Raw genomic sequence first — 113,750 nt, forward strand, 5'->3', positions numbered from 1 at the left:
GCTATTTCACTATTCTTTATTCTTCAACTTACTGGCAGACCACTAGTCTAAACGTCAAAATAAAGATAGAATTCATGCGGGTGAGGTCTAATAGAGATCTCACGATGATCCTTTCTGCCTAATTCTATGATTTTATCAATTACATCATTAGAATAAATTGGATTGAGGAACTTGCGGTCACTTTCCAATTCGTCTATTGCCTCGCCCAGATTTGCTGGAACCGTCTTGATTCCACGTTTCATCCTTTCCTCTTTTGTCATGTGGTAAATGTTCTCTAAAACTGGGTCACCTGGATCCATCTTTTTCTTTATTCCATCTAGGCCTGCGGCCAATACTGCAGAGAAGACCAAATATGGGTTCGATGATGGGTCAGGAGCTCTGTATTCGAATCGTTTTAGATAGGCATATTTTTCTCCCCTGAAATGCTCTGGCACACGAATTGCAGCTGATCTGTTACTTGGACTCCACGCGATATACACTGGTGCCTCATAACCTGGGACCAGCCTGTGGTACGAGTTTGTAGATGGATTTGTTATGGCGCAGAGTGCCCTTGCGTGATTTAGGATTCCTCCGCAGAAATATCTGCCGATTTGGCTGATCTCGTTTTTATCATCCTTATCGTAAAATGAGTTTCTGCCGTCCTTCCAGAGGCTGACGTTTGTGTGCATACCAGAGCCTGCATCCATGGATATGGGCTTGGGCATCATGGTAGCTACTTTGCCGAACTTTTGTGCAATGTTCTTAACGACATACTTGTATGTCTGCGCACCATCTGCAGCATTTGTCATGTAATCATATTTGATATCGATTTCACACTGTCCCGCAGTTGCCACTTCGTGATGGTGATTGTCGCACAAAATTCCAAAGTGTTCATTTAGAACATCGACGCATTCGTTTCTAAATTCTGTTAGCGTGTCTGATGGTGTGCTTGGATAGTAACCTTCTTGCAATCCCATTGGATAGCCAGTTCCTTCCTGACTCCACGGTGCTTCCTTGGATTCTATGGAATAGGACTGACCCTTGTATGGAGTCAGAACATCCCAATGAACTTTGTCAAATACGAAAAACTCTACTTCTGGGCCCCAATAGCTAAAATCAAAACCCTGTGTCTTGAGGTATTCCTCTGCCTTTTGCGAAATTGCTCTTGGATCGCGCTCTAGTCTTCCCCTACCTTTTCCCCAATACACATCACAGATTAGTCGCGCTGTCTTTTTTTCAGTGACCCATGGAATTACAGCAAATGTGTTCGGGTCTGGCTTGAGGACCAGATCTGAATCATCAACACTGGTAAATCCAACAATGGACGAGCCGTCGAGCTTTGGCAGACCATCCCTCATTTGGTCCGGGGTAAATGTATCTGCGGAAATTGTCGTGTGGTGATATCTTCCAACTAGACTTGAAAATTGTAAATCGATGAATCTAATATTTTCGTGCTTTATTTTTGAAAAAACCTCGTCAGGGGAATACTTGACTTGAGTTGTTTCGCCGTGAAATACTTTGTATGGCAATTTGCTCCCTCAGATTTCAATCGGATGCGCCTTGGATTTAAGGCTTAATTTTTGGCTTTTCTGAGGGTAATGTCTGTCTGACTAACCAAAACAGCAAAAACAGGAATGAAAAGTTATGAACCTAAATATCCTAATGGGCCCTAGATAACAAATGTCGGAAGCAAAAAAAATTGATCTAAACCTGTTGTATTCCACACTGGTTCGGGAAATAGAAAATGACACAGTGCAGGAACTAGAGCCGCAATTTTATAGAAATCTCTCTGGATACCTTGGCAAGCTAAAAAGCGAAGGATATGATGGAATTGAAAGCAAGATCAAAGCCCGACTCGTAGATATGATTACCAATATAGTGACACTATTAGTCAAGACTAGAATAAGCAAGGTAAGCCATGGGGGCTTGAACCTGACTAATCTATTAGATGAGGAAAAATACATCATTGAATCAGCGCAGGACCAGCTGGAGCGAAAAGAGATGATTTTGTCTGCAACGCTGAACGGCAGGACCAAATTATTAGAATCTGTGTCAAAAAAACACAAGACCAAGCCAGTGTCTGTTAGGTTTCTCAAGGACTTCGACCAGTTTGTGGGTGCTGACTTTACCAAATATGGCCCGTACAAGGCAGAGGAAATTGCAATAATTCCAAACGAGAATGCCCAGGCACTCATTGCCAAGAACATCACAATAAAGATAAGCGTGGACTAATGTCGCACATAGACGTAGACGTAATTGACTTTGTTTTACTGACTGTGTATCCTGTTGCCGCGCTCTTTGTAATAGAAATGATATTTCGCGTAATCAAGCTCAAAAATTGGATCAAGCTTGCATCGCAGGCTATGGTATCAATTGGGTTTGGGGTCGCGTATATTACGTTAATTACTGCCCACTGGCTTACTGCGTTTGTTTTGTTTGCGCTAGCTGCTGCGTTATTGTATCAGGCAAGACTATCCAAAATAAAACCGGGCAAGTCAATATACTAGATTTCATTTATAGGCTAAAATGGAAAATAATGGAAGTTTTTTCAAAAATTAGTTCTGAAAAATGAACAAAGAATTAAAACAATTATTTTCCAAATATTGTAGAGAAAAAACCCTTTTTTTGGCGGATTATCTTTTTTTCACCAAAGCGTTTTGCGCGAATTGAGTCAAGCTTGACACATCTATGCTCTTCTGGAAGTCGGTGCTCTGCGCAAAACTCATCTTTGCAGTAATTACACTCAAAGGGGAGGTCTGTCTCGTTTCCGCAATAAGTGCAATTTACTTTCTTCATGATGCTATTATTGTGGAACTTCTAATAAACTAAAAACATAAAACAATCATCCAGAAAATGGTATCATGCTTGAAGGTAAAGTTGCTATTATTACTGGTGCATCTAGCGGAATAGGCGAGGCAACCGCTCGGGCACTCTCAAAGGCAGGCGCCAAGGTAGCAATTGGTGCGCGCAGAACAGACAGGTTAGAGCAGATAAAATCACAAATTGAAAAGGACGGCGGCGAGGTCTTTATGCAAAAACTTGATGTGACAAAAAAGGTAGACTGCGATTCCTTTGTAGATGCGGTGATACAAAAATGGGGAACAGTCGATATCTTGGTTAACAATGCTGGCTTGATGCCTCTTAGCTTTTTTAAAAACTTGAAAGTCTCTGAATGGGATCAGATGGTTGACGTCAACATCAAGGGTGTATTGTATTGCACGGGTGCTGTGATTCCGCATTTGGTTGCAAAAAAGTCCGGCCACATTGTGAATCTGTCATCGGTTGCCGGAAGAATTGTATTTCCTGCTGGATCGGTTTATTGCGCAACAAAACACGCGGTTGCTGCGTTCTCTGAAGGATTAAGGCAAGAGTTTAGTATCAGGTACAACATTCGCGTTACTTCCATAGAGCCAGGGGTTGTTGCAACAGAGCTCAACGACACCATTACCGATGAGTCTTTGAAGGGATTTGTCGAATCAGCTAAGAAAATGGTCGCACTACAGGCAGAAGATATTGCAAATGCTATATTATTTGCAGTCGAGTCACCACCACACATGAATGTCAATGAAATTTTGATTAGGCCCACCACGCAAGAACGATAAAGTAACAAATTCTCATATTAGGCGGCGGATTTTGGGGATGAGCAGTTGCCAACAAAATTCGTATAATTTGTTTGATTGTTCCATTATGTTGTAGACAAAAAAGACTATTTCTTGATGGACTTGGTTGAAGCATTAACATCAAAAGAGTTTACTGAGAATGGCTATGATTCTTTTGTCTTTTCTCTACTCATGTGGCCAAGCAGTGCCTTGAGATCAGAGCTGACATTGTCTACATTCTTCATAAAATCTAGCTTTTCTGTGATGGTTCTCTTGAAGTCTTCTACCTCTGTTTCTATTCGTAGTTTTTCTTGGCAGTCTAGGTGATCTTGATCAGTGCCTGAGATCTTTTTGCAAATAGAGCAGATTTTCATCTGTTATTGGTGGTATCGTCAGGATTTAATTATTTCACGTCTTGCCTAGCTTTTTAGGGGCCGTAGTCCAGCTTGGTTAAGATGCTAGCCTGGGGTGCTAGAGATCGTGAGTTCAAATCTCACCGGCCCCATTTTTTGTAAAAATTTCAACTTTCTATCGTTTACGTCCATTCCGAACAACATATTGGGTAATAGCTATACAATGGTACATCTAACAGGCGTTTGAGGTTATCGCCAACATGCCTACCGGAGTTGAACTTTTGTTAGATGTACAACTACTTCATCATTGAGATTTTTCACGTATGAAAATCTAAGATCCTTAGATTCCACTATACTAGACAAATCCTTGATATGAGACTGCCACGTACGCTAAACTGGTCTTTCACAGCTTGATATCAGATGTCTCTAGAACATCAGCCAGTTTTGGAAATCTACCAAAAATTTCTCTAAATCTGTGGAAATGGAATCAGCTTCATTACCAGCGAGCTGCTATGTTATGATTACCTGACTAATGATTAGTACGGATTTTTTATAATTGGTAGATTATATTTTTCTACTTAATCAATTACTTTGGCTAATTTCAAGTCTTTTTTGAGATTTTTGTGCAGCTCTCAAACCAACTTGAGAACTCCTAGTACATCATCAAAGCTCTGCCTAGTTCTTTTTTCCTTGTAATCTCGCAAAGCAGAAATAATTTTTTGCTTTGGTGGTAGCTTGTAAATTCTATTTACCATTTTTGTAAGACCCGAGCCAATCAGGATTGCTTGGGAAGCTGACGTAACATTAGATGTCTTACGGTCTAAACTGGCACTTTCAAAGTCGATCATAGTAATACTTTTACCTATAATGACATGCTTTGTTATGTTGCTCAATTCCCCATGGTCAAGACCAGCCTCGTCTAATTTGTAACAGTCAGTCAGAACTTTTTTTATGACATCTTTTAGCTTTGTAGCACTTCCCTTACCCTTTAGCTCGGCAACCCAGTCGTAGATTTTGACACCAGACAAAAACTCCATTACGACAAAATTCTTGCCGCTAGCTATTAGTTTGGGCCCTACGCCTACCTTGTTTGCAGCCCCTAGCAATATGGTTTCATTTTTCATGTCTCTTCTTGGCGAATCTGTTCTGCGGATTTTGAGTGCGACTTTTTTTGTACCTATCTTGGCCAAGACCACAATTCCTGCATAGCCCTTGCCCAATACACAAATCTTATCGAGTGTCATTGGACCCTCAAATGACACTCCGTCTATGCCTAGACTCTTGAGCTCCTTTGCCCTTGATTGGAGCTGAGCCCTAGTCGCCCTTGGATATCCAAGTATTGCAGAATATGGTTCCTTGACTAGATCACTTATTGGAAAAAATTGTCTCATCCGTTGAGACGAGTTCCCGTGCAGCCTCTTTAATGGATTTGCCTTTTGCGGCACTTGCAGTTATGATTTTAAATTTTTTAATCTCTGATTTTAGGCCAGCAGGAACTCCGGATTTTTCTATGTTGTACTGGATGAGTAATTTTAGGAATTTTTGCGCATCTGTATTTTGTCTTTTCTGGAGAGAGCAAACCTGCCCATCATCATTAATCCACATTGCCAGGCTTTTCTTTTTATTTGCAGCAATGAATTTTTCCACATGTTCTGATACAAAGAACTCTGGCCCGAGCCGTGTCTTCAGATTATCCAGCTTTTTTGATTGTAATAAAAACAACAAAGATGCAATATTATTCTCAGATATGGTAGCGGATCTCTTTAACACGGAGAACCCTGCCTGATTCATTTGTGTGGCAAGAGATGTTGCAGCTCGCTTTATCTGGCCCCAGATGATATCTGGACTTCGTGGCTTGTACCTAAATGATAAAACCAGAACATTTTTTGTGTCCATCTTAGCGCTTTTCCTCTTTATTGTGAAAAATGATAAGGCCGGCTTGCGCAAAAATGACCGTGCAGCTAGAACAAACCTTCCAATATTTTCATTAGATATTGCGGCTCCAAGATTTCTGTTCTCATCAATTGGATCAATTATGACAATCTTCGTATCAAACCGCTTTGTTGTTTTTCCGATTACCTGACCTGCCTTTAGCCGCGAAATTTCCTTTAATACATTTTCAAGTGAACCGAAATTCAGAACTAGAACCTCTGCCACATAGCCAGAAAAACCCTGCTTGGCAATCTCAGCACCATAGATGTCGTTTGCCTTCAAGAAAGACTTTAGCAGTCTTACCTCGTTTTTCATTGTGTCAGTTAACGATTTTATCATGAATTTTGTGTGAAATGGGGACCTGTCTGCTGAGCTCTTCCAGGAACCTTTCTCTACGTCATAACAAGGAACCACGTTTACCTTGGTGTCACGAATTTGCGCTTCCACGAAAGGGTGCTCGGCGTATCTAACATAGGGCTTGAATTGTTTTAGTGCCGTAAATCCAATTTTTTTACCAATCTCTATGAATTCTTTTTCTGAAGTATCGGAATGAAATTTTACAAAAATATCAATATCTGCTCTTTTTGGAAGCCAAGTTCCCTTGGCATAAGAGCCAACAATCTCTATTCCAGTTACCTGGGAATACTTGGATGCCTCCTTTTGTACTAACTTGACTGACTGCTCCACAATTACGTCCTTTAGCTTTTGCAGCTTCTCTGATGGAATGGTATACTTTTCTGCCCGTTTTAGAATATGGTTCATTTTGCGTTTATTACTCCTATATCAGAATAGATTGGTCCGCTAGGTGTAAGAACGCTTTGCTTGAACTTGATGGAAGAGACCTTTTGAGCGCCGAATTTCACAGAGGAGTATTTTGAGATTTGTGATGTAATGTCGCCTGTCTTGTTTTTTATTCTAAATATGGTAGCATGTGGCTTGAATGGCTTGTCTGATTTGAAACCCAGTGGAGCTAGCTTTTCCTCTACTAGTTTGGCAAGCTCGACAAGTTTTTCCCCTCCTTGGTCTAGACCGATCCAGATTACTCGCGGAAACTTGGGCTTTGGAAAAGCACCTACTCCAATAAATCCAATATCAAATGAGGAAAACTGGATTGTATCCAGCTGAGCTTGAACCTTTTTTGCCATTTCTTCTGTTATTTCTCCTAGAAAGATTAGTGTAAAGTGTATATTATGAATTTCAACTGGCTTTGCAGAAATTTTAATTTCAGATTGTACATTTCTGATTGAATCCAAAACCGTATCATCAGTAATCTCTACTGCAACAAATGTTCGCATTTGAGAAATCACATCTTTGTCTTTTTAATGGCTTGCGGTAAATTCAATACTCAGGCACAAAAAACATTAGTCATGACAAAGCTGATTGTGTGCCTGACTGGTATGCCTGGCGCAGGAAAATCTACAATTTCTGCTGGCCTGCAAAAAAAGGGATTTACTAGCATAAACATGGGTGATGCAGTACGTGCAGAGGCAAGAAGGTGTAACCTAGAGCCAACTGGTCAAAACTTGGGAAAACTCATGCTGGAGTTGCGAGAAAAAAATGGCCAAGGTGCAGTGGCGGAATTAATCAAGGATCAAATTGTAAATTCTAAATCCGACGTTGTATTAATTGACGGCGTACGTTCCAATGCGGAAATCGAGGTACTAAAAAAAATTACCACCGTAAAATTATTGGCAGTACACGCATCAACTGACACTCGTTACACCTTTCTGTCTTTAAGACACAGATCCGATGATCCACAAAGCAGGCAAAGCTTTGATGAGCGAGACAACAGGGAGATAGGAGTTGGAATATCAGCTTCTATTGCGCTCGCTGATGAGACACTATCTAACAACAATCTTACAGTCGATCAGCTAATTGAGACAGCTTATCAAATCATTTCCAAGTGGCTTGCATGATCCCTCTAGTTGACTGCAAAATAGAATTAGTCTGTTCCATTAATCCATCAGAAGATCCTACCAAAATAGAGCAAGCAATATCCAATATTTTGGATAATGCAGAGATTAAGGTAAGTAAATACTCGTTACAGGCAACAGCAAAAGAGCTTGAATCACTATCAAAAATTCATGAATCAATATCAAATCACAACACCAAAAAGATCTATTATCGAATACTAAACGAAAATCTAGAGGGAAACTCTACTTGGTTTTACCTAAACAAGCAAGCAGCCTTTACAAATAATGTTGCAGTATGTGAGCATGATGATGAATCTCCTTTGGGTCCAATCAAGATTATTTTGTCATCGAAGAATATAGAGCGCGTAATAGAGTGGCTTATCTCTTAGTCAGTTTTTTTCCCTATTTGCTCAATTGGATTTGTTTTCTGATTTTTTATGATTTTACCATTATCTGTGCCTGTTGATAGGAAAACTACTATTACTAGGCATAATTTTGTCAGTAGCCGGAGTTCTGGTCTATTCCCAGCAAGACAAGCTAGGCATCAACGTAAATCCCACAATTAATGCAGTAGCAGAAGACATTGGTGGACTAAAGGACACAACAATCAAACGAGTCTCCTATGAACTAGAAAAGACATCCGATGTTGTCGGCGACAAAATTGGCAATGTCGTGCCAAATGTGGACCAGCTAAACCCGATTCCAAAGATCGAAGACCAGCTAACCATTCCGTCAAAAAAAGAAGTGTACACAGGCCAAGTCTATGAAAGAAATGAGAATGAGAAAACATGCAACATTTCTGTTCCTAAAATGGCAAAAACAATCAACGGAGCAAAAGAACTGACGCACACCATAACTCTAATGGACTGCCAATATGAAAAACACAAACCAGTCCAGGTAACAGTGTTGACTCATCCTATAACAGGTGAGCAAACAATAACAGTGGAGCCAACTCCGCAAACCAAAATCTTTGAAATATTAAAATTAACTGCTACAAAAAATGAAGACAACACCGTATTGATCAATTATGAGGACTCTTCTGGTAAGACACTCAAAGTCACAGTGACGCTTAGCAATACTGAAAAGCAATTATTCTCTGGAGAGTTTTTTGCATCAAAGTTTGACACAAGTGTCGATAATGTCTCTGATGCTCCACACATAATAGAAATGATAGTGGAACATACAGAATATGGCACAGTAAATTCGTCAGTGTATAATCCTCAGGGAAATAATGAAAACACCATTTATGGTGTGTTTAGCCAGTAGACACTAGCTGTACCAGCTTTGGTAGGGCATTAGCAGATGTCTGTCTCACTAACAGTTCCATTTCCGATGACATTACTGTTTTTTCCGGATTCACCTCAATTAGCACAGCTCCGTTTTGCTTTGCATATAGCGGTAAAGTGTTTGCAGGCGACACCACCAGAGACGTGCCTGCAATTATCATCACATCACAGGTTTGTGCGTGGAAAATGGCTTCTCCCCAAACATCTTGAGGCAAGCCTTCGCCAAACCAGACTACATCTGGGCGCAAAATGTTGCCACACTTGCATTTTGGTGGAAGAGAGTCAAATGACGTTGCAATATTTTCCTTGAAATCACAAACGGTACATTTTATGCGGATGATGCTCCCGTGCAGTTCCAACACATTCCTACTACCGGATTTTTGGTGTAGTCCATCAATATTTTGAGTCAGAACAATTACCTCTTTGAATTTTGCAAGCTCAGATATTGCAAAATGGCCTGCATTTGGTTTTGCGGCCAGAATGTTTGCCCTTCTTTCCTCGTACCATTCCCATACTAACTTTGGGTCCTCATAGAATGCATCAATTGTTGCAAGTTGCATCGGATCATATCTTCTCCAAAGGCCGTCATTTCCCCTAAATGTTGGAATTCCACTTTCTTGTGATATGCCAGCCCCTGTGACAAAGACTATTTTCTTTGCGTCCTTAATTTGTCTAGCTAGGGAATCAAACATTTTACAAATTTATTTTCAGATACTGTTAATTGACTCTTTTTGAAGGATTAACTGTCTTTCAAATCCTTGCACAAAAAAATCACCCACAAAATAATACTTGTAATGATCTCCAAATGAACCCTTGACTGTAAAATAATCACACCTCAATTCATTTTTTTCTTAAAACTAGCTCTGAAATCCAAAAACTTCCTCTTACAATATCACTTATGTCATCTCTTATCTTAACACAATCTTTTGGCTAGAATGTTATAGCAACAGCCCCAAAATGTATTTGATTTGTACGAATTGGAACTATTAGCATCATTTTTGTGCTTCTTTTCAACCAAAATGTACCCACTGTTGTAAGGTGCACATTGTTGAATTTTGACATATTTTTTAATAAACTCTTGAAATTCAGGTTCGTATTCATCAGCTGTACCTACTTTGTGAGCCATGCAAAAAATTATCACCAACATGATAATACTGTGGTAATTATGAGATAACCTAGAGAAATACTACTTTATTTCAACTTCGAGTAGATCTTTTGCAGCAATAACAGAACCGTGTATCATCTTTGCTTCTTGGATCAGCTCGACCTCATCTTTGTATCTTGCAGAAAAATGAGTCAAGATTAGATTGGATACATTTGCATTTTTAGCTAACATTGCAGCTTCTTTAGCAGTAGAGTGATTGGTTTCTATTGCCTTGTCCTTGAGCTTGTCAGAAAACGTGCAATCAAATGTTAGATAGTCACAATTTTTGAAAAACTCTTCTAATAGTTTGGTAGGCCGTGTGTCTCCAGAGATCCCGATTTTCTTGCCAGGTCTTTTCTCACCTACCACCTGAGATGGTGTAAATGTCTTACCGCCAACTTTGACTTCTTTTCCTGTCTGCAGGTCATGCCAGAGTGGGCCTTCGGGAATTCCAAGCTTTACCGCCTGATCCCTGTCGAATTTTCCAGACTTGTCCTTCTCCTCAAATAGATAAGAGAACGCCAGAACGGAATGTTCTGCCTTTTGAGCACGCACAAGGTATGTTTTTTCATCGCATATCATGCCTGGACTTACTGCAGTAATGACAACAGGAAATGACAGGCCAAACTGCAAAATTCTAATATTCTCTCCAATAAATTGCTCGATTCCATCTGGGCCGTAGATCTCTATAGGTTCTGTTCTGTGTTGTAATGTCATGGTTTGCAATAGTCCAAGAACACCGATGCAGTGGTCCCCATGCATGTGTGTTACAAAGATCTTCATTTTCTTGTTCCATCCAAGGCCTGATTTCAAATATAACATCTGTGCACCTTCTCCGGCATCAAACATCAGAATTTCGCCTTCCCGCTCAAGGCAGATACATGATAATCCTCTGTCTTCTGTTGGCTGCGCCGCAGACGTTCCCAAAAATACTAGCTTCATTTTACCAGAATCATCCTCGTTAGGCTCTTGTGTCTGTATATTTCATATTTTTTTGTCAGATTTAGCTTGACTCCATCGTCTAGGCCTTTCTTACACATGATGGCAAATTTTGCCTTTTTTGGCATCTTTGAGATAAATTTCTTCATTATTTTCTTTGGTGGCTCGGAAACCTTGGACGCTGTACCATATGGCAGATCAGTTACAATTCCATCAAAGCTGAGATTATTCATGTAATCATAATTTTGGTTGTATACTTCACCAGAAAATCCATTTTTCTTGAGATTGTCCCTTGTTATTTTGCACATTTTCTCATCAAAATCAATTCCAATTGATTTGATTCCCATGGATTGTGCCTCAAGCAATGTGCTACCCGTTCCGCAAAATGGATCACAGACTGATTCATCGTCGTGAATTTTTGCCAGATTTATCATGGCTCTGGTAAGCTTCCAATCCAACTCGTGATGAAATTTTATGAGCTTTTCAGGTCGTTTAGCAGGCTCGAATTTAGTGGCAAATCCAAAGAAATTCTCTTCATCTGTGAAAATCATGTAAATCACAACGTCTGGGTCTTCTAGAGATACTTTGGCGTTGCAAAAAGTAGAGACCATACTACCCAATGATCTCTCTATTTCCGGAATGTCTACTGGTTTGTCTGAGAGATTGATTGCCTTACACATGAATGACTTTGCGCCAAACAGGAGAGAATAATTGTTCTCATCAAAGAAAACATTGGACATTTTGCGTAATAACTGTCCTGCAGTTTTTACAAATGTGGCTCGCCTTGCAATTTTTTCCCATGGAGTAACGCTTTGCACTAGAATCAAATTGGAAATAGTCTTGATCTTGGCAAATCTATCATACATTTTTACCAGCGTTACCACTTCATCTACTGCTAATTCTGGATACTCTTTTGAAACTAGAAAAAAGCTTTCTGGCATTTAGATTGCCTTTGCAATTACTCCAGAGACATCTACTATTGATGTGTTACCAGGAATTGTGTTTGCAGATATAATGGCAGAGACACCGGATTTTTTGATTTTCTTTTCGGCATTGTCAATTAATAATGCATGAGTACATACCACATAGATTCGTCCGCACTTTTGCTTCTTGAGAAACTGTGTTGCCTTTACAATACTTCCACCGGTGCTTATCATGTCGTCTACTAGTACTAAGTCTCGTCCCTTTACTCCGTCAAGGTTTCCAGTCATGATCTGAACCTTGCCTGTCTTTCTGTCACGCTGTTTTTGCAATGCAATATAGTCAGTTCCGTAGAGCCTTGCAAATTCCTTTGCCCGCTCTTTTCCTCCCAAGTCTGGTGATACAACAAGTGGATTTTTGAGCTTGATCTTTTTGAGATAATTGGCAAGCTCCGGCACGGCAGAAACATTTCTTATTGGAATGGTAAAGTGCTTGAGCCCAAGTATGCTGTGCATGTCAACTACTATTACTTTTGATGCGCCTGCAGCCGAGAGAAGCTTAGCAATAACAGACAATGTGACTATCTCTCCAAGAAGAAATTCCCTGTCTTGGCGTGCATAACCCATGTATGGTATTGCGCATATTACTTGGTTTGAGAACTGCCTTGCTTTTGAGATAAGAGATAATGTCTGCATCAGGTTTGTATCAACTGGTGGGTATGTCGAATTTACTACGATTATTTTGCCTTTGGGTTTTGCAGAAATTGTAACCTTACTCTCACCATCTGGAAAGACTCGAAGCTCAGATGAAACAAATTTTGCCCTTAGTTTTCTTGCCAGTCTTTTTGCTAGATCTTCAGACGCCTTTCCACCAATAACAGTAACTACTGACAATAATTCAACAATCGAGGAGGGACTCTTAAGTTTTGGGAGTGTTTATTTTTTTGCTGGAGCAGCTTCAGCTGGTTTTGCCTCTTCCGCCTTTTCTTCTTTCTTTTCTGCCTTTTTGTTTACGTATGTCTCAACAAAATTGATCTTCTCCAGTGTCGGGACAAACTTGAAGGCGTCCATCTGGATAAAGTGTTTGATAATTCTCAGGCTTTCTGCACCAAAGATCTCTTCTGGAATGGTAACATCAAGTGTGTTACCGTTTAGCTTTGATGATATCTTTGAATCCTCAACTGGAAGATGTCTTTTTAGAATGCCGTTTATCTTGTCTTCAGGTATTTCTAGTGATTTTAGTATGTTGACATCATACACTACTGTCTTTCCTGCTAGTCTGTGGTTGAAGTCAACTTGGACTCTGCCAGAACCGACAAATCTTACGACTCCTGTTTTCTGATCAACTTCGATAGTGTCGCCGACACCGACCTTGTCTGCGTCTTCGCCTAGCTTTCTTAGTGGAATCATGCGGACCTTTCCAGTGTCGCGCTCGCCAAAGCCCTTGTCTGGTGTAACATCTACTGTCAGATTATCGCCCATCTTTGCTCCTGCCAAAGCATCATCAAGACCCTTTAGAACCCAGGACTCACCTACTGAGACCAGTTTTGGTTGGTACTTGATGTTTTCCTGGAATAGGTTGTGCTTTTTTGCCTCGTCTGCAATAGTGGTCTCTACTACTTCGTTAGAGTCCTTTACCTTGGCAGTATAATCAATCAGAATCAATGAGCCTTTAGTGAATGCCATGCGATCGCTCCTCGAATTTCCTAATATTAAAGCTGCTTGAGTTTGTCTTCGGCAACTTTGAGGGCTTCCATCTGCTTGGTCTTGTAGCCCATCATTTCTAGTGTGGAGCCGATTGAAGAAATTGTTCGCATAACGTGGTATTTTTGAACCTCACCCATGCAGCCAACACGGAACACTTTACCCTTGAGGTTTCCAAATCCGCCTGCAACCAGAACTCGGAACTTTTCTGCAAGTGTGTTTCTAAAGGTCTTATCCTCTAATCCTTCTAGGTAGTTTAGCGCAACGACAACTGTAGATCTTGCGTCTTCTTTTGCAAATGGAGTCAGACCAAGCTCGGATAATCCAGAATAGAGTGCCTGTGAGCAGACTCGGTGTCTTCTGATTCTATTATCTACTCCTTCTTCTAGTATGATGTTCATTGCCTCTCTGTATGCATATAACAATGGGAGGGCTGGCGTGAATGGCGTGTGCTTTGCCTCTTCGTAATAGTGGAAATATCTTGATAAATTAAAGTACATTGTCTTCGGCGGATTTGCATTCATGTATTTTTTGGCTCGCTCGTTTACAACAATTGGCGAGATTCCTGGTGGTGCTGCAAATGCCTTTTGTGCTCCCGTCATCGCAACGTCGATTCCCCACTTGTCCGTTTCCAGGTCTTCGCCGCCGACAATTGAAACACCGTCTACTACATAGAATGCGTCGTTTCTTGCGGTAAGATCCTTGATTCTATCCAAATAATTTATCATGGTTCCTGTCGAGGTCTCATTCCATACGCAATAGAACGCCTTGACGTCCTTGTTGTTGTCAAATGCCTCCTTTACTTGATCAAATGTTACATTTGTACCAGGTGTGCTTTCCAGTTTTATGACTTTGGCGCCGGCCCATTCCAGCATCTGTGCCAATCTTCCGGAGAACTCTCCGTTTGTTGGTATGATTACTTTGTCTCCCGGCTTTACAATATTGACAACGCTTGCCTCAACAGCTCCTGTTCCTGACGCTGAAAGCAAGACTGCCTCACCACTACTCTTGAAAACTTTTTGTGTTTTTTCTACAGCGTCTTGGTATAATTCTACAAAATCGTCACTTCGATGATTTATCATCGGTGTCATCATTGCGCGCATTACTCGCTCTGGTACGTTTGTTGGACCAGGCAACATGACTAGATATTCCATAAGCAGTTTGATTGTTTTGCGGGCTTTATTTAAAACTAAAGTTTGGCTAGGCGACTTTGTGCATTAATTTTCAGCATTACTTTTGCGGTTCCTTGTGGGACAAACTCGGCCCAGCTTTGACCCGTTGCTATTTTTTGCCTAATGTCAGTTCCAGACAAGATTTCTCTCTGTTTTAATGGAACTGATATCACTTGGATTTCTCGCTTTTTGTACAATTCATGCGTAAAATCATCGTTTGAAAATACCACATCATATTTTGGAATGATACTGTCAACGTGATAAGTCCACTTGGCATGATCGTTTACGTCTGGTACAAAATAGATCTTACATTTTTGTAAATCAGATTTTTCCATGGATGAGTCTATCATTTCTTTTCGCTCTTCTGCTGTGAATGGGTTTCTTTTTTCATTGAATCGATTAGAGCTGCCGATTCCTATTGCCAAATTATCCACCTGAGTTAATGCAAATTTTACTGCGGCTAAATGCCCCAAATGGAAAGGCTGGAATCTGCCTATGAGAAGACCATCCATGATTTTTTTGCCTTCACTTGATTTAAAAACTAAACAATGAAACCAGAACAAATGGAAGCACTGCTAATAGACGGCTCGCACGGCGAAGGCGGAGGACAAATCTTGCGCTCCGCACTTACGCTTTCTACCATAACGCAAAAGCCAATTAAAATAGAAAACATTCGCCACAACCGAAAGATTCCAGGACTGCGACCATCACATCTATCTACAATCAAGCTTCTCGGTAAAATATGTGATGCAAAAATTGACGGACTGACAGTCGGCTCTACCAGCATTACATTTTCACCAGGACAGATTCAAGACACGAGACTGCAGGAAAATGTCGGAACTGCTGGTAGCATCTCATTGATTTTGCAGGCAATAATTCCAGCCGTAGCACTTGCAGGAAAAAAACTGGAGCTATCAATTTTTGGAGGAACAGATGTTCCATGGAGTCCTACATCAAATTATACGAAATTTGTTATAGGCGAAGCATTTTCACGCCTTGGCATAAAATTTGAGATGAGCATCAAAAAGCGTGGATATTACCCAAAGGGAGGAGGCCAAGTAGACGTAACAATTTTTCCATGCCATAAACTAGTCCCAATTCATCTATCACAAAGAACAACAAAGGAGGCAAAAATTCTCTGCTCTTTCTCTGGAACATCACAAAATGAAATTGGAAATCATATCACTTTTGCAAAAAACACACTAGAGCAAAAAGGATTCTCTGCACAAACACAAATCACAAAAGATCAAGCACTCAACCCTGGCGCATCATTTTTGATATATAGTCATGATTCTTCTTCCATAAATGGTGTAGACGAGCTGTTGCATGTCCAAAACAAGTCAAGCTTTGGCAAAGATGCAACAATCTCATTTACTTCATCAACCCTTGGTGCAGACTCTAATCTCTCTGACATACTCGTAACGCCGCTTGCGCTAGCCAAAGAAATGTCTATTTTCACTGTACCAGAAATATCAAAACATCTTGAGACAAACCTCTACATCACATCCAAGATCACTGGCTGTAAGTATGGTGTAGGCAAAATCGACGGCGGCTATGAAGTCAGAATTGTAGGCTCAGAGGCCAGCATCTAGAATAGCGGCAAACAATAGCACCAAAACGGACAGAACTACTGTTACCTCGCCTACGATGATGATCTTTTTTCGGAGCTTGGCTACTTGAGCTGCGTTCAGCTCCTTTTGCATTATTTTTTCTTCAATGTCCTTTCGAATAATTCTCACATGGACTGCATATGAAACCAAAAGCGCAGCTACTAGGAGCATTTTGATTATCAGCATTGTGCCATAGGTAGACATAAACAAAAATTCTGGTTTGCTCAAAATTTGGTGAGAGCTCCAGATTCCTGTCGCAATCAATATCAACAAGGCAGGTATTGCGATTTTGTTAAATCGCCTTCCTACTCTGATCATTATTTGCAGTCGCTCTTCAATGGTTGGCGCCATTGTCTTTAGTATTGGAGCAAAAACTATGGCAATGAACAGCGAACCGCCAACCCAGATTGCCGAACAAATCAAATGAATCCACATTATGATTGCTTGCTCTAATGCCAACAAATTCCCAAGTTTTACTTCAAATATTATCTAACTGAAACCAACATTTTTTAGTTCAGATAATTTGTTACCATTAATTGGCTATACAAAGTAAGGTGATTCTCTATGGAGCGATTGGTTGCCTACTGGCAATGCTCGGAGGCATCACTTGGTACGCAAGCCTGGATAATCCAAAACTGGAAATGATCGAGCTAGACATGGGCACAGTCAAACTAGTTAGCGAAAACTCCATTGAAGGAAAGGCAAGGCTTGATGTCGGCTTTGTAATAAGAAATCCAAGCGACAAGACATTCACCATATCTAGAATTGACTATGAATTATTTGCAAACGGTGTCTCGCTTGGCAAAAGCCAATACTCTACAGAAGATGTCGCAATGCCTGGTCGCGCGGCATTTTATCCTAATGCCGAAATTGAGCTCCCAAGTCCGTTTACTCTGACTAAAACTCCAGAAAATGCCGACCAGTACATAGCAATCACAACAAAAACCCCAATAATGTATTCAGCCAAGGGTCTAGTCGTGGTAGAATCTGCTTGGAGTCTAGTGGAAAAAGAATTCAACATTTCTCAATAATTTTGTAAAAGGTGGGCCGAGAGAGATTCGAACTCTCGATCACCGCCGTGTCGAGGCGGTATCCTAACCAACTAGACTACCGGCCCAATAAAGTACAGACCATGAGCTCTACATTATTAACCTTTAAACAACACCAACAGATTCATGAGCGAATTCTCCAGCCAAGAAAAGTCTGGACTCTACAAGGCAATCTTCACAAGGCGAGACGTTAGATCCCATTTTAACTCAAAACCAATTCCGGATGAGACACTAGCAAGAATTCTTAATGCAGCTCATCATGCACCATCTGTTGGATTCTCCCAACCGTGGAATTTTGTTTTGATTAGGAATAACACCACGAAACAAAAGGTCAAAGAATCATTTGAAGCTGAAAAATTCCGCTCATCAAATGATGTCAATGATCAAAAAAAGGAAAAATATCTCTTGCTAAAGCTGGAAGGAATTTTGGAATCTGACGTGAATCTGTGCATTACTTATGATCCAGCCAGATTCGGACCATTTGTGATTGGCAGGTCAAGCATCCCAGAAACGGGTATCTATAGTGTTTGCTGCGCGGTGCAGAATTTATGGCTTGCAGCCCGCTCAGAAGGAATCGGAGTTGGCTGGGTCAGTATTCTGTCCAATGAAACCCTAAAGCAAGCACTAAATCTGCCAGAGCATATTGTGCCTGTTGCGTATCTGTGCCTTGGACATGTGGAGGAATTTGCAGAAAAGCCTGACTTGGAGAATGCAAAATGGCTTCCGCGTCTTGAGCTCAAGGACGTTGTCTATTTTGAAAAGTGGGGCCAAACATCAAGTGAACTATGGAACAAAATCAACGAATTGATCAGAACAAATCTTGATTACGCTTTTATGAAGTAAAACCCACAGTTTTGTTCTGGGCTTGTAGCGCAGAGCCAATTTTGGCGCGCAACATGGATAGCGCAGTAGCCTCCTAAGTTACAGGTCGAGGGATCGAAGCCCTCCAAGCCCGCTTACCATTATTTTATCAAGTATTGCCAAACCTACTTTCTAATTTAAATAAAGAACAAAGAAACCTAACCTGATGAAAATAGTTGTAATCTCTGGCAGCCCACGAAAACAAGCAGTAACTCAAGTAATGATGAAGTTTGTCCACGAATATACCAAGTCAAAAAACGCAGAAACAAAATTCATCAATTTGTCCGATGGTATGGTTGACTGTTACAAGGGCTACGACGTGACCTATTCTGATACAACAACCCAAGCAGCAAAGGACATAATGGATGCAGACGTCTGGTTGATTGGCACGCCCATCTACAACTCATTTTTCAGCGCCGCACTCAAAAATCTCTTTGAGTATGTCAACTACAAATCTACTGCCGGAAAAACCGCAGGACTTGCAATTTTGGCCTCAGGCACAATAGGCTTTACAGACGTACAAACATTACTGACCCAACTGATGTCATATTTCAAAGTCATAACAAACCCCAAGGTAGTATTCATGACCGTAGAACAAATTAAGGACGGAACAATCGAAGAGGCAAGCAAAGTCAAGCTCAGAGAGCTAGTTGATGAAACAATATTGCTTGCTTCTAGACCAAAGTAGAAGTTGCAGGCAGGTACACTACCTTGAATATTTTGACGATATAGTTACCCTCATAGATCGCTGTAACCTTTGATCCACTGACATCTCTTACTCGGAACTTGTACTCATAAGAGCCGTCTTTCTTGACATCGGTCTGTGCAAAGTGGATTGGATCGCCATTTTTAAAGATCTGAATTATCACTGGATACCCCTCAACTGGGTTTGTAATTTTTCCCTCAACAAATCCCCATGGAAGCTTGTTGTTTTTTGGAGCAGAAAACGGCACTTCTGTTTTTTCTAGTCCTATTGAGGAATTGATTGGTGTCAGGCTTGTTTCTGCAAATGCCGAGTTTACTGTTGTCATTACAGCTGCAAATGCAATTACTGCAATGATTGCCTTTACGAACATTAACGATTTTTTGCCCAAGTCAAATATTAAGATGACGTATCAATGATACACATGGAACAGCTAAACGATGGTTGCACGTGCAAGTGCCATTTTGGCGGTGCAATTAGTTGTCCTGGATGCAAGAAAAATCATCGTGGAACTAAGTCTTGCTCTCACTGCAAGTGATTATTTTCTTTTTGCAATAGCTCCATTGAAATTTTGCAAGTACTACCTTTACCGCCTCTATTTGGACGATCGTCTATAAATTGGCAATTCCTGTCGCATCATGTTATTTCATTGTCCTCGAGCTTTACCTCATCTTTGAGCTCGTTTAGCTCAGCGGTAAATGACTCAGAAATTGATTTAGCTCGACTACTGAGATGTTTGTTGTTTTAGTCGACTTTTTTTTCCTCATGCGGATGGCTAAGGCCGTGTTCTACATGAGAATGCTCATGAACACCATACTTTTTAGTCCAGTCAACGCTTTTTTGCGCCAAATAGCAGACTACAACCAAAAACCAAGTGACTATGATAGAAACTAGGAGGAGTTGGTGCAGTATCGGAGGCATGTAAAAGTACATACCTGTCAGAAATACCGCGAAACAACTAGTAACTACTGTCGCTAGGTGGTTTCGCAGATAACCCATGCACTAAGTCTAGAAAAGTCGAATATAATGTTAATGCAGAATCTCAAAATAATAAAAGAAAAGTTAAACGAATTTTATTCGTCTTTTTCTGATACGGTAATCTCTTGCGGGATTTCAGATTGTAAAATCTTTATTTTTGACAGAAGCTCATTTCTGAGATCGCGTGCAACCCTTCGCACAGTCGGTCTTGGAACGCCTAATTCTTCGACAACTTTGCTGTAAATGTCTTGCTTGTCTGTCAGCCCCTTCTCAAGGTAAGTATTGATTGCTGCTTTGATAACGGTGCTTTGATTTGTGCGATTCACAAATTGTAATTTTTCCCGATCTATATAAGACTATAACTTTTCTTGGAAAAAAATCTAAGTTTTCTTGAGCTGGAAAAAATTATTATAATATGAAAATCGTAATGATTGCCGGAGCACTGCAAAACGATTTTCGATTCGGACAAAAATTCAAAAATTAAAAATTGTAATTTTTACAAAACACTTTCAAAATAATTCAACAGTAAGACTCTTATGCTCAGGGGATGAATCGTCGTATAATTGACCCAGGCAACAATCGAAACCAAGTTTGGAAAAATTGTATTTAAATTGCTGCCGGAACTTGCACCAGAACACGTTCGAAACTTTGTAAAGCTTGCCCAGTCAGGATTTTTCGATGGCACTTTGTTCCACAGGGTGATTCCTGGGTTTATGATTCAGGGCGGAGACCCAAACACTAAGACCGCAGACAAGTCCAGGTGGGGTCAAGGCGGCCCAGGCTATACAATCAAGGCGGAATTCAACACTAGATCACACTTGAGGGGTATAGTATCGATGGCAAGAGCAATGGATCCAAACAGCGCAGGCTCGCAGTTCTTTATTGTAACTTCAGACAGCACATTTTTGGACAGACAATACACCGTCTTCGGCGAGGTCCTAGAGGGAATGCCAATCGCCGATCAAATTGTTTCCCAGCAAAGGGATAGAAACGACTGCCCACTCCAAGAAGTACGAATGACCAAGGTTACAATCTCTGAATAAACATGAAAGCAATTCTTGCAATATTGTTGATATCTACCATATTTTCATATTCGGCATTTGCGCAAGAAATCAAAATCGGCGAGCCGGCAGACCAGCGGGTCTCCATTAGAATCTCAGAAAATGGTGACGTGCACGTAACTCATGAAGTCAAAAAACCAGACAGTCCAAAGCAAGTCGAGTTTCTATCGCCTGACTATACCAATTTTACCATAATTGATGATGAAGGAGAAGAGCCAATGTATGCAGAGGTCAGTGACAAAAATCCGGGAATTCTCCTGTTCCCATCAGGTGAAGACATCACAATCGAATATGACATTGAGGGAGTCATACAAGAAAAGAATGGTCTGTGGACGTGGGACTATGTCTATTTGGCAGAAACCGCATTCTATTTGCCACAAGGAGTGGATTTGTTTTATGTAAATGAAAATCTAATCAGACTGGGAGACCAAAAGGGATTGCTCTGCCATGGATGCCAAATGAAGCTGGAATACGAACTAGAGCCAACCATTATAACAAAACAAGTAACATGGGATGGCCAAACATTCGATGTTAAAATTATAACCCAGACAGAAATTTCCAAAATAACTCTGGATCAACCAAACAAGATTCTAAGCTTTGATGTAAACGAGCCCAACTATCCCATCACACTGATAATTCCCCAAGACTTGTTATGGAACCCATACGAAGTGTCACTCAACGACAAATTAATACAAAAACAAGAGCGAATAACCCAAGACGGTAATGTTTGGCTACATCTCTATCCGCATGAAGTAGGAACAATAACAATTCTAGGAGTATCGGTTGTGCCGGAATTTCCGCTAGCCACAGTTTTGGTGTTGAGTGCAGCAATGGTTGCCGTGGTTTATTCCACCAGATTCAGTCGCCACTAGAGCCGCAAGAGCAAAATCCATACTCATCTATTCTAACATTGCACACGGGGCACTTTTCCCCATAGTCTACTTCCCATGGCTCCTTTCCAAACAATTTGTAGTGATCGTCGATTTCCAGCGGTATGATCCTTTTTTTGACCAACAAATTTTATGGTGCATTTTGGTATAAATATGTGAGTCAGAATTATTAACGCAAATCATTCTGTACCAAACGATGAAGTGCGACTGTGGGTGCCACTGTATCAAATGTAAGAGTCCATTCTTGGAATCATTTCAGGTGGGGAAAAAAGAATCCGACGGATATTTTGACATGCACCATACTTGTCTTCAATGCAATACGCACTTTGATCACCTAGATGGAACTATCTTCCAGAAATGCGATATCTGTAAGTATTCTAGTTGAGCAGTATCTTGTGGTAAAAGGTCTTTTTCTGCTCAGAGCTCTTTTCCAGCTCCTTGTTAAACGCCATCTTTGCTAATATCTTGGATACTGCAAGCGGGCTTACAATCATTCCGTGCTGGAGAAGCTGCTCTACGGTCTCCGATACTGTTCGTGGCTTTGCGAAAAATCCATCCATCTCCAACCCTTCAATTTTGCTTGGCAGCTCTTCTGGAGAGATTTGCCTTGGCGCGGTAAACTCTGATTCGTGTACTTCGGCGTCCTTGAGCATCTTAAGATAGCTCAAGTTTGATTCGTATGTTGTGGCAATGTCTTGGACTTCCAGTCTTGGCTCTTTAGTTTTTATTTTTGCCGAGTTTTCCTGCAGTCGAAACGCCAAGTCAGCAATTACCTTGGATACAGTGTCGTTATCGATGTAAAAGTCCCGCGAGTCAATCTCTACTTCATTTACGCCGAACCTTAGCCTTATCTTTGCCATTATACTAAAAGTGATGCGGAATTTGATTTATCTTGCAAGCTTAAATGAACTCAAAGGGTGGATCAAAACTTTTACACACCAAATGATGATCTTTTTGCCTCCTTTGCACAAAAGCCAATTTCAGAGTATTTGGCATGGCAAAAAAGGCAGCAGCCACTATCATAATAATGGTGAGCCTGATGGTATTTGGCTATACTCAGTACGCGTCTGCCTCGCAAATCAATGCCAAGATAATCGAAAGCAAGCTATTGGAAAAATCAGACAAGGGCTCACTATACAATTTTCAGCTGGAGTTTAACAATCCATCATTGCTATTTCTGACTGCAGGGAAAACCGAATTTACAATAATCGCAAACGACAAGACAATTGGGACAGGTGAGCTGGATCCATTTGCATTGCCGGCACTGGGTTCCGCAACAACTAGCGGAGTCTGGCTTAAAGACCAGATAGCATCGGAAAACTCGCAGATAAAGATCTCCGGTGTTACAAAATACCAGCTATTGTTTGCGTCAATAGATGTGCCATTTACGTATTACCCAACACATGACCAGACTAGGGAATTTATAGCAGACGCATAATTTTTCAAACAATGCTTACTGTTTTTGGCTCTACTGCCCTGGACACAATTCGTACGCCAAACAAAATACTTAAGGATGTACTTGGAGGAGCTGCGACATTTGCGGGAGTCTCTGCCAGCTTTTTTGTAGAGACTGGTCTAATAGCGGTGGTTGGAACCGACTTTCCAAAAAAATATCACAATATTCTAAAAAAACATCTGGATTTGGAAGGACTCGCAATACACAAAGGCAAAACATTTCGTTATGACGGCAGCTACGACAAGACTCTTTCCACTAGAACCACGAATAAGACAGAGCTCAATGTTTTGGGATCATTTCAGCCAGTGGTGCCTGAAAAATACAGAAAATCTCAGTTTGTGTATTTGGCAAACAACGACCCAGACCAGAACACGAAAATCATCCGCGAATTTGACAATGTGAAATTTTCCATGTGCGATACTATAGAATTTTGGATAAACTCCAAGCGAAATTCTGTAATCAAGATGATTGGCTCAGTCGACACTGTCGTTATCAATGACGAAGAGGCAAAACTGCTTACCAAAGAGCACAATCTCATAAAATGCGCAAAAAAAATGATGGACTGGGGCGCAAAATACGTGATTATAAAAAAAGGAGAGCACGGCTCGCTTCTATTTTTTGATGATGTAATATTTCCTTCAGTTGCGTTTTCCCTGGAAGACATTGTGGACCCGACTGGCGCAGGCGACTCTTTTGCGGGCGCAATGATTGGATACCTAGCAAGCAAAAACTCTACCAAAATTTCTGAAATCAAAAAGGCAGTAATATATGGAAATGTAATGGGCTCTTTTGCCGTAGAAAAGTATGGCCTTGACGGATTAACCAGCATAACCAAGGACATGATCCAAAGAAGAATAAAAAAATACCAATCAATGATCGATTTCTGAAAGGTTATCTAGCAGATCTATGCGTAAAGTTTTGATGGACAGACTAGATGAGATATTTGTAATGCAAAAGGGACTAACCAAGATGATGAACCTGGATAGATATCCAAAGGACTCGGAAGGTCGCATATCTGCGCTAACCACCGCCATAATACATGAAGCAGTGGAACTACAACGCTTAACAAACTGGAAGTGGTGGAAAAAACCAACTCCGTTTAGTATGGATGATGCAAAAGAGGAGCTAATCGACATTTGGCATTTTGTGGTGCAGGCATCACTGGAGCTAAACCTCACGCCAGACGATATTGTAGCAGAATATAGAAAGAAAAACGAGATTAACCGAAACAGGCAGAAAAACGGCTACTAGACTATAATCTGTTCCAGCTTGGTCTTGCCAATCAGATCAACTAACTTTATTCTTTGAAAATTTATAATTTCATTTTTTGATACTCTCAATACTGGATCAGGGGAGACTGAATTTATTATTCGGTTGGAATCATCTACCCCGTATTTGTGCAGGCAAAACAATGCGTGGCCTGTCTTGTGGCCTGATACTTCATTTCCACAAACAATGATTGTATGCAGGTTTGGATTCTGATTTACATATTTTACCAGCTCATCAATTCCCCTGTTCTCTGAGAAAAGTCTTGCAGCAATTGCGATTTTGTCCATAATCTGGGACTGGGATATTTCTTTTAGCAGTTCTATACTGGATAATGTGCATATTGCAATGCCGATTGATTTTCCGATGAATTTCTCCTCTGGAATAGGAAAAGCAACCTTGCAAATTTCGCCTGCAATTTGGCCCAGATTCATAGTGATTTTATTATTCTAGCCGTGGTTTCTAGGTGTTTTTGCGTTACTTGTGGCTGTACTGGCAGTGAAAGGACACTTTTTGCAGCCCATTCCGTGTTTAACAGCTTTGTCTTTTGATTGTAATAAGGGGTCTTGTGGACGGGTGTGCCATAGTATACTGTAGCTCCAATTCCGTTTTCGTTTAGTGCTTTTGAGATCTTGTCCCTGTTTTTACTAGATACAGTATACAGATACCAGTTTACCTTTTCGTGCTTTCTTGGTACTGGTAATGTAACATCTGCGCCAGAAAGGAGATCCGTTAAGATTTTGGCGTTCTGTGATCTCCTTTTCAAAAATCCTGCAAGCTTTTTCATCTGTACTTTGGCAATTGCTGCATTGATCTCCGGCAACCGCAAGTTCAGGCCCAGAATTCTGGTATCATATCCGTGAACCATCCCATGGTTTCTAATCATTAGTAATTTGTCACGAAGCTTTTCGTTTGATGTGGTGATTACTCCGCCTTCGCCAGATGTCATTACTTTGGCGGCATATAGGCTAAAGCAACCAAGTTCTGAGAATGTGCCTGTTTGTTTTCCGCGGTATGTAGAGCCCATCGACTGGCAGGCATCCTCTATTATTGGAATGTGGCTTTTGGCCGCAATTTCAGATATTTCGTCAATATATGACACATTTCCATACAGGTGTACTGGGATGATCGCCTTGGTTTTTTTGGTTATTTTTTTCCGCAGGTCTTCAGGATCCATGGTGTAATTGTCGCGTGTGATATCTACAAAGACCGGCTTTGCGCCAACAGAAACAACAGAATTTGCGGAGGCAACAAAGGTAAATGAAGGTAATACAACTTCGTCACCGGATTTCACATCAAGGGCATAAAGGGCAGCTTGTAGTGCGGCAGTACCAGAATTGACAGCAATTGCATATTTTGATTTTACAAAAGAGCGGACCAGTCTTTCAAATTCCTGGACGTTTGGCCCACCATCCCTAACAGCAGATGTGAGTGCGCCTTTTTTTAGAACGGCGGTGACTTCGGCAATTTCCTCTCTGCCAACGAGAGGGATGTTCACTGGAACCTTCATGATTTGTCGTTTGACATGGATGCTAATTAAACCTCATTTCATAAATGGACAATTCTTATATCCAAATCACAATTTTTGGCAATTACATGTCTCGTCACTTGCAGAAAACAGATCCTGGATACAAGGTATACCTGTACATTTTCTACGTATGTGCTTTTTTGATGTTATCTATTATGGCATATGGTACATGGGCAATGCTGACTGAATGGCAGCAAAAGGGTACATATGTGATGGGAGAGGTATTAGTCACCACACACATTCCATTTCCCCATTTTGCAAAATTAATCACATGGCTTTTCTTTGCGTGTATTATAGGCTGGTATTGCGTTTCAAGAATCGGATGGAAAAAGGTAGTACGACTCTATTCCTGGCGAATGTCTCTGTTGCAGCTGATGCTTTTGGGATTTGCAATCATAAGTCTGTATGAAGTATTGTATAATTTCACAGTTCTCAATGCACTGATATCTGCAGGAACAGCAAACGGACAAGTGCCAGACATTGACAGGCTAACCATTGCATATCCGGATGTTGAAAGGCCATGGAATTTGATATTTGCCACAAAGATCTTCCTTGTAGCATTTCTGATTTCAGCTCATGCCTTTTACTTGTCGACTAGACCAAGAAAAACACATGATGAATTAGAAACGTAACTTTATAGGATTATAATCAAAACCCAGTACCATTGGATGTAACAAGCAAAGTAGAGCTGGTCTTGCGGCCCCCAACAGAAGAAATAGTTACGCAGGAGGAACTGACAAACCTATTTTCGACAAATTCCAAGCCGCGACATTACATAGGATTGGAGATTTCCGGATTTTTGCACCTGGGAAGTCTTATCAGTACTGGATTCAAGATTAATGATTTTATCAAAGCTGGCGTTGAATGCAATGTCTTTTTGGCAGACTGGCACACGCTAATCAACGACAAACTTGGCGGTAACTGGGATACCATAACCAAAGTATCCCATTACTACGAGCGTGCATTCAAACTGGTCTGTCCAGGTGTGAATATAATTCGCGGAAGTGAACTGTATGATTCCCACAAGGAATACTGGAAGAACTTTGTGTTATTTACGAAGCACATGACTCTTGCCAGAACAATGAGGGCAATGACAATCATGGGAAGGTCAGAAAGCGACGAGAAAGTCGACCTCTCAAAATTGTTGTATCCGCCGATGCAGGCAGTAGACATCCATACAATAGATGTTGATATAGCGCATGCGGGAATGGACCAGAGAAAAATCCACATGCTGGTCCGAGAAATATTTCCAAAAATGAAGTGGAAGGTACCAGTTGCCATCCACCATGGTTTGTTGCCGGGACTGACTGAACCAATAACTACAGATGGAGAAGGCTCAAAAATGTCAAAATCAAAGCCTGGCTCTGGTGTTTTTATTCATGATTCTGATGATGAAATAAAATCCAAGATAAAAAAGGGGTGGTGCGAGCAGGGAAAGGCAAACAATCCAATATTCCAAATAGCAAAGCACATCTTGTTCCATGAAATGCCCGAGCTCAGTGTGGAAAGGCCGGAAAAGTTCGGCGGAAATGTAACTTATTCCAATTATTCCCAGATGGAATCTGACTTTGGCGCAGGAAAGCTGCACCCAATGGATCTCAAAAATGTTGTAGCGGAAAATCTGGTCAAAATCATAGCGCCAATACGTGACAAGCTACAAATGGACGACGACACTCGCGACGCAATAAAAAATTCTGTCTAGCTCTGCAGATTATACTTCGATGTGTATCCTCGCGGATTTATCATCAAGTTCTTGAAATTATACGTAGAAGAATTGCCGATTATCACGGTACTGATCATGCCTAGCTTGTCTGCATACGATTCCATGTTTTCTAGATCAGTAATTACTATTGTCTGAGATTCTCTGTATGCGCCCTTTATGATGGCAACTGGCGTGGTCGGCTTTCTGTATTTTAGTAAAAGTTTTCTGGTATCTTGTAGTTGGTGGATTCTTTTTTTGCTTGATGGATTGTAAATCACAATTACATAGTCGCCATGGGCTGCAGCCTCGACTCGCTTTAATATAATTTCCCATGGTACCAACAAGTCACTCATCGATACTACTGCAAAATCTGTCATCAGTGGCGAGCCAATCAAGGAAGCACATGAATTTAGGGCAGACACTCCAGGTACTACCTCTACTTCTAGGCCTGTCTTTGGATCCCAACCAGCTTCTGCCAGTGTTTCGTAGATTAGGCCTGCCATTCCATAAATTCCTGGGTCTCCACTGCTAACCAGCGATACAATTTTACCAGAGAGGGCAAGCTCGATGCATTGCTTTGCTCGCTCCACTTCTTGGGTCATAGCATATCGGTGGATCTCTTTTCCCTGAATTAGATCTTCTACCAATCCAACATAGGTGTCATAGCCCACTATGGTGTCGCTTTGCTCAATGACTTGTTTTGCGCGAAAAGTCATGTGATCGTGCGCTCCGGGGCCCACGCCAACAATGTAGAGTTTTCCTGTCAAGTGATTTTTTTTTCTAAAATGCTAATTTATCCCTTGTTGGATTTTGGTGACTCTATGATTGGGCAGTTCACAATGTGGTCTTCGCTTTGCGGCCTAGCAAGTGTGACAAAGACAGAGCCGTCTGATCTTTTGGATTCTATGTCTGAAATTGTCTGCAATGGAATGGCGGACTTAGCGTCCTTCCACTCTACTATGGAAATTCTGCATACTGGAATGTATCTTTCATCCAGTGCTGAGCTCAACACGCCAGGCTGATATCCAAGCGTTCCTGCACCTTTTACCCCATTTTTGAACTGGTACATTTCAGATATTACATTTGATGTGGCAATCTTTGCAAGCTTGCCAGACACTGGAACCTTCATTATATCAGCCGGCCCCTTTGGTGTCGCGTCTGGAATAATATAGTAGGTGATGCGGCCGTCAGGACCCCAAGCCCTATGTGCAACAAATGTCACCTTTTTGGAATCCTTGTTTATCTCCAAGACCTGAACATTATCCAATGATGTACTGTTTGTAGTCTGGATCTGTCCTCCAGGCCAAATTATCTGTGGAACATTCACTGTAACATTTGTCTTTGTCAGTCTTAGTCGGGAATCTTTCTCTGCCTTTAGTATGTCTTCTACTGACTGGATTTCTTGTGGCTTTTGGCCTGCTTTCCAGGATACTGTAACCAGACTAGCTAACGGTGTGTATTCTTTTTGTGCAGGAGTTACACCAAAGACTTCTCCTTGGAATCCATAGATGCCGTCTCCCCTGATTCCGTTTGTGAATGCGTATATGGTATCTTGAGCTGATGCTGGTGCCCACCTAAGCTTTGGAGCAAACTTGACATTCCAGCCCTGCTTTTGTGTCAGCTTGTCCGATATTGTCTTATTGCTGGAATCTGTAATGATATAGCTGATAGAACCTTTGCCGTAGAATCCGTCACGCATTGGAATTGCGACTGGAATGTTTTGGTCTAAGAGTTCTATTTCTTGTTCCTTGATTTCATATGTTTGCGATATCAGTTCAACTGGCTGTCCACGAATCCATCCATCAACGCTTGTTGTTACTACAAATGGAGTAACACTACGAAATGCAACTGCCGCACCCGTAAAGTCGAATGTTCCTGCCTTTTTAGCCTCGATTTCTGTCAGTCCGTAAATTGTATTCCCGTCAACACTCCATGTTGGCTGACCACGGGAATCCTGGCTTGGAATATGATGTAAAACCAGAACTTCAACTGGATTATTTGCAGTAAATGTCAGAGATCCTGTATAAATGCTGTCGCGGTTTGGCGCGAGTACTAGTGCGAACTGACCACTTCCACTCCCGGGATCAGCAGATGAGACAAACGTCTTGGTGAAGTGAACCTTGCTTTGAGGTTTTGCAACTGCAAATGGGTCTGATACCAAAAACGAGACAGCGAGCGCTGGAATAGCTATTATTGCAAAAATGACAAACTTGTTCATTGGTATCTTAGATTCTGCAAAGATGTTTAAGCGTTTTTAGCTTCCAAGCTTGAACTCATCATGTAACGCTTGAACGGCAGCTGCACAATCTGAATCCTTGACAACAAAAGCCAGGTTCAGCTCAGATGATCCTTGGGCAATCATCATTACGTTTGCCTTTCTTTTTGCAACTGAACCAAAGACACGCGATGCGACACCGACTGTTCCGCGCATTCCAGAACCTATCAAAGCTATAATGGAAACGTCAGTCGTAACATCAATTTTTTTGATTATCTTTCCTAATAGTTCCATTTCCATTGTGTTCACTGCCTTGTCCAGATCGTTTTTCTTGACCACAATAGAAATGCTGGATTCTGACGGGCTCTGGGAAATCATCATTATATTTACGCCTACCTTTGCAAGTGTTGTAAATATTGTAGCTGCAGTTCCAGGTGCGCCAACCATACTTCCACCACGCATATCGATTAATCCATTATGGCGAATCACGGATACGCACTTGACGGTCTTGTTTGTTTTCTCATCTGGATTTGCAGTGACCAGCGTGCCGGGATTATTCACATTAAAGGTGCTTCGAATTCGCATCGGTATCTTTTTTGATAATAATGGCTCAAAGGAGCGTGGGTGGATCTGCTTTGCTCCAAAAAGAGCCATCTCCATTGCTTCCACATAGGACACCTCTGGGATCACCTTTGCATTTTTGACCATCTTTGGGTCTGCGCTCATCAGGCCGTCAACATCGCTCATAAGCCAGACCTCATCTGCTTTTATGCATGATGTAATTATGGTAGCTGTATAGTCAGAACCTCCTCTACCAAACGTTGTGACGTGGCCGTGCTGGTCAGCCCCTGCAAATCCGCCAATAACTGGAATGAATTTCTTTGATAGTAATGGTTCTAGATTTGTAGAAACACGCAATCTAGTGGTATCCATTAGAGGTTTTGATTGGCCGAAATTAGAATCTGTGACAATTCCCACCTCTTTTCCTGTCAGTGCAATTGACTTTGTCTTGAGATCCAGTATTGCATGCGATACTATTTCTATTGATAATCGCTCTCCAAATGAAATAAGATAGTCCAGCGACTGCGGCGTCACCTCGCCTAACAAAATCATCCCGTGCATTAGGCCTTTCAGCTCATCAAGTATGGATTCCAGTTTTTGGATGAGCGCCTTTCTGATTACGGAATTCGATATTGTGTCCTTTGAAATTTGCAAATGTTGTCTTCTTAATCTTGATAATATGGAGTCTGCCTGTACACGGTTTTCCTTTTTTATTGAATCGGAAATTTCTAGCAGATCATCCGTGGTGTCATTTATTGCAGAGCACACCATCACAATCTGATTTTTCTTTCCAGTGTTTTGGATGAATTTTGCAACGCCCTTGATGTGTTTAGGTGATGCCAATGAAGTTCCGCCAAACTTGATTACTAATCTCATTGGATTCCTCTCCCAAAAATGACTTTTTATGCTTTTAACTTTCTACTCGCGGTGCTAGGTAAAAGTGGATTCTACCCATGTTTGCAACCTTGAATTCTATTCTCAGTGGCTTGGCAGAAGAATACTCGCATACTATAATACCGGTTGCTGCACCCACTGCCTTTACTATCGGATTTAGGTATTCGAGGCTGTATGTACCTGTAGATTCTACCTTTGATGTTATCTCTGTTAGCTCATCTTGCTGTTTTTGAAGTGATATGAGAACCTCGCCAGAATCGCCTTTTCCAGAAAACTCTGCCTTGGACTCGTCTGTCTTGATAGTAAGATAGTCAGATACAACTTGGACATCGCCCAGAATTTTATCAAATAGGGTATTTGCAATACCTATTTTTGCATCATATGGAATTTTTGGCAGTGGTGTGTCGGTTGCCGAGGATTCGATTAATCTCATTTTGTATTGCTTGTTTTTACCAATTACTATCAATAACATGGAATCTGCTATACTAATTTGGATGGAATCTGACTTGTCCGACCTTTTGATCAATTTGGAGAATTCATCAATTCTGACTCCGAACTTTATTGGGCCGTCGCACTCGTATTTTTCAAACGCCGAGTTTGGCCAGGAAATGTCAATTAGAGCAACATGTGAGGGGTCCATTCCGCGAAAGCTGATTCCTTCAACTGTTGCCTCAAATGTGGCCTCTTCTACAAGTGTGGAAATGGCAGACAAAATTGCCTTCCATTCATCAGATCCGCTTGTCTTTGCAGAAAACACCATTTAGCTATCTGTCTTGCGCTTCCAGTTAAAGGTTATTTTTTTACGAATAGTCACGCCAAGTATGCGCGCATTTTGAACACCGGTAGAATTGTGTTGTTGGTTCATCCGCAGATCTCGTCTGTAGCATCCACCAGACTGCTTCATCATTTCCGCACTTTTCACATTCCTTTTTGATTGTTGGTAGTTTCTCTCTTTCATCATCTTCCTCAAATACAGTAAAAGACTTGTCCATTTCTGCAGAAGATTTTTTTGTTTCAGTTTTGGCAGCTTCGGAATAACCGCATTTTGTGCATGTACCTTTCTTTAACCGCAGATTGCACTTGGGGCAAAATTGCATCTAAACACCTTTGATTTTAGAGTGGATTAGTGATTTTAGTTCCTGGGCTGATTCTATTGCTGATTTTGTAGCCTTTTCCATTTCCTTTAGAGGACTGCCCTTGGAGGAATTGATACGCATTCTGTATTCGGCAGTCAGTGGGTGTCTTAGAATTACACCTGCAAACTCGACTTGGCTGTCCTTGAGCAGCTCGTGCTGGACTATATACAGAGTTCCAATGTCGGTATCCTTCAAAACCAGTTCGGTCTCTTTTTGGGAGGACTTAACTACCTGTACGTTCAATCTATCGGAAAACCACTTATTGTGGATATAAATCATCGTCAAGCATGGGAAGCGCAACGACCCTCACGGAAATAACATTAACAGTGGACAAGCCTGAATACTCTATATCGGACGATATCGTAATCACGGCATCATTTCAGATCAAGGGCGATTTGCGAGATGCGCTAAACGAGAAAAACTGGACTGAATCCTACAACAAATATGACAATTTGTTCAAACTCAAATACGGAATCAAGGTTACCTCCGGCGGATTTAGAAAAAAGGAACTCAAAGACATCGACACTTATCGTAAGGCATCATTTTTCTGGACTAGAAATCCCAAACTGGTAAACCCAATGAAAGAAAAGCGGGTCTGGGTTCAGGTGGCAAAGAACTTTGAGCCGTTCATCAAGCTAACCGAGGAAGAAGTAAAATCTGAATTGCTAGACTTTAATGAAAAAATTACAATTAAGGCATCCCAGCTTGGATCAGGCAAACACAAGATAAGTGCAGAGGCTTGGGTGTCTTGGCAAAAACACCTCTGGACTGACTCGGGCGACGCCAAAGGTTCTTCTAAGGAAATCGAAATAACAGTAAATTAAAAAATTATAAACAACAATTCTACCGTTTACTCAATGGCAAAATATGACGGATTACTAGGTCAACCAGTTTTAGAAATTGAGGAGCCGGATGCAGAAGGTGGAATCACCCTAATTTTTAAAGACAATAGATTCCTATTTGTAAAAATTGTTGATGGTAAACTCGAGACCATATCTATACCTGAATAAACACCCGAAAAAAGCGCCAATGCTTTATTTTAAACTATTTGAAAAATGATTCATGAAAAAAATTATTTTCTTTGATCTTGGTGGAGTTTTGTTAAACTGGCAAGATGATTGGTTATACGAGGAAATATCAAAACAGACTAAAATATCAAAACATAAGATAATACAAGATTTTGAATCTCACATCTCATTACTCTTTACAGGAAAAATTTCTGAGATAGAATTTTGGCAAAAAACAGTTGGAAATCTAATAATTAATCATAATATTATTTCTGAGACTTTTCAGAAATACGCTAGCCTCAACGAAAATATTCTTGGGCTAGCTAACTATTTGAAAAAATGTAACCATGAGATAGGTATTCTATCTAATATCACTCCGGAGACAAGAAAGGTTTTACCTGACATTTGGTTCACTAATTTTGATCACGTATATTTTTCCAATGAAATTGGTCTAGCTAAACCGGACCCGAAAATTTTCGATTATCTACTTGAAAAACACCAGCATAGTGAGATTTTCCTTATTGACGATAAAAAAGAAAATACTGATGTTGCAAAAATGCATGGAATTAATGCAATCCTCTATGATGGACAGGGAGATCTCATTTCACAAATAATTCAAGAAAATCACTAGAAACCTAAGGTTTCAAAAAATATATCAGAATAATTCTTATTATGACAATTTCATATTTGTGTAATTATCTATCAAAAATCATCAGAGGTTTTTTCTGATTTAATGAATTTCTCATAAGTTGATACAGCTATCTCCTGAGAAGTAGATTGAATCGATCCAGGTCTCTCTTTACGAACAGTTTCAATTGCCTTTCGAGCTGACATTTTCTGATATTTTATCAAATAACTGGCAAGTATTGTTCCAGTTCTTCCGATTCCTGCAGCGCAGTGGACCATTACTGGTTCATTGTTCTTAATTCGCTCTGCGATATAATCAACGGTGGAGTCTATCTTGTCAATGTCTGGAGCTGTGAGGTCTTCTGTTGGGACATGGAGATATTCTATTCCATCAATCCAAGTCTGCGGCAATTTGTATTCTGTCATGGTTACAATTGATTTTACTCCCTGCTTTTGAATCCAGTTTATCTCTTCGATAGTAGTTGGCATTCCAGATCCAGCTAACTTGCCATCCAAAAGCCATGAAAAATTTGTAGGACGTTTTGTTATTTTACCGTGAATTTTACGCCAGAGATTTCCCGGTTTGCTCATTTGTTGGTTTTACAATTATCAATATTTAGACACTAAGATTTGTTTATATTGCAAAATTGTATAACAATACGGTTTTGAACAAAGAAGCAATCCTCTATGAGAGGCTGCCTGACAATAGAGTCAGATGTACTGCATGTGCCAGATACTGCGAAATCAAGGACGGACAAATTGGCCTGTGTGGGGTTCGCGGAAACGAGGGCGGCAAGCTCGACCTATATGTATATGGTAAAGTAATCACGGGAAATGTCGATCCAATAGAGAAAAAACCTGTTATTCACTACATGCCTGGAACTAGGATCTTTTCAATAGCCACTACTGGCTGCAACTGGCTTTGCAAGTATTGCCAAAATTATGATATCTCACAACAAAGAAAAATCGAGGGACAGGACTTTACGCCAAATCAGGTAGTACAGATGGCGCTGGATAATAATTCACAGGGAATTGCATACACGTACAATCAACCATCAATTTTCATGGAGTTTGCGCGTGATTGTGGAGTTGAAGCGCACAAAAAGGGACTCTTCAACATTTTTGTCTCTAATGGATATGACACGCCGGAATCAGTTACGATGATGAATGAATTTCTAGATTGTATCACAGTTGATTTTAAGGGAAGTGCAGAACCCGAGTTTACACGAAAGTACATTGGTGTTCCTGACCCAAAACCAATCTTTGATACTTTGATAGAAATTCGTGACAAGACAAAAATTCATGTAGAGATTACCGATTTGATAGTGCCACAAGTTGGCGATAGCCTGGAACATGCAAAAAAACTCTGCAAGTTTCTCTATGATAATTTCGGCCCGGAAATGCCGATTCATTTTCTGAGATTCCATCCAGATTACAAAATGATGGAATTTCCGCCAACGCCGATACAAACACTGGAAAAACACTATGATGTTGCAAAAAAGGAAGGACTAGAATACGTATATCTGGGAAATGTTCCAGGCCACAAATATGAGCACACCTACTGTCCTGGATGTAATGGTGTGGTAGTAGGCAGATACGGATTTGACATTGTATCATGGAATCTGGATGAATCCAACAAATGCAAAACTTGTGGCCACAAAATCCCAATCACAGGCCAGCTGGACAAAAATTACAAAAAAAGCAGATTCCAGTTTGTAGTCTAGAAAGCTATTGCGCGAACAGGAGAGCCTGTGGCGTTTTTTAGGTTCAGCGGCAAAGCTACTAAATTGAAGTTTCTGTTTAGTTTGGCCAAATTGCAGAGATTTTCCAAAACCAGAACATCATTCTTTAGCAAAACATGGTGAGCTACAAATTTTGTATTATTTCCTGTATCAATGCTTGGCGAATCGATCCCTACCAGATTAACTCTTTTTGATACCAGGTATTTTGCGGCAGATTCGGAAATTCCCGGATTTGAAAAGAAATCCTTTCTGGATGGATTGTCGTTCCATCCGGTGGCAAAAATTATTGTAGCCCCACTTGGAATCTTACCGTGCTTTTTTTCAAATGACACAATGTCGGACTTGGTTATGGAATAGTTTGGCTTTGATTTTATCCTAATCAGAATGGCGTTTTGCAAAAATCGGGACGGATCCAGCTCGTGAATTTTTTTGCCCGACTTTACAAAATGGTATGGAGCATCTATATGGGTGCCTGTGTGGGTGCTAAGGAAAATCAACTCTAAATTGTAATCTTCTTGCTCAAGTGAATTCCATTCTATGAAATGTGGAGCGGGAGATCCGGGAAAGGTAGGAATTTTTTCTGATACAGGCAATGTCAGATCGTGTACTTTCACGAAAATTGTATGGTTGTGCTTTTATTTTTGGATGATCAAAGATGTTAAATAGATCTCGCCCAAACTACATTCTACATTGCCTATTTCATTCATTTTGTTAAACTCGGATTTGGGTTCGGACCAGGAAATAATCACAAAGCTCAAGGAGATTCTGGCAGTAGAAAAAGACCTAAAGTACGAGGTTCAGGGCGTATATGGAATCTATGATATTGTAGTCAAAATCGAGGCTGCAAATGCCGATCTGCTGCGCAATATTATCACAAGCAAGATTCGCAAAATAGACAAGGTCCAGTCCACTCTTACCATGATGGTAATAGAAGAACAAGAACGATTATAGTCTTTTTAGCAGATCTACTAGTTTTAGCATATCTAACTCTGTGTTGAAAAAGTGCGGCGAGGCACGCACGATCTTTTTCTCTGATATTTCCCGTACAGACAGGACAATTCCATTTCGCTCTAAATGTTGTACAATTTCCTGTGGAGATTTAGTTCCAATGGTAAATGAAACAATGCTTGTTCGCCTATACTGATCTTCTGGGCCGTACAACGTAACATCTGGTATCTTTACCAACTCTTCCCGTAGGAGATTGGCCAGACCGATTACTCTCTCTCGAATGTTTGCAATTCCTAGGCCTGACAAAAATGAAATTGAATTTTGCAACCCGACAATTGCCACAAAGTTTCTAAATCCTCCCTGGAACTTGTCTGGAATGTCCTTGTAAGCCAGCTTGGAATCATTGTATGTCATTGCAGATTCTCCACCTAAATTGACTGGCTCTAGAGTAGAAGCAGCTTCCCTTTTACAGATGAATATTCCAATTCCCATTGGGCCGCAGAGCCACTTGTAGCCATTAAAGGCTGCATAGTCTGCGCCGGTCTTTGCAAAATCAAACTCTGTACACCCTACTGTCTGGGCCGCATCCAAAAAGAATGGGATTCCTCGCTCATTGAGAATTTTTCCAATCTCTGGTATTGACAGAATTGCTCCCGTATTGTAAAGGCCATGGCTTAATGCTACCAATTTGGTGTTCCGGTCTAATCTTTTTTCGAGCTCTGATATTTCGAAAAACCCGTTGGAATCATGTGGAATTGATCGAAGCTCGATTTTGCTTGCCAGTCTCAGCCACGGATAATAATTTGCATGATGCTCGTGTGTTGTTCCTCGAATTACAACATTGGAGTCTTTGGCAAAAGACATACCATTTGCAACATTGTTGACTCCTTCTGTGACGCTAGATGTGAGAATTACCTCTTCTTGTCTACAGTTTACCAGCTTGGATATGGTCTGTCGCAACTCGTTTGATTTTATTGATAATAATGAGGCAAAGTCAAGCGAGTCTGGGCCCAACTCGTTGTATCGTAGAGTAAAGTCTGTCATGGTCTTTATGGTGGATAGCGGAATCAGGGATAATGAGGCATTGTTTAGATAAATGCGGGAAGACCTCACAAAAGAATTATCGATCAATTCCTTGTCTAAATTCATTATTATATCACAGAAAAGACTAATCTCTGTTGCATAAAAACCAACGATCCGTCAGTGCAGAAAAAATTTCCGAGCTTGTGTTTGATCAAAACCTCTCTTCCATAACATTTGATGATGCCATAACGAAGACATATTTTTTTCATAAGCTAGGACTAGTAACAGATGTTCCAGTGATCTATGTCGACTTTGATTTGCTGTATAGTGGATATCTGGCTGCAAATATTTTACCGCAAAACCAAAACATCGAATTGTACGCACCAAAGGATGATTGGCGCGACATTTTTGCGCAGCTCACCGATAAAATTTCCACAAAAAAACATCTAGTACTAATTGACTCACTAAATGGATTCTTTGCCACATTGTCTGGGAACAAGGATTCTGGAAGAATAATCAACAGTATTCTTGTGTTGTTGGCTAGCGCTGCACAAAAAGCAGACTCGGCTGTTTTATTTGGAAGCACCGCCAAACTCAAAGAGGATGGATGGGTCTTGCCGGGAATTGGAAGAAAAATTGTGCAAATCCAGAAAATGAATTTTCTTGCTTTGCAACAAAAAAATGAAACACTGAATCTTGTATCATTGAATTCTGACAATTCTGTGAAATTAGTAATACCAATTTCAGATCTTGATTTGGTGTGATTGCGATCAAAAATTATAACAGCGTTAAAATTTCTCTAACGCCGTTATAATTCGAACTTTTTAGGGAAATTATATTAAGATCCAAAAGGTAGGAATTTTGATTAAAATGCCAGTAGCAATTTTACCAGACATTGGTGAACAGATGTGCATTGGATGCGCACTATGCGTTGAAATCTGCACAACACTGGGACCAGATGTACTAAGAGTAAAACCAGTCGAAGGCTGGAAAAGAGGTAAGGCATTTGTCTTTTACCCAGAAAGATGCATCTCCGACGGAGCATGCATTGGCGTTTGCCCAACAAAGGCAATCTTCTGGATGAGACCAATGGACTTCACAGTAGGTCAACCAGTTCCTCTATACAAAAACTCAGTCTTCGTTAAGGGCTGGACTGAACTTATCGATTAAGCTCAGTCATCATAATTTCTTTTTACTATCATTTCCTAGTGTGTACTGTACATGAAATCGGTAACAGAATCTTGCGTTGTACAATATCCAAAGGACGTTGTCTTTGATTTTCTGTCCAACTTTGAGAACATGCCCAAATGGAGCACCCAGTTTGTCAAAAGCATCAAAATAGAAAATGGTAAGAAAAAGGCAATAACTCCACTTGGGGAAGTCTATATCCGAATAGACTCTGACAAAAAATCTGGAATAATCGATATTTTTGCAGGACCGATAGAAAGCCAGATGAATCCTGCATTTATGAGAGTAATTTTCTTTTCAGAAAAATCATGTGGCGTGACATTTACTTTTTTCCAGTGGCCTGATACCACTGATCAGATGTGGAAAATGTTTTGTGACTGGTTAAAAATTGAAGTAGAAAATATCAAAAAATTATTTTCCTAGGCCACTGCCGGAAACTTTGCCTTTACCTTAACCCTTGCTGCGGTATCTACTAGATCTTGTTGTGTTATCTTGATTTCCTTGACTGACTTTGTTTGGCCTCCAACATGTCTTCGCAATGCAGCAATTGCAGCTCTGTTACATACAGCAGCTAGCTCTGCTCCGGAATAATTATCGGTTAGTTCGACTATTTTTCCAAGGTCAACATTGGCCTCCAATGGTTTTTTCTTTGTGTGGATTTGCAAGATATGTAATCTACCCTTTGCGCCTGGTTTTGGCACTTCTATAATTCTGTCAAATCTTCCTGGTCGAAGCAGTGCCTCATCTACGATATCGAGCCTATTTGTGGCACCAACGATTAGCACATCATTTAGCTCCTCTAGACCATCGATTTCAGTTAGGATCTGAGACACCACATTTTCTGATACATGCGAAGAATCGCCACCACTACGTCTAGGAACCAGAGCATCTATCTCATCAAAGAAAATGATGCATGGGGCTGCCTGCCTTGCCTTTCGGAAAATCTCCCTGACTCCTTTTTCGGATTCTCCTACCCATTTTGATAGTAGCTCAGGTCCTTTGACTGAAATAAAGTTGGATTCTGTCATTTTTGCCAGCGCCTTTGCGATCAGAGTTTTTCCTGTTCCTGGAGGGCCGTACAAGAGAATTCCCTTTGGCGTGGCTACGTCAACATATTCGAATGCCTCCTTGTGCTTTAGTGGCCACTCTACTGCTTCTTTTAGTTCTTCTTTGAGTGAATCTAATCCTCCCACATCATCCCAAGTTACATTTGGAATCTGTACTAAGACTTCGCGCAACGCGGATGGCCTTACTTCCTTTAGCGCTTCCTTGAAATCGTCTTCGTTGATTTTTATTTTCTGCAAAATTTCTGTAGAGATCTTTTCCTGTTGTAGATCGATGTCTGGTAGAATTCTTCGCAGAGAACGCATTGCAGCTTCTTTGGCTAGTGATTCTAGGTCAGCTCCTACAAATCCGTGACTGACTCGGGCAAACTGTTTTAGATCAATTTTTTCATCCACTGGCATTCCCCTAGTGTGGACTTGCAAAATCTCCAGTCGTCCCGCTTCATCTGGAATTCCAATTTCGATTTCCCTATCAAATCTTCCAGGTCTTCTCAGTGCAGGATCAATTGAATCTGGCCTGTTTGTTGCGGCAATCACTATTACTTTGCCTCGGGCTTTCATTCCATCCATCAATGTTAGAAGCTGGGACACGATTCTTTTTTCCACTTCGCCAGTTACTTCGTCCCGTTTTGGAGCAATGGAATCAATTTCGTCAATGAATACAATGCTTGGAGTATTTTCTTCTGCCTGCTTGAAGATCTCTCTGAGTCGTTCCTCGGACTCTCCATAGTATTTACCCATTATTTCTGGGCCAGAAATCGATGTAAAGTGCGAGTTTGTCTCGCCTGCGACTGCCTTAGCAAGAAGAGTTTTTCCTGTTCCTGGAGGACCATACAGAAGCACGCCTTTTGGTGCCTCTATTCCAAGTTTTTCGAATAGTTCTGGGTGACGCATTGGAAGCTCCACCATTTCACGTATCTTTTGGACCTCTTTTCTGAGTCCGCCTAAATCGTCATAGGTAATCCTTGGAATGGAATTGTCCACGGCCTTTGTCATTGAGCCTAATTTGAACACGGTCTTTGGGATAACAATTACAGGTTTTTGGGGGGTCGTGGCTGTAACAATTAATTGGGTTTTTCCTCCCAAAGACGTGTTCACTATAATGGTGTCACCTGTGGTAAAGACATGGCCCTCATACAATGTGGACATGTATTCCTGAAGTCCTTCAACAGAGATTTTCTCAATTGGTGATAATGTGATTTGTGTGGCTTCTGCTGAATCTACAATTTTTAATGTAGCCTTTTCCCCAATTCCTGCGCCAATGTTGTGTCTTGTCAGGCCGTCAATGTGTATTATACCGGAACCATAGTCTTCTGACGGGCCTGGCCAAACCTTAACATGGGATTTTTTGTTTGCAGTAATTTCTATTATCTCCCCTGTTTGCCACTTGTTGTCCTTGACAATTTTTGGATCGATTACTCCGAGGCCCTTTCCAACATGGCGCTGCGCCGTCTCTTCAATTTTTAATATAATTTCGCTCATTTTATCACCATAAAAAATGGAGGATTAGTTTACCTCCACGGTTTTGCCTATCGGTTTGTCCTCGCCTTTTAGCTTGAACTGCACTTCCAGAATTCCGTTTGTGTATGTAGCCTTTACGGAATCTGCATCAACCTTTCTTTTGATTGGGACTCTGCCATGGTACTTTTTGTCGCCATGCTCTGCGTCTACATTTACAACATTTCCTTCGACTACTACCTTGATGTCTTTTTTCTCAACCCCGGGCATTTCTGCGACTAGCTTGAGCATTCCTTCTTTTTCATCTACGATAGTGTCGATGAGTGGCTCTCTGGATTCTGCGGTTGGAAGCAAACCAGGTCTCACATTACCGTATTCCTGTATCTGCGGCTTACCGTCTGGGCCAACGGTCATGGAATAACCGTAATAGAATGGTCCGTATGTCTTGCCGTCTTGTACCTTGACATTCTCAAAGATGTCGTCAAAACCCATGAAGGATCTTGACATTCTCTTGAAGATTTTGTCAATTTCATCATCAAATGACATTTGTCATAACACCTGTATACATGTAATAATCATGACATTATATAATGATTTGGGTATTTTGTATGGTTAATGACATAAGGCTCTTATATATGACATCACATGATGTATTATGCGAACAAGTAACCTTTCTGTTCCAGAAGCCGTACGTGAAATCATCACCAAGAATAGATCCATCTATGACTGCATGAAGATGGATGTGATAAATTACACGGCACTTGCCGTAAAGATTCAGACCGACGTGGAGCGGCAGCTTGGTAATCCCGTTAATCTCAATACTATAGTGGTTGCAATCAAAAGATATGCGGATTCGTTTTTGGAAAAAGAAGAGATCAAGACAGAGTCTGTTCTCAAAAATGCCAGACTGTCCCTGACTGATGGAATATTGGACATCAAATTTTCAACCAATGACATGGGCAAAAAAGAGACCGCGTCACTATTGGATAAGTTCGAGCAGTATGATTCCGATTATGAGTTTTTCAGAATGGCTGACTCGACATTTCGTGTCTTGACTGAAGATCTGGCTGACATTAGGAGAATGTTCGAGTCGTTTCCGTCCGCCAAGAACTTTTTCAGCACAGGCCTAGCTAAAATCGAGATTCGCATACCCCAAGAACAAAACAGGTCCGATGTTGTGTCCTATGTGGCTGAAATCCTGCACAATAATGGCATAGAATTGCAAAACGCGTTTTTCTCTCAAGACAATATCATATTGGTATTGCGAGAAGAAGACGCATCAAAAGCATACGAGGTACTACGAGCAGAAATCTCTAGATAACTAGATCCCAGAAGTCTCGGCCTTGGAGATCTCCAAGTATACCTTGTCGCCAACAGACAGTGATAATTCCTTGTATTCTCTCATGTCTAACTTCATGCTAGTCATGTTTCCCGGCATACCCAATCCTCCACCGCCAAGCATCTTGTTTAGCGATTTCATCATGTCGTCCATGTTTGTAAAGCCCATTACACCAGGGCCTCCGCCATAAGGAGACTGGGGAAATCCCTGGCTTTCCTTGAAATCCTTGGTTGCCTGCAATGACACTATTACATATGGTGCGCCGTCTGGTGAGGCGTCAATTCGTACCACGACATATTCCTTCTTCATATGATTTTTGTGCGTGTTTTTGCGATATTTTACTTTACCTGCTGATCGAGCTATACCATAATACCCAGCCCTTTATCAAAATAGCAAAATATCGTATTTTGATTTGGTAATCAAATGTTATATCGGCTTATTTTGGAGTAATTAGGTGACGCACAAAAGAATACTTGTCATTGGCGGGGGATTCGCCGGAGTAGAGTGCACTGAAAAGCTGGAATCGTACTTTAAGAGAGATCCTGAGGTGCAAATAGACCTGGTCTCAGAAGACAATTTCCTGCTCTTTACGCCTATGCTTCCACAGGTTGCGTCTGGTATGATAGAAACAAGGCACATTGTAATTCCAATCAGAACCATAATCAAAAAGGCCATATTCCATGAGGGCAAGGTCAAAAACATAGACCCGTATGGAAAACGAGTAACACTTTATGGCACAAACGAAAAAAGAGGAACCTCACTTGAATATGATTATTTGATAGTGGCACTTGGAAGCCAGACCAACTTCTTTGGCAACCAAACTGTAGAGAATCATGCTTATACAATGAAGACGCTAAACGACGCCGTAGTTCTTCGAAATAGAATAATAGACATGTTAGAGCAGGCCGACAATGAAAAAGATCCAATCCTAAAACAATCACTTTTGACATTTGTCGTAGTGGGCGCTGGATTTGCAGGAATAGAGACAGCGGGAGAGATACACGACTTTTTGCTTGATGCAAAAAAATATTATCCGAATATCAAAGAATCTGACATCAAGGTAATAGTATTGGAGGCACTACCAATTGTACTACCTGGATTTTCTGAAAAACTTGCGTCATTTACAAAAGATAAGCTAATCCAGAGGGGAATTGATATCAAGCTAAACACACAGGTTGTGACATTTGACGGTTCTGAGGTAATAATCAAAGACGCAGTGGATCCGACCATGACACAGGTAAAAGAGCCTACAATGGATGCCATAGAAACTAAGACGTTAATCTGGACTGCAGGCGTAACGCCGGTTGATACTATCAAAAATTCCATGTTCAAAACAGACCGTGGCAAAATCATCGTAAATGAAAATCTCGAGGTACCAAACTTTCCAGGAGTGTATGTGGTTGGCGATTGTAGCTTGGCAATTGATCCTAGAACAGGCAAGCCTTATCCACCGACTGCGCAAAACGCGGAGGGTCAGGCAAAGACTGCAGCGTACAATATTTTTGCAGATATGCATGGAAAGCCCAAGAAGAAAATTGACTTTGTATCAAAAGGACAAATGGCGATCATTGGAAAAAGAACCGCAATTGCGTCGCTTTCTGGGGTGAACATTCATGGATTTTTGGCCTGGATTCTTTGGAGGGCTGTATATGTCAGAAAGATACCCAAAATAAACAAAAGGCTCAGAATCTTGCTTGACTGGACTGCAGATCTGCTCTTTGATAGGGATATCTCCAGACTAAAGATAATCCGCAAGGACCAACCAATTGACTACAAGGAATTAGACGAAGTAGACGATGTTTGGTAGTTAACTTCCGTACAATTTCTTAAAATCGCATTTTGTGCAATACAATTCCTTTCTGTCGACACCTGAATTGTCTATGATATCTCGAATTTCCAGATGTATGCCGCACTTGGGACAGAATATGAAAGGCATGAGGCGTGTAAATCAGGCCATGTTATTATTTTGTATGATGATTTTCAATACTCCAGTATATTTGATTACATCTAAACGCTTATGATGCTAATGCTAAAAAATGAGTTAATGGGAATAATGAATACTCTGCGCAAATTCTGCGTCATGAAAAGCGTTAGAGACAAAGCAAAAGAAGAATCCGAAGACGTAAAAAAAGACTAAATTTTTAAAAATTTTCTAGTCGTATTTGGGAGAATGTTTTAGACCTTCAGCAAGTATACAGCTGATTATCTCTGAAAAACCCACATGCTCATTTTTTTTAAGAATTCTCTCTACCTTTAATTTGCGTAGCTTGGTTTCATTTTTTCATCTACACTATTATGACTCGACGTATTGCCACAGTTGTGCAAGCTGGTTTTAGTTGAAAACTAGAATAACGATGATAATCCGCACATTACTAAAAAGGGAAAAATTTTTGAAAAGAATTTTAACCGCTAAGAAAGATTGCTACCCAAATATCTGATAAGTATTTCGTAAAATAATCCACAGAATCATCGATAGCGACTTTTTACTTTTTGCTCGTGTTCTTCTCTTGCGTGATGCAGCCTGTCCTTTTCATGAATGAATTCCTTTCCACAGCCAGTGCACTTGGTTATGTGCCGATGGTGTATCTTTCTTGCATGGGAAATCAGGTCTGAGTAGCTTGGAAGCTTTTCCTTACAATCCTCACAAGTGTTGTTGTTTCGATTGAAGAACTTCAATTTGCTGTAATACGGTATCATACTATAAAAGAAATTCCAACCCTGATCGCTAATTCTATGACCTAAGGAAAAACCTCTACATCTCGCTTAAAATTTGGAAGGTTGCATGTGCACTCTATTGAACAATACTTGGAATCTGGTGGCAAACTTGCCAGTGAGCCTCCGCATATCTTGCATATTTGTTACTATGTGAGTATCACAACTCTTTTCTAATAATTGATTATGCTTTTGAAATGAACAAACACAATTTCGTGAGTAATTCATACTGAATAAGTCATTATTTGGGGTTCCAAAGAACCCAGCAAAGAACTCACAAAGACCAAAACAAAAAAAGACATGGAAGAAGATATGGTGCAGCCGCAAAAATATCAATTCGTCCCTAGATGGTCAGATAAGAAAATTAATCATTATACAATTCAAAAAACATTGAAGATCCGCAAGGCCAAAAAATCTGATAAGGCCCAAATTCTGTCGTTTTGCCAGCACACGTTTCGCTGGGGCGATTATATTGATAGGGTCTGGGACAAGTGGCTTGCAGAAAAAAATCTGCTTACAATAGAGCAAAACGGCAAGGCAATCGGAATCTGCAATGCAGGAATCTCTCAAAATCAGGTCTGGATTGAGGGAATCCGCATCAATCCTGACTTTAGAAGAAAAGGACACGCTAGCAAGCTGGTAATCACTGCAGAAAAACTGGCTAGAAGGAAAAAGATTGGAATCTCTCGCATGATTATAGCTTACAATAACAAGCGTTCCCTTTCCATGGCAAAAAAGCTTGGATATCACATAGAGGATAAGTGGTGGCTGTACAACCTTTCTCCAAGAAGACAAAAAACAACTGCAAGGATCGCTATTAGCCCAAAAGACCTCGACTCGCTGATCCAGTCCAGTACCTTTTCGGAATCATGGAACTGGTTCTCACTTGACAAAAAAGTTCTGACCAAGATAGTCAGTCAAGGCCGTGTCATTGTGTATTATAAAAACAAAAAGCCTCAAGCAATGGGAATATGGAACAAGACATCCAAGCTAGACAAAAACGTAATTCAGCTTGGCTACCTTAGCGGAACCATGCTTGGAATCCGGCAAATCATTCACTTTATGCAAAACAAGGGATTTGAGGAAAAAAAGGATCGAATCCAGCTCCTAATACAGAATAAAATCAAGCCAAAGATACCGGGGTTGGACAAAAGGATGCTTTTCTATCTTATAAAAAAGGAACTGTAAGATTAGCCTAAATTAATACTGGAGAGATGTGTCAGGAATATCTTTACTTGTTTGCTATTACTAGCAGTGAAATTGCTTGGTGTAGTGGATGAACAAATGTGATCGTGCGCTTTTCCTTTACCATACTATGATATGGTGAAAGTATGAATAAACATGTGCACAATATGTCTCTAAGTTGTGGTCGGTCTAAATGTCCTATTTTGGAATTCCTTCACATGCATCCATGAACCATTTTGGCAAATCGTTTCTCTGATAGTATATCATGCGTTCTGCCTTGGTATCTAGGACATAGGTCATTGCGCTATCCTTTACATGCCGGATGCTTCTACCTGCCATTTGCAGTAATCGAAATGCAGATTTTAGATAATATCTTCGATGGTCTGCCTCGGAATCATAGATCTTTTTCATTCGAAGATCGTCAACGGTTGGATAGTAAGGGGCTTTAACGATAATCTGGAACCTGCTGTCGTCGTCTGGGAGATTAACACCGGATTCCAAGCCAGGCGAAATCAGAACAGAGTTTAGCGTGCCACGGTGAACGTCGATTGCCTCTGCCTTATCCTGACCGCGTTCTAGTGGCAACAATCTTGGTTTTAGCTCAGGCGATATCTTTTCCATGATATAATCAAGCTGTGAATAGCTGGTAAGTAGTATGATCCCACGTTGGGTCGGCCTAATCTTGAGAATTGCTTCTATTTGTGAAATAATCTTTCCAGGCAGTACATTTTCCGATGTTGCCTCGACATATTCTGTTTTCAAGAATACTACTTTGCGATTTTCTACTGGAATGTTGGAGTCTTCGTTTATGAAATATACCTCATCCTTTTTGAATCCCGTCTCTTTGCAGAATAATTCCAGATTTATGGTAGCTGACATGTACAAGGATAGATCAAAGCCTGAGCTCATCTCTTCCATAAACCAGTGAAGGTGCCACGGTTTTATTGTGACCTCATCAAAGTTTCTCCCCTGTTTATCATCTTGCGACTTTGACTGAATGTCAGTAATGATGTAATTTTGGTCAGCTGATTCTAGGCCCTTTTGCAGGATTTTCATTTTTGTGGTATAGTTTTTGAGGTCATTTAGGACAAAATGGTTGATGTGCTTGTGGTCAAACTTACAATCAACGTGAACCTTACACTTTAGGAATTCCTTGGTCTTGATGTAATCTCGGATTTTGTTACAGTCAGAACAGCTAAATTGCAGCTTGATTCCATGTTTGATACATCTGACATGCTTTTTGATGTGTTCCTCAGATTGTAAAAATAATGAATGTTCTGCGCACTGCTTTAAGACGGATTCTCGCTTTTTGAAGGCCTCTGAAAATGAATTGACGTATTGCTTTATTGTGCCAAGATCGGAGTTGACTGAAAATTTGGGCATTTCCACACCAAGCAGCTCACCGTAGAATCCTGACAGATTTGTTGCGAGCTGGTTTGCAAGCTCCTCATCCAGTTCATGTGCCTCATCACACACTAAGAGCTTCCTTTGCGGCATTTCCTCGCCAGACAACAAGTGCGAAAGGTACGATGCGTAGGAATAGGCAACAAAGCTTGCCTTTTTGCCAATCTCAATTTGGTCATAGTACGGGCACTTTCTGGGTGTATCTTGGCCTATGATTTTCTCCGCTATAGTGCCTTTTTTGACAATACTGTATGATTCTGATTCTGGCTTGAAAGAGCAGTCATTGCAATAACCGTGGGTACAGTCAAAGACGCGGTTTGTCTGCTCGCAGAGAAATCTTCTCTTTCCTCGGACTGTATTGAAAAAGCTAAACTCGTTTCTATACTGGTCCTGGAGCAGTACCGTTGATGTCAATATGGTTGCTGATCTAAAGTATAGAGATAGCGCAATTGCAATCCAACTCTTGCCTGTTCCAGTAGGGGCTGATAAGAGAATTCTCTTGTAGCCAGATTCTATTGCATGTTGGATCTTTTTGATTACTTCATATTGTTTGGGGGTTGGCTCTTTTCCGGCAAACTGTCCAACTAATTCCAGTGCCTCGACCAGAGAAATGGGCTCTCGGGGGTTTTTGAGGTTGATTTCTGGATAGCTTGAGCGCATTCTGCGTCCTAAGGCGTCAAATTGCAACATCTAACCCCTAGATGTAGTGGATATAATTGTAGAATCAGAATGAATCTGAGCTAGCCTTTGGTTAGTGGTGATTCGATCATACCATTGATTATGTTGCCTATGATACTAAAAGCATGAAAGCAAAATTCGCTACCTTATGTTCAGCATGTGGGGATAAAATAGCGCCTGGAAAGGAAATTGCAAAAAATGAGTCAGGAAAATGGGTTCACAAGCATTGTGCCCCAGAAATAGAGTTACTCTAAGTCCTGGCTTAGAATTAGAACCTCTCTGGACTTTTTGTTATTTGACATTCCATATTTCCAATCCGGATATAGAATTGTATAATCCGAGTAGAGCTCGTGGATTTCTTTAGAATTGTTGTATGAGAGAATCCAGTTGTTTCGTTTTTTGAGAATCTTTGCCAAACCTGTATGATCAAAGTTTTTGTGCAAATCTCCCTTTTTACCATAAAGTTTGCTCTGGATTAGGTACGGCGGATCCAAGTATAGAAGCGCTTTTTTGTGCCTAGGAATAGATTTTTTGAAATCCAGTTGCTGTACAGTGAGGTTTTTGATTCGAAATGATTTTAGCTTTTCAATGGATGATTTTGTAAATCTTGGATTATTGTCTTGACCGCCGCTTGCCATTCCGCCGGATAATGTGGAGCCAGAAAATGAAGTCCTGTTTAGGACAAAAAATACAGACGCTCGCTCGAATTTACTTTTTGATTCCAGCTGGACTTTTTGTAATTTGTAAAATTGTACTTTTTTTAATGGATGATATTTTTTTATACTAGCTGCAAGTTTTTGTGGATTTTTTAGCAAAACCTGCCAAAAATCAACTAGCGGCCAAAAACTGTCATAACCATAAACCCGGATTCCATTTTGTGCGCAATAGATCTCAAGTGATCCACCGCCAAAAAATGGTGAGCAAAGACTTGTGGTTTCTTTTGGAATGTATTTTGATATGATTTTGACTGCGCGAGATTTTCCACCCGGATAGCGCAAAGGTGATTTAATCATACTAAATCGTTTTATTTGCTAATCCAGTATATCATTTACCTTTGATTGAAAACGAAAATACTTGGGCAAATGCAGTAAAAACCGACACCCAAGACGATTTCCACAAAAAATTCGACTCTTCCCTAGAAGCCCTAAAATCAAAATTTGGCAAAACCTACCCGTTAATTATAGGAGGAAAAGAAGTTTACACAGAAAAAACATTCGACGTACGATCACCATCTGACACCAGAATAATCCTGGGTAAGTTCCCACTGGCAACAAAAGAGGAGATAAACCTGGCAATAGAATCGGCCAAGGATGCATTTTACAATTGGAGCTCCACACCATATCAGAATAGAGCACAAGTCTTCCGCGAAGTAGCATCACAATTCTCCAAAGAAAAATTCACGCTAGCTGCCACAGTGAGCCTAGAAAACGGTAAAAACCGACTCGAGGCAATGGCTGAAATAGATGAAACAATTGACTTTCTGAGATATTATGCAGACCAGCTAGAAGCAAACCAGGGATTTGTTAAGTCAACCAAAAATGCAAACCCAAATGAAAAAACCCAATCTGTCCTAAAACCATACGGAGTTTGGGGAATAATTTCCCCGTTTAACTTTCCATCAGCCATAGCGATTGGAATGAGTAGTGGAGCACTAATTACGGGAAATTCTGTGGTACTAAAGCCGGCAAGCGATACGCCACTATCAGCCTTTCAATTTGTAAACGCAATCTACAAAAAAATCACGTCAGGTGCAATCAACTTTGTAACAGGACAGGGCAATATTGTGGGTCAAAATATACTTGAAAACCCAAATGTCTCCGGCATTGCATTTACCGGCTCCAAAGAAGTTGGGTTATCAGGATTTAGGTCATTTACTAGAGAGTCTCCAAAACCATTCATATCAGAGATGGGCGGCAAAAACCCAGTCATAGTGACAGAATCTGCAGATTTGGAAAAAGCAACCGACGGGGTTTTGCGTGCAGCGTTTGGATATGGCGGACAAAAATGTAGCGCCTGCTCGCGAGTATATGTCCAAAAGCAAATTGCGCCAAAATTCCTAGGAAAACTCGTAACAAAAACACAAAACCTCAAAATCGGACTTCCTTGGGAAAAGGACACTTACTTGGGTCCTATCATTAATGATTCTGCAAAAAAGAAATTCGAGTCAGCAGTGGAGCTTGCAAAAAAGGACGGCAAGATAATCTTTGGCGGTGAAACCCTAAAGGATGGACTGTACCAAAACGGCTACTATGTCAAGCCTACAATAGTATCTAATCTTCCGAAAGACCACAAGCTAGTCAAAGAGGAATTATTTTTGCCATTTTTGTGCGTTCAGGAATTTGAAAAATTCGATGATGCGATCAAGGAGGCAAACGATTCAGAATTCGGCCTCACAGCAGGCATATTTTCACAATCCAAGTCAGAAATTGACGAATTTTTCTCCAAAATCGAGGCTGGAGTAACGTACGCAAATCGAACCCAGTCTGCCACAACCGGAGCAATGGTGCAGTCACAACCCTTTGTTGGATGGAAAAATTCTGGAATCTCTGGCAAAGGTGCAGGCGGTGCATATTACCTAATCCAGTTCCTACGGGAACAAACCCAAACAATTTGTAACGAACAATAGGTTTTGATTAAATCGATTCACCAAACCAAAACTAACCAATTCTTTAAGCTTTTTTTCGTATGTAGTACAATATCTACACAATGTTTAACTGTAAATTCTAGTGTTGACGAATATTGAATACTAATATCATTATAGCTGTTGTAGCAGCAATTTCTGTAGCCGGATCATTTGGAATATTTATGACTCTAATGCCTACTAGCACACCACCTTCTCCATATGTTGTTCCGTCAAACACATTTGATGACACACCGCTAATATCAGTTGAAGGATCCCAAGAGCTCAAAAAATTTTCTTCATATGAAGAGCTCAAAAAATATCTTCAAACAACACAGATTTCACAAGATCAATTCTACCAAGACTATGGTGGCCCAATGGCTCTTGAAAGAAAAGTTTTCTCAACTCCTTTCACTAGAACAGATTCACAATCGAATATGGCTAAAGAAGCAGCTCCAACATCAGCTCCAATTCCATCCTCAGTTCCCACTATTGGAGTTGTAGATTCTGCCAAGCCAGAATACTCAACCACAAACGTCCAAGTCAAAAATGTGGACGAGCCAGACTTTCTAAAAAACGATGACAAGTACGTATACATCGTAACAGGCGACAAATTGACCATAATAGAAGCATATCCTGCAGAGACTGCAAAAATCATACTCAAGGTTGGAATCGATATTCCGCAAGGCCAGTCAATACAAAACATTTTCCTAAATCAGGATAGACTGGTCATTTTCTACCAAGACTATCAGGAAAACGATTACATCCCACAATACAATTTTGCACCATCAAAAATCTACACAAACCTAACTCACATCATAATAATGGATGTCTCTAGCAAGGAATCACCAAAGATAATCAAAGACTACAGCGTCAACGGATATTATCACAATGCCAGAATGATCGGAAATGTGGTCTATCTGATATCAATAGCAGAGGTAAATCACTTCCAGCCAATCATTCCGTTAATTAGAGAAGACGCAAGGACCATCATTTCTCCAGACGTTTTCTATTTTGATAACCCAGAATCTTACTATAATTTCAACATGGTAACTGCAATCGATATTTTTGCAGACACCATAAAATCAGAGACCTACATGATGGGCGGCGCAGGAACAATCTACATGTCTGAGAATAATTTGTACATTACATACCAAAAGAATTTACCATATCGGTATTACCAAGTCCACGAAAAGACCCGATTCTTTGAAGCCATAGTTCCAGTACTACCAAGCAACATACAAGCACAAATCAAAGAAATAACAAACGATTCCACAATAAGCGAATCCGAAAAATGGAGCAAAGTATCTGATCTGCTCCAAAACACCTATAATTCCATGTCGGAGTCGGAAAAATCAAAATTATTTGAGAAAATCCAGTCCGCAATCAACGACTATGAGCTGAAAATCCAGCAGAAAACACTAAAGACAGTAATTCATAAAATTGGACTGAATTCTGGCGAGCTAAAATATTTGGCAAAGGGTGAAGTTCCCGGAAGGCTGCTCAACCAATTCTCAATGGACGAGTCGGAAAACAGATTCAGAATAGCAACCACATCGGAATTTTACTCAAATCGCTCATACCTGCACAACAATGTCTATGTTTTAGACGAAAACTTGGTGCGCGTAGGAGCACTTGAGCAAATAGCAAAGGACGAGTCCATTTATTCCGCAAGATTCATGGGCGAACGACTATACCTAGTGACATTCCAAACAATAGACCCGTTCTTTGTAATTGATCTGTCCACAGACACGCCAAAAGTATTAGGTGAGCTCAAAATTCCTGGATTTTCGCAGTATCTTCACCCATATGACGAAAACCATGTCATTGGTATAGGCAGGGACACTAAGGAAAACCAGTGGGGCGGAGTCCAGACAGAAGGAGTCAAGCTGGCATTATTTGATGTAACAGATGTGTCCAAACCATCCGCAGTAGACGTGGAAATAATAGGAAAGCAAGGAACAGACTCCGAAGTGCTAAACGACCACAAGGCGATGCTCTTTGACAAGCAAAAGGGAATACTATCCATTCCAATTTCTAATTACAGCTATAACATAGAGCCGTACTACAAAGACGGCAAATATGTTGAGCCAAAAACATGGAGAGGATTTTACGTGTATGATGTCAAAGATTCAGGCTTTGATCTTAAAGGAACTATAATGCATTCAAACAGCACCGGCTACGAATACTATGGATACGGAAGCAGGTCATTTTACATCGATGACACACTGTACACTGTAAGCCCTAATCTAATGAAAATGAACACGATGTCCGATTTACACGAGGTAAACCAGATAAAATTCAGGGACGAGGCAAAACTAGTCCACTATATCGACTAATTCATTGTATATTTTTTAGCTTTGACTACAGTTAGGTTGCTCCTTTTGCAACCATGAGACTGTCATCTATGAGCTAGTTTTTCTTCTATTTGCTTTCTGATAAACTTTGATATCTCGTCTTTGTTTTTGCGACCAGAGCTTTTAGTCTTTCCGGATTTATCCACGATAATGACTTCGTTTAGCTCGCGGTTCTTTAGGTATTTTGCTCCAATATCGTTTGCAACTATGATATCTGATTCAGATTCTTTAAGTTTCTTTTTTGCCAGCTCTACAAGCTTTTGCCTTGAAATGTTAGTTTCTGCCTTGAATCCAACCAGAAAAATATTTTTTTGGATTTTTTTGATATTATCTATTATTTTTGGAGCCCTCTGCAGCTTGATAGTAATGCTAGCTTTGTCGCTTTTTATTTTTGACTTTGTTGGTATGGTAGTATAGTCGGCTGGTGCCGCAGATAAAATTGCTACATCAAATTTTTTGGACTGTAGTTCTTTTTTTACCGCATCGAACATTTGCCGAACTGTATTCACCGGTATGGTTTTAGCGCCCTTTGGCGGTTTTTCAGTTCCAGGCCCATACACCAGTGTGACTTTGGCGCCAGCCGAAATCATCTCCCGTGCAAGCAAAACACCAGTCTTACCCGAGCTCTGGTTTGTCAAAACCCGAATAGTGTCTATTGGCTCGGCGGTGGGGCCTGCAGTGATTAGTATTTTTTTACCGGACAAAAGAGGAGATCGGCCAAATCTGTCCAAAACATAGTCCAATACATCCTCAGGCTCAGCTGCCTTTGCCTTTTCCTCTATAAAATTAGGCTCGATAAACTCAACTAACTCTTTCAAAAACGAAATATTTCGCAATACGGCGGCATTCTCATACATTGCCTGGTGCATTGCAAGTGCCATTATTATGGGAATTTTTGCGCCAAACCCAACTGTTAACACAGTGGAAATCGGCGTGTCATCAATTCCATTTGCAAGTTTTCCCAAAGTGTTTGCAGTCCCGGGATATACTATGATGCAGTCGGATTTTTTGTAATCGGCCAGCGCAACATGTTCCATTTTGCCTGTGAGTTTTGTTATTACCTCGTTTCCTGTTGCCCATTTAAAATAGTCCGGCTTGATCAGTTTTGTAACAGCTTCACTTGCAACACATGTAACATCCGCACCATGCCTCATTAGTAATCTTGCCAGTTCTATTGCCTTGTATGCAGCAACACTTCCCGTAACACACAGAACAATTTTTTTTCCAGCTAGTTCTGTTCCGTATGATTCCACTATGTCTAACGATGGATGCTTATTCAATTTCCTTCATGAGCTTATCTAGCTCGGATTTCTCCATTGTAAACCAATTTTCCTTTGTAGGAAATTTTCCTGCCTCCACATCTGATTTGTATAGAGATATGGCCTTTGTTATCTGGTCAGATAATGTCATGTATTGCTTTACAAATTTTGGTTTTATTTTGTCATACATTCCCAGAACGTCATGCACCACTAATACTTGACCATCGCAAAATTTTCCAGATCCTATACCTATAGTAGGAATCGACATGGATTCGGAAATTATTTTTGCCACTTCAGATGTAACCATCTCCAGTGCTATGGAAAAAACACCTGCCTTTTCCAAGGCTTTTGCATCTTCAATTAGTGTAATTGCAGCATCCTTTGTCTTTGCCTGGACCCTGTACCCTTGCGCAAGCGTGGTAGTCTGAGGCTGAAATCCAATGTGGCCCATCACGGGAATGCCTGTATCCACTATTGCTTGGATGGTGGGCGCAACAATTTTTCCACCTTCGAGTTTAACAGCATCAGCTCCTGCTTTTATCAGTCGGCCAGAGTTTGCAATTGCATCCGATATGCTTGCCTGGTATGACATGAAAGGCATGTCAGCCACTAGAAGTGAATTTTGTCTTGCACGAGATACAGCATCTGTAAATAGAACCATCTGATCCATGGTAACAGGTATTGTGTTTTCATATCCGAGCATGACCATGCCGGCACTATCACCAACCAGCATGATGTCAATCCCAGACTTATCACATAATGATGCTAGGGTATAATCATATGCAGTAATGACAGATATTTTCTGGCCGTTCCTTTTTTTGTCTAAAATATCCTTAACTGATTTGTGCATTGCGAGCCCTCCTAGTCAAATTTGCCTTGATTTCTAGTATTGCTAGTGCAAGATTTTTGGAATTGTCAAATTTTATCTCTTTGGGGTTTTTGCAGGATTTTATCAATAATATAATTGCGCGAACAACGTTGTCCACTATTGTAATATCGGCAGTCTCGGCTGTGCGTGACATTGGGTTTAGATCAAATGTTATTACTTTTTTTCCGGCCTTTTTTAGTGCTAGTGTTCGATCGCCGTCTTCCAGTGGAACCACAACCACATCCGCAGAATAAATTCCATCCCTATCCACAATTCTTCTAGCAGAATCCAGGCCAGAAAGTTTAGTAGAGTTTTTCTTATCCATTCCATAGATCCTAGGCGCGCCGTTTTTTTTCAATACGCGAAAAATGTTTTGTCGTCTGGACTTTGTTGCATAAAATAGGTTTACTTCTATTTTTGCGCCAGAGACTTTGGCAAGCTGTACTATTTCCTTTGAGCATAGCCCAGCAATGTTGCCGTTTACCGAAATTACGGGATTTCGTGCCTGTTTTAGCATAAAGGCGGCAGCCAAAATCGCCTTTTTGGCAGATTTTGATGTTTTTTCACCAATCAAATAGTCAAATGCCTCACCACGCCCGTGCGCCATGAGTCCTTCCTTTGCGATAAGACCAGCATCAAATGCTTCAACTAGTCTTTCTCGGATATACAGCGATTTTGCCCGCGGATGATTTGTTGGAATATGATTCAATGTAATAGTCTTGCACCGACTTGGTCGATTTTCGATTTGATTATAATTCCATCAGGATATTTTTCCAAAATGGAAATCACCATACTTTCCATTTCAGGTTTTATCAGAGTAAATATTGTCTCACCAAAAAGTGCAACACCACATTTTATTTCGTTCTGTTTCAGATCGTCAATTACCAATTTCATTTTTGGCGTTATAATGTCAACATAGTTTGCAAATTCAATAGAATAGTCATGGAACTGGTCTACATTTTTTGTTTGCACTAGCTTGTCCACCATTTTCCCCCCAAGGCCGTTTATTGATGCCAGTCTTTCCTTAAGGAATTGTTTTGTAGAAATTGGCGAAAAGCAAATCATTATCGCACTATATGATTCCAAAGATATTTTCTTTATTTGGCCAATCCCTGGCGCACCTCCTTTTACTCTAATCTCAAATCCACCGTGATATGACGCCAAAACATCGCCTAGGCCAGTTCTGCACATTACCTCTGCATTGTGCGCCATGGTACCAAGCTGTTCTTTGGTATAGTTTGTCCTAAATGCAGAGTTTAGCGCATATACCAAAGACAATGCAACGGCCGCAGAACATCCTAAACCATAACCCACTGGGACCTTAATGTCATGGTGTACTTTGAGAAAATAATTGCCCTGCATGTTTTTGAGAAACTCGGAAATTACAAATTCAGAGACCTGCGTGTTATCTGGCCGGTATCCAGAAATTGTAATGGCGTAATCAGAAAATTCAGAGTCCTGCACTTCGACTGTTGAGGTGACTCCTTCTTGGATGGAAAAACCCGCACCCAGAGAGCCTTGCATTTCAGGCCTTGCTATCTGGTCTAGTTCTGCCTTAAAGAATCCAGTTATGTGTGCAGGGCTAAATGCAATCCCCTTCATCTGATCTGAGTTTAAATTTTAATAAAAATATAAGAATATGGCTTATACTAATTAGATTAGTATAAATTGCCTAAATTCATTCGACGCCTGCAAAAGATAGGAAGCAGCATTCTGGTATCATTGCCAAAAGAATGGGTCAAGGCAAACCATCTAGACAAGAGTGCCGAGGTAGAACTCGAAACATCCGACAACACCGTATCAATTACCGCAGGCAAAACAGAACGGCCATCAAAGGAAGTCGTAATATCGTATCCATTGCCGCAAGACGAAAACATTGTCGCAAACATTACCGGCGCATATCTGATTGGCTATGACATTATTCGAATAAAGGCAAGGACTACCATTCCGGCAGAAGACAGGGAAAAAATCCGCAATTCCATGAGAAGACTCGTTGGTATGGAAATAGTGGAGGAAGACTCGTCAAATGTAAATGTCCAGTTCCTACTTGATGCGGCCACGCTAAATCCACAAAAAATTCTCAAGCGAATCAGCTCTATCGCACTGGGAATGTTTAATGATGTATCATCTTCTTTGATATCAGACGACAGATCAAACCTCCAGACTCTATCGCACCGGGACGACGAAGTAGACAGGCAGTATTTCCTTTTGGTCAGACTGATTCGTAGTACCATCTCCGACAAAAGACTTGCCACCGCATTTCATCTAGAAAACATTGACGTTCTGGATTACAGAATTGCAGCAAATATTCTAGAGACAACAAGTGATACTCTGGTAGAAATTGCAAATTCATTGTCGAATACAACACTATCAAAAAACGACCTCAAAAAAATATACGAGCTGACAAAAGACATAGAATCAATTCACCAAAAATCAATTGACGCATTTATTGAGCAAAACCGAAGCCTGGCAATTGATGCTATTGCAAGCCATAGGAAATTCCAGAGAAAAATATCTGACATCCGCTCTTCAATAGAGCAAAAAAACCAGTTCCAAATTGACCTATTGGATCTAATCTACATGTTTGAGCGAGTCTCTAGGTCCTGGGCAGACGTTGCAGATCTGGTCAAGCCAGTCTACTAGATCGTCTAGTACAACTTGTTCTTTGCAGCATAGGTCAAAACAGCACAGATTGTTTTGGAATCGATAATTTTTCCTATCTTTATCATAGATATGAGGCGCTTGAGGTCCATCTTTACAACAGACATTATCTCGTCTTCATCAAGCACCTGTGCGCTTGTTTTTTTGAGATTTTTTGCAACAAAGCAATGAATTGCCTCCTTGTTATACCCAACAGAAGGATAATACGTCAAAAAGTGTGTCATTTTTGACGCCTTGTAGCCAGTTTCCTCCTGAATTTCGCGAAAAGCGCAACTAATTGGCTTTTCACCCTTTTCCAGCGTGCCTGCAGGAATCTCTAGTACGTATCCATGCGGGAATCTGTACTGTTTTACTAATATGACCTTACCTTTCTCATCAAATGCTAAAATTGCAGCAGCCCCTCGATGTTCTATAATTTCGCGCTTTACTTTGCGTCCTTGTATGGTAATATCATAGATGCTCAGGCCCAAAATCTTACCGTCATAGATCTTTTTTTTTCGCATCTATACAATCCCTGATTTTGGATGGATTTTAATGATATGCCAGGTGTAGTTTTTGGGAAGCCCTTGCTTCCTTGATTGCGTTTTTAATCCATTTCTGTGGGAATGTTATCTTTTTTGGAATAAACAAGTCCGCAGATCCTACTCCCTTTATTAGACGCACCCTTTGCGTTATGGAATCTAATTCAAATATATTGTTTGAAAACAAGACTAATACAATCTGGTTTTTTGACAAAAATGGTTTCATCAAAAATGACTCGGAAAACTCTTTTTTGAGTGACTTGAGAGTCTCATTAAAGTCGCCAGCAACCCAGGCTAACACCACAAAAGGAATGTACTGGCCAAACTTGGTAGGATCATAAATCATGGTAAACTGGATTGCCTCGTCGTTTTGCAGTTTCTGCAAAGATCGCGTGATAGTTTTTGTGGAAAGCCTTGTCTTTTTTGCTAAATCATCTATCTTTGCCCGCGGGTTCTTTAGCAGCTCACTAATGATGTCAACATCGGTCCTTGTGAGGTCTGATCGTATTCCTGGGTTTTCCGCTTCAAATATTGACAATAACCTGACATCCTTCATCAATCCCTTTGCAAGCTCTATTTTTTGAGAAACATTTTCCTTTACTACAATCCCACAAACCGTGATACCGCCAATAACTGGCACAACCAAGAACGACTCACCAATCAATTCCACTTGTTTTAGGATTTCATTTATGTTCTGGCCTGTCACAACAATATACAACAGACTATATCCAAAAACTGGTGGCTCTATTTTCAGTGTATAGTCCTCGATGATTCCGTTTTTTATCATCTTTGCAATTCGTGACTTGACTGCAGCACCGGAAATTCCAATTCTGGTGCCGATTTGCCTGTCGGATTCACGGCAGTTATCTAGCATTGTGTGTAAAATATCCACGTCTAATTTGTCCAATTTGCTAGAGTTAGGCACTATTTTCTTATTAAACACTACTATTCATTAATTGAAGTGTCTGATTTAAGCATTTTATGCATATAATACATTAAATATCAGACTAAATTACTATACTCATGGATTACCGAGTCCAACTAGCAAAAAGAATGCTCTCCAACAAAAAGGGCTCACTTATTGGTGCAGTACTTGCCGTATCAATTGGAATATTGGTAATTCATGTGAATTTTGTAATTTTCCAAGGATTATACGATGCAATTGTCAGGGATCTGTCCAGCTATAGATTTGGAGATGTCCTAGTGACAGACGAGGAGAGCTTCATTACAAAATCCGATACTTATCTGGTAGGATGGTTTGAGAAAATACCATATGTAGAGGCCGCAACGCCCAGGATGCAGTCATCCGCATCAATTACCGTAACAAAAAATGGAAAATTAGTCGAGGAATTCCGAGTTTCAGTCATTGGTGTAGATCCAATGCGGGATCCAAGGGTATCGACAGCTTACCAAACAGTATCTGACGGCCAGTTTGTCTTTTCAAGAAACTCAATTGTTATTGGATCTCGGGTAATCGATGATCTCGGCGGAGCTATGGTGGGTGATAGCGTCAAAATAAAGATCACTGACAGGCGAGGCGAAGATCAGGTCAGAAGATTTCTCATCACTGGTATAACAACATCGCCTGGAGGGCAGGGCCTAGACTCACAGGTGATAATGCACATTGATGCGCTTCGAGACATGCTGGACAGAGGCGGAGAGACGGGAGAAATTTTGGTAAAGCTAAATGATCCAAAAAAGGCATCCGATGTGAAAAATTATTTTCTCAGGACTTTTCCTAATGATGATTTCAAGGCAGAAACTATAGAAGAATCTGCAGAGGCAGCACTAAGCGGTTTTAGATCAGGTATTGCCATGATCAACATGATTGGCTATTTTGGGTTAATGTCGTCGGCATTCGCAGTGGTAACAATCCAGATGATGCTAGTATCTAGCAAGACAAGGGAGGTGGGTGTCATGCGCGCAATTGGAGCCAAAAGAAAGGACATCTTGATTATCTTCATTGTCCAAGGCATGATGATTGGCGCAATAGGCGCGGGAATAGGCACGGCAATGGGCCTAGGATACACGTTTTACGCAAAAGAGACCAAGATGACCTTTGCTGGGTCCATCCCACTAGAGGTAAGCTACGACTGGGCAAAAATCACCCAGACTGCAATCATGGCGTTTTCATTGGCAGTAATGGCGTCGATTTACCCGTCATACAAGGCAACCAAACTGCAACCGGTGGAGGCAATGAGATATGTCTGATATTGTACTGGAATTAAAAAACGTCAACAAGGTTTTCGGACATGGAGATACCCGAGTCCAAGCTCTAAACAATGTTTCATTTTCTGTAAAAAAAGGAGAGTTTTTGCTAATTGTTGGAAGCTCCGGCTCCGGCAAGTCTACATTACTTAACATGATTGGATTATTGGACAGGCCAAGCAGCGGCCAAGTAATGATTGATGGAAAAAACACAACCAAGCTATCCGATGGAAAAATCTCGGAATTTAGAAACTCCAAGCTAGGCTTTATCTTTCAATTTTCAAATCTTATGGCAGACCTAACAATTTTGGAAAATGTGTTGCTGCCAAGAAACATACAGAGATCAGATAAAAATGCATACAAAGAAGCATCAGATCTGCTCAAGGCAGTGGGATTAGAATCGCAAATCAACAAGCGGGCAAACGAGGTCTCTGGCGGACAAGCCCAGAGAGCAGCAATTGCAAGGGGTCTAGTGAATCATCCAACCATAGTATTGGCTGATGAGCCGACAGGAAACTTAGACTCTGTTACTGCAGAAACCATTGTACAGCTAATGAAGTCAATGGCAAAAAAGCTAAACCAGACATTCATCATAGTAACACACGACAGAAACCAATTTGGCAAAGTGGACCGAGTTATCACTACTAAGGACGGGCGCGCATTTGAGGGAGAAGACGCGCCGCCAAAAATGGAGCTGACAGTATGAAAACCCTAGTCTATGTCATGATATCTCTAATTGTATTATCGCCTGTGCTTGATGCCTATGCCCGACCAGGTAGTCAGGAAATTAACTCACCATTTGAGCGTAATTTTGGCGATGTCAAGTTCCTAGATGCATATTTTGGCACTCTAAATAAAAAAATCGAGGTAACACCAGGCGACAAAAACGTTCCACTTACCGTGGTATTTGCAAATGTGGGCTCGCAAGATATCACTGGAATCAGAGGGCAACTCCTAATGCCAACGGGCTTTAGCTCATCGGATAGCGAGGGGGCGCTAATTTTTGCGGACAGCAATTCCGAGGCAACTAAAGGAAAACACTTTTCGTTGACATTTTTTATAAATCTGGACAAGAGCATATCTGTACAACAATTCCCAGCAACTGTCAAACTTGATTATACTAGAATTCTAGAGTCCGGCACCAGAAATTCATTCTTTGACTTTAATTTCATGGTAACTGGAAAAAGCATCCTAAATCTCAAGGCCGATAATCCATTTTTGACTTCTCTAAAAACAAATAGCGTCACAGTAGAGATAACAAACACAGGTACAGCACCATTATCCAACGTCGAGGTTGTATTGCAAAATAGCCAGTTGAAGTCAAGCAGTTCCACCACCTTAACAAACATAGAAAATGTCGTCTTTGATCAAAATAAATGGAATATCGGCACAATAGACAAAAAATCATCCAAGAAATTTTCCTTTTCTGTATTTGTTCCTGAAAATATTAGAACCGAAACACTGCACATACCATTACTAGTGTCGTATTTTGACGGACATGGGAACAAGACAGAAGACACAAGGTCTGTGGACTTTTACATAACTGGTTTGATTGACGCAAGGATCTACGACATCAAGGTAATAGATTTAGGAGACCAGCAGACCATAATCGGAGATATCATAAACGAAGGCAACATCAATGCCCTTTTTGCGTTTGTGACGCTAGAACCACTGGAAGGCTCTAATCTCAAAAAGGTAACCCAATTCATTGATGAGCTAGAAACAGACTCACCAATACCGTTCAACATCCCAGTAGAGTTTGACGGCGAGCCTAAGTACGGCGACCACAAAATCAAGGTTACAGTCCGATACAAAGATGATCTGCGGCAAGAACACCTAGTATCGGAAATTGTAACTGTGACACTCAAGGACCTGACCATAAAACCAGAGCCCTCACCAATGGACTTTGCACCAGGAATAATCAGCCTGATAATAGCTGGCATAGCAGGATATATCATATTCAAGAAAATCAAAAAGAAAAAGCAGGCTCGGGCAGAAGAAAACTAAACCCACTAGAATTATTAATCAAATAGTGGTATTTTTGATCCATGCCTTTTGATGAAATCGAAATCCCAAAAGAAATTCGACCGTTCATGCTAGAGCGGGCCCAAGAAACAAAACTTGGACACAAAAACGGTGCACAAAGGCAGTTCCGATACAAAAATCTGCACATCAGAGAATACGAAGACAGGTACCTCGTCCACGTGGACAGGGTCAATCCACATGACGATCCTTTGGGACATCTAGTCTATGACGCCCCAGAGGTCCTAGTAGGCCTGGCAAGCGGGGCAATTGGCGGTGCAAAAATAGCATCTCACATTTACAAAAAATCCAACAAGTCAAAAAAAGACAAGCAAATTGCAGCTGCCGCAGGGATTCTATCATCCATAGTAATTGGTTATGTTGGCTACAAGCTTGCAAAAAAGGCAAAAGGTCAGTGATGTTATGAGCACAACTAGAACCATCCATGTTTTGATAAAACTTATTCCATTGATTTTGGCACTAAGAAAGGACAGAAAAGCCTGGGTTCGCTCTGAGGGAAAAAACCTAGATCTGACAAGATTTCAAAAAAACGCAAGCAAGGTTCTCAATACTTTTGTCTCACTGGGTCCAGTCTACATTAAGTTGGGCCAATGGTTATCATCTCGAGCTGATATTTTGCCACAACCATACCTGGAGGAATTATCCAAGCTGCAAGACGATGTTCCAGCAGAATCATTTGAGAAAATAAAGCCAATCATAGAACAAGATCTCGGCTCTTTGGACAAGTTTTCCACAATAAACACAAAGGTAATCTCTGGCGCATCGCTTGGCCAAGTATATCTTGCAAAAATAAAAGACCAAGACGTCATTGTCAAAGTAAAGCGACCGGGAATTGAAAAAATCATAGCACAAGATATCAAGGTTCTAAAAAAAGTCCTCCCGGTTGCAATGCAATTTGTCGATCCTAATCTGAGATTTTCTGCACAATCAATGCTGTCGCAGTTTATAGAAACCATCCATGAAGAGCTAGACTATACCATAGAATCGAAAAACCTCAAGACAATCAAGAAAAATCTAGCTAGATACGACTATGTCAAGATTCCAGAGGTGTATGACGATTATTCAACAAAAAATGTCCTTACCATGGAATACATTCCTGGAATTAAAATAACAAACATTGAAGATCTAGACAAGGCAGGAATCGACAGGCAAAAAATAGTCAATGACGTCCACAAGGTCTTCTTTACAATGTTGCTTCGCGATTCAATATTTCATGCGGATCCACACCCTGGCAATATCTCAATAGCTAATGACGGCTCGCTTATTTTGTATGACTTTGGTATGGTTGGCAAAATCGACAACGAAACCAGAATGAGAATTGTGCGATTGTACTTGGCACTGGTAGAAAAAGACCCACCACGAACAGTAAACGCCATGTCGGATCTTGGAATGTTGACACCCGACTTTAACCGCAGTGTAATAGAGCAAGGAATCGACATGTCAATTAGAACAATGTATGGCAAAAAACCAGACGAAATGGAGGTAAGGACTTTCATGGAGCTAGCAAACAAAACCATGTCCAAGTTTCCATTCATGCTACCAAAGAATCTGGCGCTATACCTAAGAATGAGCTCCATAATAGAGGGAATCTACAAGACTCACAAGGTTGACTTTAAGTTTGTAAAGGTACTAAAAAATATCCTAGAAGAAGAACAACTAATCAAGGATGCATACATTGAGGAAATCAAGCATTCCTTTACAAGATTTGTAAAGTCCATTGATGCAACCATATCAATTGCACCGGAACTGAAAAAATTCCTAGAGGAAAACAGGACACTACAATTAAACAAAAAGCCAAAACGTGATACCCTACTTGCAGGAAGTATCTTGTCTTCGGCTGTCTTCATTGGATCTGTACTTCTGTATGCAGAAAATTCTACGGCAGCTACTGCCGGCATGATTGGCGCATTTGGCATCATGGGAATTTTTGCTATATTTAGGAAAAAGTAGCTAATCTATTGGAATTTCCTTTTTGGAATAAGGAATTTTTACTGTCAATATTCCTTGTGAGAACTTAGCAGAAATTATGGCATCTTCCTTAATGGGTACTGGCAAGAGAATTTTTTTGTCTATAATATTTGGACGCTGTCTGTAAATTGTTCCATCTGATTTAGATTCCGGTTTTTGCGCGTTAATGGACAAGATATTTTTGTGGATTGCCAGTTTGATATCTTTTTTCTCAAATCCTGGCAGATCAATTATCAGAATAAGTGAGTCATTTTCCAAAATCATATCTACTGGTGGCAGGACGAACTCGTAGAATTCGCGTGACTTGTTGCCAATTTCTTTGGTTATCTCTTTTGTCATGTTCTTGACTAGGTCCATTTTGCTGTCTTTTTTGGATTTTTAGTTATAAGTTTTGATTATGCGTTATGTGCCTAGTTGTGGACAAGTTTCTTTCTCAGTTTTGTGCTTGCATAATCCATGGCAAGAGTAACAGCGAGTATCGCAAGAATGAATGGGGCAGCCTTTCCATAGTTGAGGCTCTCCAGATGATGTATTATGTAAAATCCAATTCCGCCAGCGCCAACCAGACCAAGAATCGATGACTCCCTCACGCTGTATGATAGCAAAAATAAGTATTGGTTTCCCATATGTGGAAGCGCCTCTGGAATAGTCACGAATCTAGCAATTTGCATTCTTGTTGCCCCAATTACATGCATGGCATCATATGACGACACATTTTGTGATTCATAGATTTCATATAGGTACTTGCCGCTCAAGCCCATGATGTATAGTGATATTGCCAATATTCCCGCAGTTGGGCCCAGGCCCACTATTACTACAAGCAGAATTGCCCACAACAAGGGTGGTATCGACCATAGTATGCCCAAAAGACCCCTAAATGCCGCACTCACATAGGAAGGGGAAATATTTCTTGCCGCAAGTAGTGCAGCCGGAATTGAGAGTACAAACCCAATACTGGAACCGATCAAAGCCATCTCTAGTGTTTCAATTAGGGACCACAACACCTTCTCGCCGACACTAAAATCAAATTCCAACAATTCCTCAACTATTACGACAGAGTTTCCAGTGTCCTTGATTATTGAAAGTGGATTAAAGCCCAAATGAATCGAGCTTCCAATTATGATTAAGACAATGGCTATCCATGTATATTGAAAACGACTAGGTTTCATAGAGATGCTCCGCCGTTTCTTTTGTGATTTCTTTTGAGGGGATATTTTTTTCAATTTTCCCATTTATCAAAATCAAAACGTTGTCGCTGTACATTTTTGCGATTTCCGGATTATGATGCGTCATTAACAGTGTAATGCCCATTTTCTCTTTGATCTCTGTAAAAATGTCCATTACTGTGACTGCTGCCTTAAAATCAAGACTTGCAGTCATTTCGTCTGCCAGAATTATTGATGGTTTTTGTATCAATGTTCTTGCAATTGCGACTCGTTGTTTTTCGCCACCACTCAACTTTTTGACCTTGGTGTCCTTTAGGTGGGAAATCTTTAGGTCATACATGAGTGAATATGCCTCTGAAATTGTGTCCTTTGTGTATGTGCCAGTAATTGCCCGCCACCTGGGCATTCTTCGAAGTGCACCCATCATTACATTTGTAAATACATCAAGCTCGCCTACCAATCCCAAGTTTTGGGGAATATATCCAAGCAACCTTTGATTTTTGTCAAATTTTTTTCCAAATAGATGAATCTCACCCGAAGTAGGTCGTACAAGACCGGAAGCAACGCGCAATAATGTTGTCTTGCCAGCCCCATTTGGGCCCATTATTGTAACTGCATTTCCCTGCGGAATGCTCACGGTTAGGTTGTCTAGTATTTTTTTTTCATTTATGGTCAGTCGAATCGAGCTCAGACTGATGGCGTCCATGATTTTCTCACATTTTCTCTGTATATTTCAAACCTGTCATTTCTAGTGCGCTTTGTAGATTACCAAGATGCTCGTCAGAAGTGGTTTCCTCAAATTTCACAAAAATCGCAGAAACAAGCTTCCTCATGATCTGTTTAGTGATCTCATCCTCTCCAATCTCAAGCAATGCTGACTTCATCTTTGCTTTTGCTTCGGAGTCCATTTCTTTGCTGAAAACAACACCATGTGATGGTATGGGGCCCTGCTCGTGAATTACCTTTGTGCCGTCTTGTACTTCGCGGTATAGCTTTTCATTTACATCGCCTGCGATTATGCTCACATCGACTCGATTGTTTTTGAGTGCCTCCCATGCTTGGCCGTATCCACCTGCGAAGATAACATCTGAAAAGTATGATTTTGGATCGATTTCTCTTCCTTCTTCAGCTGTTACAAGACCCATCTCAACTAATGTTTTCATTGGAGTAACATAACCTGATGTGGAGAGTGGGCTGGGAAATGCAGCACTTTTTCCTCTCAAGTCTTCAAGTGTATTATATGGTGAATCCTTTGGTACAACCCAATAAGAATAGTAGTATGTCTCTGCTGTTAGTGTGTTATCTATGACAACTTCTCTTACTTCGGCAAGCTCTAATGTTGCGCCTGCCTTTTGAACTGCTAGATATGATGGCCATGCGCTCATAAACGCTATGTCTGCTTTTCCAAATCGCAAAGCCTCAACGACTCCTGCGTATGATGTTGGAACGTAAATCTGTACATCATAGCCTGTCTTTTGTTCTAAGAATAATTCAAGATCTTTTGCTTGTGATTCTATATCGCTTGCTTGTGCTGTGGGTTGGATTGCAAGTGTGACAACTTTGGTTTGTGTTGGCATAGTTTCCACACTTTGAGCATTTCCTATACTTGCAAAGACCCCATATCCAATACCTGCACCTATTGCCAAAACAATCGGAATTATGGCATAGATCTTATTCATGTTAAAAATTTTCTCTAGTCAATATTTAATCTGCTCAATCATTCTACGTTTGTATATTATGATGCGATAACATATCTAATAAAACACAAATCTGAAATCTACTTTTGTAATACTTTGTCGAATTCTTTGGTCGGTTTATTATTAAATTGAGTGGATTCTGATCCAATTAACAGCAAATTAACCGCAATAACTGTAATTTTTGCACTTGCAATAGCGTCAATCTTACTGGTTGTAGGATATCGAAGATAGATAAAATCACAGTAGCTGATGCACCGAAAGGAAACGAGATGTATCCATCTGCAGAAGACTCCTACACAGTAGATACATTCGCTTTCAATGATGCCACGATGACTCATGACTTTCAACTGTTCTTTCGAATCTCTGGATTTGGTAACAAGGAAGAGACACATTGCCAGAAATTATTTGTAAAAAGTGATTGGCGATACACAATATTTGCACAAAACATTAGAGATTACACTAGAACGAACAAACAGAGCTAATCCTGGAATTCTCAATGGGAGTTTAGTGTTATTGTGGTTCTAGTACAAGGACAATAAACTCTAATCTAAAATGTGCATGACAGATGGTTTATCACAAATTATTAAGTAACTAAAGACTTTGACAACGCAGAAAGTTTCACTGGCAAAGATGCATTTGCAGTACTAGAACAATATACCTTCACATGCGGTGGATATGAGATAGTAAATACTTCATACGAATAAATCATGGTAGAAAACAAAAAACCATACCAGTAAACTGGTCTTTTATTTATTTTTATGATAGATTTTTAATTACTACAACAAATCCCAATACGTTATGATTATTGCAATTGAGGGAAGCGATCAGGCAGGAAAAAAAACCCAGACGGAGCTTTTGGCCCAAGCCCTCAAAAAAAGTAAAATCAAAACAAAGACTTTTAGCTTTCCAGATTATACCACGCCACTAGGAAAAGAAATCAACGGATTTCTGCATGGGAAAAGAAAATTCCCACCCCAAGTAATCCATTGTCTTTTGGCCGCAAATAGATGGGAAAAGCTTGATCAAATCAAGACTGCCCAGTCACAAAACTCAGTTCTTATCATGAACAGATACTACCAGTCAAACCTGGTATATGGCGTGACAAACCATATGTCGCTGTCTTGGCTAGAAGGACTAGACGAAGGCCTGCCAAAGGCAGACTTGGTGATAGTACTGGATGTATCGCAAAAAGAATCATTTTCCCGTAAGAAAGCAAATCGCGACAAGTTTGAAAAAAATGCTCAGTTTCTCAAAACAATCTCATATACATACCGAAAACTGGCAAAAAAATACCACTGGAGCATAGTTAATGCCTCACAACCAAAGAACCAAGTCCATGCTGACATCATGAAAATACTATCAAAAAAGCTAGCAAAACTATGAAGCAATTCCTCGACATAGTAGATCCAATTCACGATTTCATCAGAGTTTATGAGACTGAGCTCAAAATCATCGACTCACCAATATTCCAAAGGCTGCGAAGAATACGACAGCTCTCAGGTGCGCACCTCACATACCCATCAGCACAACATTCCAGATTCGAGCACTCGCTTGGTGTAATGCACATTGCAGGCCAAGCCGCTACTGCACTCAAAGAGAAAGGATTTCTAAAATCAGATCAAATCGCAGAAATTCGTCTAGCTGCACTGCTCCATGATGTAGGCCATGGTCCATTCTCGCATCTATTTGAAGAAGTATTAGAAATAAAAAAGAAAATTTCACATGAAGAAATCGGCAAAAAAATCATCCAAGGTTCAGAAATTGGTGACATTTTATCCAAAGCAAACTATGACAAAAAGAAAATAACTAAACTCGCATTTGGTTATCCAAAATACCGATTTGTAAATGAAATTATCTCTGGTTCACTTTCTGCAGACATGATGGATTATTTGCAGCGAGACGGATATTTCACAGGAGCCGAGCACGCAAAAATCGATCACAAAAGAATAATCCAGTCTATGGATGTCTACAAAACCAAGCTAGCACTGGCAAAATCCGCACTGTACTCTTTTGAGTCTATGATTTTGTCCAGATATCAAATGTTCAAGGCAGTCTATTTCCACAAAACAGTCCGCTCAGCCGAGGTAATGATGTTAGAGTCAATCAGGTTAGCCGATGAATATTGCAATTTTACCGACTTGGACTTGAACATTTACACACAGCTCACAGACGAATTCGTAATATCCAAAATTCTCTCACTTGGTGATAACAAAGAGCAGAGGCGGGCAAAGAAATTTGCCTCGGATTACCAGAACAGAAGGTTGCTCAAGTGCGTATACGAAAAAATCATGACAAAAAAATCCCATAACTCTGAGCAAATTAGGGTGCAAATAGCAAAAAAATCAAAGTTAGGCCTAGATGAAATCTTTGTCGATACCTCTGGCACATCCTCACTACCCCTCACTCCTGCCAAGGAAAAAACAAAATCAATAACTCTAATCACTCCCAAAAAACCAATAGAAATCCCATTTTCCAAAATCCCAGTAGTGTCGTCGATGACCGAATCTATGAATATTTTGCGGGTCTATACGTCACAATCCAACAGAAAAAAAGTTGAAATGGCAGCAAAATCGATCCTTAATTGATACAATGAAAAAAAGAATCGTCCTAAAATTATCCGGCAGAATCTTTGGCATGGACAATAACGAAAAGCTACTCAAGGATTACGCAACGTTTCTAGTAAAAATGAGCAAAGTTTGTCAACCCATAGTAATTGCTGGTGGAGGTAAAATTGCGCGACATTACATTTTACATGCAAGATCTTCTGGCGCAGACGAATCCACACTGGACGAGCTGGGAATTGAGGTATCAAGGCTAAACGCTAAACTGCTCATCTATGCCCTTGGTGGCAAGGCATACCCACATCCACCAACAACACTTGCGGAAACAAGACATGCAGTTGATTCAGGCTTAATTGTTGTGGCAGGCGGTCTTCATCCAGGACAAAGCACAAATGGAACTGCCGCCCTAATAGCAGAAAAAATCCAAGCATCAGAGTTTCTCAACGCAACAGATGTTGACGGAATTTACGATTCCGATCCAAACAAAAACCCCAAGGCAAAAAAATTCAAAAAAATTGAGCTGAAATCCCTTCGTAGTCTTTTAGTAAAGGAGGACTCCATTGCAGGTGGTTATGACCTAATGGATATTGTCGCCCTCAAGGTAATAGAGCGCTCTAAAATCAAGACGCGCGTAATCAAAGCCGAAATTCCAACTATAGAAAAGGCAATCCGTGGCCAAGCAGTCGGCACAGAAATCGCACTATAGTTCTTTTTGGACTGCGTTATACCTCTCTGTCCAAATCTCAACAGTACTTCCTGAATATTCCTCAATTCCATATTCTCGCGCCTTTTTGAAAATATTCAATGCCTCTTCTTTTTGTAATGGCTTTGACTGAGCCTTTGTGTATCCGTCTTCATCAACTAGAATTGTGACATATCCGTCGGAAGTCTGTATTATCGCAGTATAGTTCTGTTCGCCCACAGGCACAAAGACTCCATCCTGTTTCTTTGTGGTGAGTGTAAGCATCGCAAATCCTCCCAAATTAAAGAGGATCATCTGGGATTTGCTAGCGCGCTCTTTTCCAATTCTTACTGCTTGGAAATACTGCATTGTGTATTGGTACAGCATTGAGAATTTAATTGCTAACATTTATGACAGGATTTTCTTCAAATCAAATCGTTGAATTCAAAAGTTTTGCTTGGAATAATTGTTGGTGTTCTGGCAGGCGCACTAGGAATAGTTGCATTTTCCGGCTCGCAAATTTTCAATGATGTCACAAAGGGAGGCCTAGGAACACTATCTCCAGACCCGATCACCGTTCAGCCAATCCAGGTTGAGCTCGCCAAGCTAGAGGTATTGTCGGTCACAGAAGAAGAGGCACAGATCGAAGTCGACTTTATAATAACAAATCCGAACTTCAAGTCCGTCATGCTCCAGGTAATCAAGTTTGATCTGTATGCTGGAGACAAGCGAGTAACAATTGCACAAATTGGAGATAGGCCGGAAGGCGCAATACTCGGCTCTAATTATTACACAATCCTTAATACAGCACCACAGATAATCGGAGAGACAATCATAATCAAGAACACAGGAAACGACCCTGAATTCTGGTCTGCACTGCAAAACAACTCTGTGTCATGGAAAATAATTGGCGAGGCCAACTTTAACCTAAGCTCAATGACTTCGGGACACGAAAACGTTATTCCATTTGAGTTTGTTCCATAGGATATTTTACTTTAGAAGAACATACCTTTAGTATGACTATGCAACAATCAAGCTAATCTAAGATCGTATTCTGTAAATAATCCAGCACACGCTCCGGAATTTCTACTAAATTTGGCAAAAACCTTGACCGGTAAAAGGCAACACTCCAAAGCTAAGCCAAAAGATTTCCCAACCTGAAAAAATAATCATCCAACAAAAGGGAGAATGCATGGAAGCCAAATAACAAAAACTGCTCCTGCGAGAAATGATAAACTCTTCAGCCAGGAGCTTGACGAGCTCGACTCTACCATTGCAGAACTAAAGGGAAGGCAAATAGTATCATAAAATTCAAAAATTATGATATTTTGCCTTTATGAAAAAATTTTTGGCAAAATTATATAAGATTTGAGCTCAGATTCCAAGCAAATGGCAGAAGCAAGTCTAGCAGCATTTGGCTCAGTAGTAGGCGTCTTTATTGCTCTAGCAGTTGTGTTATTCGCACTGCGCGGCAAGGGACACAAAGAGTCACTAGAATAAGATCAATAGATCTTTTTTTACTTATTTTTAGAACCGAACAATTCAGAAATTGTTATCTGTTTTCCTTCACGCTTTTTGATGTAACAGCGCTCATAATATTGGCAGCTTGAACATTCTGTAGACGGCTCCAGAATTGGAACTTTTTTGTCAGAAATCAAATTAGAAAAGACACGGACTCGTCGAATCACTTCTTCAAACATTTTCTTTTCTCGATACAATGCAAACGAGGTCTCCATCCCATCACCAGTCATGTATACAATGACGCCTTCAATTTTATCAAAAATCCACATGCAACCATTCAAATACAAAACATCAGATGCGCTTGGGTTTTCCGGTGACTCTTTTACTGTCTTGAATATTATGACAATGTCATCTACTATCATATCTGCTTGTCCTTTGAGCCTAATCTCATCTATAGCAAATTCACCAAGCTTGGCGCCATAGGGAAGCTTGCGAATCAATCCTCCTAGAACTCGGTCAAACTCCTTTCCAAGTGTCTTCATTGCATCAAATCTATCAAAATAAGATCTTCTCATGCAGCGTGTAACTTCGTGTAAAAATATCTCGTTTTTATTGGCAGGTTCTGAGATTTGCTGTATTGATTCTTTTGCTATTACATCAAGTGCTGAATTGATAGTCTGCTTGTAGTCTTTATCACCCATCATGGTATTATCACCTAACTTAGAATCCCAGTGAGTTTTTTGGATATTCTATCAGAGAATGCTAATGTAAAAAAATGCAGGCCAAACCCAACTATTGCCCCTATTGCCAAATTTCCAGTACCAAAATAAATTCCCAAAAATACCGCCAAAGCCGGAATTGTCAAAGCCAGTGCCAAAAATGTACTGACCCAAACTGTATTGACTTGGGTTTCAATGCTAATGTCTTGCTTTTTTTTGTTCAGTCGAATCAATGGTAGGCTTGGCTCCTCTTTCAATATATGTCTTGAAAAAAGACTATTTTTCCTGCTCTGTTATGAGGCGGGCCATTATTGTCTGGGCGTCTATTTTCTGCTCCACGGCAAATGCAATTGCAGCAATATTTCTAACCTCATATGCAGTCAACTTTGTAATTCCGACAATTGTTGAAAACTTGAACATCTTTGTAAAAGATCGGTTCACTGCACGAAATATGGCCATCTCAAAGTTGTGCTCAAGTTCAGACACTACATCCAGTTCGTTTTCGGTTTGGGGAATCAGGTTCCGGTATCTACTAGCTGCAAGCTCGTCCATTACTCCCCTGACAGAATCTGCTGAAATCATTTTTCCAATTAGATCTCTTGGCACAGATGATGTGTGTGTTACAATCAGGTCCTTGATTTGTTCTTCATCAATGTTCCAGAACTTGCCTCGAAGTATGCTCATGACATTGTAAAAGTCAATATCCATCCCGACTAACTTTATGAGATCCTTATCTTTCGAGTTCTTAATTGCCTTGCCTAATTGTTTGTACAAAATCTTATCCAAGAACACATCAAACACCTGAATGTTCTTTTTGTCATTGTAAATTGCAACTGCCCTCGCAGTCTCCTCGCCAAACTCGATCGTTGCAAGGCTTGCTACTGCTTCTTCGAGGTCTTTGGCAACTAGGGACTTTACCACCACATCCCTTTGCTTGATCAGCTCTTCTGCATGCAAGTTCAGGTATGGCTCTATTTCCTCTTGGGTCTTACCTAACGCCTTTCCCTTGAGAATCATCTTGAGGTTGGAAATTATGAATTTCAAGTAGTATACATCTAAAATGTCCGAGTCGCCGGCAGTCTTGGCAATCGAATAATGAATGTCTGCCAGCTTGCTTCTGAGGGCAGACTCTATTTTTGCTGCTGTGTATGACTTTGTTACCTTGGATACAGAGTCTGCATATTTTGTGTTCTTTATTCTAGTGATCAGCTCATCCAGATCTCTGGATTCTGCCAGAGTCTGCAGTTCTGCCTTTGATAGTAGCTTGCCTCTCTGGCTAAATGACTTTACTGTGGCATAAACTCGTTTAGACTTACTAAAGCCCATATTTTTGCCCCCTGTGTAATGGATTTTAATGTTTGGAGCTGTTTTTTTGTAATTTTTTACCGATCAGTGAATTTCTTTGAGGAATGATAGTGTTTTTTCCTTTTGCTGCTTTGGCATGTTCATAAATGACTCTAGGAACTCTTTTTGGATCAAAATTACCTCATCAGAGACTGCCATGAATCGTACTTTCTCAAAGGGAAACAAATCCGAGAACTTGCCGTCACAAAATGCCTTGACATAGCTTCTAAACAAGGAATAGACAAATCTTGGTGCAAATTTTGCCAGTATCTGGATTTCATCGCTGAACTCTCCATCTATTTTGGACTGGACAAAAAATTTCTCTAGGATCTTCTCACGACCTATTATCTCATCAAGTGAAATTGCTATTAACATTCCTCGTTGCGTAAGTCGGTAAAATGGAATTCCTTTTTCCTGCAATGCCTTTGGGCCGCGCCTCAGTGGCAATCGCCCAACCTCTTCCACTATGTTTAGCGGAATCAGAATTTCATCAAGGTCGCGAAATATGCCGGAATAGATGTTCTTCCAAACTGTATTGTTTTCTTTTGCAATTCTTTGGGCTATGGCAGTTCGCGTCATTTGAGCCGGATTGTTTTCTATTGCCAATATGGCTATGATTGCTCGCTGTCTTGTTGCCTCGCCAGTAAGTTCTCCTTTTTTTGTCTTGAATGTCTCAAATATCCCTAGTTTTGGTTCCATCTTAGCCATACTTTATAACATAATCCTTTGATTTTATGATATTATCATAAAATTAATCTATTTAACAATTTACATTTTTTGAGCCTAAAACTTCTCTACGCTTAAATAATTTTCACCTTTCAAACCACCAATGAAGAACAGGAATCACAAGTATGCTCTATTACTTGTGATAGCAGTTGCCGCAACTTCGACAGGCGTACTGTCGACAGCTTATGCACAACAGATCGATGATGGCATGGATGGCTATCTAGTCAGAGGTACCGGTATTGATACTGGTAACCCAGCAGAGTGCTGGTATGAAACAGAACCAGGCTCTGGAACATTTGCCCCATGCATGATCGACAACGGCGACACCGCTTGGATACTAACTGCAACATCATTGGTCTTATTCATGACCCCAGGTGTTGCATTCTTCTACGGCGGTCTGGCAAGATCAAAGAACATGGTAAACGTACTAGGCATGACACTAGTTGTAATGGGTCTAATCTCAGTACAATGGGTGTTGTGGGGATACTCTCTAGCGTTTGGTCCAGTGAACCAAGATTCAAACCTATACATGGGTTCACTAGATTATGTTGGATTCAACAAAGTATCTCACGTTGCACCTCTGGGTTCACCAGCAGCGTGTACTGACCAAGTTTACTATACTCTGAGGTCGCCATATGTTGTAAGCTCGGATGTAAAATGTAGCGCAATTTGGCCTGGAACAATTCCGCACCAACTCTTTGCAATATTCCAAGCAACTTTCGCAATCATCACTCCAGCACTAGTCATAGGCGGTATTATTGACAGAATCAAGTTCAGCGCATTCGTTGTCTTTATCCTGCTATGGGCAACCTTTGTCTATGATCCAGTAGCACACTGGGTTTGGGGCGGAGGTTTCATCTTTGCAGGCAAGCTAGACATGAATCCTGATTTGGCGCCGGCGGTGGCACTTGACTATGCAGGTGGTACTGTAGTTCACATTACCTCTGGATTCTCAGCTTTGGCTGGAGCCCTAGTCTTGGGAAGACGACTTGGATATGGCAAGGTTCCAATGGAACCACACAACATTCCAATGGTTGTCCTAGGAACAGGTATGCTCTGGTTTGGTTGGTTTGGATTCAACGGAGGTTCTGGACTAGCAGCAGACGGAATTGCAACATCAGCATGGGTTGTAACAAACACCGCAACAGGTATGGCAGCACTAACATGGATGTTAATGGCATGGGCCCACACGGGTAAGCCAAGTGTTGTCGGTACAGCATCAGGTGCAGTTGCAGGACTAGTCACTATCACACCGGCAGCCGGTTTTGTTGGACCAATGGCAGCATTGATCATTGGTATTGCAGCAGGAACTGTTTGTTATGGTTGTGTTTCATTCAAGAACTCTCGCAAATGGGACGATGCACTCGACGTTTGGGGAATACACGGAATGGGTGGTTTCACAGGCGCAGTTTTGACCGGAACCCTTGCAAGCCCACACATCTGGGATACAGGTTTTGGAATTGGCGCATGGACTGGAACACCAGAAGGCTATGAGCAACAAGCTATCAACATAATGGGCGCTCTGATATCGGCAGGCTATGCGTTTGGCGTAACTATTGTCATCCTAAAAGTAATGGATGCAGTATGGCCAGGCGGAATTCGAGTCACTCCAAAAGAGGAAGAAATCGGATTAGATCTAGCCCAGCACGGCGAAAGAGCATACGTAAACGAGTAAAAAACTCAAAAACCCTCTCTTTTCCTTTTGTTTTCAAAATAGATTTAATGGATATTGGATTTAGCTGAGCTGTGTTAATATCGGCTGCAGATCTGGCAAAAGAATTACAAAACCAAAATCTGATTCTAATTGATGCACGTTCTTACAAAGAATATTCACAGGGACATATTCCCGGTGCAGTGAATCTGGACCTATTTGCGTATCACTGGTTTGACACAACACCGCAGGGAATGCATATTTTCAACGAGCAAACAAAAAAACTTTTTTCGTTTGTTGGTGTAACCCTCTCAAAGAAAATAATATTCTATGATGATGTCTCTGGAATGCTTGCAGCACGTGGTGTTTGGATGCTGATGTATTTTTCACACCAAAATGTCTTCATGCTTGATGGTGGAATAAAAAAATGGCAAGCAGACGGATTTGAACTAGAAACAAAAACAAATGGATTTTCTCCATCAAACTTTGATGGCAAGCCAAATCTGCAAATCATTGCAGACTATGAACATGTAATGCAAAACATTGGCCAGTCTATACTAATTGATGCGCGCACCAAAGAAGAATTCACGGGTGATGTTATTCGTGGCGCAAGGCGTGGCCACATTCCTGGAGCAATCAATATTGATTTTTCTGCAAACATCTCTGAAGATGGCACAATAAAAAATGAAAAACAGCTGGAAGAACTATACAAAATTCCAAAAGATGAGCAAATCATCACGTATTGTCAGGGTGCATATAGAGCAGCAAATTCATTTTTGGCTCTAAAAAAACTCGGTTTTACGAAAATCAAAGTTTATCTTGGCTCTTGGGGCGAATGGTCAAACAGAACCGAATTGCCAGTAGAGTAAGTTATTTTTTCTTCCAGATTAGCTGGTTGTAGAGTAATTCTGGCACAATTTGCTTGAATGGCTGAGCGCCTCCATCATACCACTTGGTAAAGAATTCGTACAAGTGCAATCTCAAGGACTGGATGTACACAATTAGTCCTTCAATCATCATAATTCCCAAGTTTCCGCCAACAATTAGTGCTATTGCTCCGGGTGATGACCAACCTCCCATAGAATTGAATGAATTATTCACAGTAAGTAAAAGTGCTGCGTGCACAAGCAGCATGATTCCGATTCGTGCATAACTGATTGTGTGTGCAAGACATTCTACTGTCTTTCCAAGCAATACTTCCATGAGTACGTTAGCTGGACTTCCACCGTCTTCTGGGTGGTGTTTTGCATGCAAGATTCCGCCAACCATCATTGCCCCAATAGAGCCTATGACTACGATTGCCGCAATTCTTGTGATGATCCAAACTTGTGCCCAATCTCCTAGGAAAATTGTAACCCATGGGACAACTTCGGTGTGCGAGCGAGAATACATGTTCATGACGTCATAGTTGGCGCCTATTGCGCACATCATGATTACTACAATTCCACCGTACATTGTTAAGTTAGGAACTGCTTCCAAATATGCAGTAAGCTTGTTGCCTGACTTGTAGAGTTTTCTAATGTGCAAGATGAATGCCAGAACTAAGTGAATTATTCCAAGAAATATCGAAACCTTGAGTATGTTGATGACTTGCTCAAAGTTCAGCTCTGCAACGCTTAGAATTCCAACCAGCCATGACACAGAATGTAGTGGTCCGCCTTCTTCTAACAGTCCCTCAAATGGACTTAGGTGATCAAGATGGAAACCAAACGCCTCTCCTGCGCCTACGCCGGCAATGGCAGACGATGCACCGGAGATTGCAATTAGCATACCCCATCTGGAAAGGACTCCCTGCCCTTTAATCTTGAATAATAATCCCATTAACATGAGCAAAATACCATGGCCTGCGTCTGCGAACATTATCCCGTAGAATATTGGCCACATAATCGAGATCAGCGGTGTTGGGTCTACCTCCCCTCTCTTTGGAATCCCCTGACTCTGCGTGATTACCTCGAAGGTCTTGACCCATCTTGGATTCTGAAATAGTGTCGGCGTACCTTGGATTGTCTTTGGATCCCTGATTTCCTCAATAACTGACATCCATTGTTTGGTGATTTCTTTGAATTTGCCTTCCATCGATCTTGGAATGTAGCCCTGAATTGCGGCAAACCTCTTTGTTCCTGCTGGCTTGCGCAGGGTTTCCAGAATTTCCTTTGCAATTCTTGCCTTTTCGTGCAATGAGAGCAGGTCTCTTCTACTCTTTACTTTGACTGTAGCAATTTGCTTGTCTAATGCGGAAATTTTCTTTTCCAGTTCTCTAATCTTTGAATCTGCCAAAGAATATGCATGGCTTGGAACTTGTGGGAAAGCCGCAGGAATTGTAAATGGATTTGTGTTAAAACTTCTAAATATTCTAAAAACCTTGTCGGTGTCTTGCACTGTTGAAATGACAATGACTCCCGCCTTGTCCTTGCTTGCAAGATCATACTTGTATAGCGTTACTCCGTCAAGTGATTTTGCTATTTCGTTATAGTCTGATGATTCTATTATGAAGAGATTTGTGTTAAAGTACTTCATTGTGCCCAGGCCTGATAAGTCCACATTTAGGTTTCTGAGAACCTCTAGCGTCTCCTTTAATGTGCTGTATTCAGTAAGAGATTTTGTGAGCTCGGCATGTTCCTCGAGGAGAGACCTCGGAGAGTCAATTACACTAGGGCTGGACTTTTCCAAATCATTTAGGAGATTTTCGATATCATCCAGCTCGTATTCCTTCTTTTTGATCACCGTTCCCTTGAAGAGGATCTCTAAAATTCCCACAATTGGCGGAACTTGCAGCTCCTTGACAATATCATCAACTGACTGGTAAATTTTCTGCGCTCTTAGCAAAAGGTCGTCTATTTCTGGTGTCACCACATCATTTTCAGAATCTATTTTGTGAAACCACTCAAATTCGGCCAACCGCGAAACCGCTTTTGGCGACTCGGATCTAGGCAAAATTACACTTCCTAAAATTAGATCGGCTACTACCAAGACAATTATCTGCCCAAAAGTCGTTTTTAAAATCTTTCCAAGGAAGCAGATCACAAACATTAAAATCCAATTTATAGAAAAATCCTACTATGTCTTCTGGACAAAACTTAGACAAAACAATCGACAAAGTCCTAACCGAGGCAGAAAATGAGATCGTAAACAGCCTCAAAAAATCACTCTCAGAAGCACAGCACACCCTAGATTCTAACCAGTCTGTCTTGGAGCAAGAATATGAAAACATCCTTGCAGAGGGCAAAAAAGAGGCGGAAAAACTGGAAAAACAAATCATCGGAAACGCAGATCTCAGTGCGAGAAACGCACAACTTGTCCTAGTCGAAGAATCCGTCCAAAAAGTATTCCATAAGGCCATTGAAAAAATCAAAGAGTCAAGCCATGGAGCATCTTATTCAAAATTAATTACAAAATTAATACAGGAATCTGTTGATGTTTTGGGAACATCAAACATTGTTGTTCAGACAAGCAAGAAAGACAGCGACGTTGTAAAATCAACACTAGCCAAATTCTCCGGCGCAACACTGTCCGAAAATACAATCGAGTGCCTCGGAGGAGTCTTGGCGAAAACAAAGGACGGTCTCACTAAATTTGATAACACGATCGATTCGAGAATCGATCGCATGAAGCCTTTAATAAGGAAAGATATTGCATCAAAATTCGGAAGGTAAAAGGAATGGTAGCAAAGGGTAGAATTGTTTGGGTTAGTGGTCCTGCAGTAAAAGCAGACGGCATGTCTGATGCAAAAATGTACGAGACAGTTTCTGTCGGCGATGCAAAACTAATCGGCGAAGTAATTCGTCTTACAGGAGATGTAGCATTTATCCAAGTTTACGAATCAACCAGCGGCCTAAAACCGGGCGAACCAGTAGTAGGTACTGGTAATCCACTTAGCGTTTTGCTAGGTCCAGGTATCATTGGCCAAATCTACGATGGAATCCAGAGGCCGCTAAAAGATCTAGCAGAAAAATCTGGCTCTTTTATTGGCAGAGGAATTACCACCACCCCAGTTGATATGAATAAAAAATACAAGTTTACACCAAAAGTCAAAGTAGGAGACACTGTGCAGCCAGGAAGTATAATTGGCTCTGTGCAGGAAACCGACCTAATCGAACATGGTATAATGGTTCCGCCAGACCATGCTGGAGGCAAAATTACAAAGATTGTTAGCGAAGGCACTTATGATTTAGAAACAGAACTTGCAACTACTGATAATGGCAAGACACCGATTAAGATGTATCATTACTGGCCAGTAAGAAAGCCAAGACCGTACAAATCAAGATACGATCCAACCATCCCACTACTGACTGGTCAAAGAGTAATTGATACGTTCTTTCCAATTGCAAAGGGCGGAACAGGTTCAATTCCTGGAGCATTTGGTACTGGAAAAACCGTAACACTGCACCAAATTGCAAAGTGGGCAGACTCTCAAGTTGTTGTGTATATAGGATGCGGAGAGCGAGGAAACGAAATGACCGAAGTACTTGTTGAATTTCCACACCTCAAAGACCCAAGAACCGGAAAACCACTCATGGACAGAACTGTCCTTGTCGCAAACACCAGTAACATGCCAGTGGCTGCAAGAGAGGCAAGCATCTACACCGGAGTAACAATTGCTGAATATTATCGAGACATGGGCAAGGACGTTGTCCTTGTAGCAGATTCCACATCAAGATGGGCAGAAGCGCTAAGAGAGATGAGTGGAAGACTCGAAGAAATGCCAGCAGAAGAAGGCTATCCATCATATCTAGCATCTAGATTAGCAGAATTTTACGAAAGAGCAGGACGTGTCCGAGCACAAGGAAGCCCAGACAGGGACGGCTCTGTTACTCTGATTGGTGCAGTATCTCCATCTGGTGGAGACTTTACAGAACCTGTCACTACACATACAATGAGATTCATCAAAACTTTCTGGGCACTAGATGCAAAACTAGCATACTCGCGTCACTATCCATCAATTAACTGGATGAACAGCTATTCTGGATATTTAGCAGACATTGGAAAATGGTGGGGAGATAATGTATCAAAGGACTGGTTTGAGCTAAGACGTGAAGCATATGGAATCCTCCAAAGAGAAGATACACTAAAAGAAATTGTCAGACTCTTAGGTCCTGAAGCACTGCCAGACGAGGAAAAACTAATTCTCGAAGTAGCAAGAATGGCGAAGATTGGAATTCTGCAGCAAAACTCTTTTGATGATGTAGACACCTACTGCAGTCCACAAAAACAATTCAAGCTCTTAACACTAATAGTTGACTTTTACAGAAAAGGCCAAGCCGCACTTAGGGAGGGTGCATCACTTGCAGACATTAGAGCAATGCCAGTAATTGCAACACTGCTCAAAGCAAGAATGGAAGTAAAAGAAGACGAACTTGCAAAACTGGATGCACTGTCCAGTGCAATAGAATCTGAATTCAAGAACATTTCTGGAGTAAAGGTCTCAGCATGAGCGCACAAGGTGGAGTCCAGTATTCAAAAATTGCAGAGATCAAAGGACCATTAGTAATTGTTGATGGAGTGGAAAGTGTTGCTTTCGATGAGCTAGTTGAAATTCAGACTACAGACGGACAGAGAAGACTAGGAAAAGTACTCGAAGTAGGAAACAAAAAAGCAATTGTTCAAGTATTTGAGGGAACAACAGGACTTTCAGTTTCTGGAACCAGCGCAAAGTTCGCTGGCAAAGTTATGGAAATGCCAGTATCTGAACAGGTCTTGGGTAGAGTCTTTGACGGCCTAGGCAGACCAATCGACGAACTGCCAGACCCAATCGCAGAAAAATTCATTGACATCAACGGCGCACCAATGAACCCAGAACAAAGAGAATATCCTCGAGATTTCATTCAAACAGGTGTATCAGTAATTGACGGAATGTTAACACTAGTCAGAGGCCAAAAACTTCCAATCTTTTCCGGTTCTGGCATGTCACATAATATTTTGGCAGCACAAATTGCAAGACAAGCAGCAGTGGTTGGAACATCCGATGAATTCGCAGTAGTCTTTGCAGCAATCGGCGTCCAATATTCAGAGGCAGAATATTTCAGACGAAGCCTCGAAGAATCTGGTGCACTCAAACGTAGTGTATTATTTTTGAATCTAGCAGATGATCCTGCAATTGAGAGAATCATCACACCAAGAGTAGCACTAACAGTAGCAGAATACCTAGCATATGACCTTGGAATGCACGTACTAGTAATTCTAACAGACATGACAAACTATGCAGAAGCACTAAGAGAAATCAGTGCAGCAAGAGAAGAAGTGCCGGGAAGAAAAGGTTATCCTGGATATCTTTACACTGATCTGTCCACAATCTATGAGAGAGCTGGAAGACTGCGAGACAAAAAGGGTAGTGTAACTCAGATGCCAATTTTGACCATGCCATCAGACGATATCACTCATCCAATCCCAGACCTTACTGGCTACATCACAGAGGGACAAATTGTATTGGGCCGTGACTTGTTCCGACAAGGAGTTTATCCGCCAGTAAACATTTTGATGAGTCTGTCACGAATCATGAAGGACGGAATCGGTGAAGGCAGAACAAGAGGGGACCACCAAGAAATTTCCAATCAAAACTATGATGCTTATTCTCGTGCACAAGAAGTCCGAGCACTGGCAGGAATTGTCGGAAAAGCAGGTCTCACAGGTGTGGACCTCAAATATCTCGAAGTAGGTGACGGATTTGAAAAAGAATTTCTCACACAGGAAGTGGATGAGAATCGAACCATTGAGGAAACACTAGGACTCCAGTGGAAAGTAGTGTCATTATTACCAAAGAACGAGCTAACCAAAGTTAAAGACAAGTTTATCGACCAATATTACAAGGAACGATAGTTAAATGTCGTTTGGCCAAAATGTTGCAGCAACAAAAATTGAGTTGCTCAAATACAAGCGTTCAAGCCAAGTCGCATCAATGGTGCAAAAAATTCTTGACGATAAAAGAAAGGTCTTGCTAAAAAACATAGAAGAAATGATTACAGAAGCTAACAAGGCTCGTGGTGGAATCTGGGAGCCACTACAAGATGTCTACAAATCAGTAAACGATGCTTATTTGTCGCTTGGCACTGCAACTGTAGATTCTGTAGCACAATCTACTCCGGCAGTAATGGAAGTGGACACCAAGGTAAAGCGAGTAGTAGATGTTACAATCCCAACATTAAACGTTACAGAAAAAGACACAAAATCAATGCCTTATGGATTTGCAGACACTAACTCTTCAATAGACAGAGCAGCAAAGCAGATCAAGGTTTTATTGCCAAAAATCTGCAAGGCGGCTGAATATGAGAATTCCATCTTTGCTCTTGCAAAGGCGCTAGAAAAGACGCAAAAACTCCTAAATGCACTAGAAAACGTCATAATTCCGCAGTACAGGCTACGAATCAAGTTCATCTTGTCCACACTTGAAGAAAGGGAACGGGAAGAATTCGCAAGACTAAAAAAAGTCAAGGCAGCAATGGAGAAGAAGAAGTAAAATGGCAAACGAAGAAATCAAAAGACTGGTCAAGGAATCTGTAGACAAGCTGCACAAGCAATGCTCAGACGATGTCTCTTCGATCAATGAGATCTTATCCTCTTTCAAAAAGAAAACATTGTCAAAAATTTAGTGATAGATCGAGTGATGATTTAAATATGGAGCGAATTGCAGCGATAATGAAAATGAAACCAATAGGATATGTGTTCATTGCAACATTGGCAATATCAATTTCAGGATTAACTGGAGTTGCATTTGCAGCTGAAGGCGAAAATACAACACAATCATCTGGCAACGACTTAAAGTTGTTAAGTGCAGCTATTGCATTTGCTTTTGCTGCATTTGGTGCAGGCATTGGTCTTGGCCAAGTCGGCGCGGCTGGATTAGCAGTTATCAGTGAAAATCCAGGACTTCAATCCAAAGTGTTCATCTTCGTAGGAATGGTCGAGTCAATCGCAATCTACGGAATTGTCATGATGTTCATTATCTTGGGACAATAAACCCAAAAAATTCTTTGTTTTACGTATATTTCAGCTGGTTTACGTCCAAAATTCTTGCGCAATACTTGCATTTTAGCACAAGGCCGGTCTTGTCGATTACTTCCATAACTGATTCAATGTCTTCTTTGCTGTTTGTGATGCAGTCTGGGTTTGAGCAGCGAAATATCTTTTCAATTTTGTTTGGCAGCGTGACCCGACGCTTTTCTACCAGCTTATAGTCCTTGATTATGTTGATTGTTGCCTTGGGCGATATTACTGCAAGCTTGTTGGTATCGGAGTCTTGGAGGTATCGATTTTCTACTTTGATGATGTCTTTTTTGCTATATTTTCCGCTTGGAACATTGAGTGCTACCGTTATGACGTCGCCTTCCTGCCCAGAGATGCCCATTGCCTCTAACACCTTGAGACCCTTGCCTCCCTCAATATGATCAATAACTGTACCGTCCTTTATTCGGCGAACAATGAGATTTGATTCCTGCATCAGAATACTTTGTATACTAACCAGTATATATGATTGAAAGTAATGAACGATTTTTATCACAAAGACATCATATCTGTACGGGATTTTGACAAGACAAAATTCGAGGCAGTATTTTCTGCAACTGATAAAATCATAAAAATGGATCCAACTCAGCGCCGCGAGGTCGGCCGTGGCAAGACATTGGGATATCTCTTCTTTGAGCCAAGCACAAGAACCCGACTAAGCTTTCAGGCAGCAATGGCACTAATTGGCGGAACCTCGCTTGGAATAGCAGATGTCTCCTCTTCTTCTACAAAAAAGGGCGAAAGCCTCGCAGATACAATTAGGATGATCTCAATTTACTCTGATGTCTTGGCACTGCGTCATCCCCTTGATGGCTCTAGTAGATTTGCATCTGAAATCTCTGACAAGCCAGTACTCAATGCGGGAAGTGGAACTGAAGAGCACCCAACCCAGGCAATCCAGGACCTCTACACAATAAAAAAGGAAAAAAACAAAATTGACGGCCTAAAAATCGGTATAGTAGGAGACCTAAAGTACGGAAGGACTGTCTATTCACTTTTGTACGCTTTATCAAACTATGATGTGGATATTAGATTGATATCGCCAGAATCGCTGAAGATAAGATCAGACTCTATCTATGAAATACAAAAAAAGGTCTCACTCAAGGAATCCACAAATCTGGACGAGTTCATAGACGAGCTTGACGTCATCTATGTCACCAGAATACAAAAGGAGCGATTTCCAGACGAGGAGGAATACCAAAAAGTACGTGGCAGCTACAAAATTGGCCTAGATGTTGTAAACAATATGAAAGAAAACGCAATCATTTTGCATCCACTACCGCGAGTAGATGAGATTTCCACAGATGTCGATTCCACAACAAGGGCAAAATACTTCAAGCAGGCAGAATATGGGAAATTTACGCGCGCCGCACTGCTTGGCCTGGTATTAAATGAGTCTGGATTTTAGTTACTTTTCACATATCTCGACTGCCTTACAAGACATGTGATTTACGTAGCGCCAATTTTGTTTTTCAAGTCAAGATTTCGTGCAAAAATACAAAAACACTTTTGCGATGTATGTCATGAAGTATTTGGCTCTGCAGGAATTACTGTGAAAATAGCAGATAATAATAAAATCTTGTTAAAATCGCTAAAAGTGTAGTCTCCAGAATAATGCAAATTTCAAATAATATCGTATTGAACTTGTGTTTGCATTCAAAAGTTGTAAACATAAAAAATATCTTTTTAAATAAATACGGACAAAATTTCTCAGAAATAGGTTTTATGCCAAAAGCAATAACCTCAAGTACTTTGGATAGTATTCTAATTTATTGGATTCATTTGATTCGAGCCTAATTGAACCAATCGAAATGAGAATGATTAGACCATCCCCATTTGAGGTAAGGCAGAAGATAGACAAAAACGATCCTGATTTTAAATCCCTGACAAAGAGCATCAATGAACACGGATTATTGCAGCCGATTCTAATTAGACCAATCCAGCACGGCTTTGAGCTTGTGGCAGGATATCGAAGATTTGAAGCATGCAAGACGCTTCGCTGGCGATTTATCCAGTGCAAAATCAGCGATATTTCTGACAAGCAAGCATACGAAATCCAGATTTCAGAGAACATTCAGAGAAAGGCACTAAACCCAATCGAAGAAGCAGAGGCGTTTAAAAAATATGTAGAAGAATTTGGCTGGGGAGGAATTGCCGAGCTTGCCCAGAAAATCAACAAAAGTAGCGAATACATTTCGCACAGAATGCAACTACTCAGGCTGGACTCTCTAGCAAGACAACAAATAATTCACAAGAGCATTTCTGCCAGCCAAGGAATGGAATTATTGGGATTTAGCACACAAGAGCAGCCCGTACTGCTAGATAGAATGCTAAAAGAACAACTCACAGTAAAACAAATGAGAAAAATTCGCTCAGAGAAAAAAAATCCTAAAACACTTGATAATAAAATAAAGCCGTGGAAGCTGGCAAGAAAATCGACACTTATTCTCAAAATTACACTAACTAAAATGGATTCTCTAATTGACGAGGCCAAAAAAATCCAAGATGATAAAAGCCGCAATCAGATGGTATCATATTTGATGGATGCTCGCTATAAAATCCATGAAATGATAGACTCTTCACTCAAAGTTCAAAAAGAAAAACTGCGCTCTTCTAGATTATAGAAAAGGTGGCATCCATTCTTTGAGAAAATTCTCGTGCTCTTTTTTTGTATATGATAATGCGTGCAGTGAAATTGATTTTGTTGGAACAAAGTCGTATACCTGATAAGTCTGAATAATATCACCAAACAAGTTTCGGTAAATGTCAGTTTCCTGATCTGCTAGCTGCTCTGAAGGAAACGCCCTGACAGTTATCCAGTCAAGACCACCCTTGGTGCTACCAGAAAAAATCACGAAAGGCGCATCATTGAGATATTTTTTTAGACTCTCTATTCTTTTTGGCAGTGACTGGGAAATCTTGAATGTCATCAATGTGGTTCTAATTACTCTGGATGGGATCTTTTTGGGATCCACTGTGATGGTATAATTTGTAATTACCTTGTTCTGGATTAGCTTGTCAATTCTGAATTCAACCTCAAAATTAGTAATCTTATGGTTAAAGCCGCGGATAAAATCTACAATTTGTGCAGCATCCTGCCTTGCATCCGATGTCAGTGCAGATATGATAAGCTCATCAATTGCGTCTATTTCCATTACCCCGTAATTGTATTCTAAATATCTAAATTTTTTCATCATTATTAAAGAGAAAATAGAACGCTTTTTGTATAATACTCACAAATCATCCTAGTGTACATACTAGGTGAGCCTGCAGGATATGCTATTTTGCTAGGGATTGGTTTGCTACTTGCCCTAATTGTGCTAATTGTAGTTAGAATAGAGACGAGGTGGCTAGGAACAAAAAAGACTTTTGAGTGGTTCTCTACTGCCGGCAGAACTATCAAGACAGGTCTGCTCATAACATCTGTAGTCTCTGCATGGACTTGGGCTGCAACCCTATTACAGTCATCTACCGTTGCCTACCAGTACGGAATTTCTGGACCTTTCTGGTATGCAGCTGGAGCATCAATTCAAGTCATATTATTTGGAATGCTAGCAATAGAGCTAAAACGCAAAGCCCCTATGACTCATACATTTCCTGAATTAATTAATGCAAGATTTGGCAAGACCCCGCATAAGATCTTTCTTGGATTTGCATTCATGACAAATACCATAGTTACCTCGATGCTAATTCTTGGCGGTGCTGCAGTAATTCAGGCCCTTACAGGAATTGATGTCTTTGTTGCATCGTTTCTGATTCCAGTTGGAGTCATAATCTACACTTTGTTTGGCGGACTAAAGGCGACATTTTATGCAGAATATCTCAATACGGCATTTATCTTTGGAATAATTCTCGTCTTTACTGGAATTGTGTATTTTGGAAGCTCTGAAATTGACGGAATTACCGGAATGTATGAAAAACTGAATGCCGCATCTACACTTGCACCAATTCCGGGCAATTCCATGGGGTCGTATCTTACCATTGCATCACTGGGCGCACTGGCATTTGGAATTATCAACATCATTGGAAATTTTGGAACTGTCTTTGTGGACCAGTCATACTGGCAAAGGGCCATAGCCTCCAAGCCAAAATCCGTAGTACCGGGATTTGTAATAGGCGGACTTGCATGGTTTGCAATTCCGTTTGCACTGGCAACCACACTAGGACTTTCTGCAGTTGCGCTGAACATAGATTTTTCACCACAACAGATTGAATCAGGCCTAGTTGCACCGATTACTGCATCAAGACTATTTGGAGACATTGGAGCCATAGTAATGGTCTCTGTTTTATTTACTGCTGTTACTGCAGCTGGTGCTGCACAGCTGACTTCGGTATCCTCACTTGCAACATATGATGTGTATCGAACTTACATCAAACCTTCATCATCTGGCAGAGAACTGATGCGTATCTCTAGAATGGCAATTCTGGGATTTGGCCTTGCCATGGGATTATTATCCTCTGTCTTGTTTGTATCTGGAATTAGTCTGCAGTATCTTTATCTTGCAATGGGAATTTTCATTGGCTCAGCAGTAGCGCCAATATCTCTGGCAATTTTATGGAAAAAGACAAACCGTAAAGCTGCAACACTTGGTGCAACACTGGGACTAGGAATTGGAATTTTTTCATGGCTTGCCACGTCGTTTAGTGTCGGCGGACAGCTAAGCATATCTAGCACATCTAATACTGTATCACTTCTTGTAGGAAATGCATCATCCATTCTATCCAGTCTGGCAATTGTTCTAGCCGGCAGCATTGCTAGGCCAGAGAGATTTAACTTTGAGCAGCTAAGGCACAAAATCATAGTCTATGATGAGAAAATCCGAAACAGAATAGAACAAGAGACAAATGATGCAACCCTGAGAAAATCCTCTCGCTCTGCAGTCATATATGGAATTTTAATTTCATTAATCATACTAGTTGTAATTCCCGTTCCACTTTTTTTATCAGGATATGTCTTTAGCGAGCAATTTTTCTCTATTTGGATTTTCTCTGTGATTTGCTATGTTTTAATTGCAGCATCCCTTGTTTGGTTTGTTCCCTTGTTCCAGTCAAGGCATAGCGTTCAGGAGGTAATGCGAAGATCAACTGGTTCTCAAAAATACGAAATGGAGTCTGTTCCAAATCCCACAAATGACGAATTTGCGCAAAAAATCCTAATTGCAATTGACGGCTCTGCGACATCCGTTAGGTGTCTGAACTATGTCAATTACACACTAAAGGACATGTCTAATGTCAAAGTCTTCATTGCCCACATAATCGAATGGGGAGATGACTCTGAGAATATTGACGAGGAAACTGTGTCTAAAATCCAGGAACAGGGCAAAATAATGATCCAAAGTATTGTAGTTCCTGCTAGGATCCGACACCATGAGCGAATAATACGCCTAGGAGACCCGGCAAAAAAAATTGCCGAGCTTGCCAAGTTGCTGCACGTTGACACCATAGTAATTGGCAAAAAGGGACTGGGTAATGCGGAATTTATGGGCCATGTGCCGTATTCGCTGCTTGGCCTAACATCAAAACCCGTCGTTTTATTGGACTAGGATAAATTCTGCCGACGTCGGCAAAATCGTGTTATATTGATTTTGAGTCCTTCAAAATGTTATATCTTTTGACTTTCTTGAATCTTCGATGAGTGCAAAATTACTGATTGCAACATTATCTGTAGTCGCAGTAATGGTATTTTTGATTGCACCATCGGCATTTGCAGCGGGCTCTATCTCTGAGGGATTTAAAATCGGCGAGGTCTTGCCGGAATCAATTGGCTGGTTTATCGTAGTTGGACTGGGCGCAGTTTTCGCCGTTGTCATTTCTCTTGAAATCAAACTCGAAGAGAAATTCTTGGGACATACCCAAACATCAGAGTTTTTCAACACTGCTGGTAGAACTATAGGAACTGGACTGACTGCAGCTGCAATCGTTTCTGCATGGACTTGGGCTGCAACACTATTGCAGTCATCTACTGTTGCGTTCCAGTACGGAATTTCCGGACCTTTCTGGTATGCTGCTGGAGCATCAATTCAAGTTCTTCTCTTTGGAATCCTGGCAATCGAGTTAAAGCGCAAAGCGCCAAATGCTCACACTTTTCTTGAAATTATTCGCGCTAGATTTGGAGACGGGGCGCACCGAGTATTTCTTGTATTTGCACTAATGACTAACATGATAGTTACTGCAATGCTGCTCCTTGGCGGTGCTGCAGTCGTTAACGGACTGACTGGCATGAACATTTCAATTGCTGCATTTCTAATTCCAATCGGTGTGATGATTTACACCCTAGTCGGAGGACTTAAGGCAACATTTGTTGCAGATTACATGCACACTATCATAATTTTCGTAGTTATACTGACATTCGTATCTATTGTCTATTTCATCTCGCCAGTAACTGGAGGATTTGAAGGCATGTATGAAAAACTAGCCAAGGCAGCAGAGCTACGTCCAGTTGAAGGAAACGCAATGGGCGCATACCTGACCATGGCATCAATGGGCGGACTGATCTTTGGAATAATTAACATTGTAGGAAACTTTGGCACAGTCTTTGTCGACCAGGCTTACTGGCAGAGGGCTATAGCTGCAAAGCCAAGTTCGACTGTTAAGGGCTTTCTAGTCGGAGGCATGTCGTGGTTTGCAATTCCATTTACCCTTGCAACTACAATGGGACTGACTGCTGTGGCACTAGGTGTAGTACTAACACCAGAACAGGTCCAGCTTGGATTGGTAGTTCCTGCAGCTGCATCGACACTGATGGGCGAGGTAGGTGCAATAATGGTTCTAACAATGCTCTTCATGGCAGTAACATCTGCAGGCTCTGCAGAACTAATTGCAGTATCATCATTAATCACATATGATGTGTATAGGACTTATCGAAATCCAAATGCTACTGGCAAACAACTGCTCAAAGTATCTCGCAGTGTTATTGTCGGGTTTGGGCTTGGCATGGGTGGCCTAGCTGTCATATTACTAGGACTTGGACTAAGTCTAGGATTTGTCTATCTGGCAATGGGCGTATTGATAGGCTCTGCTGTAATTCCAATTGCACTAACCATAACATGGAAAAAGACTAGCGGCATGGCAGCAGTTATTGGATCAATTGCCGGCCTTGTAATAGCGCTTATTGCATGGTGTGGAACTGCCCTCTCGATGAGTGGCGAGTTATCACTAGCCAGTCTGGGCGGTAACTATCCAATGCTCTATGGTAATGTAGCAGGAATTATTGCCGGCGGATTAATCTGTATTGCCGGAAGCATTGGAAATAGAAAAGACTATGACTGGAATGAGATAAGACGCAAGATTACACTTGTTGACATGAAAGCTGAAAGCATTGCAACAGAAGACGAGGCTTCGCTAAGAAAGGCATTCAAGTTTAGTGTCAGAGGCGGAGGAATCATGACACTAATACTAATTGTAGCATGGCCAATGCCGCTAATTGCAGCAGGCGTTGTGTTCAATGTCCAGGCCTTTACAATATGGGCAATGACTGCAGTATGCTGGGTTAGCGGTGCAACATTCCTAATTGTCGGCTTGCCCATCATCGAGGGAAGACACGGTATTGGTCGAATAATTAGAAGACAAGCTGTTGTCAGTGACGAGCATTCTGGCACAAAGGGTGTATAGAGCCACGACTAGAGCCAGCAGTTGTGAGACCTGCCAACATGCTCGAGAATTTTTTTTAACTAGTATTGAGTTGATTATATTATGACCTCATGCAACGGCTGCGGCAAGACACTTGGTTTTAAAAAATACAAGTTCAAGAAAATGTGGCGAATCCCCGGATTTTACTGTCATGAATGCATGATGATAGTGGGCAAGGACTTTGATGACCATGGCAAGCTTACACTCCCTTACAAGAATTGTGATTTATGCAGCGGCCAGTTTTTGTTTCTTAAGTCAAGATTTCATGCAAAAACGCAAAAACACTTTTGCGATGTATGTGATGAGGTAATTGCATCTGGCGGAATTAAAGAGACTGAATCAGGTGTTAAACACGGAAAGATTCCACCGTCATTATTTGTAATTGGCGGCCTAGGAATTGTAATGATGGTTCTTGGAATGATTTTCACAATGTTTAGCAGCAACGGAGAGCTTAACCTGATGAACTTGTTGTTTGGCTCTACTACTACGGCAATTGGATTTATGCTAATTAGGCGCACAATTAAGAACAAGCGCCTTCTTGTGAATCAGCTAAAATAATTCTAAAACAAATTGTACAGTCTTGCTAGAGGCAGCTCCTTTGAAGGACTGCTAGTTGCCTGCTTGCCGTCTATTTTGACTAGATAAGTTTCCGGATCAATTTCGATTTTAGGAGTTGCGTCATTTAGTATCATGTCTTTTTTGCCGATTTTTCTGCAATTAGAAACTGGAAGGAATTTTTTTTCTGTGCTGAGCTTTTCCTCTAGTCCGTTTTCTAGCGCAAGCTTTGATGTAAAGATGAAAGAGGTCGCATTTCTTGCCCTACCCAGTGCACCAAACATTGGCTTGTAATACACTGGCTCTGTAGTTGGAATTGATGCATTAGTATCACCCATCAGAGAATATGCAATCATTCCTCCCTTGATTATCATCTTTGGCTTGGCTCCAAAAAACTGCGGCGACCACAAAATAATATCTGCAATTTTTCCTGGTTCTAGAGTCCCCACATATGATGCAATCCCGTGAGTAATTGCTGGATTTATTGTGATTTTTGCAAGATATCGCAGCGCCCTGAAATTATCATTTTCTGATTTTTCATCCTTGTGCCTTCCCAGAGTTTTTTTCATCTTGTCTGCACATTGCCATGTTCTTGTAGTTACCTCGCCAATTCTGCCCATTGCCTGGCTATCTGAAGACATCATGCTTAGAGCGCCAATATCATGCAAAACATCCTCTGCCGCAATTGTTTCTGCGCGAATTCTAGATTCTGCAAAAGAGACATCCTCTGGAATTGCGGAATTTAGATGGTGGCAGACCATCATCATATCGAGATGCTCCTCTAGCGTATTGACGGTAAAAGGCCTAGTTGGATTTGTAGATGAGGGTAAAATGTTAGACTCACTTGCAATTTTCATAATATCTGGGGCATGGCCACCACCTGCTCCCTCGGTGTGATAAGTATGAATTGTCCTGCCGGCAATTGCTGCAATGGTGTCATCGACATAGCCGCATTCATTTAGAGTATCTGTGTGAATTGCAACCTGGGTATCGGTTTTATCTGCAACTCGAAGGGCACAATCTATGGTGGCAGGAGTTGTGCCCCAGTCTTCGTGCAGCTTTAATCCGCAGGCGCCCTCTTTGATCTGATCAATTAATGCCATTTCTTGGGAATCATTTCCCTTTCCTAGGAATCCGAAATTCATTGGAAACTCGTCAACTGCCTCTATCATTTTGTGAATGTGCCATTTTCCAGGAGTGCATGTAGTGGCATTGGTTCCATCAGCAGGTCCTGTTCCACCGCCAATCATTGTGGTAGTTCCGCCGCAAATCGCATCAATCACCTGCTGTGGTGCAATAAAGTGAATGTGGGTATCTACTGCACCAGGCGTTGCAATTAGGTGCTCACCTGAAATAATTTCTGTATTTGATGAAATCACAATATCTACACCATCCATGATATTTGGATTGCCTGACCTGCCAATCTTTGCTATTTTGCCGTCCTTGATTCCAATGTCTGCCTTGATTATTCCAAGGACTGGGTCCATTATGATGACATTGGTTATTACAGTATCAACTGATGATTCCCTGAGAACCCCAGATGCCTGTGCCAGTCCGTCGCGAATACTTTTTCCTCCGCCAAAGACTGACTCATCTCCATAGCCTAAAAGATCTTTTTGAATTTCAATTATGATATCTGTATCTCCTAGTCTTACCTTATCTCCTGTAGTGGGACCAAACAAGTCGACGTATTTTTTGCGCGAAATTTCCAAAGTCATGCCCCCCTGAATCCCTCTTTTTTTGCCCTCTCTATTGCCTCAGATTTTTTCTCAGCTAGTGAACCATTTACCAGCCCGCTAAACCCAAAGACAATTTTTTTCCCGCCATACTCTACTAGCTGGACTTTTTTTTCCTCACCTGGCTCAAATCGAACCGATGTTCCAGCTGCAATGTTTAGGTGAAATCCATAAGAATCAACGCGTGCAAATTCCAAGGCCTTGTTTGATTCAAAAAAGTGAGTATGCGAGCCCACCTGAATCGGCCTATCGCCAGTATTTTTGACTAGAACTGTCAGCGTTTTTCGGTTTTGGTTTGCCAGAACCGGCTTGTCAGATATGAAATATTCTCCTGGTATCATTATTCTCACACTATGGGATCATGGATTGTGACCAGCTTTGTGCCGTCATTAAATGTAGCCTCTACTTGTACAGTATGAATTAGTTCGGGAACTCCGGGAAGGACGTCGTTTTTAGTCAATACACTTCTACCTGAGCTCATCAGCTCTGATACTGACTTGCCGTCCCTTGCCCCCTCTACAATATGATCTGTTATTATTGCAACTGCCTCCGGGTGATTTAATTTCAGTCCGCGCGACTTTCTTCGCCTTGCAAGCTCGGCAGTTAAGAAAATGTGAAGCTTGTCAATTTCACGCGGAGTCAAAAACATAGAAAAACTTGTCTAATCTTGTATTTAATAATTAATTCAAATCCAAATCGGCAATAAGTATATCTTGCAAACTTGGACACTAACACCGTTGCAAAAGGTAAGAAAAATCGCTGGAAATATTTTCCAAGACACAAATCTCTCAAAGAAATTTGAAAACGGCACTGGTAATCTAATTTACAAAACAATTCTAATGCAAAGAGCGAACCTAGAGAAAACCCGCCAAAAGATCAATTGCACCGACGGGACTAGCATTGGAATTAGTCTAGATAATGAGCGCAAAATTCACAATGGTGATGTCCTACAAGGAGACGACATTATGGTTTTAGTCAAGCAAATGCCTGAAACCGTAATGAGAATAAATCTTGCATCATTAGAGCCAAAGCACCTTGTGACTTTGGGGCACATGATTGGAAATTTGCACAAGCCAGTATCTGTCCAGGATGAATCTGTATCAATTCCGGTAAAATCAGAAATCGAAATTGACTTTATCAAGACCATATTTCGCGAATTCTTTGACAGGGCGGAATTTAAAATAGAGGAAAAGATCTTTGAGCCTTCAAAATTCATGGATTCCCATGAACACTGATATCGTAACACTGGGGCTAATGCAGCTCTCTGATTCGTTTTTTCCAACCGGCACTTATACAATGTCACACGGGCTGGAAATGCTTCATAGAAAAAAAATCATCACAACACCAGAGCAGACTCGACAGCTAATAGAGGCGCTATTATCAAACCAGGTGGGACCTGCCGACTGTGTTGCGCTAAATAATTCCTATGATTGTGCTAAAGAGGCAAATATTTCCGGACTGGTAGAAATTGACTGGAAAATTCACAGAATGCGCCTAGTGCAGACACAACGCGAGGCATCTGCTAGGGCAGGAGGACAGCTGATCAAATGTGTAATTGCAATGGGTAATGACTTGACTGTAAAAAAATTCCACGAGCAAATTCTAGAAAATAAAACACCTGGCACCTATCCTGTATGTCTTGCACTTGCAGGGCAATTCCTTGGAATATCAAAAAATAACACATGTCTTGCACTAATGTATGGATTTACTGTAGGAGTGCTAGGTGCTGCAATGCGGCTAGGAATCATACAGCATACTCAGAGCCAGCAAATTCTCTCTGAAATTAGGCCAATAATATCAGAGCAAGCATCAATGCATAGCAATACCGGAATAGATCAAATGTGGCAATTTATTCCGTATGTTGAAATTTTCCAGATGCATCATGAAAAACTTGAATCAAAAATGTTTGTGACATGACCACTATACAAAAAATCCCACGAGTTGGAATTGGCGGGCCTGTGGGCTCTGGCAAAAGCATGCTAATCGAGAAAATAGTGCCAGTAATTGCAGCTAAAGGCTATAGAATCTGCGTAATTTCTAATGATGTTCTATCCAAAGAAGACGCGGATAGAATTCGAAAAAACCTTGCAACCACGCAGGGAATACTGCCAGAAAACATGGTAATTGGAATTGCAACGGGGGGCTGCCCTCATACTGCAATACGAGAAGACCCATCAATGAATTTGGCAGTAATTGAGGAAATAGAGCGCAACAACCCAGAACTTGACCTTATCATACTAGAAAGCGGAGGGGACAATGTAATGACTACATTTAGTCCTGCACTGGCAGACTATTTTATTTACATAATTGACGTATCTGGCGGGGACAAGTATCCGCGAAAGGGAGGCCTGGGAATTGAATCCTGTGATTTGCTTGTAATTAACAAAACCGACCTTGCACCACTAGTCCATGCAGATCTTTCTGTAATGGAAAAAGATACCATAAGAATTCGTAAGCTAAAGCCATTTGTATTTGTCAACTGTATGGATGGAAGTGGAATAGAAAAAACGGCATCGCATATAATTGAGGATCTCTTATTTGATGAGCCACCCAGGAGTGCAAAAAATTGAGTGTTTCTGAGAATTGGATGCCTGCAGAATTTGCTAAATTTGAGCAAAACCCACAAATTCAAAAAACCGGAATGCTGAAGCTTGTACTGCACAAAGACGAGGAAAAGAAAAAGACCATAGTTTTGCACCAGTATTCCAAGGCGCCGCTTTTGACGCAAAAGGCGCTGTACTATGACTCGGATAATCCATCAATGGCGTATTTGTTTTTAATGTCATCCTCTGGAGGCGTTCTGCAAGGGGACAGATATGAAATCAAAATTTCACTAGGCCAAAATGCAATTGCAAATATTACTACACAGGGCGCAACGCGAATCTACAAAATGGAATCAGACTATGCAAGCCAAAACATTGAGCTAGAGATAGGAGATGATGCATATCTGGAAATGCTGCCAGACCAGATAATTCCGTATGCAAATTCTAGGTATTTCCAGCACGTCAATCTTTCAGTCGGAAAAAACTCCACTGTAGTATATTCAGAAATTATATCTCCTGGTAGGGCTGCAAGAGGCGAGTTATTTGACTATGAAATGTGTTATTTGAGATTTGTTGCAAAAAACTCGGTAGGAATGAAATTTACTGATATATCGCGCCTAGAGCCAGGCGCTGATAAATTTGCCAATACTGCAATACTAGGAGGGAATTCTGTCTTGGGCACAATGTATGTTATAACGGAGAAAAAAAACCACACAATATCTGAGCAAATCCGTTCTATATTGGAAAATTCCGAACCACTGTGTGGATTTTCATTTTTGCCTGGGGACTCTGGAATTGTAATTAGGATTCTGGGAACTAGTCCAGAACAAATCAAGGCAATTTTTGTGCAAATAATTAAAATTATTAGAAATCAGATTCTGGGCTCTACGCTAGGTGAGTTGAGAAAAACATGACAGAGCTGGATCAAAACCAAATCAAGATTTTAGGAATAATTGATGAGCTTGCCCCAAGCATAGGGGTAATACAAAAAAGGACTAGACTGGATGCACAAAAAATAGAACAAGACGTAGCGATGCTTGAGAAAAACGGCATGATATCTAAAATTCACTCTAGAGGATTTTTTGGTAATTCCAAGATTGTATTGCATACTAGCCAGTCAGGCAAGGACGAGCTAGCAAAACACATACAGAACCTCAAAGACCAATGGGGGCAAATAATAAAAATTGCAGCTGAAAATGGCAGGTCTGGCCTTGATGAATTTGCCCGCAAGAACCCTGGAATTGTAAATCTGATGATCTTTTTTGGAATTATTGATCTGGCAACTCTTAGTAGGCTTAATCTCAGGCACCTAATTAGTGCCAACACTCCTTGCTTTATTTGCAAAAAGGAACTGGATCTAAAGTTTATGCAAAAATTCACCGTCAAGGAAATCATAAAGTGCCAATTTACTGTTCCTTATTCCATGACTGAATCTGATCATTTATGCGCTGACTGTTTTGATAAGCTGGGAAAATAATTTTAGAAAAATACACGTCTTTGGCTGTATTGATCTATCAAAGAGTTTAGATTATTTTGCAATAATTCCAGTCTTGGCATTTTCGATTTGTTTTTGGCAATTTGTGGTCTGATTGCTTCCAAATATGCCATTTCATATTGGCAGGATTAGCTGAATTCCTAAAATCTGCAATATTGGATAATATATCGCACATCCTGTCTGCCTTTACCTGCCAGGTGGATTTAGCTAGCTTCATCGGACTGAAGCTAAGAATGCTGATGAACCTAGATCCAACCAACACAAAAAAGCTACTGGAAAAGCACTGATCTTCTAAACATCATAACAGCTGCAAAAGCCGAACCGAGGACCAGAATTACGAGTGGGCCGAACTCTGGGACGACCATTATGGTAAATTCGGTTCCCTGGCCTGTTCCGCGCAGATTATTAAATTGGATTGTAGTCTGACCTTTCTGTGATTCTGTAAAGGTATAGTCTGCATAGTCCCCGCCAATCTGAGCGTTTGCAGATTTTTTGTACAATTCTTTTCCGTTTTGTAATATCACAAAGTCGTACGATGTGTTTCGGAGCAGCTCGCCTGTCTTTCCGTCCCTGAAGGTATAGATGAATTTGGTGTTCTTGCTGGGCTCTATTGTATCTGGTTCCCAAGACATGTCCACCTGAAGTGATTCGTCCTTTGTCATTGCAATTACTGGAAAGACTATCTTATCGCCTACCTTGAGCTCAAACTTCATTCCCAGTGGATTTTCAATTCCTGCGCTTTTTTGCGCCTGCTTGAGATATCGTATGGTGTCCTGTGTTAGGACAAAGTGGACTACTCGCTCGTCTTCTATGGAATAATCGTCTATTGTTACTGACGACTTGAAGAGATCTATTCCGTTTACAGTGCCTGAATAGCTGGGTACCATAAAGTCCGCAAACTCCTTTGGAAAGTGAATCTCTTCGTGTACCACCTCAGTATGAGAAATGTTTCGCTCGCTCCACTCAAACGGCATCTCTAGCATTATGGAGTTTGTCTCAGGAGAATAATCAAAGCCTGAAACCCCATCATAATATGACTTGACACGAAATTCTACGGGGGTTCCATCCTTACCTTGCTCATCATAGTAATGGTTTGTAATTGATGTAATATACGTGGAAAAAGCTTGGTTTTGCAGCTCGTTAGAATCAAGGCTCTTTATGTCTACGTCAAAGCGGTATAGTCCTCCGGAATTTAGGATTGGGCCAGAAATCTGTATTGGGTCTGTTCCTGATATTTTTATTTCCAGGTCTTGTGTTGGGTTTACATTTATTCTTAGTATGCCGTTTTTGGTGGCAAACGATTCTCTGAAAATTTGGCCTCCCTCATGATACAGCGCAACTAGCAATATCGCATCGACGTTTTGTGTTGTAAGAGAATCTGTTACCGTCATGATTATCTGTTTTTGTGCAGACTCGGAAAATTCTGTAGGGATGATTTGTGTGGTAACGGAAATCTTTCTGTCTTCAACGTTTAGCGATATTGTCTCAAGGCCTAGTCCGTGACCATATGTTTTGGTAATTGGGAATATGATTAAACATATGATGAAAAATGTGGTTGCTACTTTCAAATTTTTTCCTTATTTGGTGTTATGTCATGGATATTTTATCAATTATGAATGGTGACCCATTCATAATTGACGAAGGCTTTGCACCTTACTGTGTAGTCTATACACACATACTATTATTAATAAATATTATTATTCTTAATAATTAATATTATGTTCTTTATTATTAGTTGGTAGTGGTAAAGATTGCAAGAATATATTGATACGAAAAGCAGCAAGAATTCTTCTCCAAATCTGGTTCTTACTAGGTGTAACGGTTGTAATAGATATATTCAACCAAAGGATAAACTAGTAAAATTTCCATGTCCGGATTGTGATGATCCAAAATTAATCTGGAGATGTGACTTTTGCAGAGAACATGGTGTATCCTACAAATGTGATACATGTGGTTTTGTTGGCCCATAGATTCCTAGATAATTTATGGTCAATAGATTAGCATGAACATTTATCTTTAATGCTGTCTAGGTTTTCTAAATACATGCCTTCTTTCTTATAATTCTCAATTATGGATACATCTTTACTTAATTTCATCCCAATATGGTTTGCAATAACAGCAAATCTTTGTTGAAATTTGTAAATAAAACAAAAAATCATATCGCGTTGTTGTAATAATGGTCCGGTAACATACAATCCAGGCGTCTTTGTTGATTCATCATAAGAGTTCAAAATAGCTTTTCCGTCTTTCCAATAAAATAATCCTTTGATCATTGCAAGACTACCTGTGAATCCAGTAGCAAGAATTGGTTGAGTTTTTGAATGTATTTTCTTTTTTTCCGTATATATTATAAACTCACTTTGATTTTTTTCTATCTTTATAACTCTGCCCGTATGGAATTCAATGGTATTTTTTGAATTAATTTTTCTTAATCTATCTTTTGTATATGGGGATATTGTTCTACTGGGATCTATTTCTTCACTACTTAGAAAATTAGTCTTATCAATTACTATAACACGTTTATTGTGTTCTGCCAAATTAATCGCACTATCCATACCGCTTTCATATCCGCCAATTACAAAAAATTCATCTCCATGAATCTTATCCCAGTTTTCAATTAAGCTATTATGAATGCAGTACTTTGCACCAGGAAATGAATTGTTATTTGGGTATTGAAATTCTCCTGCAGACCAAATCAAAAACTTACTTTGTATTTTTCCTTTGTTTGTACTAATTACAAACCCATCTTTTGTTATGGATACTGATTCAACATTAATTCCTTTTTGAATTGGTAGCTCAAAATGTTCCACAAGCTTTTTGAGATAATCTGCATACTCCTCTCCATTTGGATGTTCTGTTTGTAGTGATAACGCAGGTGACGTGTCATATGATATTGCATTGAGATCTATCATTCTGAATGCATTACTGAAAAACGACGGAGTAAGTAGCCTCATTTGTTTTGGCCATTTAAGAAATGAGCTACCTACTTCATGTCGCTCTAAGACAGTAAATTTGAGCCCTAGTTTTTTCAGAATTACTGAAATGCCAACTCCAGACGGTCCAGCTCCCACTACGACTACTTCGAACATTATAGCATTTTCACGCCTGACTATATTAAAGTTTGAAATACTTTTAATAATAGTTAATAAAATTGACTAACTAACTTAATATACAAAAATATCTTGGGAAATACATGAAAGAATACGAAGCATATGACGTCAAGGCAAGAAAAAAAGTCAAAATTCTTGAACCAAAAGTAGTCCAACTCAAAAACAAACGTTGGGCAGTAAAAGGTAAAAGTTCTGCAACAGGTATGACAGTATTTCGCATACTGGGAAAAATTGAAGCAGAAGAGATGAAAAAATAACTATTGGTCACTGAAATTTGAAAGATTAGCCAACGTTCCAATGATTTGTTTATCACAAACCTGATATGCGTAAATCACAAAACCTTACAAAAGAAGAGGTAAAGCAATACTATTGCGTACATCTCCCAAAATATATTCAAAATGAATGGAAGCAATTATTCACAAAGCAATTGTATTGTATTGGCAAAGATATATCATATGATAATAATCTATTACTACAATACGGTTTTACCAGACAAAGACCTCCTAATCCAGACTTAGGAAGCAGTCAATATTCATTCGCTGATCGAACGGGTCGAATAACTTTATGGGGGTTTGGAATGATTTTCGCTACAAATAATGATGGACTGTTTTTATGGCGTCATGCATTTGAACCAAAGTTGCTCAAAATTAATTCACTCTCACCGCATGTATGGGATCCTGATCAACTTCCAAAGTGTACAATACCAAAAACTACAGAAGAAATATTGCTGATGTTGAAATTACTTGTAAAATCCATAAACTGGTTGAAACGTTATGAAAACTGGATACTATCGATGTGTGGGCAGTCATATCGTAATGAACAGCTACGTAGCATGTATTCATTTGATAAACCTAATTTACGTTTAGATGAAAGCTGGTCTGATCTATCTGCTAAATTTGAAAAAATTCTAAAAAAGGCGTACATATAATGTCAATAGTTTACCTTCTAATCAACTGCGATGAAAAATTCACAGAATCATTAAAAACCGAGATTTCTTTATTGACTTCAGTAAAGGATGTTCATGTGGTTTCTGGTCCATACAACATGATTGTAAAACTTGAATCATCTTCTGATGATGTTCTCAAAGAACAAATCACGTGGAAAATAAGAAAAATCGATAAAATTCGTTCTACTATGAATCTCATGGTAAGAAAGGATTTTGAGTATTGCTAATTGCGCGTGATTGGATTACTCAAAGCTTAGGAAGAGTAATGCCGGTTTGCGATTGGTATTTTCCCTTTTTATCATAATATGATGTCTCTGGCTGCTCTCCTTCGAAAAACAACAATTGTGCAATTCCTTCATTAGAGTAAATCTTTGCAGGTAGTGTTGTTGTATTGGATATTTCTATTGTGACGTTTCCTTCCCACTCTGGTTCAAGTGGTGTTACATTGACAATTATCCCACATCTTGCGTACGTGGATTTGCCAAGACACACAGTCATTACATTTCGTGGCATTTTGAAATATTCAATACTTCTTGCCAAAGCAAATGAATTGGGAGGAATTATACAAACCTCTGATTTGATATCGACAAAAGCCCTACTGTCTATTGATTTTGGATCAACCAAAGAATTGTTTAGATTTGTAAACAGCTTATACTCATCTCCAACTCTCATATCATATCCATAAGATGATAATCCATAGGAAATACAGCTTTGTCGTATCTGAATCTCAGTGAATGGAGAAATCATGTTATTTTCCAATGCCATTTTTCTTATCCATTTATCGTTTTTGATCATTTTGTATCCCACAAATCTAGTAGTTGTCTTATTCTTTTTTTAGCTTCGGTAAACTTATCAACCTTCAAACACTCATTGAGATTTTTATCATCCATCAAACTATACATGAACTCTCTTCTCTCGTTTGGAGTTTTGATTTTTGTTTTTGCAAGATTTCTTGCATATTCATGAACTCTGACATGGTTTAGATATTCCTTTTTTATAATATCTTGAAATATTTTTTCAGCCTCTATCCTTATCTTTTTTGCCATAATTGGACTTTTACCTCTTGTTGATATGGCGATTTGTATTGTATTTTCTATGTTGATTACTGACGGATGTGAAAAATCACTAATCATAGGATCATCAACAGCATATGCATAACAATTCATGCTTTTTGCCTTTTGGTAAATTTTTCTATTTAACTCCTTATCATCAGTTGTCGCCATTATCATTGTCGGTTTGTATCTGTCCAAAAAATCTAGGTTTTTTATTTTCAATTTTTTAAATACAATCTTTTTTTGTTTTACATACTTTTCAATCTTATCGTTTGATTCTTCACTGACAAGTAAAATCTCGCAGTCTTGCGCTAACAATGATTTTATTTTTAACATACCTTCATACCCTCCGCCTACAACAATTACTAACCCGCCTTTTAGATTTAGTTCGACTATCATTTCCCTTCACTTTATCTGATCATCGTGTATATTTAATAATCTGCATACTCGTGTATATTTAATATTAATAAAAATTGTTAGCTTAGGTTCAGTTTATTAATATCATTTGACTATCTATCCTATGAGCTCTGCAGATATTTATCGTGAAATTATACTTGATCATTATCGGAATCCAAGTAATTTTGGTAAAATTGAAAATCCTGACGTCAAGTACCGTGAAAGTAATGCATTATGTGGTGATGTTATAGAAATGCACATCAACATTAAAGAAAACAAGCTTGTCGATGTCAAATTCAACGGCAAGGGTTGTGCAATATGTATATCAAGCGCATCGTTATTGACAGAGAAAATTATTGGGCAAGACGTTGAAATTGTAAAAAAAATTAACAAACAGGAAATGTTATCGGAGATTGGTTTACCTGATCTTGGCCCAACAAGAATAAAGTGTGCCTTACTCTCACTTAAGGTTCTCAAAGCAGGTGTCTATTCTTATTTAATTCAAAAAATGACTGATAAGGAATCTATTGAGAAAATGACAAATGAAGTAGACGGTATTTTCTCTACAAGTGATAGTACTGTTCACTAGGCCATTATTTGTGGACGCCTAGATAGACATATTGGCAGATTCAATTGAAGAAATATCCTGTCTTTTGTTTGATTGATTATTTGATTAACCTGTTCAATTGGAACAAGTTCTCCTTGATCCAACACAACCCACAACGACTTTAATTCTTCTTTTGATTTTAATGCGGATGACAGTTACGTGATTTATACTGTAGGTGAGTCCCAAATTCTAATCTTGCCGTCGTCAGTGCAGATAGCGAGCGATGATCCATCAGGAGACCATCGTATGTGATTGATTGGAGATCCAACATGTTTTTCGAGTCGTGTTTTTTCAGGTACTGTCTGTCTCCAAAACAAAACAGCGCCATCTTTTGTGCCTGAGACCAAAAGGTCTCCATTATTTTGATATGACATCTGTGTTACCTTTCGCTGATCTTTTAGTATCTCTGGCTTTTGCCCTTGTGGACCTTTTCCAGAAAAATCCCAAATTACAATCCAACTACCTCCAACAGTTGCAAGATATTTGCCGTTTTTACTCCAGGAAAGCTGTGTTATCTTGGTTTCATATCCCTGTATGTCTATATCGTTTCCTTCTTTATGCGGTATCTTCCAACCATGTACTGAACCTTCTTGGGTCCCAGCAACAATCCATTTTCCACTCGTATGCCATGATAGTGATATGAGTGAGCTTGGATAAAGCAGGATTTGTTGTGGCTCAATTTTACCAATCTGAAAAATCATGATTTTTCCATAGGATGCTGTGGCAATTTCTTTCCCAGTGGAATTCCAATGTAGTGCAGTTATGGTACTTGGATGTTCTCTGTATTCTTGAATCATCTCACCATTAGCATTCCAAACTTTCAAAATTTTTCCTGCGGCGGATGCTATGTGGTTACCGTCTGGAGACCATGTAATATGTTCAACCCATTGGGATCCGGCCTCTGATGACTTGAGTAATTTTTGCGTTGTTACATCCCATATTTTTAACTGACCATCCTGTCCAGCTGAAGCTATCTTGGAATTGTCTTGAGACCAGCTAACCTCCATCGTTCCAAATTTGTGACCATCGATAGTTTTCTGGGAGCCATCTTTGCGATTGAAAATTCTTATTGGCCCAGAAGCTAGGGCAACCGCAAAAAATAAGCTATCATTTGACCATGCTGCATGTGAGATATAATCTGAGACATCAAAAACCCAACGTTCCGACTTGTCGGCCTTTTTCTGACTTGTGTTTATACTAGGCATGAACGAAATCCTTGTGTAATTTCATCTCTGTTCAGATTTCGTCCTATGAATACAAGTTGATTCGTTCTCTCTTCATTTGGTTCCCATAGTCTGTCTGATGTCACATCCAACAACATGTGGACTCCTTGGAATATGACTCGCTCAGGTCTATTCTTGATGCTAAGAATTCCCTTGGATCGGAAGAGGTTTGTACCGTTTTCCCTCAAAAATCCCCCTAGCCAGGCATTGACCTTGTCGTAGTCGGCATTACCTGGGATGTCTAATCCTATTGAAGAGACGGTATTGTCATGTGTGTGACTGTGTGGATAAACCTTGGATTGAATTGCCTCCACATTAACTCCGTTAATAGATACAGTCATGTTAAATTCTGAAGGTAAGTGCTGCGTAAAAATGGCATATGTCTGTGATTTGGCAGAATCAATCTTGCACTTGAATTGTCCTCCTCCACTGGGGGCAAATTTAAGCATAATTGGATTTTCTGACTGAGTAAATTCAGCACCATCGGAATAAGTTCCTATTGTTTTTGCAAATACACTGACGCCTATATTTTTGATTGATTCCAAGTCGTCGGATTGGGCTACTGGAATCACAGCCACATTAATTGAGGGGTCTGGTCCTGGTTTGAAATTAATATCATAGGTTCCTTTTGAGAGATTATATGTCCCTATCCACTCAAATGGCAAATCTTCTTTGAGAAAGTCTGGCTTGAATTCAAGCTTCCCTTTTAGATCGAATGATTTTACATTTAGTATTTTATCGATTTGAATTTCAGACTTGTATGTTCGGTAGATCTTTACCGTTGAATTCATAGCATAGATCTTTTGTTCTAATTTTTCCAGATCTGCTGGTGTGACCAAATCTGTTTTGTTGAGTAAAATGATATCTGCAAATGCAATCTGTTCCTGACATTCACGACTTTCATCAATATGCTGCCAAACATGTCTTGCATCAACTACTGTGACTATAGCATCAAGATCAAAACTCTCTTTTGTGTCGTCATCGACAAAAAATGTTTGTGCTACTGGTGATGGATCTGCAAGACCTGTGGTTTCTATTAGAATGTAATCAAATTTGTCCTTTCGTTTCATTAGGTTTCCAAGAACCCTAATAAGATCTCCTCGTACCGTACAACAAATACAACCATTACTCATCTCAAAGATCTCCTCATCTGCGCCAATAACTAATTCATTGTCTATTCCAATTTCTCCAAACTCATTTTCAATTACTGCAATTCGTTTTCCGTGTTCTTTGGTCAGAATATAGTTTAACAATGTAGTTTTACCTGAGCCAAGAAAACCAGTGATCACAGTTACGGGTACGCGAAAATTACTTGGTTTGACTGTGTCTACCTGCTGACCAGAACTACCCATGTCGCTCTATGAATTATTAGGAAATATAAATTTATATAATAAGAATTATTTTTTCTGCGAGATTATTTATTATTTTTTGGCTTAATTTAAGATTCTTTAAGCATTCTCTCGCAACAATTTCCACGTGGTATTTTTTCCCCACGTGGGCTTTTTTCCGGATGGCCCAGTAGTGTGCATAATGCGTCAGCAAAATAATCATCCATATGGTGCTCCATCCCACAAACCATTTTCGCATTAATGTCCATCTTTAGCGTTTTTGTCATTAACATTTCCAAAAGTCTACTGTTTCTAATCATTTTGGCAGCAATCCTCTCACCATTTTCTGTCATAGTAACACCAGTTTTGTTGTATATTACCAGATTCTGTGCATTTAGTCTTTTTAGCATTTGGACAACACTTGGCTGCCTTACATTTAGGATCTTTGCAATTTTGTTGACTTTAATTTGTTCGCCGGTTTCTTTTAGATGCCACATGGCCTTTAGATACATCTCCACATGTTCTGACTCTGCAGTTCCTACAAAGAATTTTTTATTTATGTGATCTTTGATTCCGATATGAGATCGTGCTTGTTCTATCTTGGTTTGTGCATTGGCCATTTGTTAATATTAATTAATATGGAACTTCATCTATTTTAATAGTTAGGCGAGTAATTTGGGAATAATTAGTGTTTCTCTTAATAATAACGTTCTAGATGAAATGAATAAAATACAAAAAGAGATGGGATTCTCTGGCCGATCTGAGTTGATACGCGCAGGAATTCGAATGCTTTCTAATGATAAACTGGAAAAATCAAAATTAACTGGAAATATAGGATGCGTCCTTAGTGTAACACATGATGAAAAAGATGAGAACAACGTAACAGAGTTAAAACATCAATTTTTTGATGTAATTAAAACCCACGTGCATTATAAGCTCGGGACAAAAAAATGTCTTGAGCTGTTTGTCTTGGATGGTAGTGCTGACAGAATTAGGAACGTGACGCAAAAATTCCAAAGAGACAAAAAAATGGAATCAATTAATCTTACTATCTGTGATCTTAGAAAATAGCAGACTATATCTTCGCATTAAACCAGCTGATAGTTTTATTCCATCTTTTTTGCATCTTTTCTTAGGTCACTTATCTAATTCCTTATCTCAATAATCTAATTCTCCAGATCTTTTTTTCTAAAATTCAGTGACTTAGTATTGAAACATACATAGATTGGTTAGTCCCATTTTATTCTGTATGCAGCACCGGATAATTTTATGAAATATTATCTAGTTTCTTAATAACTAATATTAGAAATGCTTATATAATTAATAACTTTAGACGCTATTATGCAGTATCACGAACAAGTAACAAGTATGGCAAGTAAACCGCCAATGCTTGCAGTTGTACTCCTTGCAGCTGTCTTTGCACTCGGATTCTTCGCAGTTGGATTCGATCAAGGACATCTATTCAGTGTTGTACAAGGCGAGAGCGCGTATGCTGAACTATACATTCATGAGTTAACTCATGACATGAGACATGCAGCCGGATTTCCCTGCCATTAAGTGAACCTCATGAAATCTCTTCTTTTTGTTATTATTGTTTTGTTAGCCGGTTGTGCTGCAGGAACTATTCATGGATTGGCAAACCTCGCTTTAGTAGAACCGTTTTTGGATACTGCAATAGGAATTGAAAATCAAAACTTGTTCCTCTCAGGCGAGGAGAAGGACACACCAGAATTCTGGACCGCATATTATGACTACAGGTCTTGGCAGAAAGCAGGTCAAATCCTGGCAGGTGCAATTTTAGGAACATCTGTTGGTGCACTCTTTGGAATTGTTTTCGTATATTCTAGAAAATCCTTACCTGGGAATAGCATAAAAAAAGCGCTAATTCTAGCCGGTCTTATGTTTATTGCAGTTTATCTAATTCCATTTATCAAATATCCTGCAAATCCACCTACTGTTGGTGATCCAGAAACTGTTGTGTTTAGAGGAATATTATATCTGTCATTTACTGTCATTTCTGGCTTGGCAGCAGTCGGATTTCATAAAGTCTACAAAAGAATTAACAAAAAATATTTAGCGTTTGTTGGATACGCAGGATTTATTGCAGCTGTATTTTATGCAATGCCAAATAATCCAGATCCAATAACTGCACCAATGACTCTGGTAAATGATTTCAGAATCATGTCTGCAATTGGTGTGTCAATATTCTGGGCGTCACTAGGGCTGATCTTTGGTGTTCTATGGCACAAGATTAGACCAGACAAAACTCAATCAGAATCAAGTTCAGTCACCGTATGAGCTAATTATATTTGTGAAATAATGCTCAGCTAGATCTTTGGAATCATGTGTTTTCCTGAGCTTTGTAAATCCCATTTCGTTTTCTAAATATTCAATAAGATATGTGCATGGTTATGGACATTTCCAACTATGAAGTGCGTTTTGGTAGCGATATTGCGACATTATCATTGCTATTTGTACAGAAAAATAACACACATTCATCATGTGTTTTTCATATTAAAATAAAAAAATTTAGTAGCAGGAGATTTTTGTTACTGAGAATGCTTCATTCATGACTAAGTATTCTTCAACTTTCATTTTCACATCATCTGGCTGTGTGTCATCCATTCCAGAAAATCCTACTTTGCATGTGATCTTGTTTCCTGATACTCGTACATCTGAGACTTCAATATCTGCATAGACGTGTGCCATTTCATTGGCCCATTCTACTACTTCGTCCGCCTTCACTCCAGATGTCTCAATATCGACGCTAATGAGTTTGGTCATTTTGTTATTCTATTGATATGTTCTATATAATTATTATTAATTAAATTTCTATTTTTCATTTTTCCTATTAATAGTTAATATCTTTATTACTAACCGTTGTATATTACAGTAGTCCAGTTGTTTTAAAACAGCTTGACTACCATCTTGATGGTGTGGTTATGCACACCATCAAAAATTAATGTGAAACAATATGACAGAAAAATTAGGAAAAGACACAATTTATCACAGCTGTTGTATCTGTGGTTCGTTTGTGCAAGAAAGAGAAGAAGGTGGCTACAATAAAATTAAGACTTGGGTTAAAGGTGGAATTGTCCTAAAAACAATTTGTGACAAATGTCTTGAAAAATGGATAATTGGTGAAATAAGGATACAAAACATACAAACACCTGCATATCTATCAATGCCTCTTCGATTTAACTAAGAATCTGAAAGACTGCAACAAGTTTAGCACTATGAGCTAAAAGTAATGTAAATAAAATTGCTGCAGTGGCTTGTTTTATAATCATCTTTATAGCAAATCTAAATGACATTTCACGTATTACCGTAAAAACAGTTACAATACAGGGAAGCAATATTCCTGCAAGATATACTCCTGTGAGAATCTGAACTGGCGACAATGAATTTATCAGATTTGGCTCTGCCAAAAGTAACAAGCCATCTTTTCGAATAGAGCCAAATATTACAGCAAGCACTGCATCTTCTGGCAAATTAAAAAATCCCATTACAGAACTAGATATGTCTGCAAAAAAATCAATAATACCACTCCAACTTAAGATTGATGCAACAAATGTTATTGCAAAAAAAATCGGTAATGCCATCTTGAAGAATTGTTTGATACTGTGTTTTGATTCTCTCCAGATTGAACTAAATCTCGGTCGTTCAAAGAATATCTGACCTTCAATTACTAGTACATTTAGCTTGGAGCGATTTTTCTTTGTGCTCACAAGTCTGGTGTAAAATACTGAAGTTCCGGCTAAATAGAGCAAAAATGGAATAACCAACCATGTCATGCCAGACGCAGAAAAAACAGCAATAGATGCGCCAAACTGATATGAACATGCAGAACCAAAACCTATTGCGGAAATTGTTGTACCTCTTGAACAACTAGAACAGGATCTGCTACTTATGACTGCAGGTACATTACAACCTAACCCCATCACTATGCGTGTAATGTCTCTACCACTGATTCCTATTCTTTTTACTAATGGATGAATTGCTATTGAAATACGATCCAATAGGCCACTTGACTTGTAAACTCCTAACAATAATGAGTATATTACAACTACGGGAGCTGCCCAAACGAAAAGAAATGGACCCATCGATATGAGACCATAATCTCCAACAAGAATATCCATTATCGGTGATGGTAGCGTTGATAGAACGGTATTTGGAGTACTCAGAAGATCTGCGATCTTTGGATGAACATAGTCTGCAAAATAATTAGCTCCTATAACTGATAATATTGCTGGAACAAATAATAATATCATTCCAATTGTAACTCCTAAGTATTTTTTTTCAAGAATTGTCGGTTTTGGTTCTACTGATATTCCAGTATGAAACAATTTTTGTTTTAAAAATATACCAGGATTATGTAATGAAGCAAAAATTTTACTTTTTTGCGCATGGGTAAGATTACGTGCATCCACAGGTATGACGGGCATCTGGGATTCTTTTTGCAATTTCTCAACTGATTCTTGTGCTAATCTAGTGTTAATTCTGTCCCAATTTGTTATTATGATCACTCCTTTTTTGTCTTGGACCAATGGTAAAAAATAGCCTAAATCCTGATCAATATTTGTTGCACGAATTACAACCAATACCAAGTCATGATTTTTTAATGATGAGATTGCAATCTTTGTAGTTTCACTGTCTGAATCAAACACTATTCCAGGCGTATCGATAAAAACAAGATTATCTTTTGTATAATATTCACAACTAACAGTTGAGCCCTTTAGGTTACTACTGAGTGCGTCTTTATCAGTAAGTGATGAGATTAATTGTGATTTTCCAACTCCCTCTTTCCCTATCACAATAAAATGGTAATGATCTTGTCTAATCATTTAAAAATTTTAATTATTAAAATCTATATATATTTTATCAATAATTATTATTAATTTATAAGAAAATTAATAATGTATAAATAATTCTAACATCAAAACAGGGTATGAATTTTGATAAAACAAGATACAAAAATTATCAGGCGCACAAATTTGAATCAGAAATAGATTTCTTTTACAACATACTTCATTTCTCTGGTGGAACTACAGCCTCAATAAACCAGATTGGTAATACTGATTTTTTCTATGCTCCCTTTTATTTCTCAGATGGAACACTGACTGATGTTAACGTCTATTATGTAAAAAGTGGAAAGCTAGGAAATGCGGCAAAAGAAACCAAAGTTATACGATTCACTCCTGGAACTGGTGAATGGTTGCCAATGAAAGGTGATCTCAAGGAGACACACGCATGGATATTCATATGTAGAATTGCTGCATCTACATCAAATGAGATCGAGGAAGTCTTTAATCTAGAGGAAAATCTTAACACTCGTTACGTGAATTATTCCAATAAAAACTTTGATCCAAAAATAAAAACCGTTAAACCTCAGATAGA

The 113,750-nt window shown here is 40.2% G+C and carries 130 protein-coding genes and 2 tRNA genes (1 of these 132 running past the window's edge); 66 read left to right on the top strand and 66 right to left on the bottom strand.

Translation table 11 applies throughout. The annotated features are described in order from the left end of the window. Window positions 1–47: 47 nt before the first annotated feature. Window positions 48–1,508 (bottom strand): type I glutamate--ammonia ligase, encoded by a 1,461-nt coding sequence (gene glnA / locus FJ354_02080; protein ID MBM3905457.1) that lies wholly within the window; start codon window positions 1,506–1,508, stop codon window positions 48–50. A gap of 151 nt (window positions 1,509–1,659) precedes the next feature. On the opposite strand from glnA, the gene FJ354_02085 reads away from it, so the two are divergent. Beyond that, window positions 1,660–2,211: a hypothetical protein gene (locus tag FJ354_02085; protein MBM3905458.1), complete on the top strand. Its 552-nt coding sequence runs from the start codon at window positions 1,660–1,662 to the stop codon at window positions 2,209–2,211. After that, window positions 2,211–2,486 (top strand): hypothetical protein, encoded by a 276-nt coding sequence (locus FJ354_02090; GenBank protein ID MBM3905459.1) that lies wholly within the window; start codon window positions 2,211–2,213, stop codon window positions 2,484–2,486. Before FJ354_02085 ends, FJ354_02090 begins: the two co-directional genes overlap by 1 nt. Before the next feature lie 82 nt (window positions 2,487–2,568). On the opposite strand, the gene FJ354_02095 is transcribed toward FJ354_02090, so the two are convergent. Then, window positions 2,569–2,775 carry a nucleotide-binding protein gene (locus FJ354_02095; GenBank protein MBM3905460.1) on the bottom strand — a complete coding sequence of 69 codons (207 nt, stop codon included), beginning with the start codon at window positions 2,773–2,775 and terminating at the stop codon, window positions 2,569–2,571. Window positions 2,776–2,840: 65 nt separating this feature from the next. On the opposite strand from FJ354_02095, the gene FJ354_02100 reads away from it, so the two are divergent. After that, on the top strand, window positions 2,841–3,581 hold the full coding sequence (locus FJ354_02100) for an SDR family oxidoreductase (GenBank protein ID MBM3905461.1): 741 nt from the start codon (window positions 2,841–2,843) through the stop codon (window positions 3,579–3,581). Between the two features lie 161 nt (window positions 3,582–3,742). On the opposite strand, the gene FJ354_02105 is transcribed toward FJ354_02100, so the two are convergent. Continuing rightward, entirely contained in the window at window positions 3,743–3,952 is a 210-nt protein-coding gene (locus FJ354_02105; GenBank protein MBM3905462.1) for a hypothetical protein, read from the bottom strand. Between the two features lie 56 nt (window positions 3,953–4,008). On the opposite strand from FJ354_02105, the gene FJ354_02110 reads away from it, so the two are divergent. Then, window positions 4,009–4,083: transfer RNA gene (locus tag FJ354_02110), tRNA-Pro, on the top strand. Between the two features lie 480 nt (window positions 4,084–4,563). On the opposite strand, the gene FJ354_02115 is transcribed toward FJ354_02110, so the two are convergent. From FJ354_02115 to thpR, 3 genes are read right to left on the bottom strand one after another with little or no spacing between them, the layout of a single operon-like run. Then, window positions 4,564–5,322: a serine/threonine protein kinase gene (locus FJ354_02115; GenBank protein MBM3905463.1), complete on the bottom strand. Its 759-nt coding sequence runs from the start codon at window positions 5,320–5,322 to the stop codon at window positions 4,564–4,566. Next, the gene (gene cca, locus FJ354_02120; protein ID MBM3905464.1) at window positions 5,297–6,625 is read right to left on the bottom strand and encodes a CCA tRNA nucleotidyltransferase; all 1,329 of its coding nucleotides are present in this window, start codon (window positions 6,623–6,625) and stop codon (window positions 5,297–5,299) included. Before cca ends, FJ354_02115 begins: the two co-directional genes overlap by 26 nt. Then, window positions 6,622–7,158 carry an RNA 2',3'-cyclic phosphodiesterase gene (thpR, locus tag FJ354_02125; protein MBM3905465.1) on the bottom strand — a complete coding sequence of 179 codons (537 nt, stop codon included), beginning with the start codon at window positions 7,156–7,158 and terminating at the stop codon, window positions 6,622–6,624. The genes cca and thpR overlap by 4 nt, the downstream gene beginning before the upstream one ends. Before the next feature lie 72 nt (window positions 7,159–7,230). Between thpR and FJ354_02130 the strand changes: the two genes are divergently transcribed. From FJ354_02130 to FJ354_02140, 3 genes are all read left to right on the top strand, one after another. After that, window positions 7,231–7,779, top strand: coding sequence for a dephospho-CoA kinase (locus FJ354_02130; protein MBM3905466.1), 549 nt, complete (start codon window positions 7,231–7,233; stop codon window positions 7,777–7,779). After that, the gene (locus FJ354_02135; protein ID MBM3905467.1) at window positions 7,776–8,165 is read left to right on the top strand and encodes a hypothetical protein; all 390 of its coding nucleotides are present in this window, start codon (window positions 7,776–7,778) and stop codon (window positions 8,163–8,165) included. The genes FJ354_02130 and FJ354_02135 overlap by 4 nt, the downstream gene beginning before the upstream one ends. 73 nt (window positions 8,166–8,238) lie before the next feature. After that, window positions 8,239–9,042 (top strand): hypothetical protein, encoded by an 804-nt coding sequence (locus FJ354_02140; GenBank protein ID MBM3905468.1) that lies wholly within the window; start codon window positions 8,239–8,241, stop codon window positions 9,040–9,042. Here FJ354_02140 and FJ354_02145 read toward each other — a convergent pair. The 7 genes from FJ354_02145 to FJ354_02175 form a co-directional block, all read right to left on the bottom strand. After that, entirely contained in the window at window positions 9,032–9,754 is a 723-nt protein-coding gene (locus tag FJ354_02145) for an NAD-dependent deacylase (protein MBM3905469.1), read from the bottom strand. The two genes, FJ354_02140 and FJ354_02145, sit on opposite strands and share 11 nt — an antisense overlap. A 494-nt stretch (window positions 9,755–10,248) precedes the next feature. Beyond that, window positions 10,249–11,148, bottom strand: coding sequence for a ribonuclease Z (gene rnz, locus FJ354_02150; GenBank protein ID MBM3905470.1), 900 nt, complete (start codon window positions 11,146–11,148; stop codon window positions 10,249–10,251). Beyond that, window positions 11,145–12,086, bottom strand: a complete 942-nt coding sequence (locus FJ354_02155) for a methyltransferase domain-containing protein (protein MBM3905471.1) — start codon at window positions 12,084–12,086, stop codon at window positions 11,145–11,147. The genes rnz and FJ354_02155 overlap by 4 nt, the downstream gene beginning before the upstream one ends. Continuing rightward, window positions 12,087–12,959 (bottom strand): ribose-phosphate pyrophosphokinase, encoded by an 873-nt coding sequence (locus FJ354_02160; GenBank protein ID MBM3905472.1) that lies wholly within the window; start codon window positions 12,957–12,959, stop codon window positions 12,087–12,089. It abuts the gene before it with no gap. A 42-nt stretch (window positions 12,960–13,001) separates the two neighbouring features. Then, window positions 13,002–13,751 carry a peptidylprolyl isomerase gene (locus FJ354_02165; GenBank protein ID MBM3905473.1) on the bottom strand — a complete coding sequence of 250 codons (750 nt, stop codon included), beginning with the start codon at window positions 13,749–13,751 and terminating at the stop codon, window positions 13,002–13,004. A 26-nt stretch (window positions 13,752–13,777) separates the two neighbouring features. Further along, window positions 13,778–14,923: an alanine--glyoxylate aminotransferase family protein gene (locus FJ354_02170; protein ID MBM3905474.1), complete on the bottom strand. Its 1,146-nt coding sequence runs from the start codon at window positions 14,921–14,923 to the stop codon at window positions 13,778–13,780. Between the two features lie 35 nt (window positions 14,924–14,958). Next, window positions 14,959–15,453, bottom strand: a complete 495-nt coding sequence (locus tag FJ354_02175) for a nicotinamide-nucleotide adenylyltransferase (protein MBM3905475.1) — start codon at window positions 15,451–15,453, stop codon at window positions 14,959–14,961. A gap of 51 nt (window positions 15,454–15,504) precedes the next feature. Here FJ354_02175 and rtcA point away from each other — a divergent pair, with 51 nt between their 5' ends. Then, entirely contained in the window at window positions 15,505–16,533 is a 1,029-nt protein-coding gene (gene rtcA / locus FJ354_02180; protein MBM3905476.1) for an RNA 3'-phosphate cyclase, read from the top strand. On the opposite strand, the gene FJ354_02185 is transcribed toward rtcA, so the two are convergent. Further along, complete coding sequence (locus tag FJ354_02185) at window positions 16,516–17,013, bottom strand: copper-binding protein (GenBank protein ID MBM3905477.1); 498 nt, start codon at window positions 17,011–17,013, stop codon at window positions 16,516–16,518. The two genes, rtcA and FJ354_02185, sit on opposite strands and share 18 nt — an antisense overlap. Before the next feature lie 74 nt (window positions 17,014–17,087). Here FJ354_02185 and FJ354_02190 point away from each other — a divergent pair, with 74 nt between their 5' ends. Next, window positions 17,088–17,582, top strand: coding sequence for a hypothetical protein (locus FJ354_02190; protein ID MBM3905478.1), 495 nt, complete (start codon window positions 17,088–17,090; stop codon window positions 17,580–17,582). Window positions 17,583–17,594: 12 nt separating this feature from the next. On the opposite strand, the gene FJ354_02195 is transcribed toward FJ354_02190, so the two are convergent. Then, window positions 17,595–17,668 (bottom strand) — tRNA-Val (locus FJ354_02195). A 58-nt stretch (window positions 17,669–17,726) separates the two neighbouring features. Between FJ354_02195 and bluB the strand changes: the two genes are divergently transcribed. Together bluB and FJ354_02205 are read left to right on the top strand one after the other, a co-directional pair. After that, the gene (gene bluB, locus FJ354_02200; protein MBM3905479.1) at window positions 17,727–18,443 is read left to right on the top strand and encodes a 5,6-dimethylbenzimidazole synthase; all 717 of its coding nucleotides are present in this window, start codon (window positions 17,727–17,729) and stop codon (window positions 18,441–18,443) included. Window positions 18,444–18,627: 184 nt separating this feature from the next. Further along, the gene (locus tag FJ354_02205; protein ID MBM3905480.1) at window positions 18,628–19,149 is read left to right on the top strand and encodes an NAD(P)H-dependent oxidoreductase; all 522 of its coding nucleotides are present in this window, start codon (window positions 18,628–18,630) and stop codon (window positions 19,147–19,149) included. Here the strand turns inward: FJ354_02205 and FJ354_02210 are convergent. From FJ354_02210 to FJ354_02220, 3 genes are all read right to left on the bottom strand, one after another. Continuing rightward, complete coding sequence (locus FJ354_02210; protein ID MBM3905481.1) at window positions 19,136–19,537, bottom strand: hypothetical protein; 402 nt, start codon at window positions 19,535–19,537, stop codon at window positions 19,136–19,138. The two genes, FJ354_02205 and FJ354_02210, sit on opposite strands and share 14 nt — an antisense overlap. A 371-nt stretch (window positions 19,538–19,908) precedes the next feature. Further along, window positions 19,909–20,163, bottom strand: coding sequence for a hypothetical protein (locus tag FJ354_02215; protein ID MBM3905482.1), 255 nt, complete (start codon window positions 20,161–20,163; stop codon window positions 19,909–19,911). A gap of 74 nt (window positions 20,164–20,237) precedes the next feature. Further along, on the bottom strand, window positions 20,238–20,468 hold the full coding sequence (locus tag FJ354_02220) for a hypothetical protein (protein ID MBM3905483.1): 231 nt from the start codon (window positions 20,466–20,468) through the stop codon (window positions 20,238–20,240). A gap of 237 nt (window positions 20,469–20,705) precedes the next feature. Here FJ354_02220 and FJ354_02225 point away from each other — a divergent pair, with 237 nt between their 5' ends. The 3 genes from FJ354_02225 to FJ354_02235 all read left to right on the top strand — a co-directional run bounded on the left by FJ354_02225 (window position 20,706) and on the right by FJ354_02235 (window position 22,478). Continuing rightward, window positions 20,706–21,185, top strand: coding sequence for a peptidylprolyl isomerase (locus FJ354_02225; protein ID MBM3905484.1), 480 nt, complete (start codon window positions 20,706–20,708; stop codon window positions 21,183–21,185). Between the two features lie 2 nt (window positions 21,186–21,187). Continuing rightward, complete coding sequence (locus FJ354_02230; GenBank protein MBM3905485.1) at window positions 21,188–22,075, top strand: hypothetical protein; 888 nt, start codon at window positions 21,188–21,190, stop codon at window positions 22,073–22,075. A 214-nt stretch (window positions 22,076–22,289) separates the two neighbouring features. Then, window positions 22,290–22,478 carry a hypothetical protein gene (locus tag FJ354_02235; protein ID MBM3905486.1) on the top strand — a complete coding sequence of 63 codons (189 nt, stop codon included), beginning with the start codon at window positions 22,290–22,292 and terminating at the stop codon, window positions 22,476–22,478. Here the strand turns inward: FJ354_02235 and FJ354_02240 are convergent. Further along, window positions 22,471–22,953 (bottom strand): hypothetical protein, encoded by a 483-nt coding sequence (locus FJ354_02240; protein ID MBM3905487.1) that lies wholly within the window; start codon window positions 22,951–22,953, stop codon window positions 22,471–22,473. The genes FJ354_02235 and FJ354_02240 overlap by 8 nt on opposite strands. Before the next feature lie 134 nt (window positions 22,954–23,087). Between FJ354_02240 and FJ354_02245 the strand changes: the two genes are divergently transcribed. The 3 genes from FJ354_02245 to FJ354_02255 are packed head-to-tail and all read left to right on the top strand — an operon-like array spanning window position 23,088 to window position 24,800. Continuing rightward, a complete protein-coding gene (locus tag FJ354_02245) occupies window positions 23,088–23,531 on the top strand; it encodes a hypothetical protein (GenBank protein MBM3905488.1) in 444 nt (147 codons plus the stop codon). Window positions 23,532–23,542: 11 nt separating this feature from the next. Beyond that, on the top strand, window positions 23,543–24,436 hold the full coding sequence (locus FJ354_02250) for a sugar kinase (protein ID MBM3905489.1): 894 nt from the start codon (window positions 23,543–23,545) through the stop codon (window positions 24,434–24,436). A 19-nt stretch (window positions 24,437–24,455) separates the two neighbouring features. Then, window positions 24,456–24,800 (top strand): dUTPase, encoded by a 345-nt coding sequence (locus FJ354_02255; protein ID MBM3905490.1) that lies wholly within the window; start codon window positions 24,456–24,458, stop codon window positions 24,798–24,800. Here the strand turns inward: FJ354_02255 and FJ354_02260 are convergent. Both FJ354_02260 and FJ354_02265 read right to left on the bottom strand, forming a co-directional pair. After that, window positions 24,797–25,249 (bottom strand): tetrahydromethanopterin S-methyltransferase subunit A, encoded by a 453-nt coding sequence (locus tag FJ354_02260; GenBank protein ID MBM3905491.1) that lies wholly within the window; start codon window positions 25,247–25,249, stop codon window positions 24,797–24,799. The two genes, FJ354_02255 and FJ354_02260, sit on opposite strands and share 4 nt — an antisense overlap. Further along, on the bottom strand, window positions 25,246–26,325 hold the full coding sequence (locus tag FJ354_02265; protein MBM3905492.1) for a DegT/DnrJ/EryC1/StrS aminotransferase family protein: 1,080 nt from the start codon (window positions 26,323–26,325) through the stop codon (window positions 25,246–25,248). The genes FJ354_02260 and FJ354_02265 overlap by 4 nt, the downstream gene beginning before the upstream one ends. Before the next feature lie 86 nt (window positions 26,326–26,411). Here FJ354_02265 and FJ354_02270 point away from each other — a divergent pair, with 86 nt between their 5' ends. Together FJ354_02270 and FJ354_02275 are read left to right on the top strand one after the other, a co-directional pair. Beyond that, window positions 26,412–26,975: a hypothetical protein gene (locus FJ354_02270; protein MBM3905493.1), complete on the top strand. Its 564-nt coding sequence runs from the start codon at window positions 26,412–26,414 to the stop codon at window positions 26,973–26,975. Window positions 26,976–27,007: 32 nt separating this feature from the next. Further along, on the top strand, window positions 27,008–28,045 hold the full coding sequence (locus FJ354_02275) for a tyrosine--tRNA ligase (GenBank protein ID MBM3905494.1): 1,038 nt from the start codon (window positions 27,008–27,010) through the stop codon (window positions 28,043–28,045). Here FJ354_02275 and cobJ read toward each other — a convergent pair. Genes cobJ through FJ354_02305 form a run of 6 tightly spaced genes read right to left on the bottom strand, consistent with a single transcriptional unit; the run spans window position 28,042 to window position 33,094 of the window. Continuing rightward, window positions 28,042–28,812, bottom strand: coding sequence for a precorrin-3B C(17)-methyltransferase (gene cobJ, locus FJ354_02280; GenBank protein ID MBM3905495.1), 771 nt, complete (start codon window positions 28,810–28,812; stop codon window positions 28,042–28,044). The genes FJ354_02275 and cobJ overlap by 4 nt on opposite strands. Before the next feature lie 26 nt (window positions 28,813–28,838). Beyond that, complete coding sequence (locus tag FJ354_02285) at window positions 28,839–30,263, bottom strand: hypothetical protein (protein MBM3905496.1); 1,425 nt, start codon at window positions 30,261–30,263, stop codon at window positions 28,839–28,841. Window positions 30,264–30,299: 36 nt separating this feature from the next. Beyond that, window positions 30,300–31,697, bottom strand: coding sequence for an aspartate kinase (locus tag FJ354_02290; protein ID MBM3905497.1), 1,398 nt, complete (start codon window positions 31,695–31,697; stop codon window positions 30,300–30,302). A 34-nt stretch (window positions 31,698–31,731) separates the two neighbouring features. Continuing rightward, a complete protein-coding gene (gene pcn / locus FJ354_02295; protein MBM3905498.1) occupies window positions 31,732–32,475 on the bottom strand; it encodes a proliferating cell nuclear antigen (pcna) in 744 nt (247 codons plus the stop codon). A gap of 40 nt (window positions 32,476–32,515) precedes the next feature. Further along, window positions 32,516–32,812 carry a transcription factor S gene (locus tag FJ354_02300; GenBank protein ID MBM3905499.1) on the bottom strand — a complete coding sequence of 99 codons (297 nt, stop codon included), beginning with the start codon at window positions 32,810–32,812 and terminating at the stop codon, window positions 32,516–32,518. Then, window positions 32,813–33,094, bottom strand: a complete 282-nt coding sequence (locus FJ354_02305; protein ID MBM3905500.1) for a hypothetical protein — start codon at window positions 33,092–33,094, stop codon at window positions 32,813–32,815. It abuts the gene before it with no gap. 44 nt (window positions 33,095–33,138) lie between these two features. On the opposite strand from FJ354_02305, the gene FJ354_02310 reads away from it, so the two are divergent. Further along, window positions 33,139–33,675, top strand: coding sequence for a hypothetical protein (locus FJ354_02310; GenBank protein ID MBM3905501.1), 537 nt, complete (start codon window positions 33,139–33,141; stop codon window positions 33,673–33,675). 238 nt (window positions 33,676–33,913) lie between these two features. Then, window positions 33,914–34,489, top strand: coding sequence for an HAD family phosphatase (locus FJ354_02315; protein MBM3905502.1), 576 nt, complete (start codon window positions 33,914–33,916; stop codon window positions 34,487–34,489). A 71-nt stretch (window positions 34,490–34,560) separates the two neighbouring features. Here the strand turns inward: FJ354_02315 and FJ354_02320 are convergent, their stop codons facing one another. After that, the gene (locus FJ354_02320; GenBank protein MBM3905503.1) at window positions 34,561–35,076 is read right to left on the bottom strand and encodes a protein tyrosine phosphatase; all 516 of its coding nucleotides are present in this window, start codon (window positions 35,074–35,076) and stop codon (window positions 34,561–34,563) included. A 74-nt stretch (window positions 35,077–35,150) separates the two neighbouring features. Between FJ354_02320 and amrS the strand changes: the two genes are divergently transcribed. Next, window positions 35,151–36,209 (top strand): AmmeMemoRadiSam system radical SAM enzyme, encoded by a 1,059-nt coding sequence (amrS, locus tag FJ354_02325; GenBank protein ID MBM3905504.1) that lies wholly within the window; start codon window positions 35,151–35,153, stop codon window positions 36,207–36,209. Here amrS and FJ354_02330 read toward each other — a convergent pair. Then, entirely contained in the window at window positions 36,206–36,841 is a 636-nt protein-coding gene (locus FJ354_02330) for a cyclase family protein (protein MBM3905505.1), read from the bottom strand. The genes amrS and FJ354_02330 overlap by 4 nt on opposite strands. Window positions 36,842–36,917: 76 nt before the next feature. Between FJ354_02330 and FJ354_02335 the strand changes: the two genes are divergently transcribed. Beyond that, window positions 36,918–37,178 carry an Lrp/AsnC family transcriptional regulator gene (locus FJ354_02335; GenBank protein ID MBM3905506.1) on the top strand — a complete coding sequence of 87 codons (261 nt, stop codon included), beginning with the start codon at window positions 36,918–36,920 and terminating at the stop codon, window positions 37,176–37,178. Here the strand turns inward: FJ354_02335 and FJ354_02340 are convergent. After that, entirely contained in the window at window positions 37,173–38,324 is a 1,152-nt protein-coding gene (locus tag FJ354_02340; GenBank protein ID MBM3905507.1) for an aminotransferase class V-fold PLP-dependent enzyme, read from the bottom strand. The two genes, FJ354_02335 and FJ354_02340, sit on opposite strands and share 6 nt — an antisense overlap. A gap of 29 nt (window positions 38,325–38,353) precedes the next feature. On the opposite strand from FJ354_02340, the gene FJ354_02345 reads away from it, so the two are divergent. The 3 genes from FJ354_02345 (at window position 38,354) to FJ354_02355 (ending at window position 39,809) form a co-directional block, all read left to right on the top strand. Then, the gene (locus FJ354_02345; protein MBM3905508.1) at window positions 38,354–38,962 is read left to right on the top strand and encodes a hypothetical protein; all 609 of its coding nucleotides are present in this window, start codon (window positions 38,354–38,356) and stop codon (window positions 38,960–38,962) included. Between the two features lie 106 nt (window positions 38,963–39,068). After that, window positions 39,069–39,368, top strand: a complete 300-nt coding sequence (locus FJ354_02350; protein ID MBM3905509.1) for a 4Fe-4S dicluster domain-containing protein — start codon at window positions 39,069–39,071, stop codon at window positions 39,366–39,368. 51 nt (window positions 39,369–39,419) lie between these two features. Then, the gene (locus FJ354_02355; GenBank protein MBM3905510.1) at window positions 39,420–39,809 is read left to right on the top strand and encodes an SRPBCC family protein; all 390 of its coding nucleotides are present in this window, start codon (window positions 39,420–39,422) and stop codon (window positions 39,807–39,809) included. Here the strand turns inward: FJ354_02355 and FJ354_02360 are convergent. Continuing rightward, on the bottom strand, window positions 39,806–41,932 hold the full coding sequence (locus FJ354_02360) for a CDC48 family AAA ATPase (GenBank protein ID MBM3905511.1): 2,127 nt from the start codon (window positions 41,930–41,932) through the stop codon (window positions 39,806–39,808). The two genes, FJ354_02355 and FJ354_02360, sit on opposite strands and share 4 nt — an antisense overlap. Window positions 41,933–41,956: 24 nt before the next feature. Then, window positions 41,957–42,454, bottom strand: coding sequence for an Hsp20/alpha crystallin family protein (locus tag FJ354_02365; protein ID MBM3905512.1), 498 nt, complete (start codon window positions 42,452–42,454; stop codon window positions 41,957–41,959). A gap of 109 nt (window positions 42,455–42,563) precedes the next feature. Here FJ354_02365 and FJ354_02370 point away from each other — a divergent pair, with 109 nt between their 5' ends. Then, entirely contained in the window at window positions 42,564–43,229 is a 666-nt protein-coding gene (locus FJ354_02370) for an ACT domain-containing protein (GenBank protein ID MBM3905513.1), read from the top strand. Here FJ354_02370 and FJ354_02375 read toward each other — a convergent pair whose 3' ends face one another. Beyond that, on the bottom strand, window positions 43,230–43,556 hold the full coding sequence (locus FJ354_02375; protein ID MBM3905514.1) for a hypothetical protein: 327 nt from the start codon (window positions 43,554–43,556) through the stop codon (window positions 43,230–43,232). Between the two features lie 145 nt (window positions 43,557–43,701). Between FJ354_02375 and FJ354_02380 the strand changes: the two genes are divergently transcribed. Beyond that, window positions 43,702–45,054: an NAD(P)/FAD-dependent oxidoreductase gene (locus tag FJ354_02380; GenBank protein MBM3905515.1), complete on the top strand. Its 1,353-nt coding sequence runs from the start codon at window positions 43,702–43,704 to the stop codon at window positions 45,052–45,054. A gap of 659 nt (window positions 45,055–45,713) precedes the next feature. On the opposite strand, the gene FJ354_02385 is transcribed toward FJ354_02380, so the two are convergent. After that, on the bottom strand, window positions 45,714–45,923 hold the full coding sequence (locus tag FJ354_02385; protein MBM3905516.1) for a hypothetical protein: 210 nt from the start codon (window positions 45,921–45,923) through the stop codon (window positions 45,714–45,716). Window positions 45,924–46,259: 336 nt separating this feature from the next. On the opposite strand from FJ354_02385, the gene FJ354_02390 reads away from it, so the two are divergent. Then, window positions 46,260–47,147 carry a GNAT family N-acetyltransferase gene (locus FJ354_02390; GenBank protein ID MBM3905517.1) on the top strand — a complete coding sequence of 296 codons (888 nt, stop codon included), beginning with the start codon at window positions 46,260–46,262 and terminating at the stop codon, window positions 47,145–47,147. Between the two features lie 195 nt (window positions 47,148–47,342). Here FJ354_02390 and FJ354_02395 read toward each other — a convergent pair whose 3' ends face one another. Further along, window positions 47,343–49,238: a hypothetical protein gene (locus FJ354_02395; protein ID MBM3905518.1), complete on the bottom strand. Its 1,896-nt coding sequence runs from the start codon at window positions 49,236–49,238 to the stop codon at window positions 47,343–47,345. 233 nt (window positions 49,239–49,471) lie between these two features. Beyond that, complete coding sequence (locus tag FJ354_02400; GenBank protein ID MBM3905519.1) at window positions 49,472–50,236, bottom strand: DNA adenine methylase; 765 nt, start codon at window positions 50,234–50,236, stop codon at window positions 49,472–49,474. Between the two features lie 44 nt (window positions 50,237–50,280). On the opposite strand from FJ354_02400, the gene FJ354_02405 reads away from it, so the two are divergent. Both FJ354_02405 and FJ354_02410 read left to right on the top strand, forming a co-directional pair. Further along, on the top strand, window positions 50,281–51,852 hold the full coding sequence (locus FJ354_02405; protein MBM3905520.1) for an aldehyde dehydrogenase family protein: 1,572 nt from the start codon (window positions 50,281–50,283) through the stop codon (window positions 51,850–51,852). 179 nt (window positions 51,853–52,031) lie between these two features. Then, window positions 52,032–54,185, top strand: coding sequence for a copper amine oxidase (locus FJ354_02410; GenBank protein MBM3905521.1), 2,154 nt, complete (start codon window positions 52,032–52,034; stop codon window positions 54,183–54,185). Window positions 54,186–54,247: 62 nt separating this feature from the next. Here the strand turns inward: FJ354_02410 and coaBC are convergent, their stop codons facing one another. From coaBC to FJ354_02430, 4 genes are read right to left on the bottom strand one after another with little or no spacing between them, the layout of a single operon-like run. After that, entirely contained in the window at window positions 54,248–55,483 is a 1,236-nt protein-coding gene (coaBC, locus tag FJ354_02415; GenBank protein ID MBM3905522.1) for a bifunctional phosphopantothenoylcysteine decarboxylase/phosphopantothenate--cysteine ligase CoaBC, read from the bottom strand. After that, on the bottom strand, window positions 55,476–56,312 hold the full coding sequence (panB, locus tag FJ354_02420; GenBank protein MBM3905523.1) for a 3-methyl-2-oxobutanoate hydroxymethyltransferase: 837 nt from the start codon (window positions 56,310–56,312) through the stop codon (window positions 55,476–55,478). The genes coaBC and panB overlap by 8 nt, the downstream gene beginning before the upstream one ends. Next, window positions 56,296–57,039, bottom strand: a complete 744-nt coding sequence (locus FJ354_02425; protein ID MBM3905524.1) for a phosphopantothenate/pantothenate synthetase — start codon at window positions 57,037–57,039, stop codon at window positions 56,296–56,298. Before FJ354_02425 ends, panB begins: the two co-directional genes overlap by 17 nt. Continuing rightward, entirely contained in the window at window positions 57,036–57,932 is an 897-nt protein-coding gene (locus FJ354_02430) for a GHMP kinase (protein MBM3905525.1), read from the bottom strand. Before FJ354_02430 ends, FJ354_02425 begins: the two co-directional genes overlap by 4 nt. A 66-nt stretch (window positions 57,933–57,998) precedes the next feature. Between FJ354_02430 and FJ354_02435 the strand changes: the two genes are divergently transcribed. Next, complete coding sequence (locus tag FJ354_02435) at window positions 57,999–58,973, top strand: phosphate uptake regulator PhoU (protein MBM3905526.1); 975 nt, start codon at window positions 57,999–58,001, stop codon at window positions 58,971–58,973. A gap of 5 nt (window positions 58,974–58,978) precedes the next feature. On the opposite strand, the gene FJ354_02440 is transcribed toward FJ354_02435, so the two are convergent. Together FJ354_02440 and FJ354_02445 are read right to left on the bottom strand one after the other, a co-directional pair. Then, complete coding sequence (locus FJ354_02440) at window positions 58,979–59,494, bottom strand: NUDIX hydrolase (GenBank protein MBM3905527.1); 516 nt, start codon at window positions 59,492–59,494, stop codon at window positions 58,979–58,981. Window positions 59,495–59,522: 28 nt separating this feature from the next. Beyond that, complete coding sequence (locus FJ354_02445; GenBank protein ID MBM3905528.1) at window positions 59,523–60,419, bottom strand: winged helix-turn-helix transcriptional regulator; 897 nt, start codon at window positions 60,417–60,419, stop codon at window positions 59,523–59,525. Window positions 60,420–60,535: 116 nt separating this feature from the next. Between FJ354_02445 and FJ354_02450 the strand changes: the two genes are divergently transcribed. The 5 genes from FJ354_02450 to FJ354_02470 are packed head-to-tail and all read left to right on the top strand — an operon-like array spanning window position 60,536 to window position 65,713. Then, a complete protein-coding gene (locus FJ354_02450; GenBank protein MBM3905529.1) occupies window positions 60,536–61,723 on the top strand; it encodes an ABC transporter permease in 1,188 nt (395 codons plus the stop codon). Further along, window positions 61,716–62,426 carry an ABC transporter ATP-binding protein gene (locus FJ354_02455; protein ID MBM3905530.1) on the top strand — a complete coding sequence of 237 codons (711 nt, stop codon included), beginning with the start codon at window positions 61,716–61,718 and terminating at the stop codon, window positions 62,424–62,426. The genes FJ354_02450 and FJ354_02455 overlap by 8 nt, the downstream gene beginning before the upstream one ends. Next, window positions 62,423–63,727: a hypothetical protein gene (locus FJ354_02460; protein ID MBM3905531.1), complete on the top strand. Its 1,305-nt coding sequence runs from the start codon at window positions 62,423–62,425 to the stop codon at window positions 63,725–63,727. The genes FJ354_02455 and FJ354_02460 overlap by 4 nt, the downstream gene beginning before the upstream one ends. 41 nt (window positions 63,728–63,768) lie before the next feature. Beyond that, the gene (locus FJ354_02465) at window positions 63,769–64,161 is read left to right on the top strand and encodes a hypothetical protein (protein MBM3905532.1); all 393 of its coding nucleotides are present in this window, start codon (window positions 63,769–63,771) and stop codon (window positions 64,159–64,161) included. A gap of 4 nt (window positions 64,162–64,165) precedes the next feature. Then, complete coding sequence (locus tag FJ354_02470; protein ID MBM3905533.1) at window positions 64,166–65,713, top strand: AarF/ABC1/UbiB kinase family protein; 1,548 nt, start codon at window positions 64,166–64,168, stop codon at window positions 65,711–65,713. Here the strand turns inward: FJ354_02470 and FJ354_02475 are convergent, their stop codons facing one another. Genes FJ354_02475 through FJ354_02490 form a run of 4 tightly spaced genes read right to left on the bottom strand, consistent with a single transcriptional unit; the run spans window position 65,714 to window position 68,576 of the window. Next, a complete protein-coding gene (locus FJ354_02475) occupies window positions 65,714–66,088 on the bottom strand; it encodes an Hsp20/alpha crystallin family protein (GenBank protein ID MBM3905534.1) in 375 nt (124 codons plus the stop codon). Window positions 66,089–66,141: 53 nt separating this feature from the next. Next, window positions 66,142–66,963, bottom strand: a complete 822-nt coding sequence (locus FJ354_02480; GenBank protein MBM3905535.1) for an ABC transporter permease subunit — start codon at window positions 66,961–66,963, stop codon at window positions 66,142–66,144. Beyond that, entirely contained in the window at window positions 66,890–67,603 is a 714-nt protein-coding gene (locus FJ354_02485; protein ID MBM3905536.1) for an ATP-binding cassette domain-containing protein, read from the bottom strand. Before FJ354_02485 ends, FJ354_02480 begins: the two co-directional genes overlap by 74 nt. Window positions 67,604–67,610: 7 nt before the next feature. Continuing rightward, the gene (locus tag FJ354_02490; protein ID MBM3905537.1) at window positions 67,611–68,576 is read right to left on the bottom strand and encodes a phosphate/phosphite/phosphonate ABC transporter substrate-binding protein; all 966 of its coding nucleotides are present in this window, start codon (window positions 68,574–68,576) and stop codon (window positions 67,611–67,613) included. 816 nt (window positions 68,577–69,392) lie between these two features. On the opposite strand from FJ354_02490, the gene tmk reads away from it, so the two are divergent. Genes tmk through pyrH form a run of 3 tightly spaced genes read left to right on the top strand, consistent with a single transcriptional unit; the run spans window position 69,393 to window position 71,861 of the window. Further along, window positions 69,393–69,977 carry a dTMP kinase gene (gene tmk, locus FJ354_02495; GenBank protein ID MBM3905538.1) on the top strand — a complete coding sequence of 195 codons (585 nt, stop codon included), beginning with the start codon at window positions 69,393–69,395 and terminating at the stop codon, window positions 69,975–69,977. Beyond that, window positions 69,974–71,179 (top strand): HD domain-containing protein, encoded by a 1,206-nt coding sequence (locus FJ354_02500; GenBank protein ID MBM3905539.1) that lies wholly within the window; start codon window positions 69,974–69,976, stop codon window positions 71,177–71,179. The genes tmk and FJ354_02500 overlap by 4 nt, the downstream gene beginning before the upstream one ends. A gap of 4 nt (window positions 71,180–71,183) precedes the next feature. Next, on the top strand, window positions 71,184–71,861 hold the full coding sequence (gene pyrH, locus FJ354_02505) for a UMP kinase (protein MBM3905540.1): 678 nt from the start codon (window positions 71,184–71,186) through the stop codon (window positions 71,859–71,861). Here pyrH and FJ354_02510 read toward each other — a convergent pair. Next, window positions 71,856–72,206, bottom strand: a complete 351-nt coding sequence (locus FJ354_02510; GenBank protein MBM3905541.1) for a hypothetical protein — start codon at window positions 72,204–72,206, stop codon at window positions 71,856–71,858. The two genes, pyrH and FJ354_02510, sit on opposite strands and share 6 nt — an antisense overlap. Window positions 72,207–72,275: 69 nt before the next feature. On the opposite strand from FJ354_02510, the gene FJ354_02515 reads away from it, so the two are divergent. Further along, window positions 72,276–72,821 (top strand): hypothetical protein, encoded by a 546-nt coding sequence (locus tag FJ354_02515; protein ID MBM3905542.1) that lies wholly within the window; start codon window positions 72,276–72,278, stop codon window positions 72,819–72,821. A 533-nt stretch (window positions 72,822–73,354) separates the two neighbouring features. Here FJ354_02515 and FJ354_02520 read toward each other — a convergent pair. From FJ354_02520 to FJ354_02535, 4 genes are all read right to left on the bottom strand, one after another. Then, window positions 73,355–74,002 (bottom strand): Dna2/Cas4 domain-containing protein, encoded by a 648-nt coding sequence (locus FJ354_02520; protein MBM3905543.1) that lies wholly within the window; start codon window positions 74,000–74,002, stop codon window positions 73,355–73,357. Window positions 74,003–74,013: 11 nt separating this feature from the next. Next, a complete protein-coding gene (locus tag FJ354_02525) occupies window positions 74,014–74,250 on the bottom strand; it encodes a hypothetical protein (protein MBM3905544.1) in 237 nt (78 codons plus the stop codon). 43 nt (window positions 74,251–74,293) lie between these two features. Further along, entirely contained in the window at window positions 74,294–75,343 is a 1,050-nt protein-coding gene (locus FJ354_02530; protein MBM3905545.1) for a V-type ATPase subunit, read from the bottom strand. 63 nt (window positions 75,344–75,406) lie between these two features. Then, on the bottom strand, window positions 75,407–76,069 hold the full coding sequence (locus FJ354_02535; GenBank protein MBM3905546.1) for a hypothetical protein: 663 nt from the start codon (window positions 76,067–76,069) through the stop codon (window positions 75,407–75,409). 121 nt (window positions 76,070–76,190) lie between these two features. Here FJ354_02535 and FJ354_02540 point away from each other — a divergent pair, with 121 nt between their 5' ends. After that, window positions 76,191–77,762 carry an ammonium transporter gene (locus FJ354_02540; protein ID MBM3905547.1) on the top strand — a complete coding sequence of 524 codons (1,572 nt, stop codon included), beginning with the start codon at window positions 76,191–76,193 and terminating at the stop codon, window positions 77,760–77,762. A 71-nt stretch (window positions 77,763–77,833) separates the two neighbouring features. Beyond that, window positions 77,834–78,607: a sulfurtransferase gene (locus FJ354_02545; GenBank protein ID MBM3905548.1), complete on the top strand. Its 774-nt coding sequence runs from the start codon at window positions 77,834–77,836 to the stop codon at window positions 78,605–78,607. Window position 78,608: 1 nt separating this feature from the next. Here the strand turns inward: FJ354_02545 and FJ354_02550 are convergent, their stop codons facing one another. Then, complete coding sequence (locus FJ354_02550; protein ID MBM3905549.1) at window positions 78,609–80,708, bottom strand: ATPase; 2,100 nt, start codon at window positions 80,706–80,708, stop codon at window positions 78,609–78,611. A gap of 89 nt (window positions 80,709–80,797) precedes the next feature. Here FJ354_02550 and FJ354_02555 point away from each other — a divergent pair, with 89 nt between their 5' ends. The 5 genes from FJ354_02555 to FJ354_02575 all read left to right on the top strand — a co-directional run bounded on the left by FJ354_02555 (window position 80,798) and on the right by FJ354_02575 (window position 85,688). Beyond that, window positions 80,798–81,391, top strand: coding sequence for a V-type ATP synthase subunit E (locus tag FJ354_02555; GenBank protein MBM3905550.1), 594 nt, complete (start codon window positions 80,798–80,800; stop codon window positions 81,389–81,391). A 5-nt stretch (window positions 81,392–81,396) separates the two neighbouring features. Continuing rightward, on the top strand, window positions 81,397–83,169 hold the full coding sequence (locus FJ354_02560; protein MBM3905551.1) for a V-type ATP synthase subunit A: 1,773 nt from the start codon (window positions 81,397–81,399) through the stop codon (window positions 83,167–83,169). Beyond that, window positions 83,166–84,551, top strand: coding sequence for a V-type ATP synthase subunit B (locus FJ354_02565; GenBank protein ID MBM3905552.1), 1,386 nt, complete (start codon window positions 83,166–83,168; stop codon window positions 84,549–84,551). Before FJ354_02560 ends, FJ354_02565 begins: the two co-directional genes overlap by 4 nt. Before the next feature lie 4 nt (window positions 84,552–84,555). Then, window positions 84,556–85,188, top strand: coding sequence for a V-type ATP synthase subunit D (locus FJ354_02570; protein ID MBM3905553.1), 633 nt, complete (start codon window positions 84,556–84,558; stop codon window positions 85,186–85,188). Between the two features lie 185 nt (window positions 85,189–85,373). Beyond that, window positions 85,374–85,688, top strand: a complete 315-nt coding sequence (locus FJ354_02575) for an ATPase (protein ID MBM3905554.1) — start codon at window positions 85,374–85,376, stop codon at window positions 85,686–85,688. A gap of 19 nt (window positions 85,689–85,707) precedes the next feature. Here FJ354_02575 and FJ354_02580 read toward each other — a convergent pair whose 3' ends face one another. Continuing rightward, entirely contained in the window at window positions 85,708–86,169 is a 462-nt protein-coding gene (locus FJ354_02580) for an aspartate carbamoyltransferase regulatory subunit (protein ID MBM3905555.1), read from the bottom strand. Between the two features lie 42 nt (window positions 86,170–86,211). On the opposite strand from FJ354_02580, the gene pyrB reads away from it, so the two are divergent. Beyond that, window positions 86,212–87,141 carry an aspartate carbamoyltransferase gene (gene pyrB / locus FJ354_02585; protein ID MBM3905556.1) on the top strand — a complete coding sequence of 310 codons (930 nt, stop codon included), beginning with the start codon at window positions 86,212–86,214 and terminating at the stop codon, window positions 87,139–87,141. 364 nt (window positions 87,142–87,505) lie between these two features. Continuing rightward, a complete protein-coding gene (locus FJ354_02590) occupies window positions 87,506–88,357 on the top strand; it encodes a ParB/RepB/Spo0J family partition protein (GenBank protein MBM3905557.1) in 852 nt (283 codons plus the stop codon). Here FJ354_02590 and FJ354_02595 read toward each other — a convergent pair. Continuing rightward, entirely contained in the window at window positions 88,352–88,927 is a 576-nt protein-coding gene (locus FJ354_02595; GenBank protein ID MBM3905558.1) for a histidine kinase, read from the bottom strand. The two genes, FJ354_02590 and FJ354_02595, sit on opposite strands and share 6 nt — an antisense overlap. A gap of 54 nt (window positions 88,928–88,981) precedes the next feature. On the opposite strand from FJ354_02595, the gene FJ354_02600 reads away from it, so the two are divergent. The 3 genes from FJ354_02600 (at window position 88,982) to FJ354_02610 (ending at window position 93,920) form a co-directional block, all read left to right on the top strand. Further along, the gene (locus tag FJ354_02600; protein MBM3905559.1) at window positions 88,982–91,276 is read left to right on the top strand and encodes a sodium/solute symporter; all 2,295 of its coding nucleotides are present in this window, start codon (window positions 88,982–88,984) and stop codon (window positions 91,274–91,276) included. Between the two features lie 88 nt (window positions 91,277–91,364). Further along, a complete protein-coding gene (locus tag FJ354_02605; GenBank protein MBM3905560.1) occupies window positions 91,365–93,344 on the top strand; it encodes a sodium/solute symporter in 1,980 nt (659 codons plus the stop codon). A gap of 81 nt (window positions 93,345–93,425) precedes the next feature. After that, window positions 93,426–93,920, top strand: a complete 495-nt coding sequence (locus tag FJ354_02610; protein MBM3905561.1) for a hypothetical protein — start codon at window positions 93,426–93,428, stop codon at window positions 93,918–93,920. Window positions 93,921–93,922: 2 nt separating this feature from the next. Here the strand turns inward: FJ354_02610 and ureC are convergent, their stop codons facing one another. The 3 genes from ureC to FJ354_02625 are packed head-to-tail and all read right to left on the bottom strand — an operon-like array spanning window position 93,923 to window position 96,302. Further along, on the bottom strand, window positions 93,923–95,635 hold the full coding sequence (gene ureC / locus FJ354_02615; protein MBM3905562.1) for an urease subunit alpha: 1,713 nt from the start codon (window positions 95,633–95,635) through the stop codon (window positions 93,923–93,925). Beyond that, window positions 95,632–95,994, bottom strand: a complete 363-nt coding sequence (locus FJ354_02620) for an urease subunit beta (GenBank protein MBM3905563.1) — start codon at window positions 95,992–95,994, stop codon at window positions 95,632–95,634. The genes ureC and FJ354_02620 overlap by 4 nt, the downstream gene beginning before the upstream one ends. A gap of 5 nt (window positions 95,995–95,999) precedes the next feature. After that, window positions 96,000–96,302 carry an urease subunit gamma gene (locus tag FJ354_02625; protein ID MBM3905564.1) on the bottom strand — a complete coding sequence of 101 codons (303 nt, stop codon included), beginning with the start codon at window positions 96,300–96,302 and terminating at the stop codon, window positions 96,000–96,002. A 64-nt stretch (window positions 96,303–96,366) separates the two neighbouring features. Between FJ354_02625 and FJ354_02630 the strand changes: the two genes are divergently transcribed. Genes FJ354_02630 through FJ354_02650 form a run of 5 tightly spaced genes read left to right on the top strand, consistent with a single transcriptional unit; the run spans window position 96,367 to window position 99,673 of the window. Continuing rightward, the gene (locus tag FJ354_02630) at window positions 96,367–96,888 is read left to right on the top strand and encodes a hypothetical protein (protein MBM3905565.1); all 522 of its coding nucleotides are present in this window, start codon (window positions 96,367–96,369) and stop codon (window positions 96,886–96,888) included. Continuing rightward, window positions 96,878–97,570, top strand: a complete 693-nt coding sequence (locus FJ354_02635; protein ID MBM3905566.1) for an urease accessory protein — start codon at window positions 96,878–96,880, stop codon at window positions 97,568–97,570. Before FJ354_02630 ends, FJ354_02635 begins: the two co-directional genes overlap by 11 nt. Continuing rightward, entirely contained in the window at window positions 97,567–98,223 is a 657-nt protein-coding gene (gene ureG / locus FJ354_02640) for an urease accessory protein UreG (GenBank protein ID MBM3905567.1), read from the top strand. Before FJ354_02635 ends, ureG begins: the two co-directional genes overlap by 4 nt. Next, window positions 98,220–99,110: an urease accessory protein UreD gene (locus FJ354_02645; GenBank protein ID MBM3905568.1), complete on the top strand. Its 891-nt coding sequence runs from the start codon at window positions 98,220–98,222 to the stop codon at window positions 99,108–99,110. The genes ureG and FJ354_02645 overlap by 4 nt, the downstream gene beginning before the upstream one ends. Beyond that, window positions 99,107–99,673 carry a hypothetical protein gene (locus tag FJ354_02650; protein MBM3905569.1) on the top strand — a complete coding sequence of 189 codons (567 nt, stop codon included), beginning with the start codon at window positions 99,107–99,109 and terminating at the stop codon, window positions 99,671–99,673. The genes FJ354_02645 and FJ354_02650 overlap by 4 nt, the downstream gene beginning before the upstream one ends. Before the next feature lie 287 nt (window positions 99,674–99,960). Here FJ354_02650 and FJ354_02655 read toward each other — a convergent pair whose 3' ends face one another. Then, on the bottom strand, window positions 99,961–101,259 hold the full coding sequence (locus FJ354_02655; GenBank protein ID MBM3905570.1) for a peptidase: 1,299 nt from the start codon (window positions 101,257–101,259) through the stop codon (window positions 99,961–99,963). Between the two features lie 231 nt (window positions 101,260–101,490). On the opposite strand from FJ354_02655, the gene FJ354_02660 reads away from it, so the two are divergent. Next, the gene (locus FJ354_02660; GenBank protein ID MBM3905571.1) at window positions 101,491–101,661 is read left to right on the top strand and encodes a DUF1610 domain-containing protein; all 171 of its coding nucleotides are present in this window, start codon (window positions 101,491–101,493) and stop codon (window positions 101,659–101,661) included. A gap of 27 nt (window positions 101,662–101,688) precedes the next feature. Here FJ354_02660 and FJ354_02665 read toward each other — a convergent pair whose 3' ends face one another. Next, a complete protein-coding gene (locus FJ354_02665) occupies window positions 101,689–102,780 on the bottom strand; it encodes a monooxygenase (protein ID MBM3905572.1) in 1,092 nt (363 codons plus the stop codon). A gap of 343 nt (window positions 102,781–103,123) precedes the next feature. Between FJ354_02665 and FJ354_02670 the strand changes: the two genes are divergently transcribed. Both FJ354_02670 and FJ354_02675 read left to right on the top strand, forming a co-directional pair. Next, window positions 103,124–103,729, top strand: coding sequence for a hypothetical protein (locus tag FJ354_02670; GenBank protein ID MBM3905573.1), 606 nt, complete (start codon window positions 103,124–103,126; stop codon window positions 103,727–103,729). After that, the gene (locus tag FJ354_02675) at window positions 103,729–103,974 is read left to right on the top strand and encodes an Lrp/AsnC family transcriptional regulator (protein ID MBM3905574.1); all 246 of its coding nucleotides are present in this window, start codon (window positions 103,729–103,731) and stop codon (window positions 103,972–103,974) included. The genes FJ354_02670 and FJ354_02675 overlap by 1 nt, the downstream gene beginning before the upstream one ends. 19 nt (window positions 103,975–103,993) lie before the next feature. On the opposite strand, the gene FJ354_02680 is transcribed toward FJ354_02675, so the two are convergent. Both FJ354_02680 and FJ354_02685 read right to left on the bottom strand, forming a co-directional pair. Then, window positions 103,994–104,542: a dCTP deaminase gene (locus tag FJ354_02680; GenBank protein ID MBM3905575.1), complete on the bottom strand. Its 549-nt coding sequence runs from the start codon at window positions 104,540–104,542 to the stop codon at window positions 103,994–103,996. Further along, on the bottom strand, window positions 104,539–105,198 hold the full coding sequence (locus FJ354_02685; GenBank protein MBM3905576.1) for a bifunctional precorrin-2 dehydrogenase/sirohydrochlorin ferrochelatase: 660 nt from the start codon (window positions 105,196–105,198) through the stop codon (window positions 104,539–104,541). Before FJ354_02685 ends, FJ354_02680 begins: the two co-directional genes overlap by 4 nt. 121 nt (window positions 105,199–105,319) lie before the next feature. Between FJ354_02685 and FJ354_02690 the strand changes: the two genes are divergently transcribed. Next, window positions 105,320–105,784, top strand: a complete 465-nt coding sequence (locus FJ354_02690; GenBank protein ID MBM3905577.1) for an SUF system NifU family Fe-S cluster assembly protein — start codon at window positions 105,320–105,322, stop codon at window positions 105,782–105,784. Window positions 105,785–105,966: 182 nt separating this feature from the next. Here the strand turns inward: FJ354_02690 and FJ354_02695 are convergent, their stop codons facing one another. The 3 genes from FJ354_02695 to FJ354_02705 form a co-directional block, all read right to left on the bottom strand. Continuing rightward, window positions 105,967–107,007 (bottom strand): hypothetical protein, encoded by a 1,041-nt coding sequence (locus tag FJ354_02695; GenBank protein MBM3905578.1) that lies wholly within the window; start codon window positions 107,005–107,007, stop codon window positions 105,967–105,969. Then, entirely contained in the window at window positions 106,995–108,377 is a 1,383-nt protein-coding gene (locus FJ354_02700) for a GTP-binding protein (protein MBM3905579.1), read from the bottom strand. Before FJ354_02700 ends, FJ354_02695 begins: the two co-directional genes overlap by 13 nt. A gap of 86 nt (window positions 108,378–108,463) precedes the next feature. Continuing rightward, window positions 108,464–108,973: a metal-dependent transcriptional regulator gene (locus FJ354_02705; GenBank protein MBM3905580.1), complete on the bottom strand. Its 510-nt coding sequence runs from the start codon at window positions 108,971–108,973 to the stop codon at window positions 108,464–108,466. A gap of 55 nt (window positions 108,974–109,028) precedes the next feature. Here FJ354_02705 and FJ354_02710 point away from each other — a divergent pair, with 55 nt between their 5' ends. The 3 genes from FJ354_02710 (at window position 109,029) to FJ354_02720 (ending at window position 110,651) form a co-directional block, all read left to right on the top strand. Continuing rightward, window positions 109,029–109,424: a CopG family ribbon-helix-helix protein gene (locus FJ354_02710; GenBank protein ID MBM3905581.1), complete on the top strand. Its 396-nt coding sequence runs from the start codon at window positions 109,029–109,031 to the stop codon at window positions 109,422–109,424. Window positions 109,425–109,694: 270 nt separating this feature from the next. Then, window positions 109,695–109,910 carry a CbtB-domain containing protein gene (locus FJ354_02715; protein MBM3905582.1) on the top strand — a complete coding sequence of 72 codons (216 nt, stop codon included), beginning with the start codon at window positions 109,695–109,697 and terminating at the stop codon, window positions 109,908–109,910. 9 nt (window positions 109,911–109,919) lie between these two features. Next, window positions 109,920–110,651, top strand: coding sequence for a CbtA family protein (locus FJ354_02720; protein ID MBM3905583.1), 732 nt, complete (start codon window positions 109,920–109,922; stop codon window positions 110,649–110,651). A 231-nt stretch (window positions 110,652–110,882) separates the two neighbouring features. On the opposite strand, the gene FJ354_02725 is transcribed toward FJ354_02720, so the two are convergent. Then, window positions 110,883–111,137: a hypothetical protein gene (locus tag FJ354_02725; protein ID MBM3905584.1), complete on the bottom strand. Its 255-nt coding sequence runs from the start codon at window positions 111,135–111,137 to the stop codon at window positions 110,883–110,885. Window positions 111,138–111,550: 413 nt separating this feature from the next. Continuing rightward, entirely contained in the window at window positions 111,551–113,197 is a 1,647-nt protein-coding gene (locus FJ354_02730) for a ferrous iron transporter B (protein MBM3905585.1), read from the bottom strand. Between the two features lie 104 nt (window positions 113,198–113,301). Here FJ354_02730 and FJ354_02735 point away from each other — a divergent pair, with 104 nt between their 5' ends. Next, window positions 113,302–113,750: the 5' portion of a hypothetical protein gene (locus FJ354_02735; protein MBM3905586.1), read on the top strand. 10 nt of this gene lie beyond the right edge of the window; 449 of the gene's 459 nt are visible here — the first part of the coding sequence; the start codon lies at window positions 113,302–113,304; its stop codon lies beyond the right edge, outside the window.

The sequence above is a fragment of the Nitrososphaerota archaeon genome, from assembly GCA_016872055.1.
Lineage (GTDB): Archaea > Thermoproteota > Nitrososphaeria > Nitrososphaerales > Nitrosopumilaceae > Nitrosotenuis.

What these genes read in the sequence shown, in the direction of transcription:
- FJ354_02560 (MBM3905551.1), top strand. Translation starts at nt 81,397, where the DNA reads ATGGTAGCAAAGGGTAGAATTGTTTGGGTTAGTGGTCCTGCAGTAAAA.
- ureG (MBM3905567.1), top strand. Translation starts at nt 97,567, where the DNA reads ATGACCACTATACAAAAAATCCCACGAGTTGGAATTGGCGGGCCTGTG.
- FJ354_02465 (MBM3905532.1), top strand. Translation starts at nt 63,769, where the DNA reads ATGCCTTTTGATGAAATCGAAATCCCAAAAGAAATTCGACCGTTCATG.
- FJ354_02490 (MBM3905537.1), bottom strand. Translation starts at nt 68,576, where the DNA reads ATGAATAAGATCTATGCCATAATTCCGATTGTTTTGGCAATAGGTGCA.
- FJ354_02705 (MBM3905580.1), bottom strand. Translation starts at nt 108,973, where the DNA reads ATGGCCAATGCACAAACCAAGATAGAACAAGCACGATCTCATATCGGA.
- pyrB (MBM3905556.1), top strand. Translation starts at nt 86,212, where the DNA reads ATGAACGATTTTTATCACAAAGACATCATATCTGTACGGGATTTTGAC.
- FJ354_02680 (MBM3905575.1), bottom strand. Translation starts at nt 104,542, where the DNA reads ATGATCAAAAACGATAAATGGATAAGAAAAATGGCATTGGAAAATAAC.
- thpR (MBM3905465.1), bottom strand. Translation starts at nt 7,158, where the DNA reads ATGCGAACATTTGTTGCAGTAGAGATTACTGATGATACGGTTTTGGAT.
- FJ354_02610 (MBM3905561.1), top strand. Translation starts at nt 93,426, where the DNA reads ATGACCTCATGCAACGGCTGCGGCAAGACACTTGGTTTTAAAAAATAC.
- rtcA (MBM3905476.1), top strand. Translation starts at nt 15,505, where the DNA reads ATGGAAGCACTGCTAATAGACGGCTCGCACGGCGAAGGCGGAGGACAA.
- FJ354_02155 (MBM3905471.1), bottom strand. Translation starts at nt 12,086, where the DNA reads ATGCCAGAAAGCTTTTTTCTAGTTTCAAAAGAGTATCCAGAATTAGCA.
- FJ354_02730 (MBM3905585.1), bottom strand. Translation starts at nt 113,197, where the DNA reads ATGATTAGACAAGATCATTACCATTTTATTGTGATAGGGAAAGAGGGA.
- FJ354_02485 (MBM3905536.1), bottom strand. Translation starts at nt 67,603, where the DNA reads ATGGACGCCATCAGTCTGAGCTCGATTCGACTGACCATAAATGAAAAA.
- FJ354_02215 (MBM3905482.1), bottom strand. Translation starts at nt 20,163, where the DNA reads ATGGGTTATCTGCGAAACCACCTAGCGACAGTAGTTACTAGTTGTTTC.
- FJ354_02170 (MBM3905474.1), bottom strand. Translation starts at nt 14,923, where the DNA reads ATGGAATATCTAGTCATGTTGCCTGGTCCAACAAACGTACCAGAGCGA.
- FJ354_02695 (MBM3905578.1), bottom strand. Translation starts at nt 107,007, where the DNA reads ATGCCTAGTATAAACACAAGTCAGAAAAAGGCCGACAAGTCGGAACGT.
- FJ354_02575 (MBM3905554.1), top strand. Translation starts at nt 85,374, where the DNA reads ATGAAACCAATAGGATATGTGTTCATTGCAACATTGGCAATATCAATT.
- FJ354_02085 (MBM3905458.1), top strand. Translation starts at nt 1,660, where the DNA reads ATGTCGGAAGCAAAAAAAATTGATCTAAACCTGTTGTATTCCACACTG.
- FJ354_02580 (MBM3905555.1), bottom strand. Translation starts at nt 86,169, where the DNA reads ATGCAGGAATCAAATCTCATTGTTCGCCGAATAAAGGACGGTACAGTT.
- FJ354_02690 (MBM3905577.1), top strand. Translation starts at nt 105,320, where the DNA reads ATGAGCTCTGCAGATATTTATCGTGAAATTATACTTGATCATTATCGG.
- rnz (MBM3905470.1), bottom strand. Translation starts at nt 11,148, where the DNA reads ATGAAGCTAGTATTTTTGGGAACGTCTGCGGCGCAGCCAACAGAAGAC.
- FJ354_02340 (MBM3905507.1), bottom strand. Translation starts at nt 38,324, where the DNA reads ATGAATTTAGACAAGGAATTGATCGATAATTCTTTTGTGAGGTCTTCC.
- bluB (MBM3905479.1), top strand. Translation starts at nt 17,727, where the DNA reads ATGAGCGAATTCTCCAGCCAAGAAAAGTCTGGACTCTACAAGGCAATC.
- FJ354_02210 (MBM3905481.1), bottom strand. Translation starts at nt 19,537, where the DNA reads ATGTTCGTAAAGGCAATCATTGCAGTAATTGCATTTGCAGCTGTAATG.
- FJ354_02685 (MBM3905576.1), bottom strand. Translation starts at nt 105,198, where the DNA reads ATGATAGTCGAACTAAATCTAAAAGGCGGGTTAGTAATTGTTGTAGGC.
- FJ354_02265 (MBM3905492.1), bottom strand. Translation starts at nt 26,325, where the DNA reads ATGAAGGTTCCAGTGAACATCCCTCTCGTTGGCAGAGAGGAAATTGCC.
- FJ354_02470 (MBM3905533.1), top strand. Translation starts at nt 64,166, where the DNA reads ATGAGCACAACTAGAACCATCCATGTTTTGATAAAACTTATTCCATTG.
- FJ354_02165 (MBM3905473.1), bottom strand. Translation starts at nt 13,751, where the DNA reads ATGGCATTCACTAAAGGCTCATTGATTCTGATTGATTATACTGCCAAG.
- FJ354_02270 (MBM3905493.1), top strand. Translation starts at nt 26,412, where the DNA reads ATGTCTCGTCACTTGCAGAAAACAGATCCTGGATACAAGGTATACCTG.
- FJ354_02450 (MBM3905529.1), top strand. Translation starts at nt 60,536, where the DNA reads ATGGATTACCGAGTCCAACTAGCAAAAAGAATGCTCTCCAACAAAAAG.
- pyrH (MBM3905540.1), top strand. Translation starts at nt 71,184, where the DNA reads ATGAAAAAAAGAATCGTCCTAAAATTATCCGGCAGAATCTTTGGCATG.
- FJ354_02570 (MBM3905553.1), top strand. Translation starts at nt 84,556, where the DNA reads ATGTCGTTTGGCCAAAATGTTGCAGCAACAAAAATTGAGTTGCTCAAA.
- FJ354_02115 (MBM3905463.1), bottom strand. Translation starts at nt 5,322, where the DNA reads ATGAGACAATTTTTTCCAATAAGTGATCTAGTCAAGGAACCATATTCT.
- FJ354_02510 (MBM3905541.1), bottom strand. Translation starts at nt 72,206, where the DNA reads ATGCAGTATTTCCAAGCAGTAAGAATTGGAAAAGAGCGCGCTAGCAAA.
- panB (MBM3905523.1), bottom strand. Translation starts at nt 56,312, where the DNA reads ATGCACAAATCAGTTAAGGATATTTTAGACAAAAAAAGGAACGGCCAG.
- FJ354_02555 (MBM3905550.1), top strand. Translation starts at nt 80,798, where the DNA reads ATGTCTTCTGGACAAAACTTAGACAAAACAATCGACAAAGTCCTAACC.
- FJ354_02205 (MBM3905480.1), top strand. Translation starts at nt 18,628, where the DNA reads ATGAAAATAGTTGTAATCTCTGGCAGCCCACGAAAACAAGCAGTAACT.
- FJ354_02255 (MBM3905490.1), top strand. Translation starts at nt 24,456, where the DNA reads ATGCGTAAAGTTTTGATGGACAGACTAGATGAGATATTTGTAATGCAA.
- FJ354_02440 (MBM3905527.1), bottom strand. Translation starts at nt 59,494, where the DNA reads ATGCGAAAAAAAAAGATCTATGACGGTAAGATTTTGGGCCTGAGCATC.
- FJ354_02360 (MBM3905511.1), bottom strand. Translation starts at nt 41,932, where the DNA reads ATGAGCGAAATTATATTAAAAATTGAAGAGACGGCGCAGCGCCATGTT.
- FJ354_02145 (MBM3905469.1), bottom strand. Translation starts at nt 9,754, where the DNA reads ATGTTTGATTCCCTAGCTAGACAAATTAAGGACGCAAAGAAAATAGTC.
- FJ354_02635 (MBM3905566.1), top strand. Translation starts at nt 96,878, where the DNA reads ATGAACACTGATATCGTAACACTGGGGCTAATGCAGCTCTCTGATTCG.
- FJ354_02350 (MBM3905509.1), top strand. Translation starts at nt 39,069, where the DNA reads ATGCCAGTAGCAATTTTACCAGACATTGGTGAACAGATGTGCATTGGA.
- FJ354_02605 (MBM3905560.1), top strand. Translation starts at nt 91,365, where the DNA reads ATGAGTGCAAAATTACTGATTGCAACATTATCTGTAGTCGCAGTAATG.
- FJ354_02675 (MBM3905574.1), top strand. Translation starts at nt 103,729, where the DNA reads ATGTCAATAGTTTACCTTCTAATCAACTGCGATGAAAAATTCACAGAA.
- FJ354_02250 (MBM3905489.1), top strand. Translation starts at nt 23,543, where the DNA reads ATGCTTACTGTTTTTGGCTCTACTGCCCTGGACACAATTCGTACGCCA.
- FJ354_02370 (MBM3905513.1), top strand. Translation starts at nt 42,564, where the DNA reads ATGCGAACAAGTAACCTTTCTGTTCCAGAAGCCGTACGTGAAATCATC.
- FJ354_02130 (MBM3905466.1), top strand. Translation starts at nt 7,231, where the DNA reads ATGACAAAGCTGATTGTGTGCCTGACTGGTATGCCTGGCGCAGGAAAA.
- FJ354_02595 (MBM3905558.1), bottom strand. Translation starts at nt 88,927, where the DNA reads ATGAAAAAATTTAGATATTTAGAATACAATTACGGGGTAATGGAAATA.
- FJ354_02095 (MBM3905460.1), bottom strand. Translation starts at nt 2,775, where the DNA reads ATGAAGAAAGTAAATTGCACTTATTGCGGAAACGAGACAGACCTCCCC.
- FJ354_02720 (MBM3905583.1), top strand. Translation starts at nt 109,920, where the DNA reads ATGAAATCTCTTCTTTTTGTTATTATTGTTTTGTTAGCCGGTTGTGCT.
- FJ354_02700 (MBM3905579.1), bottom strand. Translation starts at nt 108,377, where the DNA reads ATGGGTAGTTCTGGTCAGCAGGTAGACACAGTCAAACCAAGTAATTTT.
- FJ354_02410 (MBM3905521.1), top strand. Translation starts at nt 52,032, where the DNA reads ATGACTCTAATGCCTACTAGCACACCACCTTCTCCATATGTTGTTCCG.
- FJ354_02395 (MBM3905518.1), bottom strand. Translation starts at nt 49,238, where the DNA reads ATGTTGCAATTTGACGCCTTAGGACGCAGAATGCGCTCAAGCTATCCA.
- tmk (MBM3905538.1), top strand. Translation starts at nt 69,393, where the DNA reads ATGATTATTGCAATTGAGGGAAGCGATCAGGCAGGAAAAAAAACCCAG.
- FJ354_02620 (MBM3905563.1), bottom strand. Translation starts at nt 95,994, where the DNA reads ATGATACCAGGAGAATATTTCATATCTGACAAGCCGGTTCTGGCAAAC.
- FJ354_02725 (MBM3905584.1), bottom strand. Translation starts at nt 111,137, where the DNA reads ATGACCAAACTCATTAGCGTCGATATTGAGACATCTGGAGTGAAGGCG.
- FJ354_02480 (MBM3905535.1), bottom strand. Translation starts at nt 66,963, where the DNA reads ATGGGAAAATTGAAAAAAATATCCCCTCAAAAGAAATCACAAAAGAAA.
- FJ354_02100 (MBM3905461.1), top strand. Translation starts at nt 2,841, where the DNA reads ATGCTTGAAGGTAAAGTTGCTATTATTACTGGTGCATCTAGCGGAATA.
- FJ354_02625 (MBM3905564.1), bottom strand. Translation starts at nt 96,302, where the DNA reads ATGTTTTTGACTCCGCGTGAAATTGACAAGCTTCACATTTTCTTAACT.
- FJ354_02430 (MBM3905525.1), bottom strand. Translation starts at nt 57,932, where the DNA reads ATGAAGGGGATTGCATTTAGCCCTGCACACATAACTGGATTCTTTAAG.
- FJ354_02105 (MBM3905462.1), bottom strand. Translation starts at nt 3,952, where the DNA reads ATGAAAATCTGCTCTATTTGCAAAAAGATCTCAGGCACTGATCAAGAT.
- FJ354_02230 (MBM3905485.1), top strand. Translation starts at nt 21,188, where the DNA reads ATGAAAGCAATTCTTGCAATATTGTTGATATCTACCATATTTTCATAT.
- FJ354_02460 (MBM3905531.1), top strand. Translation starts at nt 62,423, where the DNA reads ATGAAAACCCTAGTCTATGTCATGATATCTCTAATTGTATTATCGCCT.
- FJ354_02670 (MBM3905573.1), top strand. Translation starts at nt 103,124, where the DNA reads ATGCGTAAATCACAAAACCTTACAAAAGAAGAGGTAAAGCAATACTAT.
- FJ354_02300 (MBM3905499.1), bottom strand. Translation starts at nt 32,812, where the DNA reads ATGCAATTTTGCCCCAAGTGCAATCTGCGGTTAAAGAAAGGTACATGC.
- FJ354_02535 (MBM3905546.1), bottom strand. Translation starts at nt 76,069, where the DNA reads ATGGCTAAGATGGAACCAAAACTAGGGATATTTGAGACATTCAAGACA.
- FJ354_02135 (MBM3905467.1), top strand. Translation starts at nt 7,776, where the DNA reads ATGATCCCTCTAGTTGACTGCAAAATAGAATTAGTCTGTTCCATTAAT.
- FJ354_02375 (MBM3905514.1), bottom strand. Translation starts at nt 43,556, where the DNA reads ATGAAGAAGGAATATGTCGTGGTACGAATTGACGCCTCACCAGACGGC.
- FJ354_02530 (MBM3905545.1), bottom strand. Translation starts at nt 75,343, where the DNA reads ATGGGCTTTAGTAAGTCTAAACGAGTTTATGCCACAGTAAAGTCATTT.
- FJ354_02500 (MBM3905539.1), top strand. Translation starts at nt 69,974, where the DNA reads ATGAAGCAATTCCTCGACATAGTAGATCCAATTCACGATTTCATCAGA.
- FJ354_02455 (MBM3905530.1), top strand. Translation starts at nt 61,716, where the DNA reads ATGTCTGATATTGTACTGGAATTAAAAAACGTCAACAAGGTTTTCGGA.
- FJ354_02320 (MBM3905503.1), bottom strand. Translation starts at nt 35,076, where the DNA reads ATGAGCAAACCGGGAAATCTCTGGCGTAAAATTCACGGTAAAATAACA.
- FJ354_02285 (MBM3905496.1), bottom strand. Translation starts at nt 30,263, where the DNA reads ATGAACAAGTTTGTCATTTTTGCAATAATAGCTATTCCAGCGCTCGCT.
- FJ354_02310 (MBM3905501.1), top strand. Translation starts at nt 33,139, where the DNA reads ATGGGAAGCGCAACGACCCTCACGGAAATAACATTAACAGTGGACAAG.
- FJ354_02715 (MBM3905582.1), top strand. Translation starts at nt 109,695, where the DNA reads ATGCAGTATCACGAACAAGTAACAAGTATGGCAAGTAAACCGCCAATG.
- FJ354_02390 (MBM3905517.1), top strand. Translation starts at nt 46,260, where the DNA reads ATGGAAGAAGATATGGTGCAGCCGCAAAAATATCAATTCGTCCCTAGA.
- FJ354_02650 (MBM3905569.1), top strand. Translation starts at nt 99,107, where the DNA reads ATGACAGAGCTGGATCAAAACCAAATCAAGATTTTAGGAATAATTGAT.
- FJ354_02090 (MBM3905459.1), top strand. Translation starts at nt 2,211, where the DNA reads ATGTCGCACATAGACGTAGACGTAATTGACTTTGTTTTACTGACTGTG.
- cca (MBM3905464.1), bottom strand. Translation starts at nt 6,625, where the DNA reads ATGAACCATATTCTAAAACGGGCAGAAAAGTATACCATTCCATCAGAG.
- FJ354_02540 (MBM3905547.1), top strand. Translation starts at nt 76,191, where the DNA reads ATGAAGAACAGGAATCACAAGTATGCTCTATTACTTGTGATAGCAGTT.
- FJ354_02260 (MBM3905491.1), bottom strand. Translation starts at nt 25,249, where the DNA reads ATGAATCTGGGCCAAATTGCAGGCGAAATTTGCAAGGTTGCTTTTCCT.
- pcn (MBM3905498.1), bottom strand. Translation starts at nt 32,475, where the DNA reads ATGGTGTTTTCTGCAAAGACAAGCGGATCTGATGAATGGAAGGCAATT.
- ureC (MBM3905562.1), bottom strand. Translation starts at nt 95,635, where the DNA reads ATGACTTTGGAAATTTCGCGCAAAAAATACGTCGACTTGTTTGGTCCC.
- FJ354_02315 (MBM3905502.1), top strand. Translation starts at nt 33,914, where the DNA reads ATGAAAAAAATTATTTTCTTTGATCTTGGTGGAGTTTTGTTAAACTGG.
- FJ354_02365 (MBM3905512.1), bottom strand. Translation starts at nt 42,454, where the DNA reads ATGTCATTTGATGATGAAATTGACAAAATCTTCAAGAGAATGTCAAGA.
- FJ354_02475 (MBM3905534.1), bottom strand. Translation starts at nt 66,088, where the DNA reads ATGGACCTAGTCAAGAACATGACAAAAGAGATAACCAAAGAAATTGGC.
- FJ354_02240 (MBM3905487.1), bottom strand. Translation starts at nt 22,953, where the DNA reads ATGGCAAAGATAAGGCTAAGGTTCGGCGTAAATGAAGTAGAGATTGAC.
- FJ354_02665 (MBM3905572.1), bottom strand. Translation starts at nt 102,780, where the DNA reads ATGTTCGAAGTAGTCGTAGTGGGAGCTGGACCGTCTGGAGTTGGCATT.
- FJ354_02520 (MBM3905543.1), bottom strand. Translation starts at nt 74,002, where the DNA reads ATGATGGGTGATAAAGACTACAAGCAGACTATCAATTCAGCACTTGAT.
- FJ354_02290 (MBM3905497.1), bottom strand. Translation starts at nt 31,697, where the DNA reads ATGAGATTAGTAATCAAGTTTGGCGGAACTTCATTGGCATCACCTAAA.
- FJ354_02245 (MBM3905488.1), top strand. Translation starts at nt 23,088, where the DNA reads ATGGCAAAAAAGGCAGCAGCCACTATCATAATAATGGTGAGCCTGATG.
- FJ354_02175 (MBM3905475.1), bottom strand. Translation starts at nt 15,453, where the DNA reads ATGGATGGTCTTCTCATAGGCAGATTCCAGCCTTTCCATTTGGGGCAT.
- FJ354_02355 (MBM3905510.1), top strand. Translation starts at nt 39,420, where the DNA reads ATGAAATCGGTAACAGAATCTTGCGTTGTACAATATCCAAAGGACGTT.
- FJ354_02565 (MBM3905552.1), top strand. Translation starts at nt 83,166, where the DNA reads ATGAGCGCACAAGGTGGAGTCCAGTATTCAAAAATTGCAGAGATCAAA.
- FJ354_02235 (MBM3905486.1), top strand. Translation starts at nt 22,290, where the DNA reads ATGAAGTGCGACTGTGGGTGCCACTGTATCAAATGTAAGAGTCCATTC.